This is a genomic window from Streptomyces sp. NPDC104307 (genome assembly GCF_055584045.1).
On record NZ_JBVJMU010000021.1, the window covers coordinates 1 to 115343 of the forward strand.

A 115343-nucleotide genomic window follows, 5' to 3' on the forward strand; every position below is an offset into this window, starting at 1 on the left:
ATACGCTCACGCGCCGTCAGCTTCCCCTTGGCGTGCTGCGCCTCGGTCGCCCGGTCACTCGGCCCGCGCCGGGCCTGCTCACGCAGCGCCAGCAGTTCCGCCACCCGGCCACGGGTGTCGCTCGGCTCGCCCTGGGTCTCGTCCACAACGGTCATGTACCGACCCTACGAACTCCGGCAAGAAAATCCTGCCGTCGACTCCGTACAGTCTCCTGCCCGGTTTCCTGGTGGAGCCTGACAGAAGCCTTGCTCCATGCAGGCGAAGTGCCAGCCCGCACCCCTCACCTTTTGTGGGAACCCAACATGGGCGTCCTCGGTGTTCACTGTGCTCTGCCGCACACTCCGGTCAGCCGGGGTGTGTCGGACGACTGGGCGTCCTGGACCTTCTGGATGTCCTCCAGCCGCCGCCGTACCGGCTCCTCCGGATGCGCGACGGTCAGCAGCACCGCCTCGTAGAACGCGTCCCGCACGGCGGCCGGCATCACGTCGGAGGCGTCCAGGCAGAGCGGCACCCGCTGCTCGGTGAAACGGCCGCTGATCTTTTTCTCCACCGCGCCCTTCTTGGCCGGGACCGCCGCGTTCGGTGAGAAGACCCCGCCCTTGCGGCCCCAGTCCTCCTGGCCCGCGCGAGAGGCGAGCCGCCTGATCATGTCACGGGCCCGGCCGCCCCGGCCGAACAGCGCGGCGAAGTCGGCCGCCACCTCGTGGGCCTTCACCGTGTACGGGCCGCCGGGCAGCAGCGACGCCGAGTCCATGAAACCGGCCGCCTCCTTGCGGTCCCCGTAGAAGGCGCGGGCGAAGGAGCCCTGGTGCTCCAGTTCGCAGCCGCCGCCGAAGAGCAGCCCGTGCCCGCCGACCGGGCCCCGGTGGTCGTCGAGGAGCGCGTGGCTCGCGGCGTCGCGGTCCTGGGCGAGCAGCCCGGCCCAGGTGGTCCAGGCGCTGCTCACGCGCGCGTCGGTCCACGCCAGGTCGCCGGTCGCCCAGCGCTCGTAGAGCGTCGGGCCCGCACGCTGGAGGATCAGGTCCTCGATCCAGTCGCTGCCTGGCCAGCCGGACGCGCCGTCGTCCGCCATGCCGATGCACCAGGCGCTCAGCGGCGCGGGGGCCGGAGCCGGGGGCTCACTCCCCCGGTACCAGACGATCGACTTGAGGTCGGCCTTGAGCGGTACCCACAGGTCGTCCGCGATGCCCTGCGCCCCGGGCTGCCACGGGTTCCCGTACTCCTCGCGTTCGTACAGGCCGGTCAGCGGCTGCAGCCGGTCCTCCTGCGCGTACTCGACCAGCTCACCGACGCCCGGCAGGATCGCGATGTCGGGCGGGTCGCCGGCCTGGACCTCGGCGAGCAGCACCTCGCGGGTGGCGGCGGTCCCCTGGTAGGTGTACGGGATGCCGAAGCCGTCCAGCACCTCCTTGAACTGCCGTTCCTGGTCGTCGGTCCACGGGCCCAGAATCGTCACCTTCGGCTCCTCGTCGCTGCCGCCGGGGGCCGAGAGCCCGCAGCCGGCGGCGGTCAGGAACAGTGCCAGGACGAGCAACAGGGCGCGGTTCAGCCGGGTCATCCGGCCCTCCAGTAGTCGGCGTTGAGCCGTCGGCAGATGCCGACGGCCGGCAGCAGGACGATCAGCGCGCCGCCGCCCAGGGCCCCGTAGTAGGTCCAGCTCTGCCAGGACTGGGCGGCCAGCCCGCCGCGCAGGACCGTGGACTTCTCCGTGACGTCCCGCTGTGCGGCCGCCAGGTCCTGGGTGTCGTGGGCGCGTGCCTCGATCGCGACGAGCCGTTCGCGGGCGGTATCCAGCCGTACCTGGGTGGCGGTGGTCGCCCACAGCGGGACGACGGCCAGGGCGACCGCGGCCAGCAGCGCGAGCAGCAGCCAGGGGTCCTGGCTGCGCCCGCAGCGCACCCGCAGCACCCACAGCGCCGAGAGCGAGGTCAGGGCCATGACCAGGAGGCCCAGTTCGGTGGCCGCCCAGCCGGTCTGCTGGAGCGCCCCCATGGAGCTGACCCTGCCGACCCGCTGCATCTGGTGCCGTTGCAGGACGTCCAGGCGTGGCACCACTCCGGTGCCCGGCCGTCCGAGGATGCGTTCGGCCTCCTCGAACTTCTCCCGCTGCATCAGGTCGTCGTCCACGTACTTGACGGAGCCGGGCGTCATGGAGCTGCTGTACGAGGTCAGCAGGCCGTTGACCGTTTTGAGCACGCCCCGGCCGCGTTCGCCGTCGATCTGTACGTCGGAGAGCCGGGACAGCCCCTGGTCGGCGGCGGAGAGCTGGTTCTCGTACCGGGCTCCGGCGCCGATCACGTTGTCGATGCCTTGGCGGACCGAGGCCTGGGCCTCCCAGTGGGCGCGGAGCAGGGCGAGCTGGGTGGCGGAGACTCCCTGGACGGCCGGCGCGCCACGGGTGCGCAGCTCGCCCGCGGAGTTCTGCACCTCGCGGTAGGAGGCGAGCAGCAGGGTCGTCGAGACGAGTGCGGTCACCACCATGACGACCAGGTGCAGTTCGAGCAGCCGCCTGGTGCGGGAGCCGCTCGCCCGGCGGGCCCGCAGGGTGCGACGGGTCGGCGAGGGCATCACAGCCGCCTTCCGCAGGGGATGCAGTACCGGGCGAGGGGCCCGGCGGGGTGGCGGCAGTCCGGGCAGCTCTGCGGCTTCCCGGTGGGGTGCTCCGGCAGGTCCAGCAGGTGGCCGGAGGCGATGTGCAGCCGGCCTCGGCGCACGGTGGCCGGGTCCACGGTCGGGCCGACCCGGACCACGCCCCGGGAGCCCTCCAGGATCTCGGCCACCTCGCGGACCTTGTCCAGGACCCAGTCGGCGCCGATCTCGTTGGCCAGCCTGACCGCGAGGCCGAACTGCTGCTCGGCCTCGCCCCTGGTCAGCGGGTCCAGGGCGAGGTATCCGCGGTCCAGGGCGGTCCGCATCCGGGTGGCGACGTTCATCGCCTGGAGGGTGTCGCCCCCGCCACCGCTCGCCGCCGCGCCCACCGCGACTCCGGGCGGCAGCCAGCGGACCAGCAGCGGGGCGATGGAGTCGCCGACGGAGACGGTGGCCAGTTGCAGCAGGACGCTCAGCGGGTCGGTGCTCGCGTCGACCCGCAGGGTGAGGAGGTAGTCGCGGGTGCCCGGCTCCCACTGGTGAGTAGGGAAGTCGAACCGGCGCGGCTCGTCCGGCCGTTGCATCGCGTCGAGCACCTGCCGGCCGGGGGCGGTCTCGGTCAGGGTCACCTCGCGCACCGCCGGGCGCGCCCGGACCGAGACGGGCAGTTCGGGGCTGCGGACCCGGCGCAGCCGCTGCACGGCCTCGGCGACGGCGGGGCCGAACCGGTCCGGCGCGTCGACGGGGCTGCCGTGCAGCCGCTCCACGACGGCAAGCAGCGGCGCGGGGTCCCAGTCGCCGCCGAGCGCGAGCACGTCTGCGGTGAACCGCCCGGCGCAGCGCCCCAGTTCGGTGCTGAGCGCGCTGTCGTCCGGGCCGGGCTCGTCCAGGTCAGGGGCGCCCGTTCCGTCGTCGCTGCTCCCGTCGGTGATCAGGAGCAGGTGCCGTACCGGGAGCGGGCGCTCGGCGAACAGTTCGCGGGCGGCGGCGAGCCAGACCGGGTATCCGACGGGCGGCCGGTCTCCGGCGGCCGGGGCGATCCGGCCCGCGCTGAAGGCGGCCCGGCGCTTCTCCGCCGTGTCGGACAGCGCCCAACGGCCGCGCAGCGGGTAGCAGCCGGTCGGCGTCCCGGTGGTGTCGGCGCCGCCCAGGACGGTGAACGAGAGTCCGTCGGGCAGTGCGCGCAGTGCGGTGGCCAGGGCGGCGGCCGCGGCTTCCCGGCGCGCCGCGGCGACGTCCAGCGCGATGACGACGGCGAGTTCGACGGCGGGGACCTCGTCGTTCGGTCCGACTCCGACCGCCTTGACCCGCAGATGGGCGTCGATCCGGGCGTCGTGGTGCGGCTGCTGGTCGCGCCGGACGTCGACGGACACCTTCAGCCCGACGGGCAGCCGGGAGACGGGCGGAGTGCCGGTAGCGCCCAAGGGGCTGCCTCCAGTGAAGTCGTTGCGGGCGGGCGGGCGTCAGGACCGGGTCTGCGGACGGACCGCGTGCGAGAGGTCGATCAGCCGCTCGTACTCGGCCGGGGCCGCCCGCTGCCGGGCCAGCCAGCGGTAGCACTGCTCCAGTTCCGTCCGCACGGCCCGTTCCCCGGGCACGGCCGGGGGCGGCAGTCCGGTCCGGGCCCACCGCCCGGGGCGACCGGGCCCGCCGGCCGCCGCCAGGACCGCGTCGAGCTTCCACTCGTACAGCTCGGTCCGCAGCAGCCAGGCCGGTTCGTCGCCCGCGACCAGCGGAGGGTGCGTACCGGGCGCCGGGGTGAGCAGGGCGAGGCAGGCGTCGATCTCCGCCTCCTGCGGCAGTGGCCGCTCGCCCGCCGCGAGCCGCCCCGCCCGGACGCGGAAGGCGGCGATCCGGGCGACGGTGTGGTCGCGCGACTCGTCCGGCACCAGGTCGAGGACGTCGATGGCCGCGGCCCGGTCGCCGCGGGCCAGGGCGAGTCGGGCCAGCCCCAGTGCGGCGCCGACGTGCGAGGGGTTGCGGGCGTGCACGGCGCGGAACAGCTCGTACGCGGAGTGCCCGGCCGGGGCGGTGCCGTCCGCGCCGAGGGGTTCCGCGCCGTGGGCGAGCTGTTCCGAGCCGTGGGCGAGCTGTTCCGCGCCGTAGGCGAGCGCCAGCTTGGCCGCGTACTCGCCGGGCAGGGCCCGGTGCACGGCGGAGAACTGCTCCAGGGCCTCTCGCAGCATCGGCCCGCGCTCGTCCAGCACATCGGCTCCGCGCAGCGCGACGAGCCCCCGGTGCCAGCTCAGCCGCCACTCCCGGACCGGCCCTGGTCCCGGTATGGCGGCCGCCGCCTCGACCTGTTCCCGGGCGGCCGCGAACGCCTCTTCGCCCTCCTGGCCGAGCAGCAGCCGGGCGTTGTGCAGGCAGATCTCCACGGACTGCTCCCCGTGGGCGGGCTGGGCCAGCGGCTGTCCCGGGTCGTAGCTGCTGACCCCGAACCGGGCCGCCTGCGGGTCGCCCGGGTAGGGGCGCGGCACCGGCAGCCCGCGGGCGATCTCGGTCGGGGTGGGCAGTCCGGAGTCGAGCGCGGGCGACCGGGGTGTCTCCCGGCGGCCGTACAGCGGGCGGCGCAGCCAGCGCGCGTAGTCGGGCACAGAGCCCAGCCGGACGCCGAGGAGTTCGGTGGACGGGGTGAAGAAGTCCGAGGGTTCTGGCTGGTCGCGTTTGCCGCGCAGGGCCCGGATCTCGCGGAGTACTCCGCGCAGCTGCCCCGCCATGTCCTCGGCCGAGCCGAAGCGGCGTTCCGGGTCGCGCGCGGTGGCCCGCTCCACCACCAGCCGGAAGGAGCTGGTGCCGAGTCCGGGCACGTCGTCCCCGACCGCCCAGCCGGCCAGTTCGGCGAGGGTGACGCCGACGGTGTGCAGGTCGTGCGCGACGGTCAGCGGTGTGCTGCCGTCCATCTCGGGGGCGGCGAACCAGGGGGTGATCACCGGGGGCGGGTCGGTGGAACCGGCCTTGCGGACCCCACCGAGGTCGATGACTTTGATGCCGTCGCGGTGGTGGATGACGTTGGACGGCTTCATGTCGCCGTAGAGGAAGTCCATGCCGTGCAGATGGGCGAGGGCCTCCAGGATCTGGCAGCCGTAGGTGATGACGTGCTCGATGTCGAGGACGAACTGGCCCTGCCGGGTCGATTCGACGACGGCCGACAGCGTCCGGTCGCCGACGTCCTCCATCACGATGTAGCCGCCGGACACCGTGCCGTCGGCGTTGCGGGTGGAGACGAAGTCGCGGATCTGGACGATGCGTTCGTGCCGGATGGCGACGAGGCTGCGGCGCTCCTCGCCGGCCTGGGCGGCGCCGCGTTCCGCGTAGCGGTTGAGGAGTCCCTTGACGGCGACGAGGTCCTCCAGGTGGGTGTCCTCCGCCAGGTAGACCCAGCCCTGGCCGCCGTGGGCGATGGGGCCCCGGATCCGGTACTGGTCCTGGAGCGGCGGTCCGCCCCTGGTCAGCTCGGGGCGGTAGGAGTAGGGGGCGCCGCAGCGGGGGCAGTGCCCCTCCTCCGGCGGTGCCGTGGCGGTGTACGGCGGGACGAACGCGACTCCGCAGGCCTCGGCCGAGCACGTCATCACGATGCGCACCGGATGCTCGGCGGCGCTGAGCCGGTCGGCCGGGCTGCCCGGCTCCAGCAGCGGGAGTTCGAGGAGTCCGGCGGGGCCGTGCCGCTCGGGGGCGGCGGGCAGCGGCGGCAGTCCGGGGTCCGCCTCGTCGCGGCCGCAGGTGTCGCAGTAGCCGGTGGTCTGGACGGCCCCGTCGCAGGGGGCCCCGGTGAACCGGCGGTGCGGGCACGGAATCCTCATGGGCCGCCCGCCGGACCCGGCCCGGTGCGCTGTCCGGGCAGCCGCGCGGGCCCGGAGCGGGCCCGTTCGTCGAGGTCGCCGCGGAGTTCGCGTAACAGCTGTCGCAGCGCCGGCAGTTGTTCGCGCGGGTCGCTGAGCGAGCGCAGGGCGAGCAGCTGACGTCGGCGGGTGGCCGCGTCGGTGCCGGGGCGGGGGGCCATGGACGCCGAGTCGAGCAGGCCGTGCAGCCTGACCCACTCCTGTTCGAACCGCTCGGTCCTGCGCACCAGTACCTCGGCCCGCTCGTCGAGGGCCGGTATCAGCAGTTCGCGCGCCACCTCGTCCAGTACCGCGCCCTCGCCGCTGCGGAAGATGACCAGCAGCCGGAAGCCGAGAGTCCGCACCCGTGCCAGCAGGGGCACCAGCGCGCCCGGGTCGTGATCCTCGTCCAGGCCGATGACGGCGAGCACCGGTCCCGATCCGGCCGGGCGTCCTTCGAGCGAGCGTTCCGGCTCCGCACCGCCCTCCAGGAGCCAGTCGCGGTAGGCGTTGCGCTGGTGGCGGGGTGGCCGCAGCTGCGCCACCAGCGTCTCGACGAGTTCCTCCGGCCGGGTGCGGCCGCCCCGGTGGACGAGGTGGGCCCGGTGGAGCTGGTGGCGCAGTGTGCGGTCCCGGCCGCCGCCGTGCGGGACGACTCCGACCCGTACGGCGGGCTGCTCCACGCCCGTGAACCAGTCGCGCAGCCGCTCGGACAGTCCGCTGTCCCAGCCGTCGGGGCCGCTCAGTTCGGCCACCAGCGGGACGAGTTCGGCGATGCGGTCGACCGGGATCATGTACGAGAACGCCAGGTCGTTCTCGTCGGGCAGTTCCAGTTCCAGATCACCGCGCCAGCTCACCACCAGGCCGACGACCCGGTCGGTGTGCGGTCCCTCGCCCCGGGTCTGCACGGCCGCGCCGCTGAACCCGGGGCGCACCACCTCGACGTTCCGGCCGGCGTCGAGCTGCACCCACGCGCCGTGCAGTCCGCTGATCCGGCCGGTCAGCCACATGCCGTCGTCGAAGGCCTGGGAGTAGCCGCCGATCCACACCTCCCCGCCGCGCTCCAGCCGCCGCCCCAGCGGCGCGGGCGCCGCCTGCGGGCGGGGGCTGTCCAGCGCGAGTACGGCGATGTCCTCACGGGCCGAGCCGTCACGGGCGGGCAGCCAGCCGTCCGGCGCGACCCGGGCGGCGACCGGCGGGATCCCGGGGTTCTCCGCGAACTCCACCCACATCCGGGCGTCCGCCTCCCGGACGACGTGCGCGCAGGTCAGCATGCGGTCCTGGGTGAGCAGCACCCCGGCCCCGCACACCTCGCCGTCGGGACCGCCGCGGCGTAACCGGAGCCGCCAGTCCGCTCTCAACTCCCCCATGGCTCCTGAGCGTACGCGTGCGGCGGCCGTCCTTCCCAGACTCCGGCAGACTCCGGCCGCCGGATCACCCCCAGGGGCTACCGGAGGTCACACCTCAGCGTGGCACCGGCCTTCCCCGGGTCCACGCCGAGCACCAGCCGCCGGCCGGTGGCGCGCACCTCGATGCCCGGGTCCGCCGGGACGGCCTGGCGCACCGGACGGTCCCAGACCACCTCGAACGGTGTGCCGCTGCGGTCCGGCGCACTGATACGGATCGTGGACGCGCCCCGGCCCTCGCGGACGAGCACGCTGGCCGGGCCCGTCGAGGAGAGCCGTCCGGCCGTGCCGGGCTGCCAGAAGTTGGCGGCGGTCAGTCCGAGGGAGCGGACACAGACGCCCTGGACGGCGGCGGTGTTGGCGAGCACCGTCAGCCAGTGCCGGTCCGAGGCGCGGGCGGCGACGGTGCGCCGGGAGGCGCCGGGCATCAGGAGGTAGAGGTAGCCGGCGCCGGACGGGTCCGTGCCGTGGTCGAGCCAGAGGGTCTGCCAGTGGCGGGTGCGCTGCTCGGCGGAGCTGGTGGTGTTGATGTCGGACCAGGCGCCGGTCCTGGCCTCGCGCAGGGTGTGCAGGGCGGCGCCGCCGGGCAGCACCCAGCCGCCGTGGCCCTCCAGATGGGCCCAGCGGGGCCGTGCGCGGTCCTCGACGGTGAGGGCCTGCCCGCCCTCGTCCGGGCCCAGGTTGCGGTTGTCGACGACGGTCTCGACGGGCACCCCGTCGGCGGCGGTGATGCCCGCGCCGAGGCAGATGACCGTGTCCGCCGCGCAGAACCAGGACTTGCGGGCCTCCAGGGTGGAGTCCAGGCCCTTCACGTGCTGGCCGACCGCCGCGAACTCGCCGTCGTGCGCGCCGCCCACCCACCGCGTGTCCGGCCGGGGTTCGCCCCACTCGCCGCCGGCCCGGTCCGCGAGCCGCTTGGTGGAGACGGTGGTGCCGGGCAGCCGGTACGGGTCGACGGTGGGCCAGAACCAGTCGGTGTACTGGCCGCCCCCGTCGGCGCCCTGCCACCAGTAGAGCATTCCGGCCCCGGTGTGCCAGCCGCGCGCGTTCTCGCCGTTGCCGCACTCGTAGGAGCTGATCCGCTCCGACGACATGGCGAGGTTGGCGACCCAGCCGGGGCGCCGGTGCACGGCCCGGTCCATGGCGGCGAACAGGGTGTGGCCGACGGGTTCGGGCGTGGCGGGGACGGGTGCGGCGGCCGCCGCGTGCAGCCGGGCGAGGTCGGCCACACCGAACTGCGGGGCGGTGAGGACGGGGCTGATGGTGTCCCGTTCGATCCAGCCCTTGATCATGCCGTTCCACCGGTCGCGCTCGGCGGCGGAGGCACCGTTCGCCAGCAGGGCGACGGCCGCGATCAGTCCCTGGCCGTGGAAGTGGTCGCTGCGCATGACCTGGAGTTCGTCGCTCTTGAGAAGCCCCCGGCTGATGGCGCGGCCGTTGACGCTGTCCATCATCAGGCCGTCGTGGATGAGCGGCGCGTAGGCGTGTTCGACGCTGTCCAGGATGACTTGGCGGCCCGGGTCCGTGACCTCCCAGGTGGACCCGGCCAGCAGTGCGAAGAGCCGCCCCAGGCCGTCCAGCATGACCTGGCCGTACGTGCCCGAGTAGGCGATCCAGGTGTGCTGGATGAACGAGCCGTCGGCGTACAGTCCGTCGCCCTCGCTCACGTACGGGAAGACGGGCGAGAGGGCGTCGCGGGCCAGCGCCGTCTTGGCACCGTCGCGGCCGAGGATGCCGCGCAGGGCCACGGAACGGCAGAGGTCGACCCGGTTGGCGCCGGTCGAGGTGCCGCTGTAGTCGGTGAGCGCGGAGTCGGGGACGAAGTGGTCGACGGCGGCGCAGGCGGCCTGGACGCGCTCCTCGCCCAGCTCGTCGCGGAGCACCGCGACGATGTCCATGAGCAGGCGCGGGCTGCCGATCTGCCATTCCCACCAGTTGCCGTACGGGGTGGTGGACGGGTTGTAGACGGTGGTGGAGAGGTGGTCGAGGCCCTGGACGACGGCGTCGAGCAGCTCCGCGTCCCCGGTGTGGCCGGTGCCCTGCTGGGCGTAGGCCTGGGTCATCGTCCACAGCCGGGTGTAGCTCCAGGTGATGCCGGCCGGCGGGTCGAAGGTGTGCCCGGCCCAGAGCGAGTCGGCGGCGGGGGCCATCGTCGAGCGGAATTCCGCAGCGAGTTCGCCGGTGCCGGCGAGCCGGGAGGCGTAGGGCTCGGCGGCGGGGTCGTAGCCAGTGCCGAGCGAGAGCTCGTTCCAGCGCAGCCGGAGCGTCTCGAACTCGTCTTCGGCCTCTTCCGCGCGGGCCGTGGGGGCGAGCGCGAGGCCCAGTGCGGTGGCACTGCCGGTGGCGAGAAAGGCACGGCGTGACCAGGCGGGCAGAAGTGACACGAGCAACCTCCGGTGTGCAAGTGGTTTAGACCGGGTGGGTGTTGGTCTAGCACGCGCTTACTACGACGGGGAAGGGGGCGGGGCCCGGTACTCGGCCCCGCCCCCTCGTGTGGTGTGCCGTTACTCAGCCGCCGCAGTGGAAGCGGGCGCTGCCCCAGTCGGCGTGGTCGTTGCCGTTGCCGTCGCCGCCGTCACCGACGACCAGCTCGGCGTACTTGGCGCCGGTGACGTCCGCCGTCAGCGACCAGGCGCTGTCGGCGGCCTTGAGGACCGGCGACTTCACCTTCTCGGTGCCGTCCGCCGTCACGGAGAACTGCACGCTGCCGGCGCTCTTCTGCACATCGTCCACGCCCACCTCTGCGGTGAACGAGGTGCACTTCCCGCCCAGGTAGTAGCGGACCTTCGCGGGTGCGTGGCTGCCGAGGCCCTTCTCGTACACCGTTCCGCCGATGGTCAGCGGGGTGCCGTCGCCGGTGCCGGTCTCGCCGTTGGAGAGGTCGCGTTCGACCGGTCCCCAGCCGTTCTCGGAGGCCGTCCAGTCCAGGTCACTGGCCCAGCTGTCGGTGGTGGGCGGCGGCGGCAGCGTCCGCACCGAGGTCTGCGCGCCGAGCTTCCGCTGCCCGCCGCCGACCGTGTAAGCCGCCTTGGAACCCAGCTGGTACGTCTGGTACTTGGCGTCGACCGGCGGGGTGACCCGCCAGCTTCCGGTGACCTTCGCACCGGCCGCGACCGAGTCGAAGGTGACGGGGCCCGCGGGCTCGGCCTGCCAGCCCTCGGGGACGGTCAGGCCCAGCGAGACCCCGGCGACGTCGGTGGCCTCGTAGTTGGTGAAGCTCGCCTTCACGGTGTTGGCGGTGCCCGGCTCCAGGGTCTCACCGGCCGGCTGAACGGTGAGCGTGCCGCAGGCGGCCTGCTCCCCCGAAGGCGCCTTGCCGAGGTCGGTCACGGTGAAGCCGTCGAGGGTGAAGTCGGCGCCCTCGGGGGCGTCGTCGCGCTTGCGCAGCCCGGTCCAGGTGTCGCCGCAGCCCGCCGTGACGGTCTCGGTGAAGTGGCCGGTGGTGTGCTGGGCGCCGATGGCGGTGGACCGGGTCTGTACGGAGTCGGCCTTGCCGTCCGCGGTGATCCGGTCGTAGCCGTCGACCCACTCGTAGGCACCGGAGTGGCTGGACTGGTAGTCGTACTCGACCCGGTAGCGGTGGCCGTCGGCCATCGGCACGGTCCAGGGGGCGGTCCGGTAGACGATCCCGGCGTTCTCCTCGTGGGCCTTGAGGGACTCACTTCCGCCGAGCACGTCGTCGGTCAGCTTGCCGTTCCAGCCGGCCTGGGTGTACGGGGCGTGCAGCTGGGAGATGCTGGTGCGGGGGTCGGTGGAGCCGCCCGCGTCGCCCTTGAGGAAGGGGCCCCAGCCCTGGTCGACGTCCTCGAAGTCCTCGTACACGACGGTGTTCTTCTTGGTGGCGGGGGCGTTGGCGACGACGCGTACGTCATCGGCGCGGACGGTCGCCGCACTGCCCTTGGCGGCTTCGACGCGCAGCGTGGTGCGGCCGTTGGCCGGGGCGGTGAAGTTCACCTTCGCGCGCTGGAAGTACGTGCCGTGCCAGTCGGACGCGGCGACCTGGTCCTTGGCGGTGGAGCGGTCCACGGCGACGGACTTCCCGCCGGCCGACAGCGTGGTGTGCCGGGTCTTCCCGGGCTGGACCTCGATCAGGGCGGAGGCGGTGTAGCGCGCGCCGGGCTTCAGTCCGCCGATGGACTGGGAGAGCGCGGCCGTGCCGGTGCCGGAGAGCTTCGCGCTGTTGCGGCCCTGGCTGTCGGTGTCGCGGACGGCGGTGCCGGTCTTCGACCAGTCGGGCAGCCTGCTGTCGTTGAAGCCGGGGTCCTCGACCGGGGTGCCCTCGCCCCACTTGGCGTCGGCGGCCTTCGGCGCCTTGTCCGGGTAGAGGACGTACGGCTGCCCGGCCTCGGCCTTCAGCGTGATCTTCCCGTCCACGGGACGGACCGTGCCGGTCTTGACGCGGCCGTTGTCGGTGAGCTTGTAGACGGTGTACGTGCCCTTGGAGGGCACCGCCCAGCTGCTCGTACCGCCCGTCTTGCTGTAGTGGTAGAGCTTCTTGCCGCCGTCCCACGGGAGCAGGTAGTCGGTGCCGCTGAGCACCTTGCGGCCGTGGTCGTAGAAGGTCCGCTTCCCGTCCTCGACCGTGCCGCTGACGCCTCCGGTGAAGGTGATGTCGTTGCCGTCCCAGCGGGTGATCTTCTGCTGCTGGAGGTACTTGGCGGGCAGGTTGCGCTGCCAGATGTTGTCGTAGAAGGCGTTCCAGTCGGTCTCGCCGGTCCAGCCCTCGAACTCGTCGATGGCGCTCTGGCCGAGGACCGGGTCGTTGTTCCAGACGTCCTTCTCGTCGTTGCGGATGAACCGGATGATCTGCGAGTTGAGGCCCTTGTTGGTGGCGCCGCCGTAGTCGAGGTCATTGGCCCAGTGCGACCAGAGCGAGCCGCGCTCGAACTTGTCGGCCCACTCGCTGGAGACGTTCCAGCCCTGCTTCTGGATCGACTGGAGGGTCTTGTCCGCGATCCAGCCGTGCGTGTAGTAGACGTCGATGTACAGCATGCTGAGGTTGCTGTTCGTCTCGTCGCGCAGCTGCTGGAAGCGCTTGGCCAGGTCGCCGCTGTTGATGTCGCGGCGCTGGTCGATGTAGTAGCTCTGGTTCAGCCAGTTCCAGCCGGGCTTGGTCTTGTCGACGAGCTTCTCGTCGAAGGCCTTCGCCTCCGGGTAGGCCTCGGTGGCGTTGACGTGGACGCCGAAGGTGGCGCCCCACTTCTTGCCGTCCTTCAGGAGCTCGTTGAGGTCCTTCAGCCCGCCGGCGCGCTTGTTGTAGTTGCCGCCGTAGTCGGGGTGGGCGGAGTCGTGGCCCTCGGAGGCGTACCCCTTGAGCAGCGCGAGCTGGCCGAGGCCGTCGGTGGAGAGGGAGATCCGCTTGACGTCGTCGAGGGTGCGCAGGAAGGGGTGGGTGGCCTGGCTGGCGAAGTTGAACGGGATGTGGGTGACGACCCGGTCCGCGGTGTCCTCGCTGCCCGGCGCGACCACGCCGATGGAGCGGAAGGCGACGGCGCCATCCTGCCAGTCGACGGCTCCGTCGCCGTTGGCGTCGGGCGTGACGACGACCTTCGCCCAGGGCAGGTTGTCGCCGCTCTCCGGCTTGGGCGCGCCGTCGCCCCGGTAGGTCCACTGGCCGGACCAGACGCCGACCCGGGTGGTGCCGTCGTCGTCCTTGCGGGCCTGGTGCCAGAAGCGGGCGTCGTCGCCGCCGGTGGCGCCGGCGGGCTTGTCGTACGAGGAGTTGGACTCGACGGCGGCCGCCAGCGATCCGGTGTTGAGAATCGCGTAGGTGCCGCCGACCGGTGCCGCGTCGGCCTTGGTGGCGTCGGTGACCTTCGCGAAGACGTCGGCGGTCTTCGTCGAGTCGGGGTCGAGCTTCGTGAAGGCGGTGGCAGCCCCGGCGTCGGTGCTCGCGACGGAGACGAGGTCGTGGCCGGGGATGTCGATCGTGGCGACCCGGAAGGCGGCGGTGTCGCGGACGGCGGTGACCTTGAAGGTGGTGGCGCGTCCGGAGACCGAGAGCGAGGCGTCGATCTCGACACCGGGCAGATCCGCGAAGGTCAGCGTGTAGCGGGCGGCCGACTTGGTGACCTTGGGCGCGCCCTTGAGCTTCACGTCGTGGACGGTGCCGTTCAGGGTGACGGAGGTGACCGGCCGGGTGGAGCCGGACAGCTGGTTCCCGGAGGCCCGGTCGGTGTACGTCAGTACGCGCGGGAAGTCGTCCGCGACGGCGACGGCGAGCTGGGCGGAGGCGATGACGGCGCCCGCCGCGACGGCCGATTCGGCCGCGGCGGGCGCGGGGGCGGCGGCTGAGGCGGGGAGGGCGGTCCCCACCAGAGCCAGGACGGCGGCTGAGGCGGCGGCAGCAGCGCCCGCCGTAGTGAATCTTGGCGACATGTGCTCTGCGTAGTCGCCGTGTCCGGACACCGTCAACGACGTACGGCTCCGAGGGCCCCTCCAGTCCAACAACCGCTCTGCGTAAGTCCAAGTAGGACCACGTGGAATGCGTGGGACGCAGCACAGGGCCCGTGTTCAGATGTTGATCACGGTGGCCAATGACGGACCGGACGGGCACGCCAAGTAGTGGCTCGGGGCGTCGAGTTGTGAAGACCTTCGATTTTTGAGAGCGCTCTCAGTCACAAGTCTTGACGGTCGCCGCGGCCCTCGCGAGAGTGGTGCGCACCGCGGACGCGCTCGTTCCACCTCCCCGCACCGCCGCGCCGTCCGCGACCCTCCTGTCCCCCACCGTTCACCACCCCCACATCCCCACATCCCCACCCCCCACGCCTCAGGAGTCCCCTCGTGATTTCGCGCCGACTGTTCCTGACGGGCGGCATCGCCGCCTCCGCGACCGCACTCACCTACCCCGTCTGGGGGAGCGCGCTGAGCCCGAGCGCCTCTGCGGCCGCCGCGACCTGCGAACTGGCCCTGGAGAACAAGTCCCTGTCCGGCAAGGTCAACGCATACGTCACCGGCCACGAGCAGGGCACCGACCAGTGGGTGCTGCTGCGGGCCGACGGCAGCGTCTACCACCCCGAGTCCCCGGCGGCGCCGCAGACCCCGCTGCCGGTGGACTGCGCCATCCCGCTGAACGCGGCCGGCGCCGCACCCGTCGTCGTGACGCTCCCCCAGATGTACGGGGCACGGGTCTACTTCGTGCACGACGACACCCTCGACTTCTTCCTGAACCCGGGCCCCTCCCTCGTCGAACCGGCCTTCGCCACGCCCACGGACGTGAACTACGGGCGCACCTGGTCGTTCTGCGAGTTCACCTTCAACCCGCAGCAGCTGTACGCGAACATCAGCTACGTCGACCTGGTGACCGCGCTGCCGATCGGCCTGACCCTGCAGGGCGACAGCACGCACACCGTGGCCCCGCTCCCGGACGGCGCGGTCCAGAAGATCGCCGACGACCTCACCGCCCAGGCCGCCGCCGACGGGCAGCCCTGGGACCAGCTGGTGAAGCGCGGTTCGGACGGCAACGTGCTGCGGGTCATCTCGCCGCAGAACCTGATGGCGTCGTCCGGCGGCGGCGACATGCCGTTCGGGAACCTGTTCACCGCGCAGGTCGACGAGGTCTGGGAGAAGTACCGCTCCACTGACCTGCGGATCGACCTCCAGGGCGGCCGTGGCGTCCTCGCCGGACGGGTCAGCGGCGACACACTGACCTTCGACGGCGGGCACACCTTCTCCAAGCCCAACTCGCAGGACATCTTCACCTGCAACGGCGGCCCGTTCGCCAACAACCCGGCGGACAACGACGACAAGAAGGCCCTGCTGGCGCGGATCGCGGCCGGCTTCAACCGCTCGATCATGCTCAGCCACCCGGACCAGCCGAACGGCACCACGGTGGCGGACTACTACCAGGGCGACGTGACCAACCACTGGTCGCGGATCGTGCACGCCAACAGCCCGATCGGCTACGCCTTCCCCTACGACGACGTACGCCCCGACGGTGAGCCGGACGTCTCGGGTGCCGCGAACGACGGCAACCCGACGCGCTTCACCGTGAGCGTCGGTTCCTGACCTCCACCGAAGGAGACCGGCAGGGCCCCCGTCCGGGCGGGACGGGGGCCCTGCCATGCGGGCGCCGGTACGGTACGGGGAGAGCGTCGGCTGTCGAGCCCCCAAGGCCTGCCGGCGGGCGTTCAGACGATGGTGAAGTCCGCAGCACGGATGGTGCGTCCGTACGATCAGCGGGGAGGACACCGTCCGGACCCCATGGCCGCTGAATCCCGTACACCTCCTTCTCGCCCCCTGCGAGGGCGTCGCTCTCGAAGATCTTCCGGGCGAGGAGGGCACATGCAAAGGCCTAAGAACTCCTAACGAAATGGATCTTGGGGAACGCTAGGCTCGGCGGCTATGAGTCAGAGCGGTTCGCAAGCGGCGGCATTCTTCCGAGACGTCCGTAAAAACAGAGTGGTCTGGTTTGTCCGGGACAATGACGGAAGTCCGACTCACCTCTCCGCGGACGGCACGCGGAGTTTCCCCTTCTGGTCGACCTCACCCCGGGCTCAGAGGGCGGCGAAGATCTGGGGGCGTGGGCTCCGCGTCGATTCCATGCCCTTGGACGCCTGGTGTGATCTTGCACTGCCCGATGCCGCCCGGGACGGACTCGTGATCGGCATCAACTGGAGTGGGCCGCGTCTGGTCGGCTGGAGCTTCGCGCCCAGGGAAGTCCTTAACCGGCTAGCGGCAGATAGCTAGCCCACGGCATCGGTCGCCAGAGCGCGCAGTCGCCGCCAGCAGATGATTGCGCATCCTAGGGTGAGGAAGGCTTCGTGGATGTCGTCGCGGATCTCCCAGCGGATCCGCAGCCGGCGGAACCAGTGCAGGTGGGCGAATGCGCGCTCCACTACCCAGCGTTGGGCGCCCAGTCCCGAGCCGTGCTCGGTGCCGCGCCGGGCGATCACCGGCTTCTCGCCGAGGTCCCAGACCAGGCGGCGGTACTTGTCGTGGTCGTAGCCGCGGTCACCCAGCACCACCTCCGGGCGGCGCCGGGGCCGGCCACGCTTGCCCCGCACGGACGGCACGGCCTGGAAAAGTGGGATCAGCTAGGTGACGTCGTTGCGGTTGCCGCCGGTCAGGGTGGCGGCGAGCGGGATGCCGGTGGCATCGGTGATCAGGTGATGCTTGCTGCCCGTCCCGCCCCGGTCAACAGGGCTTCGTCCCGTCTTGGTGCCCCTTTTAACGCGCGGATATGGGAGCCGTCGACGGCCGCCCGGGAGAAGTCCAGGGCGTTCGCGCCGCGGAGCTTGGCGAGGAGAGCCTCGTGCAGTCGCGGCCACACCTCGGCCTCGGTCCACTCGGCCAGCCGGCGCCAGCAGGTCATGCCGGAGCCGAAGCCGAGTTCCTGCGGGAGGTGTTCCCAGGCGATTCCGGTGTGCAGGACGAACAGGATGCCCTGGAACACGAGCCGGTCCGGATGCCGCTTGCGCCCGGGGTTCCGGGTCCTGCGCTCAACCTTGGGCAACAGCGGCTCGATCGCCGCCCACAACTCGTCATCGACTTCCCACGGCCTCGGCCGAGCCACCCCGCACCCCCGGATCATCAGTCCCGGAGCGATTGAAGCACCTCGAAGATCATTTCGTTAGGAGTTCTAAGGACTGTTCGCCCCCGTCGGCAGCCGCGACGCCGAACCTCTGGGCAGCCATCGGCCTGACCACGGTCCTCGCAGACCAGGTGACTCATGCCGCCGACGAGATGCTCGCCCAGGCGGACCTCGAACAACCGCCCGCCTCAAACCAGTAGCAGTCGTCGCCACCCGCCTCCGCGCCCTGACCGCCAACAACGGCCTCAATACCTATTGATTTTTGGAAACTTTGCCCTTCCATCAACATGAGCGCCACCACGAATTCACTCGATGGGTTAGCGTTCTGAGGCCAGTTGAACAACCCGCGAGGAGGTCGACGCCTTGAGTGACAAAGGCGACAGCGAGATACTCGACATCAAAATTGCCGATCTGAAAGCGACGGCCCCACACTTCGCCACGCACAGCCAAAACCTGTCCAAGGCACTGACCAAGCTCAAGTCCACTCTCAGTGCTGTCGGTTCACCGTGGGGAGATGACGAGCAAGGCCAGAAGTTTCAAAGGCACTACGGCCCGCATGCACAGAAAATGGAGCACGCCGCTGAGGTCCTGACGCTCGGTCTGGCCAGCATCCGTGGTGCCATGACTGACATGGCGGACGGTCATATCGATAACGAAGAACTCGTTCGCTCGATGTTCAGCAAGACCGGCTCCGCCCCGCACGAGGGCAACGGGACGAAGCAGTGAGCGCAGCAGACAAGGCAAAGGAGATTATCCAGGACATCACCGGAATGTGGTGGCCGGACGCAGACGAGGGCGGTCTGCGAGATGCGGCCAAGGCATGGCGGGACTTCGCCGACGACCTGGAGGACGTCACTGTCGCGGCGAACAAATCAGCGCGCGGCATCATCGATCACAACAAGGGCGAGGCCATATCCGCCTTCGGCGACCCCTACTGGCGGCGCTATTACCACAACCACCACGGTTGGCTCCAGGACATGACTGACGGCGCACGCGACACGGCGAAGGCCCTCGACCAATACGCCGACATCGTCCACCACGCCGTCAAGCAACTGGAACACGAGCTTGAGATTGTCGGCGCCACCATTGTCGCAGGCACCGCCCTTGCCATCTTCACCGCCGGCATCTCCGAGGTTGCAGCCGCAGCCGCGACCGCAAGCGTAGTCGAACTCGCTGCCACCCTGGGCGTGACCGTCTCGACAGAGATCGCTGCCATCGCAGGTACCACCCTCGCCACCGCCGCGATCGGCGGCATCGAGTCGATCACCGTCGACCTTGCCGTCACCCAACCCGCAGCGATGATCACGGGGGAAAGCGATGGTCTCAGTCTCGACGAAGTACACAACGCCGCCATGTACGGATCCCTCACTGGAGGTCTCCTCGGCGGCGGAGCGGCCACCTACCGTGCAGTGGGCGACGCGGGCGGCATGACCGAGCTGCTGGGCGGGATGCGCATCCCCGGCCTCGGACCGAACTTCGCACTCCCTGGCAGCGGCACAAGCCTCGACGGTCTCGGCACCCTGATGCGTACCGGACGGGGCGGCAGGGGCGAGCAGCAACCACCCTCGTACGCGCTACCGCTCGACTCCTCAGGAAGGTCTCAAGGCGTCCGAACACGGATCACCGAGTCGATGCTCGACAAGGGCGACGGGACGACCCGGCGTATGAAGCCGCCGGGATGGGGAGGAGCGGATGCCGGGCATACACGGGGTCACCTGCTTGCCAGGTCGCTGGGTGGAGACGGCAAGGCAGCGGAGAACATAGCGATCATGTACGACCATGCCAATAACGTCGTGATGAACGATCTGGAGAAGGAGATCTACAGCGTCGTCGCGGCAGGTCACACGGTGGACTACGCAGCCACACCGGTCTACAGGACGCCCACCGACCTTGTCCCCTCCGGCATCCACATCACCGCCAAAGGTGGCGGGCTGGACATCGACCAAACCGTTATCAACAAGTAGGTGCACATGACTGACCTGGAACTTCTTGCAGCCTTCCCCGCCAAGGGGAAGGAGACAGGAATGGTACGCAACGACTGGGACCTCGCCGAGTCCGCCTTGGGGGTCACTTTTCCGTCTTCCTTCATGCGCTTCCTGGAGGTATTCGGCGGATCGCAGTTCGACGACTTCCTGACGGTCTACCGTGCTGGTGCCAACAACGAGTACCTCGATCTTGTGAGCCGGACGTGCGCAGCTCGTCATGCGATGACCGAGACCACGTCCCGTCCTCATATCAAGGAACTCCTCCGCCGAAGAGGACTGGCGCCGGACCAGTTGATCCGGTGGGGCGGTACGGACAACGCGGACTTCTGCTTCCTGCTCCCGGACAAGCACCCCGGCAAGTGGGGAGTGCTGATCGTCGCGGGTCGCGGCGACGCCTACGATCTCTTCGAAGGGCCGGTCGATACCTACCTGTTGCACGTACTGCGGCGCGAATACGTCAGCGATGTGTTCCCCGACGACTTCCCCGACGACAACCCCGGTTACGAGCGACGTCCCAACGCCTGACCACGCAGCGGCGCAGGCTGGTTGCCGTTCTGGGTGTTCAGCACCGTGTGTTCCTGTTCAGAAGTCTCACCTTCCCGACTTCACGGCAGTTCGGAGTACTCCCGCACACGCCCGGTGAAATAAGTGGGGCGCGTGTGGGGTCAACCTCACACGCGTTCGAGTCTCATTTCCTCCGCCATACGGAGATGTTCGAAGTATCAACTCAACAGCGCTAGTTTTTCGTTGATTTGCTGCCCTGCCGCACCAACGGGCGCTCTTCGCTCCGGTGTATATGCGCAAGCTGGATACCCTAGCCCCGATCTCCGTCGGCTTCGGCGTATCGGTCGGCACCCCACGCCGCACCACCGCAGTCATCAACCTTCTGGCCAACCGGTCACCAGGCCGCCGGGCGAGGTGTGCCAGGCCGTGCAGGTGTCGGCCTTCCCCGACGCCTACGCCCAGTGGGAGCAGTTCGCCCGCGACCTGCTGGCCCAGGAGGGCCCCACCGTCGACCCGATCTACTGAGCCCCGTCCCCGCACACCACTGCCGCTCCCCCCACGCACAGGCGCCCCCGCCCTTCCGGACGGGGGCGCCTGTGCGTGCGGCCGGGGCCTCAGGCCAGGGAACCCACCATGAGTTCCCGCCGGGCCCGTGCCGCGGCGCCGACCGGTACGGCGTCGGCGCCCAGGCCGGACCGGACCAGCCGGACGGGGTGACCGCTCACCGGCGGTTCCTCGGCCAGCGACGCGTCGATGACCGGGCCCAGCAGGGACCAGGCGTGGCTGACCCCGCCGCCCACGACCACCGTCGTGATGTCGACGACTCCCGCGGTCATCACGATGGCCCGCGCGATGCCGGAACCGGCGGCCCGGTACACCGCGAGGGCGTCCTCGTCACCGCGCTCCGCCGCCCCCGCGACCTCGCGGGCGGTCAGCCGCCGGCCGGTGCGCTCCGCGTAGCGGGTGCCGATGGAGCGGCCGGCGGCCAGGGTCTCCAGATGTCCCCGTCCGCCGCACGAGCAGAGCAGGTCTCCGAAGCCGGGGATGTGCCCGATCTCGCCGGCCGCGCCGTGCGGGCCGGTGAACAGCCTGCCACCGCTCCACAGCGCGCCGCCGACGCCGGTGCCGAGGGTGATCCCGAGGACGTCGGGCTCGTCCCGGACCGCGCCGCCCGACGTCTCCCCGTACAGGAAGGCGTTGACGTCGTTGTCCAGGAAGGCCGGGACGCCCAGCGCCTCCTGGACGGCGTCCGTCACCCCGAAACCGGCCCAGCCGGTGAAGGAGTCGCTGGCCACCAGGATGTGACCGGTGCCGGAGTCCACGACGCCGGCGGCGCCGACCCCGCAGCCGGTGAGCCGCCCGTGGGTGCGCTCCAGCAGCGGGGTCAGCACGTCCAGGGCCGCGCTGATCATGGCCGGGCCGCCGTGGGCCGCCGGGGTGGCGGTCTCGGCCCGGTCCAGGACGGTCAGTTCGTCGTCGCACAGGACCACCTGGGTGGTGGTGCCGCCGATGTCCACGCCGGCGAAGAGCCTGCGGTCGTAAGGGTTCATGCCCGGTCCTCCGTCCGGCCGGCCGAGAGGGCGGCCAGGCGCTCGGCCCTGCGGCCGCGCTGGATCACCGGGTCCGGCACCGGTACGGCGGCCAGCAGTCCGCGCGTGTAGTCGGTCTCCGGGTGCAGGAGGGTCGCCCCGGTGGGGCCCTGCTCCTGGATCCGGCCGCCCCGCAGCACCACGACGCGCTGCGCGAAGTGCTGGACGACGGCCAGGTCGTGGGAGACGAAGAGGCAGGCGAAGCCCAGCTCGTCCTGGAGCTCGGAGATCACTTCCAGTACGGCCTGCTGCACGCTCACGTCGAGCGCGCTGGTGGGTTCGTCGGCGACCAGCAGCCGGGGCTCCAGGACCAGCGCACGGGCCAGGCTCACCCGCTGGCGCTGACCGCCGGACAGCTCCCGCGGTGCCCGGTCCGCGACCTCGCGCGGCAGCCGGACGCGGTCGAGGATGGCGGCCACCTTGCTCCGGCGGTCCTTGGCGGAGAGGCCCCGGTGATGGACCCTGAGCGGCTCCGCGACGCACTCACCGACCGTCATCCGGGCGTCCAGCGAGGCGACCGGGTCCTGGAGGACCACGCCGATGCCGGCCCGCAGGGCGCGGCGGGCCCGGGACCGGACGCGCCCCAGGTCCGTGCCGAACAGGGAGACAGTGCCGGAACTCGGCGCGATCAGGCCGAGCGCGACCCGGGAGGCGGTGGACTTGCCGGAACCCGACTCGCCCACCAGCCCCAGGGTCTGGCCCGCGTGCACGGCGAAGGAGACACCGTCCAGAGCCCGCACGGCGTTCTTTCCCCGGCCGAAGTCCACGCTGACATCGCGGAGTTCGGCCACCGGCTCGGCGTCCGGGTTCGCGGTGGAGGCGGCCGGGGCCGACTGTCCCGCCTCGGCCACGGACAGCCGGGGCACGGCGGCCAGCAGTCGGCGGGTGTACTCGTGGGACGGCCGCAGGAGCACGTCCTCGACCGGTCCGGTCTCCACGATCTCGCCCCGGTACATCACGGCGACCCGGTCCGCGAAGTCCGCGACGACGCCCATGTTGTGGGTGACCAGCAGGACACCGGTCCCGGTCTCCGCGGCGAGCCGGCGCAGCAGGTCGAGGATCTCGGCCTGCACCGTGACGTCCAGCGCGGTGGTCGGCTCGTCCGCGATCAGCAGGGCGGGGTTGTTGGCGATGGCCATCGCGATGACGACGCGCTGGCGCTGCCCGCCGGAGAGCTGGAACGGGTAGGCCGTGGCCCGCTTCTCCGGTTCGGGGATGCCGACCTTGCGCAGGAGCCCGACGGCCTCTGCGGCGGCTTCCTTGGCCGATATCTCGCGGTGGTTGCGGATCACCTCGGCGATCTGCCTGCCGACCCGGGTCAGCGGATCCAGCGCGGTGGCCGGCTCCTGGAAGACCATGGAGGCGGTCCGGCCGCGCAGCGAGGCGAGTTCGTTCTCGCGGGCGCCGACCACCTGGGTGCCCGCGATGAGGGCGCTGCCGGTGGCACGGGCGTTGCCGGTCAGCAGGCCCATCGCGGCCAGCGCGATGGTGGACTTGCCGGAGCCCGACTCCCCGACCAGGGCGAGCGTCTCGCCGGGTCCGACGTGCAGGGAGACCCCCCGCACGGCCGGCACCTCACCGGTCTCCGTGGTGAAGACGACGCCGAGGTCGTCGAGTTCGAGAATCGGTCCGGCCGGCGGTGCGGCGGGACCCTTGGTGACGGTCATCCGCGTCCCCTCACGTCGAATGCGTCGCGGAGCCCGTCCCCGATCGCGTTGAACGCCCACACCACCAGGATGATGGCCAGGCCCGGCGGAATGATGAGCCACCAGTAGCCGGAGTACGCGGCGGTGAGACCGGCCGACAGCATGCCGCCCCAGTCGGTGGCCGGGGGCTGGACGCCCAGGCCCAGGTACGAGACGTAGGCGATGAGCAGGATGGCGTCCGCGATCTGGAAGGTGGCCGCGACGATGATGGTCGAGACCGAGTTCGGCAGGATGTGCCGGAGGATCGCCCGGCCGTGCGTCCCGCCGATCGCCCGGAGCGTCAGCACGTAGTCGCGGTTCTTCAGACTCAGCGTCTCCGCCCTGATCAGGCGCGAGGGCACCAGCCAGGAGACGAAGCCCAGGATGACGATCATGCCCGTCAGGTCCGGGGTGGTGATCGCGGAGACCACCAGCAGGATGAAGAGCGCCGGGATGGCGATCCCCGCGTCCACGACCCGCATCATGACCGCGTCGACCCAGCCGCCCGCGTAACCGGCGACGGCGCCCCACAGGGTGCCGATGACGGTGGCCAGCACGCCTGCGGCGAGACCGACGATCAGCGACACCTTGCCGCCGTACATGAGCCGGCCCAGTACGTCGTGGCCGACGGCGTCGGTGCCCAGCCAGTGCGAGCCGCTGGGCGCGAGGTTGACCTGCTGGAGCATCGTGTGGGTCTGGTCGGTGGAGTACACCAGCGGACCGACGAAGCAGAACAGGAAGAAGAAGGCCACGACGCCGAGTCCGACCACGGCGAGCCGGTTGCGGCGGAAGCGGCGCAGCGCGAGGCGGGAGCCCGACGCCGCGGGGGCGGTGGCCGTGGCGGGCACCTGGCCCGGCTGGATGACGGCGCTCATGCCCGGCCTGCCTTCACTCGGGGGTCGATGACACGCTGGACGATGTCGGCGAGGAGCGTGCCGGTCACCGTGGCGACCGCGATGACGAGCACGCAGCCCAGGAGCACCGGGTAGTCGGAGGACTGGGCGGCGGTCCAGAAGAGCAGGCCCATGCCCGGGTAGTTGAAGAGCTGCTCGACCACCAGCGCGCCGCCGAACAGCACCGGCACGTAGTACCCGAGCATGGCGACCACGGGCGTCAGCGAGTTGCGGAACACATGGCGCCACAGGAGGCCGCGGGAGCGGGTTCCGCCGGCCCGCGCCGTCCTGACGTAGTCCTCCGAGAGGTTCTCCAGGGTGGCCGCCCGCATGTAGCGGCTGAACACCGCGATCATCGAGGCGGCGCCCGCGACCACCGGCAGGACCAGTGCCTGCGGATCGGAGACCACCTGGGCGAGCGTGTCGCCCTGTGGTGCCTGGGAGGGGAACCACGGCAGCGTCTGGCTGAACACCAGCACCAGGATCAGCCCGAGGAAGTACACGGGCGTGGAGTAGGCGATGAAGCTCAGCGTGGTGATGACGTAGTCCGCCGGCTTGTTGCGCCGCATGGCCTGCCACATGCCCAGCGGGATCGCCAGCACCAGGCCGACGACCGCCGACAGGACGGTGAGCAGCAGGGTCTTCGGCAGCCGCTCGGTGATGAGCTGGGACACCGGCTCGTTGAGGGTGTACGAGGTCCCGAAGTCGCCGTGCAGCAGCTGGTTCAGGTAGTAGAAGTACTGCACGGGCAGCGGCTTGTCGAGGCCCTGTTCGTGGTTGAAGGACGTGATCTGCTGCGGGGTGGCCTGCGGGCCGAGGATCCCGCGTGCGGGACCCCCGGGCAGGGCGTGCAGCAGACCGAAGACCACGATCGTCACGATGACGATCACCACGACGGCCTGGAGGACCCGCCTGATCAGGTAAGAGGAAGTGCTCATGTGTATTCCGGTCGCTTCGGCTCAGTGGTGCGCATGGTCGCCAACCGGGCTTACTTGTTGGTCCACTTCCACATGGCGGGGTGGAAGTTGGCCAGTGAGTCCTGGGCGAAGCCGCCGAGGCCGCTCTTGACCACGGAGACCTGGTAGTCGGGTTCCGGCAGCCAGACCACCGGCAGGTCCTCGGCCAGGGCGGCGCTGTACTTCTGCATGGCGGCGGGCGAGGAGTCGGTGGTGGTCTCGCCGATCAGCTTGTCCACGGCGGGGTTGGTGTAGCTGCCGAAGTTGGAGGCGCCGCCGGTGGCGAAGAGGGAGTCACCGCTCGGGTAGGCCGGGAAGTACCAGCTGCCCGCGCTGCCGAAGAAGGAGAGCTGCCACTTGCAGCCGGAGTCGCCGGCCTTGCACTGGCCGGACTGCGCGAGGACCGAGTTGACCGGGGCGGTCTTGATGGAGAAGCCGATGCCGGACTTGGCGAAGGACGACTGGAGGGCGCTCATCAGGTTGTCGGTCACGGTCGAGCCGGACTGCGACAGCACCTGCATCTGGAACTTCGTGCCCTTGTCGACCCCGGCGCCGCACTGGTCGTCGCCGCTGCCCGGGTGGGTGCAGACCATGGTGGCGCCCTGCTGGGTCCAGCCGTGGTCTGTGAGCAGCTTCTTCGCCTTGGCGGCGGAGAAGGGGTACGGGTTGTCCTTCTGCTTCGAGGAGACGAAGGCGGAGGTCTGGCCCTGCGGAACGGGGCCGTAGGTCGAGACGGCGGTGCCGTTGAAGATCACCTTGGAGAGGGTCGACTGGTCCACCGACATCTGGATCGCCTGGCGGGCGTAGAGCTGCTTGAAGACCGGGCCCATGGTGGGGTTGTTGAAGTTGTAGGGCATGTACGTGATCGCCCAGCCGGCCCACGGCTTGAGGGTGTAGCCCTTGGCGGTGAAGGACGCTTCCTGGCTGAGGTTGGTGGCGTTGATGTAGCCGTAGTCGACCGTGCCGGCCCGGAGTGCGTTCTCCTCGGCGTCCGCGGTGGTGAACGGGAGCAGGTTCACCGTCTTGATGTTGGCCTTGCCGCCGCCGTCGTACTTGGCGTTGGCGAGGAGCTGCACCTTGCCGGCCGTCGAGAAGGACTTGATGGTGTACGGGCCGCTGACCGTCTTCCAGAGCGGGTCGGTGGCGTAACCGGAGATCTTCTTGGCGGCGGTGTTGAGGTAGGCCCAGACCTTCTTGGCGCCCGCGGGGGTGAGGTCGAGGTCCGAGACCTTGCCGGCGTCGCTGGTCTTGTCCCAGACGTGCTGCGGCATCGGGCGGATCATGCTCAGCTCGTTGGCGAGCATCCACTGCGTGTTGTACGCCTTGTCGAACGTGATCGTGAAGTGCGTGTCGTCCACGATCTTCAGCGAGGTCCAGTTGTCCGGCGCCTTGCCGGGGCTGTAGCTGGCCCAGTCCCCCTTGTTGGCCTTGACCAGGTTGAACCAGAACTGCACGTCGCGCGAGGTGATCTTCTGGCCGTCGCTCCAGTGCCGGTCGCCGAGGGTGATCTTGACGCTCTTGCTGTCCTTCGCGAAGTCGGCGCCGGTGGCCAGCGAGTTGTTCTTGTTCCAGCCGACCTTTCCGGTGGAGCCGTCGTACGCGATCAGCGGCTCCCAGAGGGACTGGGATATCGAGGCGTTGTTGGTGTTCAGGTGGGAGGCGGTGCCGACCGGGAGGATCCAGTTCGGCGTGAAGTTCGCCGGCAGCGCGTAGTTGATGCTGTCCTTCGAGCCGGCGCCGGACGAGGTCGTGCCTCCGCCGGAACAGCCGGACAGCAGAACGGCCGCCGTGGTGGCGACGCCCGCGGCGAGGGCCCAGCGGCGGCTGTTCGCCGTGCGGGTAAGGATCATGACTCTCCTCGGAATGAAAGGGCCCGCAGCCGCTCAGGTGGGTCGGCGCTGCGTTCACGACAGCTAACGCCGCCATTGCCGAAGAAACAAACAAGAATTAATAACAAGTAAGTTACTGCACTTTCGACGAAAGCCCTCTTGCCCGATTTAGCCCGACAACTTGGGATAGCTTGGGGCGATATAGGGGATTTTACGGGTGATGCACTTCCTTCAAGGGACTGTTCCCCTGCGCGAAGTGCGGGCGTATCGTCTGCGCCACATACCCCGTTGCGGAAGTAACTTTGTACATGACTGGAATAAGTACGTGGGACCGCAAGGCCACGAAAGGGACCCCCTCCCTCGCCGTGCGTGTTCTGGAACTGATCGCATCGGGCGAGGCGACGTCACGTACCGAACTCGCGAGACGCCTCGGGGCCGCCGCCTCCACCGTCTCCCTCGCTGTGGGGCACCTGGTGGACCGAGGTCTGGTCGCGGAGGAGGGCACCCAGTCCTCCACCGGTGGACGCCCCCGCAAGGTGCTGAGGATCGGGAGCCGTGACGAGTTCGCCGTCGCCGCAGACCTCGGCGGCCGGCACGCCAGGATCGGCGTGGTGCTTCCGGGTGGCGGCCTGAGCGACGTCTCGACGGTCCCCTTCCTGATCGCTGACGGCCCGGAGGCGGCCCTGCCCCGGCTGGCCGAGGCCCTGGAAGCACTGGCGGACCAGCGCGGCCCCGGCCGCCTGCGCGGGGTCGGGCTCTCGCTGCCCGGCCCCGTGGACATCGCCTCCGGCTCCGTCGTGCGGCCCTCACGGATGCCCGGCTGGAACCGCTTCCCGGTCACCGCCTGGCTGGAGGAGCGATTCGGGGTCCCGGCGGCCGTGGACAACGACGCCAACTGCATGGCGGTCGGCGAACACACCGTCCGGCTCGACGGGCCCGCCCAGACGATCATGGTGAAGATCGGGTCCGCGATCGGAGCGGGCGTGATGGCCGAGGGTCGCCTCTACCGCGGCGCGACCGGCGCCGCCGGGGACATCACCCACATCAGGATCGACGCGGGTGCCGGTATCCCGTGTTCCTGCGGCAACACCGGCTGCCTGGAGACCGTGGCGTCCGGTGCCGCGCTGGTCCGCATCCTGCGCGAGCGCGGGGCGGACGTGAACAGCACGGAAGACGTGGCCCGACTGGCCCTGGACGGCGATCCGCTGGCAACCCGCACGGTCCGCAGGGCCGGCGACTACCTGGGCCAGGTGCTGGCCGCCAACGTCAACTTCTTCAACCCGGACGCCGTCTACCTCGGCGGCATCCTCTCCACCCTGGAACTGTTCGTCGCCGCGGTGCGCAGCCGCCTCTACGAGAGCTGCCACCCGCTCGTCACCGAGCACCTCACCATCGAGCGGACCAGGCTCGGCGCCGACGCCGGGCTGGTCGGCGCCGGGCAGTTCGCCCTGCAACGCGCCCTGGCCCAAGCCCTGCACGAGGTGGGCGGAGCCGAACGGTTCGGCACTCTCGCCCCCCGTCACGTCTGACACCCGACCCCCTACGAGGAGCCATGTCGCAATCCCGCACCGCCGCAGCCCGCCCGGTCATCGCCATCGCAGGGCTCGGCATCGAGTCCTCCACCTTCTCCCCCGCCCGGACCGGGGCCACCGCCTTCCACCCCTCGCGCGGCGCCGGGGTGCTGGACCGCTACCCCTTCCTGGCCGCCGGTGAGGAACTGCGCGAGGCGGCCGACTGGCACGGCGCCCTGGTCGGCAAGTCACTGCCGGGCGGCACCGTCACCGCCGCCGCCTGGACCGAGCTGACCGACGAGCTGATCGAGCGGCTCGCCGCGCTGCCCCGCCCGGACGGACTCTGGTACGACATCCACGGCGCGATGACCGTGGAGGGCATCGACGACGCGGAAGCCGTCCTGCTGGACCGCATCCGCGCGACCGTCGGTCCCGACGTCATCATCTCCACCTCGATGGACCTGCACGGCAACGTCTCCCGCGACCTCGTCCACGGCAGCGACCTGATCACCTGCTACCGGATGGCCCCGCACGAGGACCACATGGAGACCAAGGAGCGGGCGGTCCGCAACCTGGTCGACCTGCTGGTCTCCGGGGCGCCCCGTCCGGTCAAGGCCTGGGTGCCGGTACCGGTGCTGCTGGCGGGCGAGCAGACCTCCACCCGGATCGAGCCGGCCAGGAGCGTGTACGCGGAGGTGGACGACGTCGAGGCCATGGACGGCGTGACCGACGCCGCGATCTGGGTCGGCTACGCCTGGGCCGACGAGCCCCGCAACCGCGCCGCGGTGGTGGTCACCGGCACCGACCGGGCCGCGGTGTCGGCCGGTGCGGAGCGGCTGGCCGAGGGCTTCTGGAAGGCCCGCGACGACTTCGACTTCGTCGCCCCGACCGGCACCTTCGACGGAATCCTGGACGAGGCCCTGGGCTCGGACCAGCGCCCCTACTTCATCAGCGACACAGGGGACAACCCGACCGCCGGTGGTTCCGGTGACATGACCTGGGGGCTGACCCGGCTGCTGGCCCGCCCGGAGTTCCAGAAGGACGACGGCCCGGTCGTCATCTACGCCTCTGTGCCCGGCCCGGCCGCCGTCGCGACGGCCGTCGCCGCCGGTGTCGGCGCCACCGTCACGGTCACCGCGGGGGCGGAGGTGGACGACCGGCACGCGGGCCCGGTCACCCTGACCGGCACGGTGCACTCCGTCCGGCACGGCGACCGCGACGCCCGGACCGAGGTCGTGATCCGGGTGGGCAGCGTGTACGCGATCCTCACGGAGCTCCGCAAGCCCTACCACCACGAGGCCGACTTCACCGGCCTCGGCCTCGACCCGCGCGGCGCCGACGTCGTGATCGTGAAGATCGGCTACCTGGAGCCCGAACTCTTCGACATGTCGGTCGGCTGGAAGATGGCGCTCACCCCCGGCGGTGTGGACCAGGACCTGGTGCGCCTGGGCCACCACCGCATCCGCCGCCCGATGTTCCCGTTCGACCGGGAGATGGCGGACCCGGACCTGTCGGCCCGCGTCATCCCCGCCGCCGACCAGCCGCTGACCGGGGACGACGAGTGAGCGCCCGCCCCGCCCTGGAGATCGCCGTCACCTCACCGGCCGGCGCCCGCGCCGCCAGGAAGAACGGCGCCGACCGGGTCGAGCTCTGCACCGCGCTGGAGCTGGGCGGGCTGACCCCGTCGGCCGCGCTGGTCGAGGCGGTCGCGGCCGAGGGGCTGCCGGTGCAGGTGCTGGTCAGGTGCCGACCCGGCGACTTCGTCCATGACGCGGAGGAGATCGCGCTCATGGCCGCGGAGGTGCGGTCCGTCATCGCCTCCGGCGCCGCCGGAGTGGTCATCGGCGCGCTCACCGCCGACGGCGCCCTGGACACGGACGCGGTCGCCCGGCTCGCGGAGGCCGCCCGCACCTCGGGCCGCCCGGTGGAGGTGACCCTGCACCGGGCCATCGACCAGTCCGCGGACCCGGTGGCCACCGCCGCGCTGCTGCCCCCGCTCGGTCTGACCCGGGTCCTCACCTCGGGCGGCGCTCCCGCCGCGGGCGACGGGCTGGCGGCGATCACCGCCATGGTCGCCGCCGCACCCGGCGTGCAGGTGATGGCCGGCGGCGGCGTGCGCCTCGCCGACATCCCGGCGCTGGCCTCGGCCGGCGTCGCCTCCGTCCACCTCTCCGCCAAGACCCGCGCGCCGCGCCGGCTCGGCGGCAGCTGGATACCGCTCGGCGCGGGCGGAGCCTCGGCCGAGCAGGACACCCACTTCGTCACAGACCCCGAGGTCGTCGCCCAGGCGCGACGGGCCCTGGACGCGGTGGGCTGACCACCGCCGCCCCTGCGTATGACGGCGCCCCCGACCGGGATCCCGGTCGGGGGCGCCGTCATACGCAGGGGCGGAACAGAGGGCGTCAGCAGCCGCCGCAGTTGTAGTACGTCACGTCCCAGTGACTGCCCTCGTCCGCGTAGATGTTGCCGGAGCCGGACTTGTACTGGGGCGCGCCGTCACCGCGCAGGCCGATGTAACTGAACACGCCGTGCACGTAGTTGGTGAGACAGGTGGTCTTGCCGAAGTCGAGCTTGTAGCCGTTCCAGTGCGAGTACGTGCCGCTGGCGTGCCCGGTCTCGGTGCCGCCGGTGATGTTGAGCGCGCAGCCCGTGGCGCTCTTGAGCGTCTGGGCGCCCTGGGCGGTCGGCAGGTTGAGCTGGTCGAAGGAGGTGCAGGTGGCGACGTTCCGGTTGGAGCAGCCGCCGGAGGACGACCAGGTGACGCCGGACGAGCTGAATCTGGCGGTCGCCTGGCTGTGGGTGAGCTTGCTGACGGCGAAGGCGTCCGTCGCACCGGAGACGACACCGACTCCGGGGGCGAAGAGGACTCCGAGGACGAGGGCGAGAACGGTCAGGACGGGGCGCAGCGTCATACGGGACACCATGGGGACTCCTCCTGTGCATGACAACGTGGGGGCAGGGAGATAGTGCCCGAGTTCTACGCGCGTCCGCCAGAGGGCGTGGGGTGACGGTCACGTGAATACATGACACCCCCATGGACAGACCCGAGTGCCTGATGTTGAACTTTGAACTAGATGGGGTTACAGTCAATCTCGTTGAAGGTTAAACAAACACGTCGAGCCCCGCTCGATCACGTCCCGAGGAGGAGCCATGGCTCTGTTCAACCGCAAGTCCAACGAGACCGCGACCACCACGACCGCCGCCGTCGACCCGGCCCTGGCCGCCCTCACCGGCGACTACACGATCGACCCGGCCCACAGCAGCATCGGCTTCACCGTGCGCCACGCGATGGTCACCAATGTGCGCGGCTCCTTCGGTGAGCACGAGGGCAGCCTGAAGCTGGACGGCAGCGACCCGGCCGGTTCCTCCGTCTCCATCGACGTCAAGATCGCCAGCGTGGACACCGGCATCGCGGACCGCGACGGCCACCTGGTCAGCGGCGACTTCTTCGACGCCGAGAAGTTCCCCCTCATGACGTTCCGCTCGACCGCCACCGAACAGCTCGGCGGCGACAAGTACCGCGTCACCGGCGACCTCACCATCAAGGACGTCACCCGCCCGCTCGCCATCGACCTGGAGTTCAACGGCTCCGCGACCGACGTGTACGGCAACGAGCGCGTCGGCTTCGAGGGCGGCACGGAGATCCTGCGCTCCGACTGGGGCCTGACCTGGAACGCGGCGCTGGAGACCGGCGGCGTGATGGTCAGCGACAAGGTGAAGCTGAACTTCGACATCTCCGCGATCAAGGCCGCCGCACCGCAGGCCTGACCCCGGCAGTACACCCGTGCGCCCGCCGTCCGCTCCCCGAGAGGAGCGGACGGCGGGCGCGGTCGTCTCAGAGCGGCTGGTGGTTGGCCCAGACGACCCGGTACGGGTACCGGGCCTGCCAGCGCCGGATGAGTTCCTCGGTCCCGGGGGCGGCGAACGAGGCGTTGAGCGCGTCGAGGTCCGCGAAGCCGAACCGCAGGATCGCGGTGGCGGCGAACACGGGGCTGTGCTCGTCGGCCGGCACGCGGATGTGGTGCTCCGCCGAGAACGACGTGGTCTGCCCGGAGTCGCGCATGAGCTGTTCGATGTCCTTCAGGAACTGATCCAGCTCCTCATCCGGGACGGGTTCGTTGAACGAGACGATCATCGTGTGGTCAATCATGAGCCAATCCAACCCCGGTACCCGGTGCCGAGTCCAAGACCGATCGGGCCTCGAACGATAACCTGTGGGCATGGCTGACCTGGAGACGCGTGAGATCGAGTACTTCGTCGCAGTGGCCGAGGAGCTGCATTTCGGCCGGGCCGCCGAGCGCCTGTCCATCGCCCAGCCGGCGCTGTCGAAGGCGGTCCAGCGCCTGGAGTCGCGGCTCGGTGTCCAGCTGCTCAGCCGATCCAGTCGCCGGGTCTCGCTGACGCCGGCCGGCCAGGCGCTGCTGCATCACGGCCGCCACGCGCTCAACGCGGTGAGCGCGGCGGCCGAGAGTGCCCGCCGGGCGGGTGCGCCCGAGGCCCATCTGCGGCTGGTGATCAAACCGGGCGGCGACGGCAACCTGCTGTCGGGGATCCTCGCCGCGTACGCCCGCAGACCGGGCGCCGGCCGGGTGGACGTCCTGTTCGGCGGCGCCACCGACCGGGCCGACCACGTGCGCGACGGCCGGGCCGATCTGGCGCTGCTGTACACGCCGTTCGACGACCTGACGGGGCTGGACCACAGGGCCCTGTTCGTCGAGGGACGCGTCGCGATCCTGCCGCGCGGGCACCGGCTGGCCGGTCGCGAGGAGCTGCGGATGGCCGACCTGGCGGGCGAGACGCTGCCGCGCTGGAAGGGGGTGCCCGAGAGCGGCGACGGCGTCATCGGCGGCAGCGGCCCAGAGATCGCGGACGTGGCACAGATGACTCAGCTGATCATGCTCGGCCGGACGATCGCGGTCCTGCCGCGCTCTTCCGTCGAACCCGTCCACCCGGGGCTGGTGTACAAGCCGGTGGCCGATGCGCCGCCCAGCCGGATGGTCGTGGCCTGGTCACGGCTGGACGAGCGGCCGCTCGTAGCCTCGTTCGTCGACGCCGCGGTCTCCGCGAGCATGTCGCGGCCGGACCCGGCCACGCACCAGAGCTGCTCAGGTGCTGCCGGCTGACATGGCCGGGTCCGGCGCGGGTGGTCCCCCCCAGGACTACCGTGTCAGCACTCGCGGAGGCCGGGGGCCGGGTCCACGCCGGTCTTGACGGAGACGGCGGGGACGTTGCCCCACTGGCCGTTGTCGAGCTGGGTCCAGTACCAGATGTCGTTCTGGCCCTGGTGCGGGTCGCCGTGGCCCCAGCAGGCGAACCAGTTGAACCCGGTGGTGAGCGTGCCACGGGTCGCCGAGCGGTAGGAACGGTCCGCGTATCCCTTCGCACCCACGGCGTTGCCGCAGTACAGCCGGCCGTCGGAGCGGACCCCGCACTCGGCGGCGTGGGCGGTGGTGGCGGGCACCGAGAGTGCGAGCAGGGCGGTCGCGGCGAGGGTGCCGAGTGCGCTGGTCAGGCGTCGAGTATTCATGATCGCCTCAACGGCCGGGCCGCCGCGGTGGTAACGGCCACCGCTGCGGCCTCACCCGGACCGCCGCCGCGGCTCACCCGGACCGCCCCCGGTCAGCCCATGCTCTTCGCGCCGTCCAGCGACTCGCGGATGATGTCGGCGTGCCCGGCGTGCTGAGCGGTCTCCGCGATGATGTGCATCAGCACCCGGCGGGCCGACCACCGGGCGTCCTCCTCGAACCAGGGCGCCTTCGGCAGCGCATGGCTGATGCCCAGGTCGGGCAGGGTGGCGACCAGCTCGTCGGTCCGGGCCGCCGCCTCCTCGTAGTCGGCCAGCACGCCTTTCAGCGTCTCTCCGGGCAGCATGCCGAATTCGTCGCTCCGCCGGGCGAAGTCCTCCTCGGTCATGGCGTTGAAGTCCGGCATCGCCGAGGCCCCCTCCACCATGAACCCCGCCCAGCCCCGTTCGACCGATGCGACGTGCTTGATCAGACCGCCCAGGCACAGTGCGCTCGCCGTGGGCCGCAGCCCGGCCTGCTCGTCGGTGAGGTCGCGGGTGGTGAAGCGCAGGAAGTGCCGCTGCTTGCCCAACGCCTCCAGCAGATCGGCGCGCTCGCCGGTGAGGGAAGCTGCGGCCGCCTCGCGGGTGTCCGGCTCATTGACGTTCATGGTCTCCGCCTTCGGTCGTTCCTGTTCCGCCGTCAGGAACGACTTTAGGACCCGTATAGGTCAGTTCCCGTCCTGTATGCCGGACGGGCGGCGGCGGACTTTCAAGGCGTTGTCGGTACGGGTGGTGGGGTTCCCGTCCGGGTCGTTCTGCACCCGCTCGTGCTCCTCGCTGACCAGCACGTCCCACTCCCCCGCCGGGAGTTCCAGGGATGCCAGCACCTCGTCGGTGGTGGGGAGTTCCATGTCCGCGTGGTTGTGCTCCCACGCCGGGAAGCCCGCGTGACCGACGATCAGGAGCACCCCGCCGGGCGCGACGGCGGCGGCGGCCCGCCGCAGGATCGCCTCCCTCGGCAGGTCCCCCATCGAGTGCAGGAACGAGGCGGTGACCAGGTCGTACTCCCCCTCGGGGAACGAGACCCCGAGGTCGTGGAACTGCCAGTCGACCAGGTCGGCGACCCCCGCCTCCGCGGCGTGTTCGGCCGCCCGGTCGAGGGCGACGCGCGAGATGTCCGTGGCGGTGACCTGCCAGCCCCACCGTGCGAGCCAGACCGCGTCGGCCCCTTCCCCGCACCCGAGGTCGAGCGCGCGCCCCGGCGTCAGCCCCTCCACCTCGCGGACCAGCGCGGTGTTGGGGTTCCCGCTCCAGATCCGGTTGCTCTCGCGGTAGCGCTCGTCCCAGAGTTCGGCGTCGGTCGGGGTCGGCGTGCTGTCGGTTGTCATCGTGTCTCCTGCAGTCCGTGACGGCGGTTTCCGAGCGTCTTCTCGCAGACCTGGCGCTCGGCCTCCGCCGAGAAGGGTGCGCGGCGGGCCTCGACCGCGCGGCGGGTGTCCTCGCCCACCAGGTCCGCGTTGATGGCGGAGGCCGCCATCAGCCCGGCCGCGGCGGCGCCGATGACCTGCTCCATCAGGTTGGTGACGTTACCGGCGACCCAGACCCCGGGCACCTCGGTCGCACCGGCCGGACCGGACGCGATGTACGTACCGACGGTGTGACCGCCCACCTCCAGCGCGGCGGCCCGCAGCCCGAGGCCGTCCAGCACCCCGGACCTCGCGGTGAAGCGCGGCTGGACCACCACGGCCTCGCGCGGCACGACCCGGCCACCGGCCAGCCGCACCCCGGTGAGCCGGTCACCGCTCGCCTCGATCCCGGTCACCTCCCCGTCCACCACGGCGATGCCCCGCGCGGCGAGCTGCTCGTACTCCTCGTCGGTGGGCTCCGTCGCGTCGTTCAGGAACAGGGTGACGTCGTCGCTCCACTGCCGCCAGAGCAGCGCCTGGTGCACGGCCATCGGGCTCGTGGCCAGGATGCCGACCGGGGCGTCCCGCACCTCCCAGCCATGGCAGTACGGGCAGTGCAGCACGTCCTGGCCCCACCGCTCAGCCAGGCCGGGGACCGGCGGCAGTTCGTCGACGAGCCCGGTGGTGACGAGGAGGCGGCGCGCGGTGACTGCGCTCCCGTCCTCCCGTACGACCCGGAACCCGGCCCCGCCGGGCAGCCTCTCCGCCGCCACGGCCGCACCCTCGACGATCTCGGCTCCGTACCCGGCGGCCTCGTCGCGGCCGATGGCCAGCAGCTCGGCGGGCGGCAGACCCTCGCGCCCCAGGTAGTTGTGCGCGTGGGACGCGGGTGCGTTGCGCGGGCTGCCCGCGTCGATCACCAGCACCGAACGCCTGGCCCTGGACAGCGCCAGGGCCCCGCTCAGCCCGGCGGCACCGCCGCCGATCACCACTACGTCGTACGTCTGTGTCGTCATGTCGCTCATGCGAAACACCTCCATCTGCGGACGATGGTGCGTGCTTCCCCGCTGCACGGCAAAGATCCTTGCCGAAGCGGCAAACTCACATCAGATGACCTCCCTGGCGTTCCGCTCCCCCAGTCGGCGACCAAAGCCAGCGCAGCCACCTTCTCTGTGGCAATGACCTCGGGTCTCACCCGACTCGGCGGCGCTCGGTCCTTCGCCATTTCTCCATCGCGGACGTGTCGAGGAGAACCCTTGCTCAGCTGAAGGAAAGCAGTTCCTGAGCCCCCTCGGCGCACCCCCACGACAGGGTGACACCGGCGCCTCCATGCCCGTAGTTGTGCACCACCAGGACTCCATCCTGTCGCTCCGCCTCCACGCGGACAACGGAACGGGTCGGCCGAGCGCCGATCCGGTGCTCCAGAACGCGGGCATGGGCGAGGCGGGGCTCAACCTCGGCGCATCGGGCGAGGATGCGGGCCGCCGCCGTGTCGTCTGGTGTGAGGTCGCCTTCGTCTTCGATGGCTGTGCCGCCCAGGACGACGGTCTCCCCGTGCGGATAGAAGCACAGCAGATCCGGCGAAGTGCCGGTGTCCTCGGAGAAGAACTCGGTCAGCCCCGGGTTGGTGACGACTACGTGCTGACCACGAATCGGCCGCAGGTCTGAATCCAGGGCCAGGTCACGGGCACCCAAGCCCGCGCAGTTCACGATCCGAGGGGCCGGGCCGACGTCCGCGAGCGAGGTCAGACGTCGCTGCTCGACCGTTCCGCCGCCCGCTCGCAACCGACGCAGGAGATAGTCGAGGTAGGCGGGCATGTCGATCAGCGGCACCGTGAACCGGTACCCGGCCGTGAACCCGTCGGGCAGTTCGGTTGACTCGCACGGCCGGAACCCGGGCAGCGTGGTGGCCCAGTCCGGTGGGGCCTCGGCAGTGCGGGACGCCTCGATGCCGCTGGTGAGCCGGACGCCTGTGGCCTTGTCCTGGGCCAGCTCCCGGAAAACCTCCAGGGACCGCTGTCCCCACCGGTCGACCTTCTCCTTCGGCTCGACCAGGTACGGACCCCACATCGCGCCGGCGGCCAGCGAGGTGGCACCGGGCACCTGCTCGGCGATCACGTGCACCGATACCCCGGCCTCGGCGAGAACCACGGCGGTGGTCAGCCCGGCCACCCCAGCGCCGACAACGACAACGCGCTCCCCTGCGGTCATGATCTCGACCCTAACGGCCGGGTGGCGTCGACGGAGCATGTCGGGCGAGTGCGTCTTCGAGGGCTGGCAGAAAGCTGCGGACGTGCGGGTTGCGCTGGCGGCGGCGGAGGTCCGCCGCAAGCTGGTGGAGCAGCGCCGCGCTCCTCGGCGAACGTACGGCGTCAAGGCGGTCAGCCGAGATCTGGCCGATCTCGCAGGCCGCCTCCAGGTCTCCGTGGGCGCTGTGTCCCAAGGCCAGCCAGGCCCCTTCGAACATGGCCCTGCGCTGGCTGGGGTCGCCACGCGGAACGTCGTACGCCCCGGAACGGAGCATCTCGGTCCCCTGAGCGAGAAAGCGGCGGCCCTTCTTCCCACCGTCCTCCTTCTGTCGCGCGCGCCCCATCTGGATCAAGCCATAGCCGGCTTGGCAGTCGAGGTGGTTGTCGGTGAGGAAGTACATCCAGCGAGGCTCCTCCCGGCCGCCGTCCCGACTCGCGATCAGTTCTCGCGCAGAGCCGCGGGTATGCGCAAAGTCGTTGTCCCGGCCGCCGGCGGCATACGCGTAGGCGAGCCGGGAAAGGACGGATGCCCGGGCGGCAGGCGGGGCGGCTTCGCTGGCGCGGCGGGCTGCCTCGCCGAGGGCGATGGCATCCGCCGGATGTCCCCGGCTCGCTGCCTGGAAAGAAAGGTCACCGAGGATGTGGGCGCACAGGGGCAGGTCGTTGACCTGATGTGCGGCTCGCAACGCAGTGGCGAAGTAGCGCTGCGCCAGACCGTGATCAGCCGTGTCGAAGGCCATCCAGCCAGCCAGTTGACCGATCTCCGCAAGCGCGCGGATGAGCCTGCTCGTCACAACCGGCGAATGACCACCTTCGTGAATCAATAGTCCAACAGCACGGAACTGGGCACCGACGTACGGGAGATGTCTCGCGCCTCCGTGTTCGTCGTCGAGCAGCTGGAGCATGGGCAGGTGCTGCTCGACCTGGTCGACGAGCGGATCAGCGCCGGACGGCGGCGCCATCCGGGGCGCGTACCGGCCTCGCCCCGCGGTTCCGTCGAGGTACTGGGCAACGATCGCCAGAAGCCCCGCGCCTGAGATCGCGAGGAATCGGCGCCGGTCGACTATCCCTCCCATCACCCAGTCCTCCACGATCGCCTCCATGCCCTGCACGGTCCAGGGCCGTGCGAGATCCGTGTCCGCCGGGACGAGTGCCGAGGAGTCGCCCGCGCGGCCCTGCCACAGTTCGGCTACCGAGACAGCTCTACCCAGTTCCTGGGAGAGCACGTAGGCAGCCATCATCGGTAAGGGCGAACGTGGCAGAGAGCCGCCGTCTCTCCAGTGGTAGGGCGCTGATTCGGCGACGGTTCCCGCTCCGAACACCCTGTTGAGCTTTCGCGCGAGCGCCTTGGGGCTCCATCCGAGTTCGTCGAGGCAACCGGCCAGCGCGGCGTTGGGTTCTCCTGCGTGTTGTCCCACGTGCGCCCCCTCGCGTCCCTGCGGTTCGTCGACCACTTCGCGCTCCCCATGGTGATGCAGAAGGAGTCCGAATCACCTGCATGTCAGGAAAGTTGACCGAGTTGACCGGCTGATCGGGTGCTGCGCGACCGGTCTCCTCCGGTGTTCTTGAGTCACGGCGGAAGGCGCCGCCTTTGACGCCGGCGGAGAAAGAGGTGGGCCTTGAGACACCACACGAGCACCTCCCGAGACCGGCCGGGTTGCGTGCTGGAGCGCGACACCGGAGGACCGGTCTCCGCACCCTCACCGAAGCACGCTGACGGCGGCGGCACGACCACGCTGATCACGGACCTGCCGTACGGACCGAGGGCGGCCACGGTCGCTCGCGAAGCCGTCGCTGTGGCACTCCATGGCACCGAGGCACAGCTGCTCGACGACGCCCGACTGATCGGGTCGGAACTCGCAACGAACGCCTTCACCTCGGGGAACCCGCCCCTGGTCCTGTGTGTGGACCGCCGAAGCGCGGCTGTCGGTGGCCTGGAGGTCGAGATCACCGTCACCGACGGCGGTTGCCTCCGCCACGCGCATACCTCTCCTCCTGCTCCTGAAGAGGAGGCCGAATCGGGACGGGGCCTCTTCATCGTCGAGGCACTGGCCGACGCCTGGTCTCTGACGACCGGTGCCCACGGCACCCGCGCCTGGTGCCGGCTCACGCGCGTGACCAGCGCTTCGCCTACCGGCACGCGCTGATGCTCGCGCCCGCGAGACCCCGTCTTCGAAGGAGGCACCACACGGTGCGCATCAACCATGCGACCCCACCGCCCTCGCTCACTGACGCGCTGGAGGCCTGTCACCAACCCCGCGTCGTCGTAGCTGTTCACGAGGGCTTCTACGGGGCCTCGTCGGGTACCGGCTTCAGCAACCGCGCTTTCCTGACAGCCCTCGCCCGCATTCTGCCGCCGGGCCGCCTCTCCGTGATCGCCCCGCACGTCCCCGATACAGCGGGAGCGCACGATCGGCGGTGGACCCGCGAGGTCCAGCAGATGCTGGAGAAGGCCGAGGCCCAGGTAATCGCGATCCCCGCGGTCCATGCACCGCCGGGCTCGGTCCACGGCTCCATGCAGCTGTGTGACCTGGCAGGGGAGGCTGCCTTACGCGTCGCCGATCGCACCAGCCGCTGCCTGCTCATCGGCCTCGACGTCCCCCTCCTCGGCCTCGCCCCGTACACGTCACCAACCATGGACCTGCTCCTCGTCCCCCGCTCCGCAGCAGCCCTCACACGGCCGGGGGACCTGTCGCGAATCCGCTGGGAACGTGAAGCCCTGCGGGCAGCGATCGCCCGGGGCGGGCGGATCGGGGCCATCTCCACCCACATGCGAGACCACCTCGTCGCGAGCTGCGGTGTCCCTCGGGCGAGCATCGTGGACATCCCGAACGGGCTGATCCGGGAGGAGATGACCAGGCCGGCGGCTGTCCTCCCCTTGCCACTCAAGGCCCGAGCCGGATTCCTGCTTGCCATGGGGCGCGCGGTGCCCACCAAGGGGTTCGAAGACCTCTTGGAGGCGTTGCACCTTCTGAAGGTGCGAGGGATTCGCATTCCGCACCTGCTCTTGGCGGCCGTCACCTCGGAGGGGAGCAGGCGTCGCCCGACCTCGCACCAGAGGGGTCTGGCGGCAAGCATCCGCGCCTACGACCTGGACACGACGCTGATCACCCGCTTCACCCCCTCCGTCCGCTCCTGGCTGCACAGTCCCGCGCTGCGTGCGGTCGTCGTTCCTTCACGAGAGGAACCCTTCGGACGGATACCCCTGGAGGCGTTCGCGGCAGGCGCTGGGCCGGTGGTCGCGACCACCGCCGGCGGGCTGGCCCAGACCGTCATCGAGGGCGAGACCGGCTTCGCCTCCGCACCTCGGGACCCCAAGTCTCTGGCATCCGCGCTGCACCGAGCCCTGACCGTCCTCCCCCGAGAGCGCGAGCGACTCCGGATAGCCGGAGCGGCTCTTGTGCGTTCGCGCCACGACTACGAGGCCAATATCGCCTCCGTCATCGGCCACATCGCCCCGTGGGCTCTGGCTCCGTCGTCCGGCGGGGAAGGCAGGCCCCGATGAGCCGGCCGGTGGTACTCATCAGCCTGGAATCCCCGCACTCGTTCTGGCGGTTGTCCGCCGAGCACGAGCGTTCCCTGCGTGCCGCCTTCCCAGGTGTCGACTTCCGTACGGCCTCCGAGGAAGACGTGCCGTACCGGCTGGCCGAGGCACACGTCTACCTCGGCTGGCGGTTCGAGCCGTCGTGGCTGTCCCACGCGCCTCACCTGAACTGGATCGCTTCCCCGGCCGCCGGCACCGACCATCTGCCCGTCGCCGAGGCCCGCTCCGCCGGAGTGGCCCTGACCCGGTCGTACGGGTTCCACGGCCGCCCCATGGCCGAGCACGCCATGGGGCTGGTCCTCGGCTTCTCCCGCGGGTTGTTCATGAGCCAGCGCGTCCAGCGAAACCGGACGTGGTGGAAGGACGACCTCGCCGCAGAGTTCTTCGACCTTGCCGGGTCGACGATGACCATCGTCGGCTGCGGCAACATCGGAGGCCATCTCGCTCGCGCCGCCCGCGCTTTCGGCATGGACGTGATCGGAGTGCGCCGGACACCACCTGCAGCAGCCGGGGACGGGGTTACCTGGATGCACGCCTCGGCGATTCGCCAGGCCCTCGCTGTCGCCGACGTGGTGGTCGACCTGCTGCCCGCCACCCGGGCCACGGACCACCTCTTCGACCACGACCTCCTCTCGGCCTGCAAGCCCGGGGCTCTGTTCCTCAATCTCGGCCGTGCGACGACCGTCGACCAGCAGGCCCTTCTGGCCGCGCTCAACTCCGGCCACCTTCGCGGCGCCGCCCTGGATGTCTCAGACCCGAAACCGCTGCCCGCTCGCCATCCACTCCGGCTTCATCCCCGGGTCGTGCTCACGCCGAAGAGCTCGACGCTCTGCCGCACGTACATGAACGAGGCGATCGAGTTCTTCGCCGCCAACCTGCACCGATACCTCGCCGGTCAGCCGCTCGACGGCCTGGCCCAATTGTCCGACGCCCGCTCTCCTCTCGCTGGAGGCTGACCGATGCCCACCACCCGCCACGACCTGGCCGCCGCATTCGCGGCGACCGGCCGCAACCACCCCTACCTGGCCTTCACGCTGAACTCGCTGTGCAACCTGGACTGCGTGTTCTGCAAGCCCCGCTGCATGCCGGACTACGGGCACAAGGATCGCCCTCTGACCACCACCGACTACGCGGCCATCGCCGCCGAAGCAGGCACCTGGAAGATCCGGAAGGCGCACTGCTCCGGCGGCGAGCCGACCCTGCGGGCGGACATCCTCGACGTGATCGGGGGTCTCGCAGACGGCCTCGGGCCCGGAGCCGCGATCGGCATGACCAGTCACGGCAACCTGCGCCGCGGGCTGAGCGTCGAGAAGCTCTGTCGCGCCGGCCTGACGTACCTCAACCTCAGCCTCCACAGCCTCGACCCGGAACGATCCGCCACGATCATGGGCGGCGGCGACCCGCGCACCACCCTGCGCACCCTCGACGACGCCCTCTCCCTCGGCCTGCGGGTGAAGATCAACTGCGTCCTCCAGCGCACCTATCTGGACGACGCCTTCGCCGTGGCGGAGCTGGCCCGCGACCTGCCTGTCGCCGTCCGCCTCATCGAACTCCAGAACATCGGGCCCGCGCAGGCACTGTTCGGCACCGAGTTCATCAGCGAGGCGGACGTCCGCGACCGTCTCCACGAATGGTTCGCGGGCGCGGGGGAGGTCTCTCGTGACCAGCTCGGTGTCCGTAGCCCCGGGCAGTACCTCCGCCCCGAGGGCTGGGCGGGCTCGATCGGCTTCATCTCCAACTCCAGCTGCGCCACGTGCTCCGACGCCAACCGAATCAAGATCACACCCACCGGTGTGGCCCGCCCCTGCATCCTCCACAACCGCGACATCCCTCTGAAGCCCCACCTCGCCGACGACACCCTCGATGACGCCTTCGCCCACCTCTTCCAGGCCATGCTCGACCGCAACACGAACGATGCCTGGCAGGGCTTCCACTACGTCGACTACGACCTGCGCTGGGACCGGATGGAGCGCCCCGAGGGCGCCCCGGTCCTGCCCCTGCTCCCCGTACTGACTACGGGCGCGGCCCAGTCCTCCTGCACCCGGGCCTCCACCGGGGAGCGGTGATGGTCGTGGCCGAAGCGCCGCCTCTCTACCTGGGGCTCGGAGCGCTGTACGAACGCGAGCTGGACGCCCACGGAGTCGGGGCCGTAATGCTCACCCACAAGTGGCAGCCGGCCGACCTGCTGGCTCCCCACTCGGACGTCGACGTGCGTGTACTCCTGCCAGAGGCACCCGGGGAATGGGAGGAGTGGAACCACCGTTTGGCCGCAGCCCACAAGTCAGCGGTCCGCCGAGAGGTCTCCCACGGGCGGCTTCTGGAGCATCCGCCCGGATTCGCGTTCACCGTGGCCGAGGCAGATGGACGGCTCGTCTCCGCACCCGAACTCGCGACCTGGTCCCTGATCAGCGGAAGCACCCGGGACTTCCAACGCTGGAAGTCCCAGGCCCAGATGGCCCCCTGGTGCGAGATCGACGAACGCTTCTACCGGGCAATCCTCCAGTCGAGGCTCGGAGGCCGGTACCAGTTGACGGCGGACAGTACGGACAACGTGGTCGAGGACATCACGGCGTACCGGCGCCACTGCGTGGCCTGGCACTACCTCGCCCCCTGCTGGTTCGCCACCGCCGCACTCGCGACCCGGACCCGCTGCCCCGGCAAGACGGCCGCGCTCACCCAGTGGCGCCCGGACGGGCTGGACGCGTACGCCGAGCTGTTTCTCCGGCACTCCGAAGGCGGATCCGACGGGCGACGCCGCAGCCCGCGCCACCTGCTCCGCGCGGCACACGTCTCCCTGGAAGCGGCCATGCGCCGCATTCCACAGGCAAGCCACCCTCCCGACACGGGCCAGCAGTCCGCTCCTACCGACTGGGTAATGACCGCCGGAATGCTCCGCGTACGTGTCGCCCGCTGGCTGTACTACCTCGATCCGCCGCCCGGTGTCGCGACCGAGTACCTGATCCGGCGGGAGGCGAAGGAACTTCGTTCCGCTGCACGGACCCTGAACGCGCTCGCGGAGGACGAGGCTGCGCCCGCCCAACGTCTGGCCGCCCGAATGGCCGGGCTGATCCCCACCGGACCGACGACTCCCGACACTCTGCGCACCACCCTCGCGCTCTGGCACCGGCAGAGATCCACGGTGCAGGACTTCCTCAGCATCCCGCCCGATGCCATCCACCCCTGACACAAGGAGCCTCGCCATGCCCGCGCGTGCGTCCCAGCCCCGCGCCCTCAAGACGGCGAAGATCAAGATCACGACGAAGTGCAACCGGTCCTGCGACTTCTGCATCTTCGCCGACGGCGCCCAGGGCGAGAACATGGCCCCGGACCTGTTCTCCACCATCCTGACCCGGCTGGAGACCATCCCTTTCCAGCAGTTGCACATCAACGGCGGCGAACCCACCGTGCACCGGGATTTCCCCGCCCTCAGCGAAGCTGCCCGGACACGCCTGCCGGACAAGGTCATGGTTCTGGGCACGAACGCCATCGCCCTGGCCCGCAACCAGCGGATCATGGACGCCACGCTCCGCTCGTACGACCAGATCCTCATCGGCTGCGACGACGAGCACGAGAACTACGCCGAAGTGCACGCCGTCGTGCCCCGACTCCGCGAAGCCGGCAAGACCGTCGTCATCAACAGCGTTCTGGAAGGCATCCGTTCCTCCCGACTGGGGGAGCTCGCGAACCTGTGCGACACGTACGGCGCGATCCACGTCACCAACCACGTGCACCACGTCGACGTCGGCCAGCCATCGAACGAACTGCGCGGCATCTGCGACCGCTACCTCGACCAGCACCTGATGATCGAGATGGACGGGTCCTGCTACCGCTGCTTCAACGCCATGGCGAAGGACGACAGCGAGTTCAACATCTGGGACGAGGACTTCGCGGCCAAGGTGTTCGCCCCCAGAGGCCACCACTTCCGGTTCTGCCTTCGCTGCCACGAGTACACCGACTCGGGCACCGCTCTCCTGCCCGCCAGCATTCCGACCGCCTGACTCCAGACCGGAGGTACACCATCATGTCCGCAGTCCTCGGGCTGAACTTCCACCACGACACCGCCGCCGCCTTGATCGTCGACGGCCGCCTCTACGCGGCAGAAGAGGAACGCTGGAGCGGGGTCAAGCACAACCACCGGCCCCGTAAGGGCACGCTCGCCGCACCGGTCCGTGCCCTTCAGTGGTGTCTGAAGGCCGCTGGCATCGAACCGCAAGACGTCGACGTCGTCTGGGCCGCCTCCATGCGTCCCAATCCTGCCGCCGGCTGGTGGCTCGCCGAGGAGAGGGACGAACTCGCCGCTCTCTTACCTGCCCCGCTCGGTGACCATCTCCGCCTCCTCTCCCACCACACCGCGCATGTGCTCTCCGGGTACCTGCTCTCCGGACACGACCACGCGGCGGGCCTCGTCGTTGACGCCGGCGGCTCCTCCCTCGGCTCCGACTTCGGTCCGGGGCGGGAACGCATCACCGGCTACGACCTGCGGCCGGATCGCATCGACCGCGTCCACCAGAGCATGCCGACCGTGGTTCCCGGCCCTGTCGGCCCTCGGCGCGTTCACTCCTCGCTCGGGCACTTCTACCGGAACCTCGCCCGCAGAGTGATCCCACCGGGCGACGAACCCGAGGGCAGCATGATGGCACTTGCCGCGTTCGGCGACCCCCAGCGGTACGGGCCGCAGATCCGCGAACTCGTACGGCTCGGCGACGACGGCGAGGTCCGGATCGGCCACCCCTGGGGCTCGGCGGACAGCAGCACACCGCTGCTGCTCCGTGGCCGCGTCTGGACCGCTGACAACATCGGGGACCAAACCGACGCGGAACGGGCTGCCCTGGCCGCCGCAGTCCAAGACGTCTTCTCCGAGTCGGTCATCCACACCGCACGCCATCTGCAACGGCTCACAAGAGCCTCGGCGCTGGTGTTCTCGGGTGGATGCGCCCTGAACTCCCACCTCAACGGCCGCCTGGCCGACGACAGCGGCTTCGACACCCTGTTCGTGGCGCCGGCACCGCATGACGCGGGCACCGCTGTGGGCGCCGCCTTGTACGCCTGGCACTACCAGCTCGGACAGGAACGTCTCCAGGTACCGACTGACGCGGCCTGGGGCCCGAATCCTGGGACTCTGAAGGCGGAGGCGGTGCCATCCGGGTACCGCGCTCTCACCGGGCTCGCGGCAGGCCTGGCACCCGCAGCGGCCGCGCTGCTCGCTGAGCACCGCATTGTCGGCTGGGTACAGGGAGCGCTCGAATTCGGTCCCCGGGCCCTCGGGCACCGCTCGATCCTCGCCCACCCGGGCCGCGCCGCCACGCGGGATCGGCTCAACGCGATCAAGCAACGAGCCACGTATCGCCCGTTCGCACCGGCCGTCCTCGCTGAGCACGCCACGGAGTGGTTCATGTCGGCAGGCGACCCCTTCATGAACCGCGTCGCCCACGTCCGCCGGTGCCGAGCCGACCGCCTAGCCGCGGTCACCCACCACGACGGCACCGCCCGGGTTCAATCCGTGGCGACAGACCACCAGGGCCTGCACGAACTCCTCCAGCGGTTCCACGAGCACACCGGCCTGCCGCTGCTGTTGAACACCTCCTTCAACCTCAAAGGCACACCAATCCTGCGATCCGCCGAGCAGGCCGCACAGGGGGCAGCCGGCCTGGGACTCGACGCCCTCGCCGTCGGAGACACCCTCCTGATCGCCGACCACGTCCCCGACCCCCGGGCTCTACCCCAGCCATCCTTAGGAGAGGGGTGACGGAAATGGCCGTTGCCAATCTGCCTCACATCCTGACCACACTCGCCACCAGCACATGGGCCGTCGAGGACCGTTCCCGCGCCCGTGTGGCTGCCGGTCTGGCCATTGCGATCTACGCCGGGCATACCCGAGATCAGGGCACCCCGTACGTCCAGCATCCGCTCGCCGTCGTCACGATTCTGCGGTCCGAGCTCGGCGTCACACAGTCCGAAACCCTCCTCCTCGGCCTTTTGCACGACGCCCTGGAGGTCGAACCGAGCTCAGAGGCTCTCGTTATCCACCAGCTGGGGGCAGCCTTCGCTGAACGGCTGCGCGCGATGACGCCCGACCATCGGCTCGAAAGCCGGCCCAAGGTTCCGGGCGACGAGAACCGATGGCGCGTGAAGACAGCGGCCCTCCCCGCAGAGGAACTCTTGGTACGGCTGGCCGACCGCATCCACAACCTGCGCGACCTGGCCGCCTCGCCGAACCAAGAACGCCGGCAGAAGTTCGTACGGAACCTCACAGACTTCCAGCTCCCCCTTGCCGCCGCCGCACGCTGCCTCAGCCCTCACCTGGAAGCCGCGCACACGCTGCTCAACGCCGAGTACGTCCACCACCAACAGGAGATACGCCCGTGAGACGGATCGTGTACTCCATGGAGCCGGTCGGTCGGACCGGCGGCCGGGTCTACCTCCGGATGCTTCACGAGGCGACCGCCGACGATGTCGAGTGGCGCACGGTTCCGGACCACAAGCGCACCTATCGCGTCCGCCGCTGGCGGAAGCTCCGCCACCTCGCCCGGCTGATCCCGACCGTCCGGGCGTTGAGTTCCGCCGCCACCGGCACCTTCGTGTGGGACGACCTCAGCCTGCTGCTCTTCACACCGGAGATGCGGGCCCGCACGGTGTTCCTCCTGCACCACTACGAGCCGTTGCAGCACGACTCCACTCCCGTGGAGGCCATGCTCTGGGAGCGGCTGTTCCGGGTGCTGCCGCAGTGTGCGGCCGTGGTGTGCGTATCCCCGTACTGGGCTGACTTCCTCCGGTCCCGCGGTGTCCACAACGTACGGGTGATCTACAACGCCTTCGACATGACCGAGATGGAACGGGCACGCGGCTTCGACCGAGTCGAGTGCCGCGTCGAATTCGGCCTGGCCGCGGACACGATCGGCGTGTACGCGGGCAAGGCCGTCCACTGGAAGGGCACCGCGGAGGTCGCAGCGGCTCTGGCCGGCGCACCCGGGCTGCAGGTGATCACCAGCGGCAGCAACACCATCGGCTTCGGCGGTGCGCACTACGACGTGGAGCGCGAGCGATACCTGCGGTTGCTGCGGGCATGCGACGTCGGCGTCTTCCTGCCCCGGATGCGGGAGGGCTGGAGCCGCTGCGCGGCCGAGGCACTGCTGCTCGGGCTGCCCTGCCTGATCCGACCGGTCGCGGGCCTCGGCGATCTCGCGGCCCTGACCGGCCAGCCGGCGCCAGACCTCGACCGTCTGTCGACTCAGGTCCGGGAACACGCTACAGCGAGTCGAACCGAGGCCAGGGCCGCGTACGAGGCCCTGGCCCGGTACGACCTGCACTACTTCGGAAACGCCTGGGGCGACCTTCTGGCGCAGGTCGCCTGACCGGGGTTGCCTATACCTGCGCGGCCAGCTTCTCGGCCGCGGCGTCCAGACGGGCCAGCACGCGGTCCCGGCCGAGCAGCTCCATGGACTCGAACAGCGGGAGTCCGATCGTTCGGCCGGTGACCGCGACCCGGATGGGCGCCTGGGCCTTGCCCAGCTTCAGCCCGTGCTTCTCTCCCACGGCGAGCGTGACGGCCTTCAGACCGTCCGCTTCCCAGTCCGCGACGGTGGCGAACTCGGCGCGGACATCGGCCAGGATGCCGTCGGCGCCCGCCTTCATCGCCTTGTTCCACGACGCCTCGTCCTCGACCGGCGAGTCGAGGAACAGGAAGTCCACGTTGTTGGTGATCTCGGACAGCAACGCCAGCCGGGTCTGCGCCAGCGGTGCCACCGCCTCGAAGACGGCCTGGTCGAACGCCTCCGGCTGCCACGGCGCGTACGGGGCGACGAGCCACGGGGCACAGGCAGCTGCGAACTGCGCGGGCGCCAGGGCACGGATGTAGTCGCCGTTGAACGCCGTCAGCTTCTTCACGTCGAAGAACGCCGGGGCGGTGTTGACGTCCTCGATCCGGAAGAGCTGCTCCAGCTCCTCGTACGGCATGAGCTCCCGGTCACCGCCGGGTCCCCAGCCCAGCAGCATCAGGTAGTTCACCATCGCCTCGGGAAGGAAGCCCTCGGCGAGGTAGTCCTCCAGCGCGACCTTGTCGCGACGCTTGGACAGCTTCTGCCGCTTCTCGTTCACGATCACCGGCAGGTGCGCCCACACCGGCGGCTGGGCACCGAGCGCCTCCCACAGCAGCTGCTGCTTCGGCGTGTTCGACAGGTGCTCCTCGCCGCGGATGACCTGAGTAATGCCCTCATCCAGGTCATCGACCACGTTCGCGATCAGGAAGACGGGGGATCCGTCGCCGCGGGCGATCACGAAGTCCTCGATCGCACTGTTCGGGAACGCCGGCTCCCCGCGGATCAGGTCGACCACGACGGTCTCGCCCTCATCCGGTGTCTGGAACCGCAGCGCCCGACCCTCCTCGAAGGCCAGCCCCCGGTCCCGGCAGAACCCGTCGTACCCGAGGTGCTCCGACCCGGTGCGCTCCTTCAGCTGCTCCCGGGTGCAGTCGCAGTAGTACGCCTTGCCCGCCGCGTACAGCTGCTGGGCGGCCTCGCTGTGCCGGGCCGCGTTGTGCGACTGGAAGTACGGCCCCTCGAAGGCGGTGTCCTCACCATGGATGCCGATCGCCGCGAGCGCGTTGATGATGCCGTCGATCCACTCCGGCTTGTTCCGGGCCGCGTCGGTGTCCTCGATCCGCAGGACGAACGTGCCGCCGGACTGTCGTGCCACGGCCCAGTTGTAGAGAGCGGACCGTGCGCCACCGACATGGAACATGCCAGTCGGGGACGGGGCGAAACGAACGCGAACCGGGGCAGTAGACATGTGGTCCAGCGTACCGAGGCCGGACGCCCGCCCTGGACCACCCGACTGTCCCCACGCTGTCGTTTCCGGCCGTCCACACTTTCTGTTTGTGTGTCTGCTTTCATCAGTCCCGGAGCCGCCGGTCCCCCTGTTCAAGACCTGCCGAGTGTCAGAAACCCTGGTGATCAGTACACCAGGGCCTCGTTTGGGTCAGTGGTGCCAGGCGTCGCCCCGCACGTTGTGGATCATGCGCTGGAGCACCTTGAGGGCGCGGGCGTACTCTTCGTCCGCGATGCCCTCGTGCACCTGGCGGCGCAGCTCCAACTGCCGAGCCGACGCACGGGAGTACAGCTCCCCGCCCGACTCCGTGCGCAGCAGGTGCCCGTCCTCGTCCTGGGTGACCAGGCCCCGGGCGACGAGGCTGTCGATGTCGCCCTCCAGGTCGTCGCCGGGGCTCGGGTAGTACCGGAGGAACCTGGTCAGTTCCGCGCGGTCCCAGCCCTTCGGGCGCTCACTGAGGTGGTGCAGGACCCACCAGGCGGGCTGGGTCAGGCCGAGGGCGCCGAGGGCGGTCCGGATGTTCTGGACGACCGCCTGGCCGGCCGCGTTGGCCCAGTATCCGATGGGCTGGGCGATGAGGCCGGCGTCGTCGTGGGACGGGGTGAAGGGGGCCGAGGTGCTGCTCGAAGTGGTCATGGGAAGAACGTAGAAACTCAACTCCACTTGAGGTCAAGCGCCTCGCGATGACGAGTCGGGCCCAGTCGTGGCCGCGGCACGCTCCCTACGCGCCGGCCACACCTTCCGGCGGGCCGGGTACCAGCCAGGACGGCAGTAGAGCGGTCGCCGCCGACACGAACAGGTGCCGTTCACGCGGGGCGGGGAGCGAGAGCCACGCCTCGACTATGCCGGCCTCCCCGTGCGCCATGAACCGGCTCGCGCTCTCCACGCGCCAGGCGACAGTGCCGTCCCGGCCGGGCACCGCGCGCGGGTCGCGCTCCAGGAGGGTGGCGACCGACGCGGTGAAGTGCTCGACCAGGAGCTGGTGGAGCACGGCGCTGCGGTGGCCCACCAGGCCGACCGTGTACAGGGCGTCGTAACGCTCCAGGTGGTCGAGGAGGACGCCCGAGGCCCGCTCCCAGATCTCGGGCACCGGCAGTTCCGCCGCCAGCACATCGGTGATCCACACCGCGCGGACCCGGTCCAGCTCCTCGTACAGCACCTGCTCCAGGACCTTCGCGGGGCTGGTGGCGTGCTTGTAGAAGGTGGTGCGGTTGACGCGCGCCTCGCGCACCAGGTCCGCCACCGCGATCTCCTCCACCGGGCGCTCGGACGCCAGGCGCAGGACCGCCTTCCGGAGCCGGTCCCGGGTGCGCCGGGCGCGGACGTCGAGCGGGGGTGCGGCGTCCGTCTCCTCGGCCGGCTCCGGGCCGTCGGGAAGCGGGGCGGGCGGGTGCTTCGGTGCGTGTGCTGACACGGATAGAGCTTATCGCACCCCATCTCACATGCACTGATCGACAAGTGTCTCTTTTCTTTTCGGCGCTCCGGTGCCACAATCGAGGCAGTGGCAGCGCGGCCCGTATCCAGGTCGCCGTGCGGGCCACGACCGCGCCCGCGCCCCCCGCTCGTCGAGCTCGCAGGCCCCGCGCGGCCTCCTCCTCGCCGTTGCCGAACCCGACGGCGGCGATGATTCGGACGAAAGAAGCAGCATCATGAGGGCATCTGTCACCAAGGGTCTGGGCCAGGGTTTCGTCGTCGAGGACATCGATCTCGCCGATCCGGTCGGTCATGAGGTCCGCGTCGAGGTGCGGGCCTCCGGCCTGTGCCACTCGGACCTGAGCGTCGCCACGTTCATCGGCGGCGAGTTCCCCGTCGTCCTGGGCCACGAGGTCGCCGGTGTGGTCACCGGGACCGGACCGCAGGTCACCCAGGTCAAGGAGGGCGACCACGTCGTCGGCAGCCTGATCCAGTACTGCGGGACCTGTGTGAACTGCCTCAGCGGCCGCACCCACATCTGCCGCCACCCCGAGGCCACCCTGCGTACGCCGGAGCAGCCGCCCCGGCTGAGCTGGAACGGCGCGCCGGTGGCCCAGGGCATGGGCCTGGGCGGCTTCGCCCAGGAAGCGCTGATCCACGAGAACCAGCTCGCCGTCATCCCCCGGGAGATGCCGTGGGCGCCCGCCGCGCTCATCGGGTGCGGTGTGCTCACCGGCGCCGGCGCGGTGCTGAACAGCGCGAACGTCCGACAGGGCGAGACGGTCGTCGTCATCGGAGCCGGCGGCGTCGGCATGAACGCGGTCAGCGGCGCCCGGATCGCCGGCGCGGGCACGATCATCGTGACCGACATCGAGGACGCGAAGCTGGAGCGGGCGAAGGCCTTCGGTGCCACGCATGTCGTCAACTCCCGTTCGGCCGACCCCGTCGAGGCCGTCCGTGACATCACCGGCGACGGCGCGGACCACGTCTTCGACTTCGTCGGCATCCGGTCCGTCACGGCCCAGGGCATGCGGATGCTCGGGAAGGGCGGCGGGCTGTACCTGATCGGGATCGGCGGCAACGACGCCGGGATCGACGTCTCCGCGATCTCCGCGCTGACCAACTCGCAGAAGGTCCAGGGCGTCTACATGGGCTCCTCCCACCTCAAGCGGGACATCCCCTTCTACGCCTCGATGTACCTCCAGGGGCTGATGAACCTGGACGACCTGGTCTCCAGGGAGATCGGCCTGGCCGACATCGAGAAGGGGTACGAGTCGCTGAAGGACGGTACGACCGCGCGCGTCGTCATCACCGACTTCTCCTGACGGGCCGCGCGCCCGAGGCGCGCACCTCTCACCTCGATCCCCGTCGCGGATGCCCGGGGCCGTACGGCGGTATGCGTGCGGCCCCGGCGTCTTGTCGGTCGCCTGTCAGCGCGGGCGGGGCAGTGTCGGCGCGATGTCGGCGGCCTGTCGCCGGCGGCCCGGACGCTTGCTGGAGAGCCTGCCGGAGCCCGTCCGGCGGGCCTGCGACCGGCAGGGAGCCCAGCATGACCACTCACGTCACGATCATCGGCGCCGGACTCGGCGGCCTCACGCTCGCCCGCGTCCTGCACGTCCACGGCATCCCGTCCACCGTCTACGAGGCCGAGCCCTCCCCCACGGCTCGTACCCAGGGCGGGATGCTCGACATCCACGACTACAACGGCCAGTTGGCGGTGCGGGCGGCCGGCCTGATGGACGAGTTCCGCTCCATCGTCCTGGAGGGCCGCCAGGCGATGCGGGCGCTCGACCGGGAGGGGAACGTCCTCCTCGACCAGCCCGACGACGGCACCGGCGGCCGCCCCGAGGTGCAGCGCGGCGAGCTGCGGCAGTTGCTGCTCGACGCGCTCCCGGACGGCACCGTCCGGTGGGGCCACAAGGTGAGCGGTGTCCGGAGCCTCGGCGAGGGCCGCCACGAGGTGACCTTCGCGGACGGCTCCACCGTGGTCACGGGTCTGCTGGTCGGTGCGGACGGGGCCTGGTCACGGGTCCGGCCGCTGCTCTCCGACAACGTACCCGTGTACACGGGCATGTCGTTCGTCGAGACCTACCTGTTCGACGCCGACGAGCGGCACGCCGCTGCCGCGAAGGCGGTCGGCGGCGGGTCGATGTTCGCGATCGAACCGGGCAGGATCCAGCTGGCCGCCCACCGGGAGAGCGGGGCGACGCTCCACACGTACGCGATGCTGACCGAGCCGCAGTCCTGGTTCGCCGCGATCGACTTCACCGACACCGCCGCGGCCACCCGGCGGATCGCGCAGGAGTTCGACGGCTGGGCCCCGGAGCTGACCGCCCTGATCACCGACAGCGACACCCCGCCGGTCGTACGCCCCCACCACACGCTGCCGGTCGGGCACCGGTGGGAGCGGGTGCCCGGCGTCACCCTGGTCGGTGATGCCGCCCACCTCATCCCGCCGAACGGCGAGGGCGCCAACCTGGCCATGCTGGACGGCGCGGAGCTGGGTGAGGCCCTCGCCGCGCACCCCGGCGACGTCGAAGCAGCCCTCGGAGCCTACGAGCGGGTGATGTTCCCCCGCAGCGCCGAGGTCGGCGCGGCCGAGGCCGAGGCCCCGGACAACCCCACGCTCGAAGAAGTGATCGGCTTCTTCGCGCACGGCGACGAGCCCGCCTGAGCGGCCGCCCTCTGACCGAGCCGCCCTCGGACCCGGCCGCCCTCAGACCCCGGCCGCCCTCAGACCCGGTCGACGGCTTCCCCGGCGCCGGCGGGTGCCGGTCCGGGGGCGCTCTCGCGGCGGGGCAGCAGCAGCGGGGTGGCCAGCAGGACGACCCCGGCGACGGCGATCGCGGCGCGCGGGCTCGTGACAGCGGCCAGCAGCCCCCACAGCGCGGTCATGGCCGCGATGGCGGCGCTGCTGCTGATCGACCAGGCGGACAGGGTGCGCGCCACCCGGCCGGGTTCGGTGTGGTCGAGCCGGTAGGTGGCCAGCAGCGGGTTGAACAGGGCGCAGCAGGTCACCAGGCCGAGCTGGACGAGGATGATGAGCGCCATTCCGGGGACACCGGGCCCGACGAACGCGAGTCCGACGGGCCAGCAGGCGCGCAGCGCCCCGGAGGCGGTCATCGTCCGGTGGTGGCCGAACCGCGCCGCCAGCGGGTGCGCGAGCCGTGAGCCGACGAGGCCGCCGACGCAGGGGGCGGCGAACACCAGACCGTACTGCCAGGGGGCGAAGCCGAGGGGGCCGAGCAGGAGTACGGCCAGGATCGGCGCGGAGGCCATGATCAGGCCGTTGACCACGATCGAGTTGAGGAGCAGCGGGCGCAGCGTGGGGTGGGCGAGGAGGTAGCGCCAGCCGTCGAGCAGCTCACCGGCCGGCGGCCGGGGCGCCCCCGTGCGGGCGGGGCCCGGTTCCGTTCCGCCGATGGCGCGGATACCGAGCGCAGAGAGCAGGTAGCTGACCGCGTCGGCGACCACGGTCGTCACCGGGCCGAACAGCCCGATCGCGGCCCCGCCGAGCGGCGGCCCGATCATGGTCGAGGTCCACGTCGTGGATTCGAAGCGGCCGTTCGCGACGAGCAGGTCCTTCGACGGGACGAGCGCCTTCAGATAGGCACCGCTCGCCGCCTTGAAGGCGATGTCGGCCGCCGCGACGACGACCGAGACGAGCAGGAGCTGGACGAAGCCGAGCAGACCGAGCGCGAACGCGGCGGGAATGCTCATCAGCGCAGCGAACCGGATCAGGTCCATCGCGATCATCACCGGCCGCTTGTGCCGGAACTCCATCCAGGGGCCGAGCGGCACCGCGACCAACGCCCCCACCGCCCGCCCGGCGGCGGCCAGCGCCGCGACCTGGGCCGGCCCGCTGTGCAGCACGAGCACCGCGATCAGCGGCAACGCGCCGAACCCGAGCCCGGTGCCGTACGAGCTGACCGCGTACGCCGCCCACAGCCACCCGAACCGACGCCCCAGCTTCCGTCTGCCCGCCATGCCTCACATGCCTCTCACCGGTCCGGACAGCCGCACGCCGGCCACCAGGCATCAAAGCGAGCGGGAGCGGTGAGAGCAAACAACCGGCGGGGCCGGACACAACCGCTGGTTGTGTCCCGACGCGATGCCCGGCGGGGGCGGGAACGGAGACTGCCGGCCCGTCCGGAACTCATCGCCGGACGGCTTCCTAGAACCCGCCGCCCCCGAAGTCCCCGCCACCGCCGCCGAATCCGCCGCCGTCACCGAATCCCCCGCCTCCGCCGTCTCCGAACCCGCCGCCGCCGAAGCCCGAGGAGTCGAAGTCGGAGCCGGAGAAGTCTCCGCCGCCGAAGTCGCCGCCGGAGCCGAAGTCACCGCCGCCGTACTCCGCCGCGTACGCCGGGGTGGAGAGCATCGAGCCGAGCATCGTGCCGACCAGCAGTCCGGGCAGCAGGCCGCCGCCGAAGTAGCCGCCCGCCCAGGGGCCGTAGGCCGGGCCCGCCTCCCAGTATGGGCGGCGGCTGCCGTCGCCCATGTCCACGGTGCGGCTCATCGGGTCCTCGCCGTCGCGCAGCCGGATCTCGTCGGCGCCGCAGACCGGGACCTCGCGGGCCGCGCCGCCCGACGGGGACCAGCGGACGTCGGCCACCGAGGGGCCGTGGCGCGGGTCGAAGAAGCAGGGCGGGCGGCGCGCGGGCAGTTCGGCGCCGGTGCGCCGGGCGTCCAGGACGGCGAGCGAGAAGCGCCCGTCCTCCAGTGCCTGGGTCACTCCGCGCACGTCGGAGGGGTGCCGGGCGTGCTCCATGCGGGATTTGGCGCTCTCGTAGGAGTCGAGGGCGCGTTCGTAGTCCGCGCGCATCGAGTCGTCGGCGCCCGCCTCCGCCGGATGGAAGTCGAGCCGGTCCAGCGTCTCGCCGTACTCCGTGATGTCCTCGTCCACCACGACCCGGAGCTTGTCGAGCGCCGCCTGCTCCTCCGTCTCCTTGCGCCTGCGGTTGCGGCGGACGATCGTGTAGGCGCCCGCGCCGCCGAGGACCACCACCGCGCCGACCGCGATCAGCCCGGCGGTGGACGAGCTCCCGCCGGACGAGGAGCCGCCCCAGGAGTCGGGGGCGTGGCCCCTGGCCTGTTCGACTGCCCGGTCCACGAAGCCGTTCAGCTGGGTCGCGGCGTCGGGGTCCGCGCCCGGCGCCTTCACTGCGGCGGTGAGGTTGCGTACCGCCTGCCCGGACATCACCTGTGGGTCGGCGCCCGCGTTGAAGCCGTCGCCGAGCCGGATGGCGTAGACGCCGGTGATCCCGGTGTCGGTGCGCACCGTCCTGAGCACGCTCGACGCGGGGAAGGCCGAGGTCTGCGGGAGCACGGCCACGAACACCGGCTTGTCCGCGTCCTTGATCTTCTTCGTCAGGGCCGCCGCCTGGCCGCGGGAGAGCTGCGCAGAGGCGGCCGGGTCCACGTACACCGGGCTCTTGCGCAGCGCCCGCGCCACGTCTTCGACGGTGGAGGCACGCGTGGCCGAAGTGACGGCGGGGGCGGCGGGAGTGGCAGGCGGGGCGAGCGCCAGGACCAGGGCGGCCGCCGACAGGAGCGCCAGCAGCCCGGCCAGGAGCGCAGGGAGCAGGAAGGTCGGGAACGGTCTGTTCCGCATACCTCGAACGTAACCCACACGGCCGATCGCTGCGTCCCGGGACCGGTGGGTCCTGGCCTGGATTCCCCGGGACGCCCCGTCCGGCAGCTCTGCCGGACGGGGCGTCCCGTCGCCGGGCCCGCGTGGGGCCGGGCGACGGGAGGCCTACTTCTTCTGCTCGACCTTGACCCAGTCGATCTCGGCCTTGATGCCGCCCTGGGCGACCCGGTCGACGCTGGACTGCGGCAGGCCCCAGTACGGCTCGGTGACCTTGTTCCAGCCGGCCGGGTAGGCGCCGCCGAGGGCCAGGTTGAGGATCACGTACTGGTTGTGGTCGAAGACCCACTGCCCCCGGGTGGACTCCAGCTTCTGCCGGGAGGTCTTCTGGACGACCCGGTCGTCGACGGTGAACGTCATGCCCTCCGGCGTCCACTCGACGCCGTAGGTGTGCCACTCGTCGGCGCGCCCGCCGTCGGCGTAGGTCTGCTGCGCGCCGATGTTGCCGTCGGCCGAGTAGCCGGGTCCGTGCAGCGCGGAGCTGGTCCAGTCCCCGTAGCCGATGTTCTCCATGATGTCCGTCTCGCCCGAGCCCGGCCAGGAGACCGTCGGGTCGTCGACGTTGCTGCCGAGCATCCAGAACGCGGGCCAGTAGCCGTCCCCGACCGGCAGCTTCATCCTGGCGCTGACCTTGCCGTAGGTGAAGTCGAACTTGGTGTTGGTGTCGATCCGGCCGGAGGTGAAGTCGAAGGTGCCGTTGGGTGTGGAGGTGCAGCCCTTGCAGTACTTCGACTCCAGGACGAGCGCGCCGTTCTCGGTGCGGATGTTGTCCGGCGAGTCGACGTAGGCCTGCGACTCACCGTTGACCGGCCCCATCTCCGTACCCGTGCGCACCACCCGCCACTTGGAGCGGTCCAGGCCGGAGTCCGTGAAGTCGTCGAAGAACGTGGTGCTGTAGGCGCCGCCGGGGTCCTTGGGCAGGGCCGGGTAGGCGGCGTCCGCGCTGCCGCCGGTGCCCCAGACCTGGAACTCGTAGAGCGAGTAGCCGAACTGCGCGGTGGCGGGAGCCGGGTTGTAGAAGGAGCGGCGCTCCACGCCGAGCATCCGGACGTAGCGGCCGGTCGCCGGGGTGGGCAGGGTGACGGTGTCGTGGCGTCCGGCGGCGTCGCCCGGCGCCTTGATGTCGGCGCGGCGGGCGGCGACCTCGTCGGCGGTGGGCTGGTAGACGGTGCGCCAGGTGCTGTTGTCGTCGGACACCTGGATGCGGTAGTCGACGCCGTACGCCGCCTCCCAGTACAGGTCGACCGAGTCGATGGTGGAGGTGGCCCCGAGGTCGACGCTCACCCAGCGCTCTGCGTTCCAGTCGCTCGACCAGCGGGACTGGCCGCCCTTGAGGTCGGCCGGCCAGCCGCCGTCGGTGACGAAGGCGGGTGAACTGCCCGCGTCCTGGTAGAGGTTGCCGTACGCGGGGTGGTTCAGGGCCAGGTTGGTGCGGGTGGTGGAGGCGGGCGCGGGCTCGCCCCCGTACACCTTGAAGGCGGACAGCGCGTAGCCGCCTCCGGTGGCACGCTGGATGCCGCGCATCCGGACGTAGCGGCCGGTGGCCTCCTGCGGGTAGGTGTGGGCGGTGACGCTGCCGCCGGTGCCGGCGTCCTCGGTGTAGAACGTCGTCCAGTCGGTGCCGTTCTTCGACACCTCCAGGGCGTACTGCTTGCCGTAGGACGCCTCCCAGTCCAGGGTGACCTGGCTGATCCGGTAGTCGGCGCCGAGGTCGACCCGGAGCCAGGCGTCGTCGGCGGCGTTGCTCGACCAGTGGGTGGCGGCGTCGCCGTCCGCGGCGGCGCCGGGACCGGTGGCGTCGTTCTCGCTGCCGGACGCGGTGACGGCGTCCGGGTTCGCGGTGTGGGCGGCGGCCGTCAGGTCGGTGTCCCAGGCCGCGGCCCGCACGGCGGCCCGCGAGGGGGCGGGCGCCGCGAAGGCCATGGGGGCGGCGAGGGCGATCAGAGCTGCGGTGGTGGCTGCCAGAGTCGTACGAGAGGGCACGGTGGGGCTCCCGTTCGTATCAAAGGTGCGCGGCCGCGCACGCGGCTACGCGTTGCGGGTGTGGTGGATGGTGTCGCGGTACCACTTGGCGCTGTCCTTGAGCGTCCGCACCTGCGTGTCGTAGTCGACGCGGACGATGCCGAATCGCTTGTCGTAGCCGTAGGACCACTCGAAGTTGTCCATCAGCGACCAGGCGAAGTACCCCCGGACGTCGGCCCCTTGGGAGCGGGCGGCGGCGACGGCGGCGATGTGGTCGGCGAGATAGGTGGTGCGCTCCGCGTCGTGGATCGCGCCGTCCTCGGAGACGGTGTCGTCGAACGCGGCGCCGTTCTCGGTGATGACCGTCGGGAGACCGTAGTCCTTCTCCAGGCGGACGAGCAGGTCGGTGAGGGCGGTGGGGGTGATCTCCCAGTCCATGGCGGTACGGGGCAGGTCGCGCTCGACGACGCGGGTGACGGGCAGGCCGTCGGCGTCGAGCACCGCGCCCTGTTCGGTGACGCCGGAGAAGAGCGAGCCCCGGTAGAAGTTGACGCCGAGGACGTCCAGCGGGGTGGCGATGACCGCGAGGTCGCCTTCCTGGACCGGGAGTTCGATTCCCTGGACGGCGAGGTCGGTGACGATGTCCTCGGGGTAGGCGCCCTTGACGACCGGGTCCAGGTAGAGGCGGGCGCCGAGTCCGTCGGCGCGGCGGCAGGCCTCCGCGTCCTCGTGGCTGTCCGTCTCGGGGGTGGCGGTGCCCAGGTTGAGGGTGAGGCCGAGCTCCAGCTCGTTGCCCCGGGCGGCGGCCTGCTCGCGCAGGTACCGCGAGGCGAGGCCGTGGCCCAGCAGCAGGTGGTGGACGGCGTGGATCGCCTCGCCGAAGTTCTGCCGGCCGGGGGCCTGGTTGCCGTAGGCGTAGCCGAGCATCGCCGAGCACCACGGCTCGTTCAGCGTGGTCCAGTGCTTCACCCGGTCACCCAGGGCGTCGTAGGCGAGGGCCGCGTACTCGGCGAACCGGTAGGCGGTGTCACGGGCCGGCCAGCCGCCCGCGTCCTCCAGCTCCTGCGGCAGGTCCCAGTGGTAGAGGGTGATCCACGGGGTGACGCCCTTGTCGTCCAGCTCGTCGATCAGCCGCTTGTAGAAGTCGAGACCCTTGGCGTTGGCGGGGCCCCGGCCGCCGGGCTGGATGCGCGGCCAGGCCAGCGAGAAGCGGTACGTGTCGACGCCCAGGCCCGCGATCAGCGAGACGTCCTCCGGCATCCGGTGGTAGTGGTCGCAGGCCACATCGCCGTTCTCACCGCGGACGACCATGCCCGGCACCCCGCAGTACGTGTCCCAGATCGAGGGCGTCCGGCCGTCCTCCGCCGCCGCCCCCTCGATCTGGTAGGCGGCTGTGGCGACGCCCCAGCGGAAGTCCGCGGGCAGACCGGGAACGGCCTGGGCGGCGATCTCGCGGGCGTAGGCCTGGGGGGTGACGAGGTTCATGGTTCTCCTGTGGTGTGCGGGACTTGGAGCCAGGACGTGTCGTCAAACTGCCGTCGTCGCCCGGAGGGCGGCCAGTTCGACGACAGGCCCTACGACCGGGCGGCCGGTACGTGGCCGGCGGGGGCCGGGGCCTCCCGGTGGAGCCAGCAGGCCACCGAGCGGGAGCTGTCCCCGTTCGGTGCGGCGAGCACCGGGACGTGCGTGTCGCAGCCCTCGACCTTCTTGGCGCAGCGGGGGTGGAAGGCGCAGCCGGCGGGCATCGCGGACAGGTGCGGGGGCGAGCCCGGGATGCCGCTGAGTTCGCGCCGGGGGCCGTGCAGCGCGGGGAAGGAGTGCAGCAGTCCGTCGCTGTAGGGGTGGCGGGGGTCGCGGTAGATGTCGGCGGACGCGGCCTCCTCGACGATCCGGCCGCCGTACATGATCGCGATCCGGTCGGAGAACTCGATCAGGAGCGAGATGTCGTGCGTGATGAAGACGACGGAGAAGCCGAGCTCCTCACGGAGCCTGACCAGCTGGCGCAGGATCTGCCGCTGCATGACGACGTCCAGGGCCGTCGTCGGCTCGTCCATGATGACGACCTCGGGTTCCAGCGCGAGGGCCATCGCGATCATCACGCGCTGGCGCATTCCGCCGGAGAGCTGGTGCGGGTAGGCGGCCAGCCGGTCGGCGGAGATCCCGACGAGCTTCAGGAGCTCCTGGGCGCGTGCGGTGCGCTCGGTGCGCTTCATCTCCGGGCGGTGGGCCTGGAGTACGTCGGTGAGCTGGCTGTGGACCGTGTGCACCGGGTTGAGGGAGTTCATCGCGCCCTGGAAGACGATCGACAGCTCCTGCCAGCGGAAGGCACGCAGTTCGGGCGCGGACAGGGTCAGCAGGTCGAGCGTCCCGCCGTCGCGCTGGTGGTAGCGGACCTCGCCGCCGGTGATCACACCGGGCGGGGAGAGCAGCCGGGTGACGGCGTACGCCAGCGTGGACTTGCCCGAGCCGGACTCGCCCGCGAGGCCGAGCACCTCGCCCCGGTGCAGGGTGAGGTCGATGTCGCGCAGCGCGTGCACGGCGTCGTCCCCGGTCCCGTAGTCGACGTTGAGGCCGCTGATGCTGAGGACGGGCTCACTCATGAGCGGTTCTCCTTCCCGGGGTCGCCCGTACGGGCCACGGGGGTGAAGCCGACCCGCATCCGGACCTTGCGGGAGCCGCCGGTCTCGGTGCGCAGGCGCGGGTTGACGAATTCGTCGATGCCGAAGTTGATGAGGGCGAGGGACATGCCGAGCAGCGCGATGCAGAGCCCGGCCGGTACGAACCACCACCACGCGCCCTGGGCCAGGGCCTGGTTGGACTGCGCCCAGAACAGGACGGTCCCCCAGTTCCAGTTGGAGATGTCCGCGACGCCGATGAAGGCGAGGGTGATCTCGGAGAGGATCGCGAAGATGACGGTGCCGACGAAGCCGGAGGCGATGACGGCGGTCAGGTTCGGCATCACCTCGAAGAAGATGACCCGCCAGGTCGACTCGCCGGTGGCGCGGGCCGCCTCCACGTAGTCCCGGCGGCGCAGCGAGAGCGTCTGGGCACGCAGCACCCGTGCTCCCCAGGCCCAGGAGGTCAGGGCGATGACGCCGGCGATCAGCAGGTCTCCGGTGTCGGAGACGAAGCTCGCGATGATGATGATCAGCGGCAGTCCGGGGATGACCAGGAACACGTTGGAGAGCAGCGAGAGCACCTCGTCGGCGGTGCCGCCGAGGAAGCCGGCGCTGACGCCGATCAGTACGGACAGGATCGTGGCGAGGATGCCCGCGATGAATCCGACGACGAGGACGCCCCGGGTGCCGACGAGGATCTGCGAGAGCACGTCCTGACCGGTCTGGGTGGTGCCGAACCAGTGCGCCCCGGAGGGCGGCTGGAGCAGTTCCTTGCCCATGGTGTCCGGGTCGTAGGGGGCGATCCATGGGCCGATGACGGCGATCAGCACGAAGAAGAGCAGGATGCAGAGCCCGACGACGGTCTTGCGTCCGCGCAGGAACCGGAACTTGCGCTTGCTGGCGGCCGGGGTCTCGGCCGCGTCGAGTACGGCGACCTCTGTGGCGGTGACGGCCATGTCCTAGGCCTCCCTTCGGGTACGGGGGTCGAGGACCATGTAGAGGACGTCGGCGAGGAGGTTCGCCGCCAGGACGGAGAGCGTGATGATGAGGAAGACGCCCTGCATCAGGGGGTAGTCCTTGGCGCCCACGCCCTGGAAGAGCTGGTAGCCGATGCCCGGGTAGGAGAAGACCATCTCCACCAGCAGGGTGCCGCCGACGATGAAGCCGAGCGAGAGCGCGAAGCCGGAGATGTTGGGCAGGATCGCGTTGCGGGCGGCGTATCCGAACATCACCCGGCGCTCGGAGAGCCCCTTGGCCTGGGCGACCATGACGTAGTCCTCGGAGGAGACCGTCACCATCATGTTGCGCATGCCGAGGATCCAGCCGGCCACCGCGCTGAGCACGATGGTGAGGCCGGGCAGCACGCCGTGGTAGAGGGCGCTGGAGATGAAGGGCCAGTCGAAGGCGGGCACGAGCGAGTTGTCGTAGCCGCCGGCGGCCGGGAAGAGCGGCCACTTCACGGCGAACAGCGAGATGGCGATGAGGCCGAGCCAGAAGTACGGGATGGCGGAGATGAAGGTGGTGACGGGCAGCAGGCTGTCCAGCCATGAACCGCGCCGCCAGCCGGTGAAGACCCCGATGCCGGTGCCGAGCACGAAGCTGATCAGCGTGGTGATGCCGACGAGCGCGAGCGTCCACGGCAGCGACTGGGCGATGACCTCGCTGACCGGGGTCGGGAAGAAGGTGAACGACAGGCCGAGGTCGCCGTCGAGCAGGTGGCCCCAGTAGTCGGTGTACTGCTGCCAGATCGACTGGTGCTTGTCCAGGCCGAAGAGTGCTTCGAGGGAGGCGATGGCGCTGGTGTCCAGCTGTCCCTGGAACCGGGCGATGAGCGCCTGCACCGGGTCGCCGGGCATCAGGCGCGGGATGAGGAAGTTGATGGTGATCGCCGCCCATGCGGTGACCAGGTAGAAGGCGAGCCTCTGGAGCAGGTACTTCACTTCGCGGCCTCCTTCTCGTGGTCGGCGGCGCGGCCGGCGCCGTCCGCGTACAGCCAGCAGGCCGCCCACTGGCCGTCGGCCAGGTCGAATCGGGGCGGCAGCTCGGTGCGGCAGCGCTCCATCGCCTTGGGGCAGCGCGGGTGGAAGCGGCAGCCGGCCGGTGGGTCGATGAGCGAGGGGGGCTCGCCGCTGCCGGTCTCCTCCTGCTCCTCCTCCGCGACCACCCGGTCCGGGTCGGGCGCCGAGGCGATCAGCAGCTGGGTGTAGGGGTGGGCGGGGCGCTGGGTGACGGTCTCGCTGTCGCCGCCCTCCACGATCCGGCCCGCGTACATCACCAGCGTGGAGTCCGCGAAGTAGCGGGCGGAGGCGATGTCGTGGGTGATGTAGAGGATCGCGAGGTGCATGCGGTCCTTGAGGTCCTTGAGCAGGTTGAGGACCCCGAGCCGGATCGAGACGTCCAGCATCGAGACGGGCTCGTCCGCCAGGAGGACCTGGGGGTCGGCGCCGAGCGCGCGGGCGATGGCCACGCGCTGGCGCTGACCTCCCGACAGCTCGTGCGGGAACTTGTCCAGGTACTGATGAGGAGGAGTCAGCTGGACGCGGTTCAGCAGAGCGGTCAGGTTCTGTTCCAGTTCCGCCTCGCCGTTCCCCGCCCGGCCGTGGATCTTCAGTGACCGGGTGAGGTGGTAGCGCACGGTGTGCACCGGGTTCAGCGAGGCGAACGGGTCCTGGAAGATGAGCTGGACCCGGCGTACGTAACTGCGGAAGGACCGGCCACGTCCGGCCTTCACCGGCTGCCCGCCCAGGTGGATCTCGCCCTCGGTGAGCGGATACAGCTGGGCGAGCAGTCTGGCGACGGTGGACTTCCCGGAGCCCGACTCCCCCACCAGTGCCGTGACGGTGCCGCGCCGCAGTTTCAGCGAGACGTCGTCGACGGCGTGGACGGTACGGCGCTTGCCCGCGAGGAGATCGCGGCCGGTGCGCCGAACGGCGAAGTGTTTGGTGACTCCGCGTGCTTCGAGCACGATGTGGTCTTTTTCGAACTGTTCAGACATGGCCGGTACCTGGTCCCTGCGTCCTACTTGGCGGGCTTGAGCTTCAGCACGATCTCCAGCGCAGAGCGCTGGGTGTGCTGGGGGTCGGCGTACGGGTCGGCCTCCGTGGGCCAGCCCACCCAGTTCTTGGTGGAGTACTCCGCCCCGATGGGCGCCGCCGCCGTCGGGATCATCGGCGCCTGCTCGACCATGATCTTCTGCAGGGTGTTCATCGCGGTGATGCGGGTGGTGTCGGACGTGGCGTTGGCGAAGTCCTTGAGCGCCTCGGTGGCCTCCGTGCTCTTGAAGCGGCCGAAGTTGCCCTGCTGGGAGGGCTTGCCGATGGGCTGGAGCAGCGCGCCGTCCATGATGTTCTGGTACATGTCGTACGGGGTCGCGCCGCTGTTGGTCCAGTGCAGGGTGGCGTCGAAGTTGCCGTTGGCCACGTCGGCGGTCCAGGCGTCGGCCGTCTGCGTCTTGACCTTGGCGTCGATGCCGAGCTGCTTGATGTTGTCCTTGATGATCGCGAGGCCGGTGATGTAGTCGTTCCAGCCGGCCGGGTCGGTGAAGGTCAGCTTCACGGCCTTGCCGCTCGGGTCCTTCAGCACGCCGCCGCTGAGCGTGAAGCCGGCCTTCTCCAGGACCTTCTTGGCGCCGTCGACGTCGGGCTTGGTGGTGGCGTTCTTGTACTCGGGAGCGATGAAGGACTTACCGGCGGGCAGCGGGATGCCGGTCGGGTTGGTGATCTCCGGGTAGAGGGTCGCCTCGGCCTGGGTGTAGATGGCGTTGCGGTCGACGACCATCGCCATGGCCTTGCGCAGCGCCGGGTTGTCGAACGGCTTGCGGGCGGTGTTGAACCAGAGGCCGTGGATGCCGAGGCCGGACGGGAACCACAGCTTGTGGTTCTTGGGGTCCTTGGATATGAACAGCTGCTTGTAGTTCGGCATGAAGACGAACGACCACTCCAGCTTGCCGCTGGCCAGCGCGGTGGTGGCGGCGCTGTTGTCGTTGTAGGTGCTGTAGCGCAGCTCCTTGACCTTCGTCGAGCCCTTCCAGTAGGTGGGCGTGGCGGTCAGGGTGGTGGTCTGCGGGGTGAACGTCTTCAGCTTGTACGGGCCGGAGCCGACGGGTGTGCGGTTGGGCCAGGTCTCCGGGTCCTTGACGCCTTCCCAGATGTGCTTGGGCACGATGAACTGCTGGATGATCTTGTTCTGGTTGACGTACTGCGAGTCGTCGAAGGTCAGCACGACCTTCTTGCCCTCGACCTTCACCCCGCCCCACGCGATGCCGTCCTGGTTGAGCGCCGGGTGCTTCTTCAGCATGTTGAAGGTGAACGCGACGTCGTCGGCGGTCAGCGGCTTGCCGTCGGCCCACTTGGCCTTGTCGTCGAGGGTGAAGGTGACCTTGGTGAAGTTGAGGTCCCACTTCCACTCCGTCGCCAGCCACGGCTTGGCCTTCTCGGCGGGCCGGATCTGCCTGACCATCGCGAGCGGCTCGTAGATCATGTACCGGTAGCCGAGGGTGGCGCCCGCCGACGTGTTGAGGAAGGGGTTGCTGTTGTTCGTCTGCGGCCCGTCCGGCTTGCCGATGTTCAGGACGCCCGACGCGGCGCCGCCGCTCTTCTTGTTGTTCGAGTTGGCTGACGAGCATCCGGCGGCGAGCGCGACCACCGCGGTGGCGAGCGCGACCGCTCTGAGCGTGTGACGGCGTGCGGACATAACGACTCCAGGAGGGACTGGCGGGTCTGGGAGATCCGGAAACGGACAGCGCTCGGCGCGCCGGGTACGGGCTGGTGCGGGTGCTGATGCGGTGCGGGTGCGCGCAGCCGGCTGCTGCGCGGAGTACGGGAGCGGTGGGGCCGTGGCCGGCCCCGGCCGCTAGGGCGCCGAGTGGCGCACGACCAGTTCGGTGGGCAGCACGAGGGGTGCGTCGGGTACAGCCGTGCCGCCCAGGTGCGAGAGCAGCATCCGCGCGGCCGTCTCACCCATCTGCCGGGTGGGCTGGCGCACGGTGGTGAGCGGCGGTTCGGTGTGCTCGGCCATCGGGATGTCGTCGAAGCCGACCACCGCGATGTCGCCGGGGACGGACCGTCCCGCGGCGCGCAGCGCCCGCAGCACGCCTGCCGCGGTGATGTCGTTGTGCGCGAAGACCGAGTCGAACTCCACCCCGGAGGCGAGGAGTTGCTCCACGGCCAGCCGGCCGCAGATCTCGGTGAAGTCGCCGCGGACGACGAGCTCCGTGGGCAGCACGGAGACGAATCCCGCGAGCCGGTCGCGTACGCAGCCGAAGTCGTGGGGTCCCGTGATGACCAGGGGTTTGGTGCGCCCGGCAGCCCGCAGATGGCGGGCGGCCGACGCGCCTCCCTCGTGGTTGGTGGTCACGACGGAGGGGAACTCGGGGTGGTGGCCGCGATCGTCGATCAGCACGATCGGCAGGCCGGCGCGGTGCAGTGCGGTGAGGTGGTCGAGGGTGTTCTCGGGTTCGACCACGACGAGTCCGTCGAAGGCCCGCGCCGACACCTGGCTGGTGAAGCGCTCCACGGACTCGGCCCCGCGGTTGCAGGTGAAGAGCAGCAGACCGTAGTCGGCGGCCTCGACGGTGTCGACGACGCCCTGAAGCACCTCGCCCATCCACGGCCAGGTCAGCGAGGGCACCAGCATGCCGACCGTGCGGCTGCTGCCGCGGGCCAGACCGACGGCGCCCGAGCTGGGCACATAACCGAGCTGTGCGATCACTTCACGAACACGGGCGGCCGTTGAACCGTCCACTTCGCCCTTGGTGTTGATGACCCGGGACACGGTCGTCTTGCTGACGCCGGCCTCGCGGGCGACATCAGCGATGGTGACACGCATCGGAGGGCCTCCAGGACACCACAGGACAGAGCGAACGGCCGGTCGTGGAACCGGTACCGCAACCGGTTCCGGAACCGGTACCGGCGTTGGTGGCGTGAGTTAACCCCGCCGACACAGAGCCGTCAATACTTCACACCGAGATTGGTCCGTACCCATCCTTCGAGCTGCGAGGAAGGCCGATGCGTTCAAGTCCTGAACACGCATACTCTTGACGTGGGTGCCTGAGGGCAGTTCACTCAGGCCTCATCAGCAACTCCGTGCATGAGGGCAGTTCACTCATGCCCCGTCCGCGACCCCGTGGGCGGCTCGGGACCGGCCGGGGACCGGCCGCGCGCAGGACGGCATTCCCACCGGAGCAAAGCACCGGCTGTACATCCGCAAAGCCCGCCGCGCCGCCCGGACGTGTCCGTGTCCCGGCGGCGCGGCGGGCCCCGCACTACTCCGTCGGCTCGATCCCCGCCCGCAGCAGTCCGAAGGTGTACGCGTCCTCCAGCGCCTGCCAGGACGCCGCGATGATGTTCTCCGCGACACCCACGGTCGACCAGTCGGCGGTGCCGTCGCCGGTGGTGATCAGCACCCTGGTCGTGGAGTCGGTGCCGGTGCGCCCCTCCAGGATGCGGACCTTGTAGTCCACCAGCTCCAGCTTGGCGAGCTGCGGGTAGATCCGTTCCAGGGCCACCCGCAGCGCCCGGTCCAGCGCGTTGACCGGGCCGTTGCCCTCCGCGGTCGCGACGATGCGCTCGCCCTTGGACCAGAGCTTCACGGTCGCCTCGTTCGCGTGCGTACCGTCGGGGCGGTCCTCGACGATGGCGCGCCAGGACTCGGTACGGAAGTAGCGGCGCACCCGCCCCTCGGCCTCGGCCCGCAGCAGCAGCTCGAAGGAGGCGTCGGCCGCCTCGTAGGTGTAGCCCTTGAGCTCGCGCTCCTTGACCCGCTCGACGACCCGGCCCACCAGCTCGCGGTCGCCCCCGAGGTCGATGCCGAGCTCCTGGCTCTTGAGCTCGATGGAGGCGCGGCCCGCCATGTCCGATACGAGCATCCGCATGCTGTTGCCGACCAGCGCGGGATCGATGTGCTGGTAGAGGTCGGGGTCGACCTTGATCGCGGAGGCGTGCAGCCCGGCCTTGTGCGCGAAGGCCGAGACACCGACGTAGGGCTGGTGGGTGGAGGGGGCGAGGTTGACGACCTCCGCGATGGCGTGCGAGACGCGGGTCATGTCCGCCAGCGCGCCCTCGGGCAGCACGGTCTTGCCGTACTTGAGCTCCAGCGCGGCGACGACGGGGAAGAGGTTGGCGTTGCCGACCCGCTCGCCGTAGCCGTTGGCGGTGCACTGGACGTGGGTGGCGCCCGCGTCGACGGCGGCCAGCGTGTTGGCGACGGCGCAGCCGGTGTCGTCCTGGGCGTGGATGCCGAGGCGGGCGCCGGTGTCCGCGAGGACGGTGGAGACGACGGCCTGGACCTGGGCCGGGAGCATCCCGCCGTTGGTGTCGCAGAGGATGACGACGTCCGCGCCGGCCTCGGACGCGGTCCGCACGACGGCCTTGGCGTACTCGGCGTTGGCGCGGTAGCCGTCGAAGAAGTGCTCGCAGTCGACGAAGACCCGGCGGCCCTGTTCGCGGAGGAAGGAGACGGTGTCGCGGACCATCTCCAGGTTCTCCTCCAGCGTGGTGCGCAGGGCCAGTTCCACATGGCGGTCGTGGGATTTGGCGACCAGCGTGATCACCGGTGCGCCCGACTCCAGCAGCGCCTTGACCTGGGGGTCGTCGGCCGCTTTGGCGCCCGCTCTGCGGGTCGCGCCGAAGGCGACCAGCTCGGCGTTGCGGAACTCGATCTCCTGCTGGGCGCGGGCGAAGAACTCGGTGTCACGGGGGTTGGCGCCCGGCCAGCCGCCCTCGATGAAGCCGACGCCGAAGTTGTCCAGGTGCCGGGCGATGGTGAGCTTGTCGGCGACCGTCAGGTTGATGCCTTCACGCTGCGCACCGTCGCGCAGGGTGGTGTCGAAGACGTGGAAGCTGTCGTCGGTGGGCTTGGCCTTGGTGGTCATGCTGGTCTGACTCCTGTCGGATGAGTGGATCCGGACGATCTGGCTCCACTTGCCCCCATCATCCCGCGCGCCTCGCTCCGGCCGAGGTGAGGGCCGGAAAACAAAAAACCCCTCGCGGGTGCGAGAGGTCTGCGCGCGGGTCTGGGGCACGATGGCCGCGCCGTACGTGGTGGTACGGGACGGTCACTGCGGACCGGCGCGCCTGTTGCCAATAATCATGACGAACGAGGACACGGAGGCAGTCTGGCACAGGACCGCCTCCGTGCCGTGCCCTGTCTCAGGATGCGGGCGTGACGCTCGTCGCCCCGGACTGCCGCGGCTGCCCCTGCGGCTGCCCGGCGGAGGCGACCCGGTTCAGGTCGATGTCGCGGGTCTCGCGCATCGACAGGTAGACGACCAGGGAGACCGCGGCGCAGCCCGCCACGTACCAGTAGAAGCCGGATTCGGCGCCGGCGTTCTTGAACCAGAGCGCCACGTACTCGGCGGTGCCGCCGAACAGCGCGTTGGCGACGGCGTAGGAGAGGCCGACCCCCAGGGCGCGGATGCCGGTCGGGAACAGCTCGGCCTTCACGCAGGCGTTGATGGAGGTGTAGCCGGTGACCACGACCAGGGCGAGGAGCGCGAGGCCGAGCGCGGGCCAGAAGGTGCTGGCATGCCGGAGCATCGTCATGATCGGCACGGTCAGGAAGGTCGAGCCGACGGCGAAGGTGATCAGCAGCGGGCGGCGGCCGATCCGGTCGGACAGCATGCCGGCCAGCGGCTGGATGCACATGAAGACGAACAGCGCGCAGAAGCTGACGAGCGAGGCGGTGGACTTGTCCATGCCGGCGCTCTTGGAGAGGAACTTGGTGAGGTAGGTGGTGTACGTGTAGTACGCCACCGTTCCGCCCATGGTCAGCGCCATCACCAGGAACGCCTCGCGCCGGTGCTGCCAGAGCACCTTGAGCGTGCCGCGGTCCTCCTGCTCGGCGGCGCCGGAGCCGGCGTACACCTCCGTCTCCAGCATGGAGCGGCGCAGGTAGAAGACGATGAGGGCGCCCAGCGCCCCGACGACGAACGGGATGCGCCAGCCCCAGCTGTGCAGCGCCGCGTCGGACATGTTGCGCTGGAGGACGATCTGGAGCCCGAGGCCGACGAGTTGGCCCGCGGTCATGGAGACGTACTGGAAGCTGGAGGCGAAGCCGCGCTTCTCCGGGGCGGAGGCCTCGGTGAGGTAGGTGGCGCTGGCGGCGTACTCACCGCCGACCGAGAGTCCCTGGAGCAGCCGGGCGAGCATCAGGACGGCGACGCCGCCGTACCCGGCGACGTCGTAGGTCGGCGCGATCGCGATGAGGATCGCGGAGGCCGACATCAGGGTGACGGTGAGGGTGAGCGCGGCCTTGCGGCCCTTGCGGTCACCGATCCGGCCGAGCAGCCAGCCGCCGACCGGTCTCATGAAGAAGCCGACGGCGAAGATCCCCATGGTGTTCATGAGGTTGGCGGTCTCGTTGCCCTCGGGGAAGAACGCGTCCGCGAAGTAGACCGCGAACGTCGCGTACACGAACCAGTCGAACCACTCGACCATGTTGCCGGCGGAGCCGACCCAGATCTTCTTCCACTGCTCTCGTCCCATGGTTGGTCACCGTGCCCCAACGGCCGGACGACTCACAAGGATTCAGCGGGCAACGATCGGGCGTACTTACGTGCGTTGTGTTCATCGCAGTAGCGAATCCCGCAGGAACTCCTCTACGTGGGACAGGACTTGTTCGCGTCCGGTGCCGGGGATGCCGACGGCGACGTGGACGCTGAAGCCGTCCAGGAGGGCGCGCAGCCGGGCGGCGAAGCGGTCCGGGTCCACGGCGGCGAACTCGCCGCGCGAGATGCCCTCGGCCAGCAGCGCCACCAGGTCCCGGTGCCAGGCCCCCTCGATCGCGGCCATCCGCCCGCGGGCGTCGGCGTCGGCGTTCTGCGAGCGGTTCCAGACCTCCAGCCAGAGCGTCCAGTGCGGGTCGCGCGGCCCGTCGGGGACGTACAGGTCGACATACGCGTCGAGCCGCTCGGCGGCGGGCGCCTGCCGGGAGAGCAGGGCGCCGCGTTCGCCGCCGAGCCGGCCCTCGCTCCACTCCAGGGTCTGCAGCAGCAGTTCGTCCTTGGTCCGGAAGTAGTAGAGCAGGTGCCCGCTGCTCATCCCGACCTCCCGGCCGAGCCCGGCCATGGTCAGCCCGTCGAGCCCGCGCTCGGCGATGGTGGCCATGGCGGCGACGAGCAGGGACTCGCGGGGCGGGGCCGTGTTGCGCCGTCTGGCGGGGGGCGGGGTCATCGCGCGGCCGGTGCGCTGGGCGTCTGGTTCACCCGTACGTTCTACCGGATGCGCCGGTCAGCCGGGGACCGCGGGCTGCTGCTGGGTGATGCAGTGGATGCCGCCGCCGCCCGCGAAGATCGTGCGGGCGTCGACCAGGGTGACGGTGCGTCCGGGGTACAGGCGGCGGAAGATGCCCGCCGCGATCTCGTCGCGGGGGTCGTCGAAGCCGCACAGCACGACGCCGCCGTTGCAGACGTAGTGGTTGATGTAGGAGTAGTCGACCCAGTGGCCCTCCTCGTCCCGCACGGCGGCGGGCGCGGGGACCTCGACGACGCGCAGGGCCCGGCCCCGCGCGTCGGTCCGGGAACGGAGCAGCTCCACGTTCCGCGCGCAGAGCTCGTGGTCGGGGTGGGCGGGGTCCGGCTGGGTGTGGGCGACGACGACGCCGGGGCCGGCGAACGCGGCGACGATGTCGACATGGCCGAGGGTGCCGAAGCCGTGCGGCGGGTAGTCGCCGGTCAGCCCGCGCTCCAGCCAGATCGCCTTCGTGGTGCCGAGCCTGGCGTGGATCTCGGCCTCGGCCCGCTCCTTCGTCCAGCCCGGGTTCCGCTCCGGGCCGAGCTGCACGGTCTCGGTGAGCAGTACGGTGCCCTCGCCGTCGACGTGGATGCCGCCGCCCTCGTTGACCAGGGGCGAGCTGTGCACCGGGGCTCCGGCGAGGCCGGCGACGTGGCGGGCGATCTTCGCGTCGTGCTCCCAGACGGCCCAGTCCTGCGCGCCCCAGCCGTTGAAGACCCAGTCCACGGCGGCGAGGCGGCTGCCGTCGGTGACGAAGGTCGGCCCGATGTCGCGCATCCAGGCGTCGTCCAGCTCGCGTTCGACCAGCTCGATGTCCGGGCCGAGCAGGGCTGCGGCCTCCTGGGACCGCCCGGTCGGTACGACCATGGTCACCGGCTCGAAGCGGCGTACGGCGCGGGCCACGGCGGCCCACGCCTCGCGGGCCCTGACCAGTTCGTCGCCGGTGAACGTGGCGTTGGGGCCGGGCCAGGCCATCCAGGTGCGCTCGTGCGGGGCCCATTCGGCCGGCATGCGGAAGGTCATCTCGTCGGACTCCTGAAGGCTGTGTGTCGTGAAGCGGAGCGGTACTCGTGGAGTGCTGGATCTACAAGAAGTAGAGGCGGTTGAGCGAGATCGAGTCGGCGGGCCCGGACCGCATCGGAGCCCCGTCCAGCGTCACCAGTCCGCTGTCCCCGTCCACCCCGACCTCGCCGACGCGGGAGTTGAGGCGCAGGTCCGCAGGGCCGATGGAACGGGTGCCGCGTACCGCGACCCTGCGCCGCCGGGTCGGCATCAGGTCGGAGCCGAGAGCGGCTGCGGCCTTCGCCACGAACGCCACCGAGAGATCGGCCGGGGTCGCCCCGTGTCCGCCGAACAGCGGTCCCAGGACCAGCGGTTCACAGGTGTCGGTCGCCGCGTTGGGGTCGCCCGTCACTCCCCAGGCGGGGAAGCCCGACTTCAGGACCAGCTGCGGTTTCGCGCCGAAGTACTGCGGCTTCCAGAGCACGATGTCGGCAAGCTTGCCCACCTCGATGGAGCCGATCTCGTCGCTCAGCCCGTGCGCGATGGCCGGGTTGATCGTCAGCTTGGCCACGTAGCGCAGCACCCGGGCGTTGTCGTCGTGCGGGCCGTCGCCTTCCAGCGGGCCCAGCTCGGCCTTCATCTTTCCGGCCATGGCGAAGGTGCGGCGTACGGTCTCGCCCGCGCGCCCCATGCCCTGTGCGTCGGAGGAGGTGATGCCGATCGCGCCGAGGTCGTGCAGGACGTCCTCCGCGCCCATCGTCCCGGCCCTGATCCGGTCCCGGGCCATGGCCGCGTCGCCGGGCAGGTCGGTCTTGAGGTCGTGGACGGAGACGATCATCCCGTAGTGCTCGGCCACCGCGTCCCGGCCGAAGGGCAGCGTCGGGTTGGTGGACGAGCCGATGACGTTCGGGACGCCCGCCATCTTCAGGACGTTGGGTACGTGTCCGCCGCCGCAGCCCTCGATGTGGAAGGCGTGGATCGTCCGGCCGTCCAGGACGCTCAGGGTGTCCTCGACGGAGAGGCATTCGTTGAGCCCGTCGCTGTGCAGGGCGACCTGGACGTCGTGCTCCTCCGCGACCCGCAGGGCGGTGTCCAGGGCGCGGGTGTGCGCGCCCATGTCCTCGTGCACCTTGAAGCCGGACGCCCCGCCCTCGGCCAGCGCCTCCACCAGCGGCGCGTCGTCGGAGGACGAACCCCGGGCCAGGAAGCCGATGTTGACGGGCCAGGCGTCGAACGCGTTGAACGCGTGCCGCAGCGCCCACGGCGAGTTGACGCCGACGCCCCAGACCGGGCCGAACTCCTGGCCGATGACGGTGGTGACGCCGGAGGAGAGCGAGGCCTCCAGGATGCGCGGCGAGAGCAGGTGGACATGGGTGTCGACGGCGCCGGCCATGGCGATCAGGCCCTCACCGGGGACGATGGTGGTGCCCGTGCCGACGACGACGTCCACCCCGTCGAGGGTGTCCGGGTTGCCGGCCCGGCCGATCGCGTGGACGCGGCCCTCGCGGATGCCGATGGAGACCTTCCGGATGCCCTGGACGGCGTCGATGACCAGCACGTTGCTGATGACGACGTCGCAGGTGTCGCGGACGGCGGCGGCCTTGAGGTGCAGCCCGTCGCGCGCGGTCTTGCCGAATCCGGCCAGGAACTCGTCGCCGTGACGCTGCGCGTCCGACTCCACGCGCACCACGAGCCCGGAGTCGCCCAGCACGACCCGGTCCCCGGCACGGGGTCCGTGCACCGACGCGTACTCGTAGGGGTCCATCAGTCCTCGCCCTCCGCTCCGAGATAGCCGCAGGCCACCGCGCGTCGCAGGGCCTCCTCCTTCGCGCCGGGCGCGTCCAGCGGACCGTCGACCAGACCGGCGAAGCCGATCGCGATCCGGGCGCCGCCGATCGGCTGCAGTCCGACCTCGGCGGCGCCGCCCGGATCGAACCGGACCGACGATCCGGCCGGCACGCACAGCCGCATGCCGTACGCGGCCGCCCGGTCGAAGTCGAGCCGGGGGTTGGCCTCGAAGAAGTGGAAGTGCGAGGTGACGCTGACCGGCACCGTCGCGGTGTTGCGGACGGTCAGCCGCAGCACGGGCTCCGGTTCGGCGTGCTCTGGGGCGGGCAGCAGCGCGCCGGGGGCGCTGTCGCCCGGCCGGGTCCCGTCACCGGCGCCGATCGGGTCGGTCACCACGGCGAGCCGTGACCCGTCGTCGAAGACGGCCTCCACGTGCACCTCCGTGACCACGTCCGCCACTCCCGGCAGCACATCGTCGGCTCCGAGCACGGCACGGGCGGCCGCTATCGCCTCCGCGAGCCGCCGCCCGTCGCGGGCCGCCTCGCAGACGGTGTCCGCGACCAGCGCGGTCGCCTCCGGGACGTTGAGCCTCAGCCCGCGGGCCCGGCGGGCACGGGCGAGTTCGGCGGCTCCGAAGAGCAGCAGCCGGTCACGCTCAGTCGGGGTCAGTCGCACGTCACCACACCTCCTGTTTGAACGTCACTCTAACTGCGGGCCGCCCAGCACTCCACCCTTCACACAAAGAATCCAGAACATCGAGACCATTGACGAGTCGCATCGACCTACGTCACATTGAGCAGCACTCAAACAGTCGAACGTCAGGGGCGGCCTCATGCCGATCGAACAGCGCGGAGTCGACACCATCCCGGAGGCGGAGCGCACCAGCACTCCGCGTGACCTCGTCTCGATCCTGCTCGGATCGAACCTCTGCCTGGGCGTGATCGTCTTCGGCTGGCTGCCGGTCTCCTTCGGGCTGGGCCTGTGGCCCGCGGTGACCTCGGTCGTCGCCGGCACGGCCGTCGGGGTGGCGGTCACCGCACCGCTCGCCCTGGTCTCGCTGCGCACGGCGACGAACCTGTCGACCTCCAGCGGCGCGGCCTTCGGCGTACGCGGCCGGCTCGTCGGGTCCGTCGTCGGACTGCTGCTCGCGCTGGGGTACACCGCTCTCACCCTGTGGATCGGCGGCGATGTGATGGTGGGCACCCTGGCCCGCCTCGCCGGACTCCCCTCCGGCGGCCTCTCGCACACCCTGGTCTACGCGGTCCTGGCGGCCTGTACGGTCGTCGGCGCGGTGTACGGGTACCGGCTGCTGCTGCGCCTGAGCAAGATCCTCGCGGTCGGCATGACCGTACTGCTGCTCATCGGGCTGATCGCCTACGCGCCGGACCTCACGACGGCGGCGCCGCCGGACACCCCGTACCTGCTCGGTTCGTTCTGGCCCACCTGGGCGCTGTCCGCCGTGGCCGCCGGGCTGAGCGGGCCGATCGCCTTCATCACACTGCTCGGGGACTACACCCGGTACATCTCACCGGTCCGCCACCACCCGCGCCGGGTACTGCGCGCCACCTGTCTCGGCCTGGTCGTCGGACTGCTGGTCCCGCAGCTCTTCGGTACGTACACCGCGCTCGCGGCCCGCGCCTCGCTCGACTACGCGGGGCCGCTGGTCACCGCCGCACCCGCCTGGTACCTGGTCCCGCTGCTCCTCGCGGCCACCGCGGGCTCGGTGGGCAACGCCGGGCTGATGCTCTACTCGATGGGCCTCGACCTGGACGCGATCCTGCCCCGCGCCACCCGGGCACGGGCCACGCTGGTCGTCGCCGGGGTCGCCACGGCGTTCGTGTTCCTGGGCCACTTCGTGTGGAACGCGCAGTCGGCGATGACGTCGTTCGTCCTGCTGCTCACCGCGATCGGCACGCCCTGGGCGGTCATCACGATGATCTCGCACCGGCGCTGCCGGGGTGCGTACGACGCGGAGGCCCTCCAGGTCTACAACCGGGGCACCCGGGGCGGCGTCTACTGGTTCCGGTCCGGCTGGCACCCGCACGCCACCTCCGGCTGGGCGCTCGGCGCCGCGGTGGGCCTGTGCGGCGTCTCCACCCCGCTCTACGAGGGCCCGCTGCTCGCGCTGACCGGCGGGGTGGACTGCAGCTTCGTGCTGTCGGGGCTGGTGGGCGGGGTGACGTACGCCGTGCTGACCCGGCCGGGCGCGCACAACGCCGTCGGCCGGGCCCGCGGAGGGGCCCGGCCGACGGCTCAGCACACGCCCTGACGGGCTCGTGCCCGGTCAGCCGATCCGGTGCATCCAGCCGTGGGTGTCCTCCGCGGTGCCGCGCTGGATGTCCAGCAGGCGCTCACGCAGCTTGAGGGTGACCGGCCCCGGCGTGCCGTCGCCCTGGGTCCACTCGCCGCCCGCGCTCTTCACGGTGCCGACGGGGGTGATGACGGCCGCGGTGCCGCAGGCGAAGACCTCGGTGAGGGTGCCCGCCGCCGAGTCGTCGCGCCACTGGTCGATCGAGACCCGGCTCTCCTCGGGCTCGTAGCCGAGGTCCGCGGCGAGCCTGAGCAGCGAGTCGCGGGTGATGCCGGCCAGCAGCGAGCCGGTCAGGGACGGGGTGACGATCTTGTTCCCGTACACGAAGTACAGGTTCATCCCGCCGAGCTCCTCGACCCACTTGTGCTCGACGGCGTCGAGGTAGGCGACCTGGTCGCAGCCCTTGGCGGCGGCCTCGGCCTGGGCGAGCAGGGAGGCCGCGTAGTTGCCGCCGGTCTTGGCGTCACCCATGCCGCCCGGGACGGCGCGGACCCGGTCCTCGGAGAGCCAGATGGAGACGGGCTTCACACCGCCGGGGAAGTACGCCCCGGCCGGCGAGGCGATGACCAGGAAGAGGTACTCGTTCGACGGGCGCACCCCGAGGCCGACCTCGGTCGCGATCATGAACGGGCGCAGGTACAGCGACTCCTCGCCGCCGTGGGCCGGGACCCAGGCCGCGTCCTGCTGGACCAGCGCGTCGCAGGCCTCGACGAAGGTCTCGACGGGCAGCTCGGGCATCGCGAGCCGGCGGGCGGAGGACTGGAAGCGCGCGGCGTTGGCCTCGGGGCGGAAGGTGGCGACCGAGCCGTCGGGCCGGCGGTAGGCCTTGAGGCCCTCGAAGATCTCCTGGCCGTAGTGGAGCGTCATGTTGGCCGGGTCGATCGACAGCGGCGCGTACGGGACGAGCTGGGCGTCGTGCCAGCCGCGGCCTTCGGTCCACTTGATCGTCACCATGTGATCGGTGAAGTAGCGGCCGAATCCGGGCTTGACCAGGATCGCCTCGCGCTCCGCGTCGGACAGCGGGGTCGAGGAGGGCTTGAGCTCGATCGTGGGCGTCGTCATGAGTACGTGTCCTTCACCGTTTTGTGTGTGTAGGACCGCGCGCACGCTCTCTCGCGCCGGACAAGTGCTAGGACGTCCGAGCTTCATGGCGAGCCACGGCCCCGTTCGATTATCTCTCGCGGGAGGCCGTGCACGAAATGACGTGTGTGCGGTCCAGGATTCGATGGTGACACCCGGGGCCGCACAGGAGAAGCCGCCGGGTGCCTGTGGGACCCGGCGGCTTTGAGGCAGTCGTCGGATCAGCCCGCTACGCGTACCGCGAGCGCGTCGCCGATCTCGTCGGTGGTGCGGGCGGTCCCCTCACGCTCCGCGAGGTCCGCGGAGACGGCGTCCTCGATGAGCATGGCCTCGGCCTGGTAGCCGAGGTGGCGCAGCAGGAGGGCGACGGAGAGGATCGTCGCGGTCGGGTCGGCCTTGCCCTGGCCCGCGATGTCGGGGGCGGAGCCGTGGACCGGCTCGAACATCGACGGGAAGGCGCCCGTCGGGTTGATGTTGCCGGAGGCGGCCAGGCCGATGCCGCCGGAGACGGCCGCGGCGAGGTCGGTCAGGATGTCACCGAAGAGGTTGTCGGTGACGATGACGTCGAAGCGCTCCGGCTGGGTGACGAAGAAGATCGTCGCGGCGTCGACGTGCAGGTAGTCAGTGGTGACCTGGGGGTACTCGGCCGCCACCTTGTCGAAGGTGTTCTTCCACAGGTGGCCCGCGTACACGAGGACGTTGTTCTTGTGGACCAGCGTCAGCTTCTTGCGCGGGCGGGCGGCGGCCCGCTCGAAGGCGTCACGGACGACGCGCTCGACACCGAAGGCGGTGTTGAGGCTGACCTCGGTGGCGACCTCGTGCTCGGTACCGGTGCGCAGCGAACCGCCGTTTCCGGTGTACGGGCCCTCTGTGCCCTCGCGGACGACGACGAAGTCGATGTCCGGACGGCCGGCCAGCGGGGTCTCGGTGTTCGGGAACAGCTTCGACGGCCGCAGGTTGATGAAGTGGTCGAAGGCGAAACGCAGCTTCAGCAGCAGCCCGCGCTCCAGCACGCCGGACGGCACGGAGGGGTCACCGATCGCGCCGAGCAGGATGGCGTCGTGCCCCTTGAGGGCCTCCAGCTCCGCGTCCGGGAGGGTTTCACCGGTGCGGTGCCAGCGCTGGGCGCCGAGGTCGTACTCCTTGGTCTCCAGCTTCACATCCTGCGGGAGAACAGCGTTGAGGACCTTGAGGCCCTGGGCCACGACCTCCCGGCCGATACCGTCACCGGGGATCACTGCGAGATTGATGCTGCGAGACATGTTCGGCACGATACTGCGCGTCCCACCCCATGACACGTGGCGTCCATCATGCGGACACATGGGCTGTTGTACGTGCACCGTTCACCTATCCGACGGGAGCACGTCAGCGAGTGGGTGGAGGTTGTCGCCCATGGACATCCCCCGCTTCGGAATCCCCGAGAAGCTCGCCGACCGCATGAGCATGGCCGAGCAGCACGACTACCTGCGCAGCCGGCTGACCCGTCGCGGCGTACTGCGCACGAGCGTGGCGACCGCCGCCGTCGCCGGTGCCGGTCTCGGCACCTCGCTGACCGCCTCCCCCGCGTACGCCGCGCCGACGGTGCTCACCTCGCACAGCACGACCCGGGTGGACGGCTCGCTGGTCGCCCCGTTCGGCCGGCACCTGGCCTACGGCGCCGACCCGAGGACCCAGATGGCGGTCTCCTGGCAGGTCCCGTTCGCCGTGCGCCGCCCGTACATCCGGATCGGCCTCAAGCCGTGGGCGCTGAGCCGGAAGATCGACGCCGAGGTGCGCCACCTGACCACGCCCCGGCTGAACGACGGCAAGATCGCGGCCGCCGAGCAGTTCTACGTACACGCGGGCCTGGAGCGGCTGAAGCCCGGCACGACGTACTACTACGGCGTCGGCCACGACGGCTTCGACCCGGCCGACACCCGCAACCTGGGCACCCTCGGCACCTTCACCACCGCGCCCTCGCGCGCCGGGAACTTCACCTTCACCGCCTTCGGCGACCAGGGCGTCAGCTACCACGCGCTCGGCAACGACCAGCTGATCCTGGGCCAGAACCCCGCCTTCCATCTGCACGCGGGGGACATCTGCTACGCCGACCCCTCGGGCTCCGGCCAGACGAGCGACACCTATGACGCCCGCACCTGGGACCAGTTCCTGGCGCAGACGGAGACGGTGTCGAAGACCGTGCCGTGGATGGTGACCACCGGCAACCACGACATGGAGGCCTGGTACTCGCCGGACGGCTACGGCGGCCAGAACGCCCGCTGGACCCTGCCCGACAACGGACCGGACCCGGTGAACCAGCCGGGCGCCTACTCCTTCGTGCACGGCAACGTGGGCGTGATCGCGCTCGACGCCAACGACGTCTCCTACGAGATCCCGGCCAACTTCGGTATCAGCGGCGGCAAGCAGACCCGCTGGCTGGACCGGCGCCTGGGCGAGCTGCGGGCCCGCCAGGACATCGACTTCCTGGTGGTCTTCTTCCACCACTGCGCCTTCTCCACGACCAACGCGCACGCCTCGGACGGCGGGGTGCGGGACGCCTGGGTGCCGCTCTTCGAGAAGCACCAGGTGGATCTGGTCATCAACGGGCACAACCACGTGTACGAGCGCACCGACGCGATTCTCAGGAACACCGTCAAGCGCGAGGTGCCCATCGGTGAGCGCACCAACCCGAAGCGGGACGGCATCGTGTACGTCACCGCGGGCGGCGCGGGCAAGGCGCTGTACGACTTCCCGGCACCGGACAGCTACGAGGGACACGTCACGGACCTGGAGAGCGTGAACACCTACCACGTGGTCAAGGGCGGCGGAAAGGCCACCGAGACCGTCGAGTGGTCACGGGTGCGCTACACCGGCTTCTCGTTCCTCGCGGTGGAGGTGGAGGCCGGGCGGCACGCCCGGATGAAGGTCACCGCGCTCGCCGAGTCCGGCGAGCGCATCGACCACTTCGAGATCAGCCGGGACTGACGGACTGATCAGCAGGTCACGGCCGGGCCGAGGCGGGCCCGGTCAGTGACCGGTGGAGCCGCCGTTGTCCCTGCGGTCGAGGGCGCGCTGCAGGGCGGCGGCGGCGTTGCGGCGCTCCGACTCGGTCGGGCGGTGGGCGTGACGGACGCGGCGGACAGTGGTCTCGGCCATGGTGGATCGACTCCTTGAGATCGCGAGGATTTCGAGATCGAACTTCGTGAACGGTGATTTCGAGATCGTTGATTTCGAGGCGCCGGAAGGGGCGGGAGCGGATGCCGCAGGGGTTACCTGCATCGGGGCACGCACTCACAACGCCAGTCGCTGGTTCCAGCGAGACGTTCGGCTCCTACAAAGCTAAGGCAGCCGGGCCGTTCTGTCTCCACAATTACTCGGACTTCCTACTATCTGAGACGGAGGTTTGCGGCGGCTCACCCGCCGCTCACTCTCAGCTCCCTGATCAGGGCCCGCACGGCGGCGGATCGCGCCAGCTCAGGGGTGGTGACATAGCCCACGGTGCGGGTCGGGCGCTCCGGTCCGAGAGCGGTGATCTCGACCGAGTCGGGTGCCGCGTACAGGGACAGTCCGGGCATGATCGCCATGCCGAGACCGGCGGACACCATCGAGAGCACCGCTCCGTCGTCCTCGGCCTCCACGGTCGCCCGCGGGATCCAGTCCTGCGCCGCCCACCACTCCCGGGTGTACGAGGTGCAGTTCTCCGCCCAGTCCAGCAGCGGGAGCGTCCGGGGCGCCGGATGGCCGGCCGGGTGCACGAGGGCGTACTCCTCCTCCCGCAGCACTCCCCCGACCAGCTCGTCCGGCACCGGCGACGAACCGCCCACGGTCGCGATGCCCAGGTCGGCGCGCCCGTCCAGCACCTCGCCCGCCGTGCCCCGCCCCAGCTCGCGCACCACGCGCACCATCGGCTCGATCCCCGGGTGGCGGGCCCGCAGCCGCTCCAGCGCGGGCGGCAGCAGATGCAGGGCGGCACTGCGGAAGGCCACGATCCGCAGCGGCCCGGCCGGTACGGCGCCCGACTCCGCTCCGGCCGCCGCCCGCGCCTCGGCGCCCATCAGTTCCAGCAGCCGCAGCACCCGCCGGGCGTATCCGAGGGTGCTCGTGCCCGCTGCGGTGGGCGTGGCACCCCTGCGGCCGCGCTCGAAGAGAACCGCGCCGATCCGCCGCTCGGTCGTGCGGATCGCGTGGGAGACGGCCGACTGCGTCATGCCGAGAGCCGCGGCGGCGCCGGAGAAGCTGCCCGCGCCCTCGACGGCGAGCAGGACGCGCAGCTCGTTCGGAGTCAGGTCGGCCATCGTGCGGGTCCTCTCGTTCCATGAACGCCGCTCATAGAAACGGCCTTTCCATCGACGCAACCCCCTGCCGGGACGGAAAGTTCCTTCCTACGGTCACTGCCATGACGACGACACGCACCGCCCGCGCCTTCCAACTGGCCGCCCGTCCCACGGGCTTCCCCACCCCGGATCTCTTCACCCTGACCGAGTCACCGGTGCCCGACCCCGCCCCAGGACAGGCCCTGGTGGAGAACCTCTACCTGTCCGTGGACCCGTACCACCGCGAGGAGATGGACGGTGGCTGGGAGCTGGGCACCCCGCTGGAGGGCCGCGCCGTCGGCCGGGTCACCGCCTCCCGCGACCCGGGGCTCACGGAGGGCGACCTCGTCTTCCACCGGCAGGGCTGGCGCACCCACGCCCTGGTCACCGCCGGCACCGACGGCACGCGCCGCCTCCCGTCGTACGAGGGGGTACCGCTCACCGCCCACCTCTCGATCCTCGGCGGCACGGGCCTCACCGCCTATGCGGCCCTGACCCGCGTCCTCGAACTCCGCCCGGGCCAGGACCTCTTCGTCTCCGCCGCCGCGGGCGGGGTGGGCACGGCGGTGGGCCGGATCGCCCGGCTGCTCGGCGCCGGCCGGATCATCGGCAGCGCGGGCTCGGCCGCCAAGGTCGCCCGGCTCACCGGGGAGCTCGGTTTCGACGCGGCCTTCGACTACCACGACGGGCCGGTCGGCGAGTTGCTGGCGAAGGCCGCGCCGGACGGGATCGACGTCGCCGTCGACAACGTGGGCGGCGACCACCTGGAGGGCGTCATCGGCGCGATGCGCGACTACGGCCGGATCGCCTGGGTCGGCGCCGTCGCCCAGTACCACTCCGCGCACACGCCGCCGCCCGCCCCGCGCAACCTCTTCGACGTGGTCGGCAGGAGCCTGCGCCTCGAAGGCGTGCTCGTCCGCAATCACCTGGACGCCCAGGGCGAGTTGGAGGCGCTGCTCGTCCCGCACCTGCGCAGCGGCCGGATCGCCCCGGACGTCACGGTCGTAAACGGCTTCGAGCGGGCCGTGGACGGCTTCCTGGGCATGCTGCGCGGCGAGAACACCGGGAAGATGCTGATCCGCACGGCCGCGTAGGGTCGGGGCACCCACGTACTCAGGCGGACGTGAGTACCCGACCCGTGTCGAATGAACGTGAGTCGGACGAGAGTTGCGGTCATGAACGGCCTCTACGCTCTGAAGCCCTGGTACGCGGACCGGCTCTCCGGTGTCCGTGCCTCGCTGGTCCGCCACGAGGTGTCGCCCGACACCGTCACCGCGGCCGGCGTGGTCGCGGCGGCCGGCGCGGCCGCCGCACTGGCCTGGCTGCCCGCAGGCCCCGCCGTGCTGCCGGTCGCCGTACTGCTCGCGGCCCGGCTCGCCTTCGCCAACCTGGACGGGGCGCTGGCCCGCGACACGGGCCGCACGACCCGGCGCGGCGCGGTACTGAACGAGCTGGGCGACCGGGTCGCCGACCTCGTCGTGCTGGCCGGCTTCCTCACCCTCGCCCCGCTGTGGCTGGTCGCGCTCACCGGCCTCGCGGCCACCCTGCCGTCCTGGGTCTCGCTGGCCGGGGCGGCGGCCGGAGCGGCCCGGCGCAACGGCGGCCCGGTCGGCAAGACCGAACGCTGCCTGCTCGTCGTGATCGCCGCGGCGAGCGGCTGGGCCGTGCCCGTACTGACCGTGATCGCGGCCGGCTCGCTGCTCACCGCCGGGCTCCGGCTGGCCGGCCTCTGGCGGGAGACGTCATGAGCGCCGTACTGATCGCGGAGGAGGCGGCGGCCCGCGCAGTACCGCTGGTCGCGGGCGTGCTGGGCGCGGGCGGCGCGGCCGTCGCCGTCCTGCCCTCCACCCTGCGGATGCGGGCGGAGCTGCGCAGGCGGTGGCGGACCTGGGCGCTGGTCGCACCCGTCTTCCTCGGGTCCTACCTGCTGGGCGGCGGCGGTACGTACGCGCTGGCCGCCGGGCTCGGAGTGGTCGCGGCGAGCGAGTTCGTCCGGATGGCGGGGCTGCGGCGCGGTGATTACGTGGTGCTGGTGGCGGCCGCGCTCGTGCTGCCCGCGCTGGCCTGGCTCGCGCCCCACCTCCTGGACCTGCGGGCGGCGGCGCTGCTGCCGGTCGCCGCCGCGCTGCCGTCCGTGCTGGGCGGGGACGACCGGACCGGATTCACCCGCGCCGCCCGTACCGCTTTCGGGCTGCTGTGGATCCCGGTCGCGCTGACCGGCCTGGTGACGCTCGGCGGAACCGCGGTCACCGTGGGTCTCGCGGTGGCGCTGGGCGATGTCGGCGCCTGGTGCGGCGGTACGGCACTGGGGCGGCGCGGTCCGCTCGCCCGGCCGCTGTCGCCGCTCTCCCCCAACAAGACCTGGGCGGGCGTGCTCGGCGCGGCCGCCGCGACGGCCGGACTCCTGCTCGTACTGGGCGGGTTCAGCCTGCCGCTGTGGGCGGCGGTGACCGGCGGCTGCGTCCTGGGCGACCTGGTCGAGTCCATGGTCAAACGCGAGTCGGGGGTGAAGGACGCGGGCAGCTGGCTGCCCGGTTTCGGCGGCCTCCTCGACCGGATCGACTCCCTGCTCGTGGCCCTTCTCCTGGCGACGGTGATGACCTGATGAACACGCTCCTCGGCACCCCCGTCCCCACCGTTCTCCCCCGCCGCTCCCGGGCCGCCGCGGCGCTCCGGCGCGGGCTGTGGTGGACCGTCCTCAGCCTCACCGGCGGGGTCGAGCGGCGCGGCGGGCTGCCCGGGGGCGGCTGTGTGGTGGTCGCCAACCACTCTTCGCACGCCGATACGGCCGCCCTCCTCGCGGCGCTCGACGCCCGGCACGGCCCGGCGATCGGGGCGGCGGCAGACTACTGGTTCGCCTCCCCCTGGCGGCGCCGGATCTGCCGCAGGCTCGCGGCCGGGTTCCCGGTGCGACGGGGCGGCGGAGGAATGGACGATCTGCTCGCCATGGCCGGTGAGCTGCGCGCGGGCCGGGCGGTCGTGCTGTTCCCGGAGGGCACCCGGGCCAGCGACGGCGAGCTGGGCTCCTTCCACCGGGGCGCGCTGGTGCTGGCCGAGGAGGCGGGGGTGCCGGTCGTGCCGGTGGGGATCGCCGGCACGGACCGGCTGCTGCCCAAGCACGGCCGGCTGCGGTCCTCGCTGGTACGGGTGACGGTCGGTGCACCGCTGCCGTCTGCGGTCACCCCCGGGCAGGCCCGTGACGCGGTGCGGGTGCTGCAGAGCCGGACGGCGAGGGAGCCGCTGCGGGACTCGGCTGCCCGGCGGCGGGTGGCGGCCGTGGTCACCTCGCGATGGGGTCTGCCGCTGGCGTTCTGCTGGGCGTTCGCGGAGGCGCTGAGCTGGCCGCTGATGCCGGAGCTGCTGCTGGGCGCGGTGTGCGTGGCCGCCCCCCGGGCGGCGCTGAAGATGTCACTGGGCGCGCTCGCGGGCAGCCTGGCCGGTGGCCTTCTCGCCCTGCAACTGGCCTCGGCCGGGGCCCAGTTGCCCGCACCGCTCACCACGGACCGGATGCGCGCGGAGGTCCGGCACGAACTGGCCCTGGAGGGTGCGTCCGCGGTGCGCCACCAGCCGTGGAACGGCATCCCGTTCAAGGTGTACGGCGCGGAGGCCGGGCGCGCCGGGGTCCCGGCCGCCGAGTGGCTCGGCGCGTCCGCGGCGGCCCGTGGCTCGCGCACGCTGACGGTGGGCCTCGCCTTCGCCGGGTTCGGGCTGCTGCTGCGCCGCCACCGCCGCCACTACGGCCGCTTCCTCGCCCTGCTGGGCGGCGGGTTCGCGGCGGGGCTCTCGATGATCGTGCACGGCTGGAGCTGAACCGAGGACCCCGTACATGGAAACCGCCCCCCGGCCGGCAGGGGAACCGGTCGGGAGGCGGAGTTCGTGGCGGGGCGGGGCCCCGGGGCGTCAGCCCTGGTGGGGGTAGGTGTACTCGGTCGGCGGGACCAGCGTCTCCTTGATGGCCCGGGTCAGGGTCCAGCGCTGGAGGTTCTGCGGGGCGCCCGCCTTGTCGTTCGTACCCGAGGCACGGCCGCCGCCGAAGGGCTGCTGGCCGACGACGGCACCGGTCGACTTGTCGTTGATGTAGAAGTTGCCCGCGGCGTACCGCAGCTTCTCCATCGTGGCAGCGGCCGCGGCACGGTCGCCCGCGATGACGGAACCGGTCAGCGCGTAGTCGGAGACCGACTCCATCTGCTCCAGCATCGCGTCGTACTTCTCGTCCTCGTAGACGTGCACGGCGAGGATCGGGCCGAAGTACTCGGTGGTGAAGACCTCGTTCTCGGGGTCGCTGCACTCGATGACGGTCGGGCGGACGAAGTAGCCCACCGAGTCGTCGTACGTGCCGCCCGCGATGATCGTGCACGCCGGGTCGGCGGCGGCGCGGTCGATGGCGGCCTTGTTCTTCGCGAACGAGCGGTCGTCGATGACGGCGCCCATGAAGTGCGACAGGTCCGTGACGTCGCCCATGGTGATGGAGTCGACCTCGGCCGCGAACTTCTCCTTGAAACCGGAGTTCCAGATGGAGGCCGGGACGTACGCCCGCGAGGACGCGGAGCACTTCTGGCCCTGGTACTCGAAGGAGCCGCGGGTCAGCGCGGTCTTCAGGATCGCCGGGTCGGCCGAGGGGTGCGCGACGACGAAGTCCTTGCCGCCGGTCTCGCCGACGAGCCGCGGGTAGGTGCGGTAGTTGGCGATGTTGTTGCCGACCGTCTTCCACAGGTGCTGGAAGGTGGGGGTCGAGCCGGTGAAGTGGATACCGGCCAGGTCGCGGTGGTTCAGGGCCACCTCGGAGACGGCGATGCCGTCGCCCGTCACCAGGTTGATGACGCCCTTGGGGAGACCGGCCTCCTCCAGGAGCTGCATCAGCAGCACGGCGGCGTGGGTCTGCGTCGGGGACGGCTTCCACACCACGACGTTGCCCATGAGGGCGGGGGCGGTGGGCAGGTTGGCCGCGATCGCCGAGAAGTTGAACGGCGTGATCGCGTAGACGAAGCCCTCCAGCGGGCGGTGGTCCATGCGGTTCCACACACCGGCGGAGTTCGCCGGGGGCTGCTCGGCCAGGATCTGGCGCGCGTAGTGCACGTTGAAGCGCCAGAAGTCGACGAGCTCACAGGGACAGTCGATCTCCGCCTGCTGGGCGGTCTTGCCCTGGCCGAGCATCGTGGAGGCGGCCAGCGTCTCGCGCCAGGGGCCGGAGAGCAGCTCGGCGGCGCGCAGGATGATGGCCGCGCGGTCGTCGAAGGACATCGCGCGCCAGGCCGGAGCGGCGGCGAGGGCGGCGTCGACCGCGTCCTTCGCGTCCTGCTCGGTGGCGCCCGCGAAGGTGCCGATGACGGCCTTGTGGTTGTGGGGCTGCACCACGTCGAAGCGCTCGCCGCCGCCCATCCGCTTCTCGCCGCCGATGGTCATCGGCAGGTCGATCGGGTTCTGGCTGAGCTCCTTGAGCTTGGCCTCCAGGCGGGCGCGCTCCGGGGAGCCCGGGGCGTAGGAGTGGACCGGCTCGTTGACCGGCGCGGGGACCTGGGTCACGGCGTCCATGAGTTACCTCTTCCGAGTGATTATCGACCTCAGCCGGGAGGAACTGAAGTCCTGTGCGTATGTTGGGCGACAGGTCAGGGCTTGACCGTCACGAGCCCGCCTCGGCGGGTGACTGAGAAGCCTCAAGGGGCGGAGTCACGGTTTCCGTTGCTCCTTAGGGAGACAACGCGGAACAGATCCGGCACGGCCGGGCGGCGAGCGGTGGTTGTCGCCTTCCAGGATGCGCCTGGCAGGCGACAACCACCGCTCAGCCCTTGGTGAGGATGGAGCGGCCGAAGAACAGCAGGTTGGCCGGCTTCTCCGCGAGGCGGCGCATGAAGTAGCCGTACCAGTCGGTGCCGTACGCGGTGTAGACGCGCATCCGGTGGCCCTCGGCCGCGAGCCGGATGTGCTCCTCGCTGCGGATGCCGTACAGCATCTGGAACTCGTACTCGTCCAGCTTGCGCCCGGCCTTGCGGCCCAGCTCCTGGGCGATGGCTATCAGACGCGGGTCGTGGGACCCGATCATCGGGTAGCCCGCGCCGTCCATCAGCGTCCGCAGGATGCGGACGTACGCCTTGTCGATCTCGGCCTTCTCCTGGTACGCGACGGAGGCGGGCTCCTTGTAGGCGCCCTTCACGATGCGTACCCGGCTGCCCGCGGCGGCGAGGCGGCGCGCGTCCTCCTCCGTACGGAAGAGGTAGGCCTGGATGACGCATCCGGTCTGCGGGTAGTCCTTCCGCAGCTCCTCGTGGATGGCGAACATCGAGTCGAGGGTGGTGTGGTCCTCGGCGTCCAGGGTGACCGTGGTGCCGATCTCGGCAGCTGCCTCGACGACCGGGCGGACATTGGCGAGCGCCAGCTCGTGGCCCCCGTCCAGCGCCTGGCCGAACATGGAGAGCTTCACGGACATCTCGGCCTTCGTGCCCAGACCGAGGTCCTTCAGGCGGCCGATGAGCTCCAGGTACGCGTCGCGGGCGGCGGCGGCCTGCTCGGGCGTGGTGATGTCCTCACCGACCACGTCCATGGTGACTTCGAGGCCCTTGCCGGCGGCGTCCTCGATGATCGGGACGACCTGCTCGACCGTCTCACCGGCGATGAACCGGCCGACGACCTGCTTGGTGCCCGGGGCTGCCGAGATGAAGCGGCGCATCTTGTCGCTGCGTGACGCGGCGAGAATCACGGGACCCAGCACGGGGCACCTCCACGGAAAGTACGGACGAAAGCCGTACCGCTGCTCTATGACGAACATAAGCGGTACAGCACGGAGAACCACCGTCGAATCTATGGATCTCCCCGATGCCGGGCCATCGACAGCTGTCACGCATCCGTGCCCTGGATCTCAGACATATGTCTGAAGGGGTGCGAGAATGGCCGGGTGAAGGGCGATTACCAGGAGCTGGTCGACGAGATCTCCGGGCTGCTCGACGCCCCCGCGACGCTGGAGAACCGGGACTTCGGCCTGGTCGCCTTCGGCGCCCACGACAGCGACGACGACACGGCGATGGACCCGGTCCGCACCCGCTCGATCCTGACCCGCCGCTCGACCCCGGCGGTCCGCGCCTGGTTCGAGAACTTCGGCATCACCCGTGCCACCGGCCCCGTCCGCATCCCGGCCGCCCCGGAGGCCGGCGTCAACCGCGACCGGATCTGCCTTCCGGTACGCCATCGGGGTGTGGTGCTCGGCTACGTATGGCTGCTGGACGCCGATCCCGGGCCGACCGACCGGCAGCTGGACGCGGCGATGGAGGTGGCGGCCCGGATCGGCGCGCTGCTCTCCGAAGAGGCGCGGGCGGGCACCGACCTGTCCCGGGAGTTCGGCGCGGTCATCACGGCGGCGCGCGGCTGGCAGCGCGAGATGGCGGTGGCCGCGCTCAGCGAGGCGCTCGGCCCGGACGCCGAGGGGCTGCACACCGTGGTGTGCGTGACCCCGTGGACACAGGACCCGCCCTCGGCCCGCACCGTGCCGTCCACGGCAGCCCTGTCCGGCGCCCCGTCCGCCGACGCGGCAGGCACTCCGGCACTGGCCGCGCTCGTCCGGCTCCGCTCCCCCGAGGTCCTCGACCCGGCGCTCACCGCCGCCGACCGGCTGCGCTCCACCGCGGGCCCCGCCGCCACCGCGGGAATCGCGGTGCCGCGCCGGGGCCTGGCGGAGCTGGCCGACGCCTGGCAGGAGGCATCCGCCGCGAACCGGGCGGCAGCGGCGGAGACCCGGTTCGGCCCGGTCGCCCAGTGGTCGGCCATCGGCCCCTACCGCCTGCTGACCGCCCTCGCCCCCGAGCAGCCGCCCGACCCCACGGTCCGCCCGCTGCTCACCCCGGCGCACCGGGACCTGGCCCGTACCGCGGAGGTGTTCCTCGACTGCGCGGGCCAGGCGTCCCGGACCGCCGCCGAGCTGGGCATCCACCGCCAGACGCTGTACTACCGGCTCTCCCGGGTCCAGCAACTCACCGGCCTTGACCTGAACGACGGCGAGGACCGACTGCTGCTGCACATGGCACTGAAGGCGTCCCGGCTCTGAGCGGTGCGACTGCTCCGCCGGGTGCGGGGTGCGGCTGCTCCGCCGGGTGCGGGGTGCGCCAGCCCGGTGGGTGGGGGTTCGGGGTCCCTCCGGGGCGTCTCCTCAAACGACGAACGTGCGGCGGGTACGCATTGCGTACCCGGGTCTGTGTTCGTCGTTCTGCGGGGACTCCCCTGCACGCCCCCGAACCCGGCCGCCATGCGTCTGCGACAGCAGTTTCGCCGGTGTGCAGACGCGACTGGGCCTGGGGTGGGGACGTGCAGGGGAGTCCCCGCAGAAAATGGCGTACGACCCGAGTCCCTCACGTACCCGGGTGAACACGCCATTTTTGAGGAGACGCCCCGGAGGGGCACCGCCCCCCACCCACCGGACCAGGCGCACCCCACGGGGCACCCGCAGAAAATCAAGCCCGTCCGGCGATTGAGGACGGAACCCCGCACCAAGGACCGGGGTACCAAGACGGGCGCGACGCCCAAACCCCCGCCCCCACCTACGCGCGCCCCGCCAGGACCGCCTTGAGGCCATCCGTCAGGTCCTGCGCCGACGGGGCGCTGTCACCGTCCATCAGCCATTGGACCATCACCCCCGCGAGCAACGCCTGGCAGAACAGCCCCGCCACCCGCGCCTTCTCCGGCTCCGCCTCGGGGTCGATGCCCAGCATGTTCTCGGCGAGCCCGTCGCGGCCCTCGCGCTGCGGGCCGGCGAGGGCCTTCTGCAGCTCGGGGTCGGAGTCGATCCGCGAGATGACCTCCATCTGGAGCTGCCAGACGGACCGGGTCTGCTCGTAGCTCCCGATCACCCGATCCCAGGTCTCGCGGAACTGGTCGAGCGGGGCGGCCGGCACGTCGGCCGAGGCCTCGTGACCGATCTCGTCGTTCTCCTTGGTCAGCACGTCGCCCCACTCCTCCGTCACCTTGATGAAGGCGAGGTTGAGCAGGGCCTCCTTGGAGCCGTAGTGGTAGCCGATGGAGGCGAGGTTCGTCCCGGAGGCGGCCACGATGTCGCGTGCCGTCGTCCGGGCGTACCCCTTCTCCAGCAGGCAGCGCTTGGCGCCTTCGAGCAGATCCTCACGATGTCCCATGACAGCAGCGTACCCGGCATGCAGACGTTCGTGTAAGACGCGCGTCTAGATGCCGGGTACGGGGTTGCGGGACGGCTCAGTCGGTGAGGTTCACCGAACGGGCCGAGGCCGCGCCGATCTCGGCCGAGATCTCGGTGAGCACCGTCGGCGGGACGTCGTCGTCGACGGTGAGGACGACCAGTGCCTCGCCGCCCACATCGGCCCGCGAGACCTGCATGCCCGCGATGTTCAGACCGGCCTCACCGAGGATCTTGCCGACCGCGCCGACGACACCGGGGCGGTCGTCGTAGCGCAGGACGACCATGTGGTCGGCCAGCGCCAGGTCCACGTCGTGGTCCCCGATCGCGACGATCTTCTGGAGGTGCTTGGGACCGGCCAGCGTGCCGGACACCGCGATCTCCTCGCCGCTGGCGAGCGTGCCGCGCACGGTGACCACGTTGCGGTGGTCGGGCGACTCGGAGCTGGTGGTGAGGCGGACCTCGACACCGCGCTCCTGCGCGAACAGCGGGGCGTTGACATAGCTGACGGTCTCGGCGACGACGTCCTCGAAGACACCCTTGAGCGCGGAGAGTTCGAGCACCTTGACGTCGTGCTGGGTGATCTCGCCGTAGACCTCGACGTCGAGACGGGCGGCCACCTCGCCCGCGAGAGCGGTGAAGATCCGGCCGAGCTTCTCGGCGAGCGGCAGTCCGGGACGGACGTCCTCGGCGATCACGCCGCCCTGGACGTTGACCGCGTCGGGTACGAGCTCACCGGCGAGGGCCAGGCGGACGGACTTGGCGACGGCGACGCCGGCCTTCTCCTGGGCCTCGTCGGTGGAGGCGCCGAGGTGCGGGGTGCAGACGACCTGGTCGAACTGGAACAGCGGGGAGTCCGTGCAGGGCTCCTTGGTGTACACGTCGAGCCCGGCGCCGGCGACGCGGCCCTCCTTGAGGGCGGAGGCGAGCGCCTCCTCGTCGACGATGCCACCGCGGGCGGCGTTGACGATCCGCACCGAGGGCTTCACCTTGTGCAGCGCCTCGTCACCGATCAGGCCGAGCGTCTCCGGGGTCTTGGGGAGGTGCACGGTGATGAAGTCGGAGACCTCCAGCAGCTCGTCCAGCGAGAGGAGCTTGACACCCATCTGCGCGGCGCGCGCGGGCTGCACGTAGGGGTCGAACGCGACGATCTTCATGCCGAAGGCCGACATGCGCTGGGCGACCAGGACGCCGATGCGGCCGAGGCCGACGACGCCGAGGGTCTTCTCGCTCAGCTCGACACCGGTGTACTTGGAGCGCTTCCACTCGCCGTTCTTGAGGGCGGTGTTGGCCTGGGGGATGTGGCGCGCGGTGGCGACCAGGAGGCCGCAGGCGAGCTCGGCGGCGGTGACGATGTTGGAGGTCGGCGCGTTCACGACCATCACACCGGCCTTGGTGGCCGAGGAGACATCGACGTTGTCCAGACCGACACCCGCGCGGGCGACGACCTTCAGCTTCTTCGCGGCGGCGATGGCCTCGGCGTCGACCTTGGTGGCGGAGCGCACCAAGATGGCGTCGACATCGACGATCGCGGGGAGAAGCTCGGCGCGGTCCGCGCCGTTGCAGTGCCGGATCTCGAAGTCCGGGCCCAGGGCGTCCACCGTGGCGGGCGACAGCTCTTCAGCGATGAGTACGACAGGTTTCGAGCTCACGTGAGTCCTCACAGGTCCAGTGCGGACGGCCGTCCCGACGGCCGCAGGCGGTGGAGGGGCTTGCCGCGTGGAAGACGCACGACACTGTGGGCCTGACGCGTGTATGTGTGAAGAAGTGTAGTCATGCGCGACGGCGCATACTGCGCCCCGTTGGAAGGATCACCCACATGAGGCTGGACGACTTGTACACACGTACGACGCCGCCTCTTCCAGCGGTGAAGCAGGGCTGATGCCTCAGGGGCGGGTCCGGGAACCCGCCCCTGAGGCATCGGTGTTACGCGTCGTCGTCGTTGACCCAGCTCATGAGCTTGCGGAGCTCACGGCCCGTGGTCTCCAGCAGGTGGTCGCTGTCGGCCTTCTTGTACTCGTTGTACTTGGGCAGACCGTTGTGGTACTCCGCCATCCAGGCCTTGGCGAAGGTGCCGTCCTGGATCTCGGCGAGGACCTTCTTCATCTCGGCCTTGGTGGCGTCGGTGATGATGCGCGGGCCGGTGACGTAGTCGCCCCACTCGGCGGTCTCCGAGATGGACCAGCGCATCTTCTCCAGGCCGCCCTCGTACATCAGGTCCACGATGAGCTTCAGCTCGTGCAGGCACTCGAAGTACGCGATCTCCGGCTGGTAGCCGGCCTCGGTCAGCGTCTCGAAACCGGCCTTCACCAGGGCGGCGGTGCCACCACAGAGCACGGCCTGCTCGCCGAAGAGGTCGGTCTCGGTCTCCTCGGTGAACGTGGTCTTGATGACGCCGGCGCGGGTGCCGCCGATGCCCTTGGCGTACGAGAGGGCGAGCTCCAGGCCCTTGCCCGTGGCGTCCTGCTCGACGGCCACGATGCACGGAACGCCGCGGCCCTCCTCGTACTGGCGGCGGACCAGGTGACCCGGGCCCTTCGGGGCGACCATGCAGACGTCGACGCCGGCCGGCGGCTTGATGAAGTCGAAGCGGATGTTCAGGCCGTGGCCGAAGAACAGCGCGTCGCCGTCCTTGAGGTTGTCCTTGACGGACTCCTCGTAGACCTGGGCCTGGATCGGGTCCGGAACCAGGATCATGATGACGTCGGCCTCTGCGGACGCCTCGGCGGGCGTCACCACGCGCAGGCCCTGCTCCTCGGCCTTGGCCTTGGACTTCGAGCCCTCGTGCAGACCGACACGGACGTCGACACCCGAGTCGCGCAGCGACAGCGCGTGGGCGTGGCCCTGGCTGCCGTAGCCGAGGACCGCGACCTTGCGGCCCTGGATGATGGACAGGTCGGCATCGTCGTCGTAGAACAGCTCGGCCACTGGGTCTTCTCCTTGGTGTGCAGGTGTTGCGTCCCACCGTACGGCGGGGTGCGTCAGTTACGTTTTCGGGTCTCGCCATACGAGCGGCGAGGCGGCGGCTACGCCGTGCGGTCGAGGGCGCGCAGTGACCGGTCGGTGATCGAGCGCGCGCCGCGTCCTATGGCGATGGTGCCGGACTGGACGAGCTCCTTGATGCCGTACTGCTCCAGCATCTTGAGCATCGCCTCCAGCTTGTCGGCTCCGCCGGTCGCCTCGATCGTGACGGCCTCCGGGGAGACGTCCACGGTCTTGGCGCGGAACAGCTGGACGATCTCGACGATCTGGGAACGGGTCTCGCTGTCGGCGCGGACCTTCACCAGGACGAGCTCGCGCTGGATCGCAGCGACGGGCTCGAGTTCGACGATCTTCAGGACGTTGACCAGCTTGTTGAGCTGCTTGGTCACCTGCTCCAGGGGCAGGCCCTCGACATTGACCACAATGGTGATGCGGGAGATGTCGGGATGTTCGGTGGTACCGACCGCGAGCGAGTCGATGTTGAAGCCGCGGCGGGAGAACAGGGCGGTGATCCGGGCGAGGACACCGGGCTTGTTCTCGACCAGGACGGAGAGCGTGTGCTTGGTGGACATGAAGTCGGTCTCTCTCTGTCTCTCAGTCGTCTTCGTTGTCGCCGAAGTCGGGGCGGACGCCGCGGGCGGCCATGACCTCGTCGTTGGAGGTGCCGGCGGCGACCATCGGCCACACCATCGCGTCCTCGTGGACGATGAAGTCCACCACGACGGGGCGGTCGTTGATCGAGTTGGCCTCGGCGATGACCTTGTCCAGGTCGGCCGGGTCCTCGCAGCGGATCGCGTAGCAGCCCATGGCCTCGGACAGCTTGACGAAGTCGGGCACCCGGGTGCCCTTCGCCGGGAGGCCGTCGGTGTCGGCGCCGGTGTGCAGCACGGTGTTGGAGTACCGCTGGTTGTAGAAGAGGGTCTGCCACTGGCGGACCATCCCGAGCGCGCCGTTGTTGATGATCGCGACCTTGATCGGGATGTTGTTGAGCGCGCAGGTGGTGAGCTCCTGATTGGTCATCTGGAAGCAGCCGTCACCGTCGATGGCCCACACCGCGCGGTCCGGCATCCCGGCCTTGGCCCCCATCGCCGCCGGGACCGCGTACCCCATCGTTCCGGCACCGCCCGAGTTCAGCCAGGTGGCGGGCTGCTCGTACTTGATGAAGTGCGAGGCCCACATCTGGTGCTGGCCGACGCCCGCCGCGAAGATCGTTCCCTCCGGGGCGAGTTCACCGATCCGCTCGATGACCTGCTGCGGCGAGAGGCTGCCGTCGTCCGGCAGGTCGTAGCCGACCGGGTAGGTGTCACGCCACCGGTTGAGGTCCTTCCACCAGGCGGCGTAGTCGCCCGTGTGGCCCTCGGTGTGCTCGGCCTGGACCGCCTGGACGAGGTCAGCGATGACCTCGCGGGCGTCCCCGACGATCGGCACGTCGGCGGCGCGGTTCTTGCCGATCTCGGCCGGGTCGATGTCGGCGTGCACGATCTTGGCGTACGGGGCGAAGCTGTCGAGCTTACCGGTGACCCGGTCGTCGAAGCGGGCCCCGAGGGCGACGATCAGATCGGCCTTCTGCAGCGCGGTGACGGCGGTGACCGAACCGTGCATGCCGGGCATTCCCACGTGCTGCGGGTGGCTGTCGGGGAAGGAGCCGAGCGCCATCAGGGTGGTGGTGACGGGCGCGCCGGTGAGCTCTGCCAGGACCTTCAGTTCGGCGGTGGCTCCGGCCTTCATGACGCCGCCGCCCACGTACAGCACCGGGCGCTTGGCCTGGGTGATGAGCTTGGCGGCCTCACGGATCTGCTTGGCGTGCGGCTTGGTCACCGGGCGGTAGCCCGGCAGGTCCATCTGCGGCGGCCAGGAGAACGTGGTCTTCGACTGCAGCGCGTCCTTGGCGATGTCGACGAGGACCGGTCCCGGGCGGCCGGTGGACGCGATGTGGAAGGCCTCGGCGATCGTGTGCGCGATGTCCTCCGCGCGGGTGACCAGGAAGTTGTGCTTCGTGATCGGCATGGTGATGCCGCAGATGTCGGCTTCCTGGAAGGCGTCCGTACCGATGGCGGCGGAGGCCACCTGGCCGGTGATCGCGACCATGGGCACGGAGTCCATGGCGGCGTCGGCGATCGGGGTGACGAGGTTGGTGGCTCCGGGACCGGAGGTGACGATGCAGACACCGACCTTGCCGGTGGCCTGTGCGTAGCCGGTGGCCGCGTGGCCCGCGCCCTGCTCGTGGCGGACCAGGACGTGACGGACCCGGGTGGAGTCCATCAGCGGGTCGTACGCCGGGAGAATGCAGCCGCCGGGGAGGCCGAATACCGTGTCGGCCCCGACTTCCTCAAGAGAACGAATCAGGGACTGCGCGCCCGTGAGGTGCTCAACGGCGGCGGAGGGCGATCCGCCGGTACGGGCTCGCGGCTGGGGATGGTGGGCCCCGGTGGCCTGCTCGGTCATCGGCATTCTCTTCTCGAAGCTGAGGGTTTTTGCGAGTGTTTTACGACGTTTTGCGTGGTGCCGGTGCAACAAAAAACCCCTCGTGCCGTGAGGCAAGCGAGGGGAGCGCGCCGGTGCGGTCTGCAGAGTGTCAGTGAGGGACTCTGCTTCAGCCGACGCGCTTTCCAAGTACGAGAATTCGGGTGCGCATGGCATTGACCCTCTCTCCGACGCACTCGGCGTGTCAAGTGGGTGGGACGGGCGTCTCAGTATGTGATCCGGTGAGGAGCGGGATCGAGCCGCCCGCCAGGACCGGCTGCGCGACGCTGCCGCCGGGCACCGGGAACTCGCCGCGGGCCAGGGCGCGGCGCAGCCGGTACTCGTCCAGCGGCCCGGAGAAGGCCATGCCCTGGCCGTGCGTACAGCCCATGGCGCGCAGGGCGAGGACCTGTTCCGGTACGTCGACGCCGTCGGCCACGGACTGCATCCCGAGGTCGCAGGCGATACGCAGCAGCCCGCTGGTGATCTTGTGCAGCCGGGCGGACTCGACGACCCCCTCGACCAGGCCGCGGTCCAGTTTCAGTACGTCGATGGGGAGCCGGCGCAGGGCGTTGATCGCGGCGTAGCCGCTGCCGAAGCCGTCGAGCGCGATCCGCACGCCGAGCCGGCGCAGGGCGACGAGGCGTTGTTCGAGTTCGTCGAAGGAGACTCTCGGGTCGCTGTCGGAGACCTCGATCATCAGCGCCCCCGACGGCAGCCCGTAGCGGGTGAGCAGCGCCTCCACGGATCCGAAGGGCATCCCCTTGTCGAGCAGCCGGCGGGCGGAGAGCCGGACGGCGACGGAGACCTGGTGTCCGGCGCGGGCCCGGTCTGCGGCCTGCTCGACGGCCTCTTCGAGGAGCCAGCGGCCCAGCTCTGCGGTGCGGTCGCTGTCCTCCGCGACGCGGAGGAATTCGGCGGGGGTGAACAGGATGCCCTGGGCGGAGCGCCAGCGGGCCTGCGCGGCGACGGCGGCGACCGTGCCGCTGGTCAGATGCACGACGGGCTGGTGGAGGAGCGCGAACTCGCCTTCGCGCAGGGCGGTGCGCAGCCGGGCGGCGAGTTCGGAGCGGCGGACCACCTCGGCCTGCATCTGCGGGGCGTACAGCTCGACGCGGTCCTTGCCGCCCGCCTTGGCGCGGTACATGGCGAGGTCCGCGTTGCGCATGAGGTCGTTGGGGGTGATGGCCGGCTCCGCGAAGGCGACGCCGATGGAGGCGGTGACCCGGACCTCTCCGGCGCCGATCCGGTAGGGCCGGGAGAGGGTGAGGCGCAGCCGGTCGGCGATCTCGTGGACCTGGTACTCGCGGGCGGTCTGCTCGCGGCTGCCGTCCCCGACGATGAGGGCGGCGAACTCGTCACCGCCGAGCCTGGCCGCGGTGTCCCCGACCCGTACGGAGTCCTGGAGGCGGCGGGCGGCCTGGATGAGGAGCTCGTCGCCCGCCTGGTGGCCGAGCCGGTCGTTGGCCGCCTTGAAGCCGTCCAGGTCGATGAAGAGGACGGCGGTGCCCGCGTCACCGGACCGGCGGCCGCTGAGGGTGCGGCGGACCCGGTCGGTGAAGAGTGCCCGGTTGGGCAGGTCGGTGAGCGGGTCGTGCTCGGCGTTGTGCTGCAACTGGGCCTGCAGCCGGACCCGTTCGGTGACGTCGCGGCTGTTGAGGATCAGCCCGCCCTGGTGGCGGTTGACGGTGGACTCGACGTTCAGCCATTCGCCGCTGCCGGACCTGAAGCGGCACTCGATGCGGGTGGTGGGCTCCTCGGCCGGCGGGGCGGCCAGGAAGCGGCGTACCTCGTGCACCACCGCGCCCAGGTCGTCGGGGTGGATGATCGAGGAGAGCTCGGCACCCACGAGGTCGTCCGCCTCTCGCCCGTAGACACCGGAGGCGGCGGGGCTGACGTAGCGGAGTATGCCGGTCGGGGCGGCGATCATGATGACGTCGCTGGAGCCCTGCACCAGGGAGCGGAAGTGGTTCTCCTTCTGGGCCAGTTCCTGGGTGAGGGCGATGTTGTCGACGAGCATGATGCCCTGTCGTACGACCAGTGCGAGCACCACCGTGCAACCGGTGAAGACCACCACCCGGTCCACTCTGCGGCCCTCGATGACGTTGTAGAGGATGCCCAGGGTGCAGACGGCGGCGGCGAGGTAGGGCGTCAGCGCGGCCAGCGAACCGGCGATGGGGCGGCTGGTGGTCCGGGGCAGAGACCGCTCCTGGACAGCGTTGTCCTCCGCACGGCCCGCGCCCCAGGGGGCGTAGGCGAGGAGCAGCGAACCGGCGAACCAGCCGGCGTCGAGCAACTGTCCCGAGTGGTACGTCTGGCGAAGCAGCGGCGAGGTGAACAGGGCGTCGCACAGCACGGTCAGGGCGAGAGCGGCGATGGCGGTGTTGACCGCGGCGCGGTTGATGCTGGAGCGCCGGAAGTGCAGCGCGAGGACCATGGAGACCAGCACGATGTCGAGCAGCGGGTAGGCCAGCGAGAGCGCCGCTCTCGCCACGCTGGCGCCCTCGACGTCCGCCAGATGTGCCGTGTGTGCGAGGGCGAGGCTCCAGGAGAGCGTGAGGAGAGACCCGCCGATCAGCCAGGAGTCGAGTGCCAGGCAGACCCAGCCGGCCCGGGTGACGGGGCGCTTGGCGAGGACGAGCAGTCCGACGATCGCGGGCGGCGCGAAGCAGAGGTAGAAGAGGTCCGCGAGGGAGGGGCTGGGCACCGGGAGCCCGCGCACGAACTCGTACCACCCCCAGACCGCGTTGCCCCCGGCGGCCATCAGCGAGGAGAGCGAGAACAGCAGCCAGGCGGGCCGGAACCGGTTGTCCGCCGCGCGGGCGAAGAGGAAGCAGGAGACGGCGGCGGCCAGGGCGGCGGTGCTGAGGCCGAAGTCGCCCATGAAGAGCGCCATCCGCACCGAGCCCCAGCCCAGCCCCGCGCCCACCGCGTATCCGGCGCAGGCGAGGCCGAGGAGGAGCTGAGGCAGGAGCGCGGGCGCCCTGCCGAGGGCAGAGCGCCGGGCCAGGAGCGCTACGCGGGTGCTCGCCGGCGCGCTCACCGGGGCGCTCCCGCGGTCTGCGGACGGACGCGGCGCCGGTGCACCGGACGCGCCGCCGGCCGTCTGTGGCCACCCCGCCGTGTCGGATCGTTCGCCCATCGGCCGTACATCGCCCGTCGCCCCCTCGCGTGTGGCTTCCTCCCCGGCGCCGTCCCTTCCACGGCGCAGCCTCCCTTTCGGGACGATACACCAGACTGGTCACAGAGGGACATAGTTCCTCTACTCTCCGTGACGACCTGGGGACTTGTCGCCACGGAGTGCCCCGGAACGTGCTCGCAGCGTGTTCAGCCGGTGGTGCGCACGACGTTGTGGACCGGCTCCCCCGCGGCGAACCGGCTGAGCTGTCCGGCGATCAGACGCTTGGCCCTGGGCAGGAACGCCGAGGTGCTGCCGCCCACATGAGGAGTGATCAGGACGTTCGGAGCATGCCAGAGGGGATGGCCGGAAGGGAGCGGTTCCGGATCTGTGACGTCGAGTGCGGCGTGCAGCCGGCCCGATTCGAGTTCGGACAGCAGGGCCTTGGTGTCGACGACACCGCCACGGGCGACGTTCACCAGCAGCGCCCCGTCCCGCATCGCCGCGAGGAAGTCCGCGCCCACCAGCCCTTGTGTGGACGGGTTCAGCGGGGTGGACAGAATCACGATGTCCGCCTCGGGCAACAGTGCGGGCAGATCGTCGAGCGTATGTACGGGGCCGCGTGCGGTGGTCCGCGCAGAGCGTGCGACGCGCGCCACCCGCGCGCACTCGAAGGGTGTGAGCCGGTCCTCTATCGCTGAGCCGATCGATCCGTACCCCACGATCAGCACCGACTTGTCGGCGAGCGCCGGGTAGAACCCGGACCGCCACTCCTCGTTGTCCTGGCCGCGCACGAAGCCGGGGAAGCCGCGCAGGGAGGCGAGGATCAGGGCGAGGGTCAGCTCGGCGGTGGACGCCTCGTGGACGCCCTTCGCGTTGCACAGCCGCACACCGGAGGGCAGCAGACCGAGCCCCGGCTCGACGTGGTCGATGCCCGCGGAGAGCGTCTGCACGACCCGTACCGTGCTCATCCCGGCGAGCGGACGGACCGCGACCTCCGGGCCCTTCATGTACGGAACGACATAGAACGCGCAGTCCGCAGGGTCGGCCGGGTAGTCCTGCCCGCCGTTCCAGAAACGGTAGTTGAGGCCCTCGGGGAGCACTTCGATCCCGTCGGCCTCGATCGGCAGCCACACGTCGGGGGCCGCGGTGGAATTCGTGGTGGAAGTCATGGTCAGGAGGCTATGCGACGGCGCGCGGGGAGCAGAGGTTAGTTTGTGGGTGCGGAGTGTGGCCCCGTGCCGGCGGGGCCGAGGAAGGGTGCGGGGAGTTGGAGCGCAGGAGTCTCGGCGCGGCGGCGCTCGCCGTGGGCGCGGTCGGTCTCGGCTGCATGCCGATGAGCTGGGCGTACGACGCCTCGCGGCAGCGTGGCGACGACGCCCTGCGCGCGGTGCACGCGGCCCTCGACGCGGGCGTCCAAGTGCTCGACACGGCCGACATGTACGGCCCGTTCACCAATGAGCTGCTGTTGGGGCGGGCGCTGAAGGGGCGCCGCTCCGAGGCCTTCGTCTCCACCAAGTGCGGACTGCTGGTGGGCGATCAGCACATCGTGGCCAACGGCAGGCCCGGCTATGTCCGGCGGGCCTGCGACGCCTCGCTGCGCCGGCTGCAGACCGATGTGATCGATCTGTACCAACTGCACCGGGCCGACCCGGAGGTGCCGGTCGAGGAGACCTGGGGTGCGATGGCGGAGCTGGTGGCCGCGGGGAAGGTCCGGGCGCTGGGGCTGTGCGCGATCGGGGCGCGGGCCTCGCGCCGGCCGGGTGCGCGACTGCACGACGGAACGATCCGGCAGCTGGAACGGGTGCAGCAGGTCTTTCCGGTGAGCGCGGTGCAGGCGGAGCTCTCGGTGTGGTCGCCGCAGGCGCTGGAGTCGCTGCTGCCGTGGTGTGCGGCGCGGGGTGTGGGGTTCCTGGCGGCGATGCCGCTGGGCAACGGGTATCTGACGGGGACGCTCACGCCGGGGCAGGGTTTCGAGCCGGAGGATCTGCGGGCCCGGCATCCCCGGTTCACCGCCGAGATGATGGCGGCGAACCAGCCGGTGGTGGTCGGGCTGCGGCGGGTTGCGGAGCGGCACGGGGCGACGCCCGCGCAGGTGGCGCTGGCCTGGGCGCTGCGGCAGGGACCGCAGGTGGTTCCGGTGCCCGGGACCAAGCGGGAGCGCTGGGCGGTGGAGAACGCGGAGGCGGCCGGTCTGGCGCTGACTGCGCAGGACCTGGCGGAGCTCGACCGGCTGCCGCCGGCGCGGGAGTCGTGGGACTGAGCGCGGACGCGCGACCGCGGGGCCGCTGGCGCGCGGGCCGCTGGCGCGCGGGCCGCTGTTCCGTGATCTCCGGCCGCCGAGTCCCTGGCCTCTGGAACCTGGCCTCTGATCCCTGGCCTCTGATCCCTGGTCTCCGAACCCCTGTCTCTGCTCTCTGATCGAGAAAGTCGGCCGTGATCGGGAACCTCGGGGCGGGCCGCGGTGTAAGAACAGTAGACAGGCGGCCGTCGAAGGGATCGGTGCGGTGATCGGATCTGGGCAGGACCCGATGGGGAGTCACGCGACGCCTCACGGGAGTGGTCGCCTCGCGCGGCTGAATACGGCACGGCTGAGTACGGCACGGCTGAGTGCGGGGGCCGGCGTGCGGCGTGGGGCGGTGGCTCTGCTGGCGAGCGGTGCCCTGGTGCTCGCCGCGGGGTGCTCGTCGCAGGAGGGGGCGGAGAGCACGGCGGGCCAGGGCGCGAGCTCACCGGCCGGGTCCCGGAAGACCGGATCGAGCACGCCGGCCCGGTCCTCGCCGTCCGCCTCGCGTCCGGCGGCCGATCTGCCGCCCGCGAAGGGCTCGGTGAAGGTGGTGTCGACCCTCACGGAAGGGCTGGAGTCGCCGTGGGGCCTCACCGCCCTGCCGGACGGTGACCTGCTGGTGTCCTCGCGCGACAAGGGGACGATCACCCGGGTGGACGCGAAGAGCGGGAAGAAGACGCTGCTGGGTACCGTGCCGGGGGTGGCTCCCGACGGGGAGGGCGGGCTGCTGGGGATCGCGGTCTCCCCGGCCTTCGGCACGGACCATCTGGTGTACGCGTACTTCACCACCGCCTCTGACAACCGCATCGCCCGCATGCTCTACGACGAGAAGGGGACGACACCCGGTCAGCTGCTGGGCGCCCCCGACACGATCCTGCGGGGCATCCCGAAGGGCTCCATCCACAACGGGGGACGGATCGCCTTCGGCCCGGACCACATGCTGTACGTGGGGACGGGCGAGACGGGGGATCACGGCTACGCCCAGGACAAGAAGTCACTGGCCGGCAAGATCCTTCGGATGACACCGGACGGCGAGCCCCTGCACGGCAATCCGCAGGCCGACTCCGTGGTGTATTCGTACGGTCACCGCAATGTGCAGGGCCTCGCCTGGGACAGCCACAAGCAGCTGTGGGCATCCGAATTCGGCCAGGACACCTGGGACGAGCTGAACCGGATCGTGCCAGGTGGGAACTACGGCTGGCCGGACGCCGAGGGCAAGGCGGGTGAGAAGGGTTTCCTCGACCCCGTGGCACAGTGGAAGACGTCCGAGGCGTCCCCGAGCGGCATCGCCTACGCCAAGGGTTCCGTCTGGATGGCCGGTCTGCGGGGTGAGCGGCTCTGGCGGATTCCGCTGTCCGGTGACGAGAGCAAGGAACCTCTGGCGGCCCCGCAGTCGTTCCTGAAGGGGAAGTACGGCCGTCTGCGCACGGTGCTGGCGGCTGGCGGCAACAAGGTCTATCTCGTCACGAGCGAGACGGACACCCGTGGCACCCCGAAGCCGGGAGACGACAAGATCCTGGTGCTTGAGGTGCGGTAGCGGCTACAGCAGGCGGAAGGGTGCGCGGCCCGTGTTCAACTTCTTCGAGGAACTCTTCGCACCCGGCCGCAAGCACGCTGCCGAGGAACAGCGGCGGCTGGAGCTGAGCCGGGTGGATCTCGGCATCGGTGACCCGGCGCGCGGCCCGATAGACCTCACCTCGGGCAAGGTGGTGGTCCGCCGGCCGGACACCGGGGACGCGGAGGCCGAGGACGCAGAGCTCGGAGACGCGGCGCCCGGGGAGGCCCCGTCGTGAGGCCATACCCCCAGTCCTCAGGACCTCAGGATCCCGCAGGCGTGCGGTAGAGGCGGAGCCGGTGGGCGAGTGCGGCGGCCTCGCCCCGGCTGGCCACGCCGAGCTTGGCCAGGATGTTGGAGACGTGCACGCTCGCGGTCTTGGGCGAGATGTACAGCTCCTCGGCGATCCTCCGGTTGGTGTGGCCGTCCGCGACGAGCCGGTGCACGTCCTGTTCGCGCCGGGTCAGCCCGAAGGACTCCACCGCGGCGGCGGCCGCGGCCCGTAGCTGCTCCTCGGAGCGGTCCCGGCCGGTCTGCTCGTCGGTGGCGCCGTCGCCGTCCGGGACGGTGACGGCCTCCAGGATCTCCGGCCCGGACCCGGACCCCGGGCCGGTGGTCGAACCGGGGCCGCGAAGCGCGTCGGGGGTGGCGAGGGTGATGCGGGCGCGGCCGGCCAGCAGCTCGATGGTCTCGGTCAGCGGGCGCGCGCCCAGACGCAGGGACGTACCGTGCGCCTCGCGCAGCAGGGCGGTGGCGGCCGCGCGGTCACCGGAGGCCACGAGCAGGGCCTCGGCCCAGCGGTGACGGATCTGGGCCAGCTCGTACGGGCGGCACAGCGGGGCGAAGGCCTTTGCCGCCTGCGACCAGTGGTCCGGGGTGTCGAGGCCCTCGGCGCGGGCCAGTTCGGCATCGACGAGCAGACCGTAGGCCGCCCACACCGGGACGAGCATCGGGAGCCGCTTGAGGTGGCTGCGGATCAGCGCGAGGTTCGCCGGCCGGCCGGGCTCGGTGGCGGGCAGGCCGCGGGCATCGGCCTCGGCCGCTGCGACGACGTGCAGCAGAGGCAGGGCGTAGCGCTGGGTGCCGGTCGGGAAGCCGGTCTCCGCCTGGGCCTCGAAGGCCGTCCGGGCCTCGCTGAGGCGGCCCTGCTGCACGGCGAGGACGACGGTGTGGCGCACGGCGTTGATGAAGTGCTGGGGCTGTGGGTCACGTGAGCCGAAGCTTCGCTTGTTGAGGGCGAGTTGCCTTTCCGCCTCGTCGAAGTCCCCTCGTGCCATTGCCACTTCGGTGCGGCGGGCGGCGACCAGGCCCTGGGCCTTGCGGGACTGGGCCACCCGGGCGGCGGCCTCGGTGGTGGCCAGGGCCTCGTCCCAGTGGCCGAGCGAGAACAGGGACATCGCCTGGTTGGTGCGGACCCACGCCTCCTTGTCGGCTATGCCGTGGCTGTGGCAGATCTCGATCCCGTGGTCGGCGGCGGAGACCGCTTCCAGGGAACGGCCCGTGGCTTCGAGGGTCGAGGGGAGGTTGATGCTGGCGCGGCCCATGACGTCGACGAGGCACAGCTCCTCGGCCCGGTCGCGAACGGCGTACATCTCCGCGATGCCCTCGTCGGCGTCTCCGGCGTCCACGGTCAGCCAGCCCCTGGTGAGGCGGGCGTGCAGTTCGATGTACTCGTCACCGACCAGCCGGGCGTACTCCACGGCCCGGTCCGCGGCGGCGAGGGTATCGGGCCCGGGGCGGTGCAGCGCGCCCCAGCCGGCCACACTCATCAGGACGTCGGCGTGCACGGCCGACGGGGGCAGTCCTCGGACGAGCTCCTCCGCGGTGGCCAGCTCCTCCCAGCCGTCACCGCGGGTGAGGTCCTGGACCAGCCGGGAGCGCTGGACCCAGAACCAGGCGGCGCGCAGCGCGTCGTCCTCGCCCTCCAGGATGCGCAGGGCCTTCTTGCAGAGGGTGAGGGCCCGTTCGCGGTCGCCGCCGAAGCGGGCGGCGACGGTGGCCTCCGCCATCAGGTCGAGGTACCGCAGCGGGGTGGCGCTGTCGCAGCCGCAGCCGCAGGCCGGGTAGACCTCGGCGTAGTCGATGGGGCGCAGCGTGCCGCGTATCGCTTCCGGGGCGTCGTCCCACAGCTCCATCGCCCGTTCCAGCAGCCGCAGCTGCTCGGAGAAGGCGTGGCGGTGGCGCGCTTCGACCGAGGCCTTCAGTACGGCGGGCAGCGCCTTGGCCGCGTCGTGCGCGCCGTACCAGTAGCTGGCCAGGCGGGTGGCGCGCTCCCCGTCGCGGACGAGGGTGGGGTCGGCCTCCAGGGCTTCGGCGTAACGGCGGTTGAGCCGGGAGCGTTCGCCCGGCAGCAGGTCGTCGCTGACGGCCTCGCGGACCAGGGAGTGCCGGAAGCGGTAGCCGTTGCCCTCCGGGGTGGTGAGCAGCAGATTGGCGCCGACCGCTCCCCGCAGGGCTTCGATGAGGTCGTCCTCGGTGAGGCCGGCGACGGCGGCCAGCAGTTCGTACTCGACGGTGGAACCGCCTTCGGCCACGACCCGGGTGACCCGCTGGGCGTCGTCGGTGAGTGTTTCGACCCGGACGAGCAGGAGGTCGCGCAGCGAGTCGGGGACTCCGGCGCCGTCGCCGCTCTCCAGGTTGCAGGCGAGCTCCTCGACGAAGAAGGCGTTGCCGTCGGAGCGCTCGAATATCTCGTCCACCAGGGCGGGTTCGGGGGTGCCGGCGAGGATGCCGGTGAGCTGGCGGCGTACCTCGGCCCGGTTGAAACGGTCGAGCTCGATGCGGCGGACGGTGCGCAGCCGGTCCATTTCGGCCAGCAGCGGGCGCAGCGGGTGGCGGCGGTGGATGTCGTCGGCCCGGTAGGTGCCGACCACGACGAGGCGGCCGGTGCGCAGCGTACGGAACAGGTAGGCGAGGAGGTGCCGGGTGGAGGCGTCGGACCAGTGCAGGTCCTCCAGGACCAGGACGACCGCGCGCTCCGCCGAGATGCGCTCCAGCAGCCGGCCGGTGAGCTCGAAGAGCCGGGCGGTGCCGTGCTCATCGGCCGAGTCCCGCCCGGGTTCGCCCAGTTCGGGAAGGAGCCGGGCCAGCTCGCTCTCCTGCCCGGCGCAGGCCGCGGCCATCTCCTCGGGAAGCGTGCGGCGCAGGGCGCGCAGGGCCGTGGAGAACGGGGCGTACGGCAGACCGTCCGCGCCGATCTCCACGCAGCCGCCCACGGCGACGACGGCCCCTCGGCGGGCCGCCACGGCGAGGAACTCCTCGACCAGACGGGTCTTGCCGACGCCCGCCTCGCCGCCGACGAGCAGCGCCTGCGGTTCCCCGCAGGCGCAGCCGTCCGGGCCGGCGCCCGCCGCGGTGGCGCGTGCGAGCGCGTCGGTGAGCGAGGTGAGTTCATTTGCGCGGCCGACGAACACGGGACTGACTGACCTGGTCTCCACGGAGCCGAGCATCGCATACGCGTCTGACAACTCGGATCCGGGAAGCTGGACCGGCATCGTCTTCCGGTCCTTACGCGGCGTGCGCGAACCGCTGTCGATCGCTGTCCGCACTCACCGTCCTCTCGCGCTCCTTGCGTGCCGTACTACGGGCGGCCCGCTCGGCGCGACGTGCTTCGCGGGCGAGCCGCTCGGCGTCGGCGCGGCGGATCAGTTCGGCCTGCATGACCTTGTGGAGCTCGTACTCGTACATGTGATTCCCCTGGTGACGTGGGCCGTTGGGCCCGGTGGCGGCAGTTCGTCTGCCGTGCCTCCACTTTCGTCCTCCGGGGGGTGCCGGCGCATCGGGCGAGTTCCGCATCTCCGGCGGGCGGGTGCCTTAGGCGCGTGCCCGGTTCACCGCACACGGACCGCGAACGCCCCCGCGGATGCCTTAGCCGGCTCCGGGGGGCGTCGTACGGAAGGGGGAGTTCCGGTCCGTCGGGTCAGCTTCCCGCTGGCGTCGCGGCCGCTGTGGGCAGGGCGACGATGAGGTCGAAGTACATGCCCACGGAGACCAGCACGCCGATCACGCCGAGCGCGATGCCGCCCTTGGCCACCGCGCGGACCCAGCCGGCCTGCGGGTGCGCGGAGGGGGCGCCGAACGCGGGCCGGACCAGGACGTAGCAGCCGACCAGCAGGGCGACGAGTCCGAAGATGCCGTTGACCAGGGCGGTGGCGTGCCAGGCGTCGCCGTAGATCTCGGAGATCTGCTGGGCGGCCGAGCCGCCGGACGACGTCTTGATCTGCCCGATCAGGGTCTCGCGCTCTGCGGCGACCCGGCCGCTCCAGGCTCCGGTGAGCGAGACGATGCCGAGGCCGACGGAGACGACGGCCGCGGCGGCGGTGCCGAGACCGGCGGACTCCTTGCCGGACCCGTCGTCGTCCAGGTCATCATCATCCAGGCCCAGACCCAGGCCCAGGTCCGCGTCCGAGTCCGGGTCCGGGTCGAGGTCCTGCTCCGCCCCGTCCCGGTCCGAGGGCTCAGTGGCCTCTGCGGACTCCGTGCGTGCCTTGTCGAGCCGCCCCGCCGTCTCGGGTCGCTCCGCCGCGTCCTTCGCGCCGGCGGTGTCTGTGGCGGCCTTCTCTGCCGTCTTCTTCTCTCCGTCGCCCTCGGCGACGGGAGCTGTGGGAGTGATGGGAGTGGTGGGGTTCATTTCCCGCACGCTAGGCGTCCCGGATGAGAACGTTCTTAACGCCCCGCCGCACCCGGCTCCCCCGCCCCCGCACAGCCGCTCCGAACCACTCCCGGCTCCTCCCGGCCGCTTCCGGCCGCTCCGGTCAGCGAACGCGGCTCCGGTCAGCGAACGCGCTGGGGGGCCGGTACCGCCTCGCCGTCCGGGCTCGCGCCCGCCGCCGGGATCCGCGCACGCGAGGACCGGCATTCGGGCGGCTCGATGCTGAGCCTCGGCAGTCTGCGGTCCAGCCAGCCCGGCAGCCACCAGTTCGCCCCGCCCAGCAGGTGCATCAGGGCGGGAACCAGCAGTGTGCGCAGCACGAAGGCGTCCAGCGCGACGGCCGAGGCGAGCGCGATCCCGAACATCGCGATGACCCGGTCACCACTGAGCACGAACGCGAGGAAGACCGAGATCATGATCACCGCCGCCGAGTTGATCACCCGGCTGGTCTCCGCGAGGCCGACCCGGACCGCCCGCCGGTTGTCGCCGGTCTCCAGCCACTCCTCGTACATCCGGCCGACCAGGAACACCTGGTAGTCCATGGAGAGGCCGAACAGCACGGACACCATGATGACCGGCAGGAAGGGTTCGATCGGTCCTGAGCTGCCCAGCCCCAGCAGCTCGCTCCCCCACCCCCACTGGAAGACCGCGACGACCACGCCGAACGAGGAGGCGACCGCCGCCACGTTCATCGCCGCCGCCTTCAGCGGGATGCCGACCGACCGGAAGGCCATCAGCAGGAGCAGGCAGCCGAGCCCTATGACGACACCGATGAAGAGCGGGAGTTTCCCGATGATGATCTGCGCGAAGTCGTCATAGCTGGCCGTCACACCACCGACATGGGTGCGCAGCGAGGTGTGGTCGGCCGCCTGCGGCAGCACGTCCGTACGGAGCCGGTCGACGAGCGCGCTGGTCCGCTGGGACTGCGGCGCCGAGTCCGGTACGACGGTGACGAACGCGGTGTCGCCGCTGGAGTTGTACGTGACCGGGTAGGCCCATGCGACTCCCTCGGTGTTCCGCAGCGTCGCGGGCAGCGCGTCCATCGCGAGGCGGTCGTCCGCGCCGTCCAGCTGTGCGGCGATGGTCAGCGGTCCGTTGACGCCGGGGCCGAATCCGTCGGCCAGCAGGTCGTACGCCTGCCGGGTGGTCGAGGACTTCGCGTTGTTCCCCTGGTCGGAGCTGCCGAGGTGGAGCGAGAAGGTGGGGAGCGCGAGGACCAGCATCACCGCCACCGCGATCCCGCCGAGCAGCTTGGGGTGCCGCTCGACGAAGGCGGACCAGCGCGCGGCGAACCCGGTGGGCAGGTCCGGCCGAGGTCCGTCCTGGGCGAGCCGTCTGCGCTCGCGGCCGCTCAGCGCCCGCATGCCGATGAGGGACAGCAGGGCGGGGAGCAGGGTCACGGCGGCCGCCACGGTCAGTACGACGGTGAGCGAGGCGGCGACGGCGACACCGTTGAGGAAGTTCAGCCGCAGGATCAGCATGCCCAGCAGCGCGATGCAGACGGTGGCCCCGGCGAAGACGACGGCGCGTCCGGTCGTGGCGACCGCGTACTGCGCCGCCTCCGGGACGCTCATGCCGCGTCTGAGCCCCCTGCGGTGCCGGGTGACGATGAAGAGGGCGTAGTCGATGCCCACCCCGAGCCCGACGAGCATGCCGAGCATGGGGGCGAAGTCGGCCACCGTCATCAGGTGTCCGAGCAGCACGATGCCCGCGTAGGCGGTGCCGACCGAGACGAGGGCGGTGGCGATGGGCAGCATGCTGGCAGCGAGCGAGCCGAAGGCGAGGAAGAGCACGACGGCCGCGACGACGACCCCGATGGCCTCGCTGAGATGTACGGCGGGCGCCTCGGTGAGGGCTATGGCCGAGCCGCCCAGTTCGACCTGGAGGTGGGGGCCGGCGGCGGCCTTCGCGGTGTGGACGACCGACTGGGCCTGTTCCACCGGTACGTCGTCGGCCTGCCGGTCGAAGGTGACCGTGGCGTAGGCCGTGCGCCCGTCCGCGCTGATCTGTCCGGCGCCCGCCTGGGTGTAGGGCCCGGCCACGGCGCCGACGCCGGGCAGCTGTTCGACCGCGTGCAGGGTTCTGGTCAGCTTCTGCTCGACGTCGGCCGCGCGCACGGTGGAGTCGTCGGTGTGCCAGACGATGGTGTCGGTGTCCCCGCCGAGATTGGTGAAGCCGCTCTTCAGGAGCGCGGCTGCGTGACCGGACTCGGTGCCGGGTGCCTCGTAGTCGTTCGTGTAGGAACTCCCCGCGATCGCCGCACCCGCGGCCGTGCCGCCGAGGGCGAGCAGCCAGAGGAGGACGGCGACGAGGCGGTGTGCGATGCACCAGCGTGCGATGGCAGCCAAGGGACGAGCTCCCTGCGGGTTCGTGGTCTCCTGCGGACAGCTCGGCAGAGCCGTCCGCAGGAGAACGCATGACCTTGAGAACCGTCACTCTGACAGCCAACTGTGATCATTTGCCCGATTCGTGGCCTTACTCACAGGCGTCGGATCCGCATATGGGCGACATGGCTTCGGCCGTCCGGCGGACTCGCGGAGGGCGGGTCACACCCCGATCACCCGCAGCGCCCCCCAGAGCGCGACCGTCGACACCGCCAGCGTCGCCGGTACGGTCAGCAGCCCGAGCCGGGTGAAGTGGCCGAGCTCCGGCGCCTCGTCGTGCGTGTGCAGGATGCGGCGCCACAGCAGGGTGGCGAGCGAGCCGACGTACGTGAGGTTCGGCCCGAGGTTCACCCCGATCAGCGCGGCCAGCAGCGGCCCCGGTCCGGCCGCCGCGACGACCGGGAGCAGGGCGAGGATCGCGGGCAGGTTGTTGATCAGGTTGGCGAGCACCGCCGCGACCGCGGCCACCGCCAGCAGCGCGCCCAGCGAGGAGCCCTCCGGCAGGAGCCGGGCGATGCCGGTGCCGAGACCGTGGTCGACGACCGCCTTGACGACGACGCCCAGCGCCAGCACGAACAGGCAGAACGGCACGTTGGCGGAGTGCACCAGCCCCTTCGCGGTGGTCTCCCGCCTCAGCAGCGCCCGTACGGCCAGCACGACGGCGCCCGCCAGCGCCGCCCACAGCGGTTCCGCGCCCGCGAACGAGGTCACGACGAACCCGCACAGCGTCAGCACCAGGACGACCAGGGTGAAGACGGGCAGCCCCGGCCGCTCCCCGTCCTGCTCCGGCGGATGCGCGCCCGCCGCCAGGTCGGCCGCGAAGAACCGGCGCAGGATGACGTACTCGACGCCGATCGCCGCCAACCACGGCAGCGTCATCAGGGCCGCGAAACGGGTGAAGGAGAGACCGCTGGCCGTGAACGCCAGGAGGTTGGTGAGGTTGGAGACGGGGAGCAGGAGCGAGGCGGAGTTGGCGAGGTGCGCGCAGGCGTACACGTACGGGCGGGGGCGGGCCCCGACGCGGGCTGCGGTCGCGAGGACGACCGGGGTCAGCAGGACCACGGTGGCGTCCAGGCTGAGCACCGCCGTGATCACAGACGCGACGACGAAGACGCCCGCAAGCAGAGGACCGGTCCGCCCGCCGCAGGCGCGGGCCACCAGGTCACCGGCGGCCCTGAAGAGCCCTTCGTCGGCGCAGAGCTGCGCCAGCACCAGGATCGCGGCGAGGAATCCGACGACCGGCAGCAGGTCGCCCACCTGGGACCTGGCCTCGGGCCAGGAGACCGCGCCGAGCGCGATCACGAGCACCGCGGCGGGCACGGCGACGGTCGCCTCCGGCAGCCCCCTGGGGCGTACGACGGCGAACGCCAGCACCCCCAGCAGGAGGGCGACGGAGACGATCTCGGCGGTGACGGTGCTCAGCGGACTCTCTCCGGACCGGTGAAAAGGGGGCGGCGCGCCGGGCAGGACCCGGTGCACCGCCCCCTCGGGACGTGCGGGAAGGGCTCAGCCCTCGACGCCGAGCTTCTCCAGGATCAGCTCACGCACCCGGGCCGCGTCCGCCTGGCCGCGGGTGGCCTTCATGACGGCGCCGACGAGCGCGCCGGCCGCGGCGACCTTGCCGCCGCGGATCTTGTCCGCGATGGCGGCGTTGCCCGCGATGGCCTCGTCGACCGCCGTGGACAGCGCGCCCTCGTCGGAGACGACCTTCAGGCCGCGCTTCTCGACGACGGTGTCCGGGTCGCCCTCGCCCGCGAGGACGCCTTCGAGGACCTGGCGGGCCAGCTTGTCGTTGAGGTCACCGGAGGCGACGAGCTCGGCCACCCGGGCGACCTGCGCGGGGGTGACACCCAGCTCGTCGAGGCCCCGCCCCGTCTCGTTGGCGTTACGGGCCAGCTCGCCCATCCACCACTTGCGGGCCTGGTCGGCGGGGGCGCCCGCGTCGATCGTCGCGACGATCAGCTCGACCGCGCCCGCGTTGAGGATGGACTGCATGTCGTGCTCATTGACGCCCCACTCCTCCTTGAGCCGGGCGCGGCGCAGCCGGGGCAGCTCGGGAAGCCCGCCCCGGAGCTCCTCGACCCAGTCCCGGGCCGGGGCGACCGGCACCAGGTCGGGCTCGGGGAAGTAGCGGTAGTCCTCGGCGTTGTCCTTGATGCGGCCGGCCGTGGTGGAGCCGTCCTCCTCGTGGAAGTGCCGGGTCTCCTGCACGATCGTGCCGCCGGAGTTCAGCACCGCGGCGTGGCGCTGGATCTCGAAACGGGCGGCCCGCTCGACGGAACGCAGCGAGTTCACGTTCTTCGTCTCGGAGCGGGTACCGAACGCCTCGCGGCCGTGCGGGCGCAGCGACAGGTTCACGTCGCAGCGCATCTGGCCCATCTCCATCCGGGCCTCGGAGACGCCGAGCGCCTTGATGAGCTCGCGCAGCTCGGCGACGTACGCCTTGGCGACCTCTGGCGCCCGTGCGCCCGCTCCCTCGATCGGCTTGGTGACGATCTCGATGAGCGGGATGCCCGCGCGGTTGTAGTCGAGCAGGGAGTGGGACGCGCCGTGGATACGGCCGGTGGCGCCGCCGACGTGGGTCGACTTGCCGGTGTCCTCCTCCATGTGGGCGCGCTCGATCTGCACCCGGAAGATCTCCCCGTCCTCCAGCTGGACGTCCAGATAGCCGTCGAAGGCGATCGGCTCGTCGTACTGGGAGGTCTGGAAGTTCTTCGGCATGTCCGGATAGAAGTAGTTCTTCCGGGCGAACCGGCACCACTCGGCGATCTCGCAGTTCAGCGCGAGGCCGATCTTGATGGCGGACTCGACGCCGATCTCGTTGACGACCGGCAGCGCGCCCGGCAGCCCGAGGCAGACCGGGCAGGTCTGCGAGTTGGCGTCCTGCTTGAGCTCGGTGGAGCAGCCGCAGAACATCTTGGTCTTGGTACCCAGCTCGACATGGACTTCGAGGCCCATGACGGGGTCGTACGTCGCGAGGGCGTCCTCGTACGACTCCAGGTCAATGACAGCAGTCACGGTGAAAACTTTCCCTCTCAGCCCAGCAGGACGTCGTCGTCGCCGAGACGCTTCAGTTCGCGATAGAGGATCGCGAGGCCGGTGACGATGGCGGCGGCGGACACGGTCGCGTCGATGAGACGCAGCGTGTCGTTGTCGTTCCGCGCGAGCCTGATCTGCTTGGCAACACTGATCGCGCCGAACGCGGTGCTGCCGAGCGATACGTACAGCCCGGTCTTGGACTTCTTGAAGTTCGTGGCCTTCTTTGCCATGGCACTCATAGCGACGGAGCCTCCTCAAGCAGTGGGTGTCCCCACTTTTCCACGAAGGCGGCCTCAACGGCGGCTCCGACCTTGTAAAGCCGGTCGTCCTTCATGGCGGGGGCGATGATCTGCAGCCCGACCGGCAGGCCGTCCTCAGGTGCCAGGCCGCAGGGCAGCGACATGGCGGCGTTGCCGGCCAGGTTGGTCGGAATGGTGCACAGGTCCGCGAGGTACATGGCCATCGGGTCGTCGGCGCGCTCGCCGATCGGGAAGGCGGTGGTGGGCGTCGTCGGGGAGACGATCACATCGACGCCGCCCTCTCCGAAGGCCTTCTCGAAGTCCCGCGTGATCAGGGTGCGGACCTTCTGCGCGGAGCCGTAGTACGCGTCGTAGTAGCCGGAGCTGAGCGCGTACGTGCCGAGGATGATGCGGCGCTTGACCTCGTCGCCGAAGCCGGCCTCGCGGGTGAGCGCGGTGACGTCCTCCGCGGACCTCGTGCCGTCGTCCCCGACGCGCAGGCCGTAGCGCATGGCGTCGAAGCGGGCGAGGTTCGAGGAGCACTCGGACGGCGCGATCAGGTAGTACGCCGAAAGGGCGAGGTCGAAGGACGGGCAGTCCAGCTCGACGACCGTGGCGCCGAGCGACTTCAGCAGCTCGACCGACTCGTTGAAGCGCTGGACGACACCGGCCTGGTAGCCCTCGCCGGAGAACTGCTTGACGACTCCGACCCGCATGCCCTGTACGGAGCCGTTGCGGGCGGCCTCGACGACCGGCGGGACCGGGGCGTCGATGGAGGTCGAGTCGAGCGGGTCGTGTCCGGCGATGGCCTCGTGCAGCAGGGCCGCGTCCAGGACCGTACGGGCGCAGGGGCCGCCCTGGTCGAGGGAGGAGGAGAAGGCCACCATGCCGTAGCGGGAGACGCCGCCGTAGGTGGGCTTGACGCCGACGGTGCCGGTGACGGCGGCGGGCTGGCGGATGGAGCCGCCGGTGTCCGTGCCGATGGCGAGCGGGGCCTCGAACGACGCGAGGGCGGCGGAGGAGCCGCCGCCGGAGCCGCCGGGGATGCGGGTGAGGTCCCACGGGTTGCCGGTCGGGCCGTAGGCGCTGTTCTCGGTGGAGGACCCCATGGCGAACTCGTCCATGTTGGTCTTGCCGAGGATGACGACGTCGGCGGCCTTGAGCCGCTTGGTGACGGTCGCGTCGTAGGGCGGGACCCAGCCTTCGAGGATCTTCGAGCCGACGGTGGTCGGCATGTCCTGCGTGGTGAAGATGTCCTTGAGCGCGAGCGGGACGCCGGCCAGCGGGCCGAGCTTCTCGCCCGCGGCCCGCTTCGCGTCGAC

General features: G+C 70.8%; 91 protein-coding genes and 3 pseudogenes (1 of these 94 running past the window's edge). 33 read left to right on the forward strand and 61 right to left on the reverse strand.

The window, feature by feature from the left end:
- Positions 1-319: 319 nt before the first annotated feature.
- From ACZ601_RS34575 to ACZ601_RS34605, 7 genes are all read right to left on the reverse strand, one after another.
- Positions 320-1558 (reverse strand): carbohydrate ABC transporter substrate-binding protein, encoded by a 1239-nt coding sequence (locus tag ACZ601_RS34575; RefSeq protein WP_469545289.1) that lies wholly within the window; start codon positions 1556-1558, stop codon positions 320-322.
- Positions 1555-2568: a hypothetical protein gene (locus tag ACZ601_RS34580; protein WP_469545291.1), complete on the reverse strand. Its 1014-nt coding sequence runs from the start codon at positions 2566-2568 to the stop codon at positions 1555-1557. Before ACZ601_RS34580 ends, ACZ601_RS34575 begins: the two co-directional genes overlap by 4 nt.
- The gene (locus tag ACZ601_RS34585) at positions 2568-4013 is read right to left on the reverse strand and encodes a vWA domain-containing protein (protein ID WP_469545293.1); all 1446 of its coding nucleotides are present in this window, start codon (positions 4011-4013) and stop codon (positions 2568-2570) included. The genes ACZ601_RS34580 and ACZ601_RS34585 overlap by 1 nt, the downstream gene beginning before the upstream one ends.
- A gap of 39 nt (positions 4014-4052) precedes the next feature.
- The gene (locus tag ACZ601_RS34590; RefSeq protein ID WP_469545295.1) at positions 4053-6392 is read right to left on the reverse strand and encodes a serine/threonine protein kinase; all 2340 of its coding nucleotides are present in this window, start codon (positions 6390-6392) and stop codon (positions 4053-4055) included.
- Complete coding sequence (locus ACZ601_RS34595; RefSeq protein ID WP_469545297.1) at positions 6389-7780, reverse strand: S1 family peptidase; 1392 nt, start codon at positions 7778-7780, stop codon at positions 6389-6391. Before ACZ601_RS34595 ends, ACZ601_RS34590 begins: the two co-directional genes overlap by 4 nt.
- Before the next feature lie 77 nt (positions 7781-7857).
- Positions 7858-10191, reverse strand: coding sequence for a polysaccharide lyase 8 family protein (locus ACZ601_RS34600; RefSeq protein ID WP_469545475.1), 2334 nt, complete (start codon positions 10189-10191; stop codon positions 7858-7860).
- Positions 10192-10324: 133 nt separating this feature from the next.
- Positions 10325-14194, reverse strand: a complete 3870-nt coding sequence (locus ACZ601_RS34605; protein WP_469545299.1) for an endo-alpha-N-acetylgalactosaminidase family protein — start codon at positions 14192-14194, stop codon at positions 10325-10327.
- Between the two features lie 405 nt (positions 14195-14599).
- On the opposite strand from ACZ601_RS34605, the gene ACZ601_RS34610 reads away from it, so the two are divergent.
- Together ACZ601_RS34610 and ACZ601_RS34615 are read left to right on the forward strand one after the other, a co-directional pair.
- The gene (locus ACZ601_RS34610; protein WP_440579465.1) at positions 14600-15823 is read left to right on the forward strand and encodes a glycoside hydrolase family 64 protein; all 1224 of its coding nucleotides are present in this window, start codon (positions 14600-14602) and stop codon (positions 15821-15823) included.
- A gap of 336 nt (positions 15824-16159) precedes the next feature.
- Positions 16160-16504, forward strand: coding sequence for a DUF2750 domain-containing protein (locus ACZ601_RS34615; protein WP_469545301.1), 345 nt, complete (start codon positions 16160-16162; stop codon positions 16502-16504).
- On the opposite strand, the pseudogene ACZ601_RS34620 reads toward ACZ601_RS34615, so the two are convergent.
- Positions 16501-17348: pseudogene (locus tag ACZ601_RS34620) on the reverse strand (IS5 family transposase). The gene ACZ601_RS34615 and the pseudogene ACZ601_RS34620 sit on opposite strands and share 4 nt — an antisense overlap.
- Before the next feature lie 363 nt (positions 17349-17711).
- Here ACZ601_RS34620 and ACZ601_RS34625 point away from each other — a divergent pair.
- The 5 genes and pseudogenes from ACZ601_RS34625 to ACZ601_RS34645 all read left to right on the forward strand — a co-directional run.
- Positions 17712-18074, forward strand: a complete 363-nt coding sequence (locus tag ACZ601_RS34625) for a WXG100 family type VII secretion target (RefSeq protein ID WP_469545304.1) — start codon at positions 17712-17714, stop codon at positions 18072-18074.
- Entirely contained in the window at positions 18071-19312 is a 1242-nt protein-coding gene (locus tag ACZ601_RS34630; RefSeq protein WP_469545306.1) for a DNA/RNA non-specific endonuclease, read from the forward strand. The genes ACZ601_RS34625 and ACZ601_RS34630 overlap by 4 nt, the downstream gene beginning before the upstream one ends.
- A gap of 6 nt (positions 19313-19318) precedes the next feature.
- On the forward strand, positions 19319-19858 hold the full coding sequence (locus ACZ601_RS34635; RefSeq protein WP_469545308.1) for an SMI1/KNR4 family protein: 540 nt from the start codon (positions 19319-19321) through the stop codon (positions 19856-19858).
- Positions 19859-20096: 238 nt separating this feature from the next.
- Positions 20097-20240, forward strand: a pseudogene (locus ACZ601_RS34640) (helix-turn-helix domain-containing protein); the annotation flags it as partial.
- 2 nt (positions 20241-20242) lie between these two features.
- A pseudogene (locus ACZ601_RS34645) lies at positions 20243-20362 on the forward strand (peptidoglycan-binding protein); the annotation flags it as partial.
- Between the two features lie 89 nt (positions 20363-20451).
- Here ACZ601_RS34645 and ACZ601_RS34650 read toward each other — a convergent pair.
- The 5 genes from ACZ601_RS34650 to ACZ601_RS34670 are packed head-to-tail and all read right to left on the reverse strand — an operon-like array spanning position 20452 to position 26810.
- The gene (locus tag ACZ601_RS34650) at positions 20452-21387 is read right to left on the reverse strand and encodes an ROK family protein (protein WP_469545310.1); all 936 of its coding nucleotides are present in this window, start codon (positions 21385-21387) and stop codon (positions 20452-20454) included.
- Positions 21384-23093: a dipeptide ABC transporter ATP-binding protein gene (locus ACZ601_RS34655; RefSeq protein WP_469545312.1), complete on the reverse strand. Its 1710-nt coding sequence runs from the start codon at positions 23091-23093 to the stop codon at positions 21384-21386. The genes ACZ601_RS34650 and ACZ601_RS34655 overlap by 4 nt, the downstream gene beginning before the upstream one ends.
- Positions 23090-23986, reverse strand: coding sequence for an ABC transporter permease (locus ACZ601_RS34660; protein ID WP_440577310.1), 897 nt, complete (start codon positions 23984-23986; stop codon positions 23090-23092). The genes ACZ601_RS34655 and ACZ601_RS34660 overlap by 4 nt, the downstream gene beginning before the upstream one ends.
- Positions 23983-24942 carry an ABC transporter permease gene (locus ACZ601_RS34665; RefSeq protein WP_469545315.1) on the reverse strand — a complete coding sequence of 320 codons (960 nt, stop codon included), beginning with the start codon at positions 24940-24942 and terminating at the stop codon, positions 23983-23985. The genes ACZ601_RS34660 and ACZ601_RS34665 overlap by 4 nt, the downstream gene beginning before the upstream one ends.
- A gap of 50 nt (positions 24943-24992) precedes the next feature.
- Positions 24993-26810 carry a peptide ABC transporter substrate-binding protein gene (locus ACZ601_RS34670; RefSeq protein WP_440577308.1) on the reverse strand — a complete coding sequence of 606 codons (1818 nt, stop codon included), beginning with the start codon at positions 26808-26810 and terminating at the stop codon, positions 24993-24995.
- Positions 26811-27097: 287 nt separating this feature from the next.
- On the opposite strand from ACZ601_RS34670, the gene ACZ601_RS34675 reads away from it, so the two are divergent.
- Genes ACZ601_RS34675 through ACZ601_RS34685 form a run of 3 tightly spaced genes read left to right on the forward strand, consistent with a single transcriptional unit; the run spans position 27098 to position 30617 of the window.
- On the forward strand, positions 27098-28318 hold the full coding sequence (locus tag ACZ601_RS34675) for an ROK family protein (protein ID WP_469545317.1): 1221 nt from the start codon (positions 27098-27100) through the stop codon (positions 28316-28318).
- A gap of 23 nt (positions 28319-28341) precedes the next feature.
- The gene (locus tag ACZ601_RS34680) at positions 28342-29865 is read left to right on the forward strand and encodes a M81 family metallopeptidase (RefSeq protein ID WP_469545319.1); all 1524 of its coding nucleotides are present in this window, start codon (positions 28342-28344) and stop codon (positions 29863-29865) included.
- A complete protein-coding gene (locus ACZ601_RS34685) occupies positions 29862-30617 on the forward strand; it encodes a copper homeostasis protein CutC (RefSeq protein WP_469545321.1) in 756 nt (251 codons plus the stop codon). The genes ACZ601_RS34680 and ACZ601_RS34685 overlap by 4 nt, the downstream gene beginning before the upstream one ends.
- 85 nt (positions 30618-30702) lie before the next feature.
- Here the strand turns inward: ACZ601_RS34685 and ACZ601_RS34690 are convergent, their stop codons facing one another.
- Complete coding sequence (locus tag ACZ601_RS34690) at positions 30703-31224, reverse strand: hypothetical protein (RefSeq protein ID WP_469545323.1); 522 nt, start codon at positions 31222-31224, stop codon at positions 30703-30705.
- Between the two features lie 226 nt (positions 31225-31450).
- Between ACZ601_RS34690 and ACZ601_RS34695 the strand changes: the two genes are divergently transcribed.
- Complete coding sequence (locus ACZ601_RS34695; protein WP_469545324.1) at positions 31451-32068, forward strand: YceI family protein; 618 nt, start codon at positions 31451-31453, stop codon at positions 32066-32068.
- A 67-nt stretch (positions 32069-32135) separates the two neighbouring features.
- On the opposite strand, the gene ACZ601_RS34700 is transcribed toward ACZ601_RS34695, so the two are convergent.
- A complete protein-coding gene (locus ACZ601_RS34700; protein ID WP_469545326.1) occupies positions 32136-32450 on the reverse strand; it encodes a hypothetical protein in 315 nt (104 codons plus the stop codon).
- Positions 32451-32520: 70 nt separating this feature from the next.
- On the opposite strand from ACZ601_RS34700, the gene ACZ601_RS34705 reads away from it, so the two are divergent.
- On the forward strand, positions 32521-33423 hold the full coding sequence (locus ACZ601_RS34705) for a LysR family transcriptional regulator (RefSeq protein ID WP_469545328.1): 903 nt from the start codon (positions 32521-32523) through the stop codon (positions 33421-33423).
- Between the two features lie 44 nt (positions 33424-33467).
- On the opposite strand, the gene ACZ601_RS34710 is transcribed toward ACZ601_RS34705, so the two are convergent.
- The 6 genes from ACZ601_RS34710 to ACZ601_RS34735 form a co-directional block, all read right to left on the reverse strand.
- Positions 33468-33827, reverse strand: coding sequence for a hypothetical protein (locus tag ACZ601_RS34710; RefSeq protein WP_311303019.1), 360 nt, complete (start codon positions 33825-33827; stop codon positions 33468-33470).
- A 92-nt stretch (positions 33828-33919) separates the two neighbouring features.
- Positions 33920-34474, reverse strand: coding sequence for a DinB family protein (locus ACZ601_RS34715; protein WP_469545330.1), 555 nt, complete (start codon positions 34472-34474; stop codon positions 33920-33922).
- Between the two features lie 60 nt (positions 34475-34534).
- On the reverse strand, positions 34535-35194 hold the full coding sequence (locus ACZ601_RS34720) for an SAM-dependent methyltransferase (protein ID WP_440577955.1): 660 nt from the start codon (positions 35192-35194) through the stop codon (positions 34535-34537).
- Positions 35191-36228, reverse strand: a complete 1038-nt coding sequence (locus tag ACZ601_RS34725; RefSeq protein WP_469545477.1) for an NAD(P)/FAD-dependent oxidoreductase — start codon at positions 36226-36228, stop codon at positions 35191-35193. The genes ACZ601_RS34720 and ACZ601_RS34725 overlap by 4 nt, the downstream gene beginning before the upstream one ends.
- Before the next feature lie 244 nt (positions 36229-36472).
- Complete coding sequence (locus ACZ601_RS34730; protein ID WP_469545332.1) at positions 36473-37423, reverse strand: FAD-dependent oxidoreductase; 951 nt, start codon at positions 37421-37423, stop codon at positions 36473-36475.
- Between the two features lie 10 nt (positions 37424-37433).
- Entirely contained in the window at positions 37434-38879 is a 1446-nt protein-coding gene (locus tag ACZ601_RS34735; RefSeq protein WP_469545479.1) for a carph-isopro domain-containing protein, read from the reverse strand.
- 201 nt (positions 38880-39080) lie between these two features.
- Between ACZ601_RS34735 and ACZ601_RS34740 the strand changes: the two genes are divergently transcribed.
- The 9 genes from ACZ601_RS34740 to ACZ601_RS34780 are packed head-to-tail and all read left to right on the forward strand — an operon-like array spanning position 39081 to position 48357.
- On the forward strand, positions 39081-39608 hold the full coding sequence (locus ACZ601_RS34740; protein WP_469545334.1) for an ATP-binding protein: 528 nt from the start codon (positions 39081-39083) through the stop codon (positions 39606-39608).
- Positions 39609-39652: 44 nt separating this feature from the next.
- Positions 39653-40966 (forward strand): glycosyltransferase family 4 protein, encoded by a 1314-nt coding sequence (locus tag ACZ601_RS34745; protein WP_469545336.1) that lies wholly within the window; start codon positions 39653-39655, stop codon positions 40964-40966.
- Positions 40963-41961, forward strand: coding sequence for a D-2-hydroxyacid dehydrogenase (locus tag ACZ601_RS34750; protein ID WP_469545338.1), 999 nt, complete (start codon positions 40963-40965; stop codon positions 41959-41961). Before ACZ601_RS34745 ends, ACZ601_RS34750 begins: the two co-directional genes overlap by 4 nt.
- Before the next feature lie 3 nt (positions 41962-41964).
- Positions 41965-43071: a radical SAM protein gene (locus ACZ601_RS34755; RefSeq protein WP_469545340.1), complete on the forward strand. Its 1107-nt coding sequence runs from the start codon at positions 41965-41967 to the stop codon at positions 43069-43071.
- Positions 43071-44189 carry a hypothetical protein gene (locus ACZ601_RS34760; protein ID WP_469545342.1) on the forward strand — a complete coding sequence of 373 codons (1119 nt, stop codon included), beginning with the start codon at positions 43071-43073 and terminating at the stop codon, positions 44187-44189. The genes ACZ601_RS34755 and ACZ601_RS34760 overlap by 1 nt, the downstream gene beginning before the upstream one ends.
- A 16-nt stretch (positions 44190-44205) precedes the next feature.
- Positions 44206-45003 (forward strand): radical SAM protein, encoded by a 798-nt coding sequence (locus ACZ601_RS34765; RefSeq protein WP_469545344.1) that lies wholly within the window; start codon positions 44206-44208, stop codon positions 45001-45003.
- 23 nt (positions 45004-45026) lie between these two features.
- Positions 45027-46751: a carbamoyltransferase C-terminal domain-containing protein gene (locus tag ACZ601_RS34770; protein ID WP_469545346.1), complete on the forward strand. Its 1725-nt coding sequence runs from the start codon at positions 45027-45029 to the stop codon at positions 46749-46751.
- A 5-nt stretch (positions 46752-46756) separates the two neighbouring features.
- On the forward strand, positions 46757-47371 hold the full coding sequence (locus ACZ601_RS34775; RefSeq protein ID WP_469545481.1) for an HD domain-containing protein: 615 nt from the start codon (positions 46757-46759) through the stop codon (positions 47369-47371).
- Positions 47368-48357 carry a glycosyltransferase gene (locus ACZ601_RS34780; RefSeq protein ID WP_469545348.1) on the forward strand — a complete coding sequence of 330 codons (990 nt, stop codon included), beginning with the start codon at positions 47368-47370 and terminating at the stop codon, positions 48355-48357. Before ACZ601_RS34775 ends, ACZ601_RS34780 begins: the two co-directional genes overlap by 4 nt.
- Before the next feature lie 10 nt (positions 48358-48367).
- Here the strand turns inward: ACZ601_RS34780 and gltX are convergent, their stop codons facing one another.
- The 3 genes from gltX to ACZ601_RS34795 all read right to left on the reverse strand — a co-directional run bounded on the left by gltX (position 48368) and on the right by ACZ601_RS34795 (position 51242).
- Complete coding sequence (gene gltX, locus ACZ601_RS34785) at positions 48368-49741, reverse strand: glutamate--tRNA ligase (RefSeq protein WP_469545483.1); 1374 nt, start codon at positions 49739-49741, stop codon at positions 48368-48370.
- Between the two features lie 237 nt (positions 49742-49978).
- Positions 49979-50464 carry a MarR family winged helix-turn-helix transcriptional regulator gene (locus ACZ601_RS34790; protein WP_469545350.1) on the reverse strand — a complete coding sequence of 162 codons (486 nt, stop codon included), beginning with the start codon at positions 50462-50464 and terminating at the stop codon, positions 49979-49981.
- 85 nt (positions 50465-50549) lie between these two features.
- Entirely contained in the window at positions 50550-51242 is a 693-nt protein-coding gene (locus ACZ601_RS34795) for a TetR/AcrR family transcriptional regulator (protein ID WP_469545351.1), read from the reverse strand.
- Between the two features lie 235 nt (positions 51243-51477).
- Here ACZ601_RS34795 and ACZ601_RS34800 point away from each other — a divergent pair, with 235 nt between their 5' ends.
- Together ACZ601_RS34800 and ACZ601_RS34805 are read left to right on the forward strand one after the other, a co-directional pair.
- Positions 51478-52566, forward strand: a complete 1089-nt coding sequence (locus ACZ601_RS34800) for a zinc-binding dehydrogenase (RefSeq protein ID WP_469545353.1) — start codon at positions 51478-51480, stop codon at positions 52564-52566.
- 224 nt (positions 52567-52790) lie between these two features.
- Positions 52791-53915: an FAD-dependent oxidoreductase gene (locus ACZ601_RS34805; protein WP_469545355.1), complete on the forward strand. Its 1125-nt coding sequence runs from the start codon at positions 52791-52793 to the stop codon at positions 53913-53915.
- A 59-nt stretch (positions 53916-53974) separates the two neighbouring features.
- Here the strand turns inward: ACZ601_RS34805 and ACZ601_RS34810 are convergent, their stop codons facing one another.
- From ACZ601_RS34810 to ureA, 16 genes are all read right to left on the reverse strand, one after another.
- Positions 53975-55228 (reverse strand): MFS transporter, encoded by a 1254-nt coding sequence (locus ACZ601_RS34810; protein ID WP_469545357.1) that lies wholly within the window; start codon positions 55226-55228, stop codon positions 53975-53977.
- Positions 55229-55415: 187 nt separating this feature from the next.
- On the reverse strand, positions 55416-56855 hold the full coding sequence (locus ACZ601_RS34815; protein ID WP_469545359.1) for a hypothetical protein: 1440 nt from the start codon (positions 56853-56855) through the stop codon (positions 55416-55418).
- A 144-nt stretch (positions 56856-56999) separates the two neighbouring features.
- On the reverse strand, positions 57000-58874 hold the full coding sequence (locus tag ACZ601_RS34820) for a discoidin domain-containing protein (RefSeq protein WP_469545361.1): 1875 nt from the start codon (positions 58872-58874) through the stop codon (positions 57000-57002).
- A 45-nt stretch (positions 58875-58919) separates the two neighbouring features.
- A complete protein-coding gene (locus ACZ601_RS34825) occupies positions 58920-60338 on the reverse strand; it encodes a GH1 family beta-glucosidase (protein WP_469545364.1) in 1419 nt (472 codons plus the stop codon).
- A gap of 89 nt (positions 60339-60427) precedes the next feature.
- Positions 60428-61453 carry an ABC transporter ATP-binding protein gene (locus tag ACZ601_RS34830; RefSeq protein WP_469545366.1) on the reverse strand — a complete coding sequence of 342 codons (1026 nt, stop codon included), beginning with the start codon at positions 61451-61453 and terminating at the stop codon, positions 60428-60430.
- The gene (locus tag ACZ601_RS34835; protein ID WP_440576843.1) at positions 61450-62427 is read right to left on the reverse strand and encodes an ABC transporter permease; all 978 of its coding nucleotides are present in this window, start codon (positions 62425-62427) and stop codon (positions 61450-61452) included. The genes ACZ601_RS34830 and ACZ601_RS34835 overlap by 4 nt, the downstream gene beginning before the upstream one ends.
- Positions 62428-62430: 3 nt before the next feature.
- A complete protein-coding gene (locus ACZ601_RS34840; RefSeq protein WP_440576842.1) occupies positions 62431-63411 on the reverse strand; it encodes an ABC transporter permease in 981 nt (326 codons plus the stop codon).
- Positions 63408-64466, reverse strand: coding sequence for an ABC transporter ATP-binding protein (locus ACZ601_RS34845; protein ID WP_469545369.1), 1059 nt, complete (start codon positions 64464-64466; stop codon positions 63408-63410). The genes ACZ601_RS34840 and ACZ601_RS34845 overlap by 4 nt, the downstream gene beginning before the upstream one ends.
- A gap of 23 nt (positions 64467-64489) precedes the next feature.
- Positions 64490-66163 (reverse strand): ABC transporter substrate-binding protein, encoded by a 1674-nt coding sequence (locus ACZ601_RS34850; protein WP_469545372.1) that lies wholly within the window; start codon positions 66161-66163, stop codon positions 64490-64492.
- 159 nt (positions 66164-66322) lie between these two features.
- Positions 66323-67297 (reverse strand): LacI family DNA-binding transcriptional regulator, encoded by a 975-nt coding sequence (locus tag ACZ601_RS34855; RefSeq protein WP_440576839.1) that lies wholly within the window; start codon positions 67295-67297, stop codon positions 66323-66325.
- Between the two features lie 436 nt (positions 67298-67733).
- On the reverse strand, positions 67734-69341 hold the full coding sequence (gene cimA, locus ACZ601_RS34860; RefSeq protein ID WP_440576838.1) for a citramalate synthase: 1608 nt from the start codon (positions 69339-69341) through the stop codon (positions 67734-67736).
- A 277-nt stretch (positions 69342-69618) separates the two neighbouring features.
- On the reverse strand, positions 69619-70953 hold the full coding sequence (locus ACZ601_RS34865; RefSeq protein ID WP_440576837.1) for an MFS transporter: 1335 nt from the start codon (positions 70951-70953) through the stop codon (positions 69619-69621).
- An 81-nt stretch (positions 70954-71034) separates the two neighbouring features.
- On the reverse strand, positions 71035-71640 hold the full coding sequence (locus tag ACZ601_RS34870) for a TetR/AcrR family transcriptional regulator (RefSeq protein ID WP_469545375.1): 606 nt from the start codon (positions 71638-71640) through the stop codon (positions 71035-71037).
- Positions 71641-71697: 57 nt separating this feature from the next.
- Complete coding sequence (locus tag ACZ601_RS34875) at positions 71698-72723, reverse strand: agmatine deiminase family protein (protein ID WP_469545377.1); 1026 nt, start codon at positions 72721-72723, stop codon at positions 71698-71700.
- A 61-nt stretch (positions 72724-72784) separates the two neighbouring features.
- Positions 72785-74467: an urease subunit alpha gene (locus tag ACZ601_RS34880; protein ID WP_440578884.1), complete on the reverse strand. Its 1683-nt coding sequence runs from the start codon at positions 74465-74467 to the stop codon at positions 72785-72787.
- Positions 74467-75165: an urease subunit gamma gene (ureA, locus tag ACZ601_RS34885; RefSeq protein WP_469545380.1), complete on the reverse strand. Its 699-nt coding sequence runs from the start codon at positions 75163-75165 to the stop codon at positions 74467-74469. The genes ACZ601_RS34880 and ureA overlap by 1 nt, the downstream gene beginning before the upstream one ends.
- Before the next feature lie 157 nt (positions 75166-75322).
- On the opposite strand from ureA, the gene ACZ601_RS34890 reads away from it, so the two are divergent.
- Positions 75323-76759: a cytosine permease gene (locus tag ACZ601_RS34890; protein ID WP_469545382.1), complete on the forward strand. Its 1437-nt coding sequence runs from the start codon at positions 75323-75325 to the stop codon at positions 76757-76759.
- A gap of 15 nt (positions 76760-76774) precedes the next feature.
- On the opposite strand, the gene ACZ601_RS34895 is transcribed toward ACZ601_RS34890, so the two are convergent.
- Entirely contained in the window at positions 76775-77863 is a 1089-nt protein-coding gene (locus tag ACZ601_RS34895; protein WP_440578809.1) for a branched-chain amino acid aminotransferase, read from the reverse strand.
- Positions 77864-78102: 239 nt separating this feature from the next.
- Complete coding sequence (locus tag ACZ601_RS34900; RefSeq protein WP_440578808.1) at positions 78103-79143, reverse strand: 3-isopropylmalate dehydrogenase; 1041 nt, start codon at positions 79141-79143, stop codon at positions 78103-78105.
- 130 nt (positions 79144-79273) lie between these two features.
- On the opposite strand from ACZ601_RS34900, the gene ACZ601_RS34905 reads away from it, so the two are divergent.
- On the forward strand, positions 79274-80845 hold the full coding sequence (locus ACZ601_RS34905) for a purple acid phosphatase family protein (RefSeq protein ID WP_469545385.1): 1572 nt from the start codon (positions 79274-79276) through the stop codon (positions 80843-80845).
- A 42-nt stretch (positions 80846-80887) separates the two neighbouring features.
- On the opposite strand, the gene ACZ601_RS34910 is transcribed toward ACZ601_RS34905, so the two are convergent.
- Both ACZ601_RS34910 and ACZ601_RS34915 read right to left on the reverse strand, forming a co-directional pair.
- Positions 80888-81016: a hypothetical protein gene (locus ACZ601_RS34910; protein ID WP_274535172.1), complete on the reverse strand. Its 129-nt coding sequence runs from the start codon at positions 81014-81016 to the stop codon at positions 80888-80890.
- 257 nt (positions 81017-81273) lie between these two features.
- Entirely contained in the window at positions 81274-82155 is an 882-nt protein-coding gene (locus tag ACZ601_RS34915) for a LysR family transcriptional regulator (RefSeq protein WP_469545387.1), read from the reverse strand.
- A gap of 101 nt (positions 82156-82256) precedes the next feature.
- Between ACZ601_RS34915 and ACZ601_RS34920 the strand changes: the two genes are divergently transcribed.
- The 4 genes from ACZ601_RS34920 to ACZ601_RS34935 all read left to right on the forward strand — a co-directional run bounded on the left by ACZ601_RS34920 (position 82257) and on the right by ACZ601_RS34935 (position 85983).
- On the forward strand, positions 82257-83267 hold the full coding sequence (locus ACZ601_RS34920; RefSeq protein WP_469545389.1) for an NADP-dependent oxidoreductase: 1011 nt from the start codon (positions 82257-82259) through the stop codon (positions 83265-83267).
- 81 nt (positions 83268-83348) lie between these two features.
- The gene (locus tag ACZ601_RS34925) at positions 83349-83921 is read left to right on the forward strand and encodes a CDP-alcohol phosphatidyltransferase family protein (RefSeq protein WP_469545392.1); all 573 of its coding nucleotides are present in this window, start codon (positions 83349-83351) and stop codon (positions 83919-83921) included.
- Positions 83918-84778, forward strand: coding sequence for a phosphatidate cytidylyltransferase (locus ACZ601_RS34930; protein WP_469545394.1), 861 nt, complete (start codon positions 83918-83920; stop codon positions 84776-84778). The genes ACZ601_RS34925 and ACZ601_RS34930 overlap by 4 nt, the downstream gene beginning before the upstream one ends.
- Positions 84778-85983 carry a lysophospholipid acyltransferase family protein gene (locus ACZ601_RS34935; RefSeq protein ID WP_469545396.1) on the forward strand — a complete coding sequence of 402 codons (1206 nt, stop codon included), beginning with the start codon at positions 84778-84780 and terminating at the stop codon, positions 85981-85983. Before ACZ601_RS34930 ends, ACZ601_RS34935 begins: the two co-directional genes overlap by 1 nt.
- A gap of 90 nt (positions 85984-86073) precedes the next feature.
- On the opposite strand, the gene pruA is transcribed toward ACZ601_RS34935, so the two are convergent.
- Together pruA and ACZ601_RS34945 are read right to left on the reverse strand one after the other, a co-directional pair.
- Positions 86074-87705: an L-glutamate gamma-semialdehyde dehydrogenase gene (pruA, locus tag ACZ601_RS34940; protein WP_469545398.1), complete on the reverse strand. Its 1632-nt coding sequence runs from the start codon at positions 87703-87705 to the stop codon at positions 86074-86076.
- Between the two features lie 247 nt (positions 87706-87952).
- Positions 87953-88879, reverse strand: a complete 927-nt coding sequence (locus ACZ601_RS34945; protein WP_440579095.1) for a proline dehydrogenase family protein — start codon at positions 88877-88879, stop codon at positions 87953-87955.
- A 183-nt stretch (positions 88880-89062) separates the two neighbouring features.
- On the opposite strand from ACZ601_RS34945, the gene ACZ601_RS34950 reads away from it, so the two are divergent.
- Complete coding sequence (locus ACZ601_RS34950; protein WP_469545401.1) at positions 89063-90205, forward strand: PucR family transcriptional regulator; 1143 nt, start codon at positions 89063-89065, stop codon at positions 90203-90205.
- A gap of 490 nt (positions 90206-90695) precedes the next feature.
- Here ACZ601_RS34950 and ACZ601_RS34955 read toward each other — a convergent pair whose 3' ends face one another.
- From ACZ601_RS34955 to ACZ601_RS34985, 7 genes are all read right to left on the reverse strand, one after another.
- Complete coding sequence (locus tag ACZ601_RS34955) at positions 90696-91286, reverse strand: TetR/AcrR family transcriptional regulator (RefSeq protein WP_469545403.1); 591 nt, start codon at positions 91284-91286, stop codon at positions 90696-90698.
- Positions 91287-91362: 76 nt separating this feature from the next.
- Positions 91363-92955: a phosphoglycerate dehydrogenase gene (gene serA, locus ACZ601_RS34960; RefSeq protein WP_440577126.1), complete on the reverse strand. Its 1593-nt coding sequence runs from the start codon at positions 92953-92955 to the stop codon at positions 91363-91365.
- A gap of 274 nt (positions 92956-93229) precedes the next feature.
- Positions 93230-94231 (reverse strand): ketol-acid reductoisomerase, encoded by a 1002-nt coding sequence (gene ilvC, locus ACZ601_RS34965; RefSeq protein WP_311303051.1) that lies wholly within the window; start codon positions 94229-94231, stop codon positions 93230-93232.
- Positions 94232-94329: 98 nt separating this feature from the next.
- The gene (gene ilvN / locus ACZ601_RS34970; RefSeq protein WP_389689078.1) at positions 94330-94857 is read right to left on the reverse strand and encodes an acetolactate synthase small subunit; all 528 of its coding nucleotides are present in this window, start codon (positions 94855-94857) and stop codon (positions 94330-94332) included.
- 22 nt (positions 94858-94879) lie between these two features.
- Positions 94880-96736 carry an acetolactate synthase large subunit gene (locus ACZ601_RS34975; RefSeq protein ID WP_469545407.1) on the reverse strand — a complete coding sequence of 619 codons (1857 nt, stop codon included), beginning with the start codon at positions 96734-96736 and terminating at the stop codon, positions 94880-94882.
- Positions 96737-96953: 217 nt separating this feature from the next.
- Entirely contained in the window at positions 96954-99791 is a 2838-nt protein-coding gene (locus ACZ601_RS34980) for a putative bifunctional diguanylate cyclase/phosphodiesterase (protein WP_469545409.1), read from the reverse strand.
- A 284-nt stretch (positions 99792-100075) separates the two neighbouring features.
- On the reverse strand, positions 100076-101038 hold the full coding sequence (locus ACZ601_RS34985; RefSeq protein ID WP_469545411.1) for a 2-hydroxyacid dehydrogenase: 963 nt from the start codon (positions 101036-101038) through the stop codon (positions 100076-100078).
- A 98-nt stretch (positions 101039-101136) separates the two neighbouring features.
- Between ACZ601_RS34985 and ACZ601_RS34990 the strand changes: the two genes are divergently transcribed.
- From ACZ601_RS34990 to ACZ601_RS35000, 3 genes are all read left to right on the forward strand, one after another.
- On the forward strand, positions 101137-102129 hold the full coding sequence (locus ACZ601_RS34990; RefSeq protein WP_469545413.1) for an aldo/keto reductase: 993 nt from the start codon (positions 101137-101139) through the stop codon (positions 102127-102129).
- A 376-nt stretch (positions 102130-102505) separates the two neighbouring features.
- On the forward strand, positions 102506-103690 hold the full coding sequence (locus tag ACZ601_RS34995) for a PQQ-dependent sugar dehydrogenase (protein WP_469545485.1): 1185 nt from the start codon (positions 102506-102508) through the stop codon (positions 103688-103690).
- A 31-nt stretch (positions 103691-103721) separates the two neighbouring features.
- Positions 103722-103946 carry a DUF6191 domain-containing protein gene (locus tag ACZ601_RS35000; protein ID WP_469545415.1) on the forward strand — a complete coding sequence of 75 codons (225 nt, stop codon included), beginning with the start codon at positions 103722-103724 and terminating at the stop codon, positions 103944-103946.
- A 25-nt stretch (positions 103947-103971) separates the two neighbouring features.
- Here the strand turns inward: ACZ601_RS35000 and ACZ601_RS35005 are convergent, their stop codons facing one another.
- From ACZ601_RS35005 to gatA, 8 genes are all read right to left on the reverse strand, one after another.
- Positions 103972-107157 (reverse strand): helix-turn-helix transcriptional regulator, encoded by a 3186-nt coding sequence (locus ACZ601_RS35005; protein ID WP_469545487.1) that lies wholly within the window; start codon positions 107155-107157, stop codon positions 103972-103974.
- Between the two features lie 58 nt (positions 107158-107215).
- Entirely contained in the window at positions 107216-107395 is a 180-nt protein-coding gene (locus tag ACZ601_RS35010) for a hypothetical protein (protein WP_469545416.1), read from the reverse strand.
- A gap of 232 nt (positions 107396-107627) precedes the next feature.
- A complete protein-coding gene (locus ACZ601_RS35015) occupies positions 107628-108338 on the reverse strand; it encodes a hypothetical protein (protein ID WP_469545418.1) in 711 nt (236 codons plus the stop codon).
- 143 nt (positions 108339-108481) lie between these two features.
- Positions 108482-110707, reverse strand: coding sequence for an MMPL family transporter (locus tag ACZ601_RS35020; RefSeq protein ID WP_469545420.1), 2226 nt, complete (start codon positions 110705-110707; stop codon positions 108482-108484).
- A 198-nt stretch (positions 110708-110905) separates the two neighbouring features.
- Positions 110906-112165, reverse strand: a complete 1260-nt coding sequence (locus tag ACZ601_RS35025) for an SLC13 family permease (RefSeq protein WP_469545488.1) — start codon at positions 112163-112165, stop codon at positions 110906-110908.
- Between the two features lie 84 nt (positions 112166-112249).
- Entirely contained in the window at positions 112250-113761 is a 1512-nt protein-coding gene (gene gatB, locus ACZ601_RS35030; protein ID WP_469545422.1) for an Asp-tRNA(Asn)/Glu-tRNA(Gln) amidotransferase subunit GatB, read from the reverse strand.
- 17 nt (positions 113762-113778) lie between these two features.
- Positions 113779-114021, reverse strand: a complete 243-nt coding sequence (locus ACZ601_RS35035) for a hypothetical protein (protein ID WP_079193645.1) — start codon at positions 114019-114021, stop codon at positions 113779-113781.
- Positions 114018-115343, reverse strand: the 3' portion of a protein-coding gene (gatA, locus tag ACZ601_RS35040) for an Asp-tRNA(Asn)/Glu-tRNA(Gln) amidotransferase subunit GatA (protein WP_469545424.1). The gene runs 183 nt beyond the window's last position; the window shows 1326 of its 1509 coding nt (coding positions 184-1509); the start codon falls outside the window, past its right edge; its stop codon occupies positions 114018-114020. The genes ACZ601_RS35035 and gatA overlap by 4 nt, the downstream gene beginning before the upstream one ends.

Coding starts and splice junctions, on each gene's coding strand:
- ACZ601_RS34845 (WP_469545369.1), bottom strand. CDS start 64,466: ATGTCTGAACAGTTCGAAAAAGACCACATCGTGCTCGAAGCACGCGGA.
- ACZ601_RS34700 (WP_469545326.1), bottom strand. CDS start 32,450: ATGATTGACCACACGATGATCGTCTCGTTCAACGAACCCGTCCCGGAT.
- ACZ601_RS34895 (WP_440578809.1), bottom strand. CDS start 77,863: ATGACGACGCCCACGATCGAGCTCAAGCCCTCCTCGACCCCGCTGTCC.
- ACZ601_RS35015 (WP_469545418.1), bottom strand. CDS start 108,338: ATGAACCCCACCACTCCCATCACTCCCACAGCTCCCGTCGCCGAGGGC.
- ACZ601_RS34815 (WP_469545359.1), bottom strand. CDS start 56,855: ATGCGGAACAGACCGTTCCCGACCTTCCTGCTCCCTGCGCTCCTGGCC.
- ACZ601_RS34790 (WP_469545350.1), bottom strand. CDS start 50,464: ATGACCACTTCGAGCAGCACCTCGGCCCCCTTCACCCCGTCCCACGAC.
- ACZ601_RS34975 (WP_469545407.1), bottom strand. CDS start 96,736: ATGCCGATGACCGAGCAGGCCACCGGGGCCCACCATCCCCAGCCGCGA.
- ACZ601_RS34775 (WP_469545481.1), top strand. CDS start 46,757: ATGGCCGTTGCCAATCTGCCTCACATCCTGACCACACTCGCCACCAGC.
- ACZ601_RS34930 (WP_469545394.1), top strand. CDS start 83,918: ATGAGCGCCGTACTGATCGCGGAGGAGGCGGCGGCCCGCGCAGTACCG.
- ACZ601_RS34715 (WP_469545330.1), bottom strand. CDS start 34,474: ATGAACGTCAATGAGCCGGACACCCGCGAGGCGGCCGCAGCTTCCCTC.
- ACZ601_RS34690 (WP_469545323.1), bottom strand. CDS start 31,224: ATGGTGTCCCGTATGACGCTGCGCCCCGTCCTGACCGTTCTCGCCCTC.
- ACZ601_RS34810 (WP_469545357.1), bottom strand. CDS start 55,228: ATGGCGGGCAGACGGAAGCTGGGGCGTCGGTTCGGGTGGCTGTGGGCG.
- ACZ601_RS34890 (WP_469545382.1), top strand. CDS start 75,323: ATGCCGATCGAACAGCGCGGAGTCGACACCATCCCGGAGGCGGAGCGC.
- ACZ601_RS34695 (WP_469545324.1), top strand. CDS start 31,451: ATGGCTCTGTTCAACCGCAAGTCCAACGAGACCGCGACCACCACGACC.
- ACZ601_RS34665 (WP_469545315.1), bottom strand. CDS start 24,942: ATGAGCACTTCCTCTTACCTGATCAGGCGGGTCCTCCAGGCCGTCGTG.
- gltX (WP_469545483.1), bottom strand. CDS start 49,741: ATGTTCCATGTCGGTGGCGCACGGTCCGCTCTCTACAACTGGGCCGTG.
- ACZ601_RS34880 (WP_440578884.1), bottom strand. CDS start 74,467: ATGGACCCCTACGAGTACGCGTCGGTGCACGGACCCCGTGCCGGGGAC.
- ACZ601_RS34675 (WP_469545317.1), top strand. CDS start 27,098: ATGACTGGAATAAGTACGTGGGACCGCAAGGCCACGAAAGGGACCCCC.
- ACZ601_RS34935 (WP_469545396.1), top strand. CDS start 84,778: ATGAACACGCTCCTCGGCACCCCCGTCCCCACCGTTCTCCCCCGCCGC.
- ACZ601_RS34680 (WP_469545319.1), top strand. CDS start 28,342: ATGTCGCAATCCCGCACCGCCGCAGCCCGCCCGGTCATCGCCATCGCA.
- ACZ601_RS34920 (WP_469545389.1), top strand. CDS start 82,257: ATGACGACGACACGCACCGCCCGCGCCTTCCAACTGGCCGCCCGTCCC.
- ACZ601_RS34750 (WP_469545338.1), top strand. CDS start 40,963: ATGAGCCGGCCGGTGGTACTCATCAGCCTGGAATCCCCGCACTCGTTC.
- ACZ601_RS34800 (WP_469545353.1), top strand. CDS start 51,478: ATGAGGGCATCTGTCACCAAGGGTCTGGGCCAGGGTTTCGTCGTCGAG.
- ACZ601_RS34830 (WP_469545366.1), bottom strand. CDS start 61,453: ATGAGTGAGCCCGTCCTCAGCATCAGCGGCCTCAACGTCGACTACGGG.
- ACZ601_RS34655 (WP_469545312.1), bottom strand. CDS start 23,093: ATGACCGTCACCAAGGGTCCCGCCGCACCGCCGGCCGGACCGATTCTC.
- ACZ601_RS34670 (WP_440577308.1), bottom strand. CDS start 26,810: ATGATCCTTACCCGCACGGCGAACAGCCGCCGCTGGGCCCTCGCCGCG.
- ilvN (WP_389689078.1), bottom strand. CDS start 94,857: ATGTCCACCAAGCACACGCTCTCCGTCCTGGTCGAGAACAAGCCCGGT.
- ACZ601_RS35035 (WP_079193645.1), bottom strand. CDS start 114,021: ATGAGTGCCATGGCAAAGAAGGCCACGAACTTCAAGAAGTCCAAGACC.
- ACZ601_RS34650 (WP_469545310.1), bottom strand. CDS start 21,387: ATGAACCCTTACGACCGCAGGCTCTTCGCCGGCGTGGACATCGGCGGC.
- ACZ601_RS34985 (WP_469545411.1), bottom strand. CDS start 101,038: ATGACTTCCACCACGAATTCCACCGCGGCCCCCGACGTGTGGCTGCCG.
- ACZ601_RS34615 (WP_469545301.1), top strand. CDS start 16,160: ATGAGTCAGAGCGGTTCGCAAGCGGCGGCATTCTTCCGAGACGTCCGT.
- pruA (WP_469545398.1), bottom strand. CDS start 87,705: ATGGACGCCGTGACCCAGGTCCCCGCGCCGGTCAACGAGCCGGTCCAC.
- ACZ601_RS34875 (WP_469545377.1), bottom strand. CDS start 72,723: ATGACCTTCCGCATGCCGGCCGAATGGGCCCCGCACGAGCGCACCTGG.
- ACZ601_RS34905 (WP_469545385.1), top strand. CDS start 79,274: ATGGACATCCCCCGCTTCGGAATCCCCGAGAAGCTCGCCGACCGCATG.
- ACZ601_RS34580 (WP_469545291.1), bottom strand. CDS start 2,568: ATGCCCTCGCCGACCCGTCGCACCCTGCGGGCCCGCCGGGCGAGCGGC.
- ACZ601_RS34805 (WP_469545355.1), top strand. CDS start 52,791: ATGACCACTCACGTCACGATCATCGGCGCCGGACTCGGCGGCCTCACG.
- ACZ601_RS34870 (WP_469545375.1), bottom strand. CDS start 71,640: ATGACCCCGCCCCCCGCCAGACGGCGCAACACGGCCCCGCCCCGCGAG.
- ACZ601_RS34855 (WP_440576839.1), bottom strand. CDS start 67,297: ATGCGTGTCACCATCGCTGATGTCGCCCGCGAGGCCGGCGTCAGCAAG.
- cimA (WP_440576838.1), bottom strand. CDS start 69,341: ATGACCACCAAGGCCAAGCCCACCGACGACAGCTTCCACGTCTTCGAC.
- ACZ601_RS34730 (WP_469545332.1), bottom strand. CDS start 37,423: ATGACCGCAGGGGAGCGCGTTGTCGTTGTCGGCGCTGGGGTGGCCGGG.
- ACZ601_RS34770 (WP_469545346.1), top strand. CDS start 45,027: ATGTCCGCAGTCCTCGGGCTGAACTTCCACCACGACACCGCCGCCGCC.
- ACZ601_RS34865 (WP_440576837.1), bottom strand. CDS start 70,953: ATGGGACGAGAGCAGTGGAAGAAGATCTGGGTCGGCTCCGCCGGCAAC.
- ACZ601_RS34915 (WP_469545387.1), bottom strand. CDS start 82,155: ATGGCCGACCTGACTCCGAACGAGCTGCGCGTCCTGCTCGCCGTCGAG.
- ACZ601_RS34755 (WP_469545340.1), top strand. CDS start 41,965: ATGCCCACCACCCGCCACGACCTGGCCGCCGCATTCGCGGCGACCGGC.
- ACZ601_RS34660 (WP_440577310.1), bottom strand. CDS start 23,986: ATGAGCGCCGTCATCCAGCCGGGCCAGGTGCCCGCCACGGCCACCGCC.
- ACZ601_RS34850 (WP_469545372.1), bottom strand. CDS start 66,163: ATGTCCGCACGCCGTCACACGCTCAGAGCGGTCGCGCTCGCCACCGCG.
- ACZ601_RS34925 (WP_469545392.1), top strand. CDS start 83,349: ATGAACGGCCTCTACGCTCTGAAGCCCTGGTACGCGGACCGGCTCTCC.
- ACZ601_RS34835 (WP_440576843.1), bottom strand. CDS start 62,427: ATGGCCGTCACCGCCACAGAGGTCGCCGTACTCGACGCGGCCGAGACC.
- ACZ601_RS34825 (WP_469545364.1), bottom strand. CDS start 60,338: ATGAACCTCGTCACCCCCCAGGCCTACGCCCGCGAGATCGCCGCCCAG.
- ACZ601_RS34760 (WP_469545342.1), top strand. CDS start 43,071: ATGGTCGTGGCCGAAGCGCCGCCTCTCTACCTGGGGCTCGGAGCGCTG.
- ACZ601_RS34590 (WP_469545295.1), bottom strand. CDS start 6,392: ATGAGGATTCCGTGCCCGCACCGCCGGTTCACCGGGGCCCCCTGCGAC.
- ACZ601_RS34765 (WP_469545344.1), top strand. CDS start 44,206: ATGCCCGCGCGTGCGTCCCAGCCCCGCGCCCTCAAGACGGCGAAGATC.
- ACZ601_RS34720 (WP_440577955.1), bottom strand. CDS start 35,194: ATGACAACCGACAGCACGCCGACCCCGACCGACGCCGAACTCTGGGAC.
- ACZ601_RS34595 (WP_469545297.1), bottom strand. CDS start 7,780: ATGGGGGAGTTGAGAGCGGACTGGCGGCTCCGGTTACGCCGCGGCGGT.
- ACZ601_RS34605 (WP_469545299.1), bottom strand. CDS start 14,194: ATGTCGCCAAGATTCACTACGGCGGGCGCTGCTGCCGCCGCCTCAGCC.
- ACZ601_RS34635 (WP_469545308.1), top strand. CDS start 19,319: ATGACTGACCTGGAACTTCTTGCAGCCTTCCCCGCCAAGGGGAAGGAG.
- ACZ601_RS34575 (WP_469545289.1), bottom strand. CDS start 1,558: ATGACCCGGCTGAACCGCGCCCTGTTGCTCGTCCTGGCACTGTTCCTG.
- ACZ601_RS34955 (WP_469545403.1), bottom strand. CDS start 91,286: ATGGGACATCGTGAGGATCTGCTCGAAGGCGCCAAGCGCTGCCTGCTG.
- ACZ601_RS34910 (WP_274535172.1), bottom strand. CDS start 81,016: ATGGCCGAGACCACTGTCCGCCGCGTCCGTCACGCCCACCGCCCGACC.
- ACZ601_RS34900 (WP_440578808.1), bottom strand. CDS start 79,143: ATGTCTCGCAGCATCAATCTCGCAGTGATCCCCGGTGACGGTATCGGC.
- ACZ601_RS35005 (WP_469545487.1), bottom strand. CDS start 107,157: ATGCTCGGCTCCGTGGAGACCAGGTCAGTCAGTCCCGTGTTCGTCGGC.
- ACZ601_RS34710 (WP_311303019.1), bottom strand. CDS start 33,827: ATGAATACTCGACGCCTGACCAGCGCACTCGGCACCCTCGCCGCGACC.
- ACZ601_RS34725 (WP_469545477.1), bottom strand. CDS start 36,228: ATGACGACACAGACGTACGACGTAGTGGTGATCGGCGGCGGTGCCGCC.
- ACZ601_RS34705 (WP_469545328.1), top strand. CDS start 32,521: ATGGCTGACCTGGAGACGCGTGAGATCGAGTACTTCGTCGCAGTGGCC.
- ACZ601_RS35010 (WP_469545416.1), bottom strand. CDS start 107,395: ATGTACGAGTACGAGCTCCACAAGGTCATGCAGGCCGAACTGATCCGC.